This window comes from Mycobacterium sp. 3519A (genome assembly GCF_900240945.1).
Classification (GTDB): Bacteria; Actinomycetota; Actinomycetes; order Mycobacteriales; family Mycobacteriaceae; genus Mycobacterium.
In genome coordinates this window covers 171,540-285,949 of the sequence record NZ_OESG01000014.1, presented here as the reverse complement: position 1 = coordinate 285,949, position 114,410 = coordinate 171,540, and the positions used below count along the sequence as shown (strand labels likewise).

The following is a 114,410-nucleotide window of genomic DNA, read 5'->3' as shown; positions in this document are numbered from 1 at the left end:
TGCCGCTGGCGCCGAGGTCCACCAGCGCGACCACGCCCGTCGACGGCAATCCCGGTGCGGCCTGCAAAGCGGCAAGGGCGGCAACGGAATCCGGGATGAGCGCGGCCGGCACCCCGTTGGGGGCGAGGCTCTGCTTCGCGCGCAGCGCGCCCCGCAGCGCACCGATGGTGCCGGGACCCCAGTGCGCGGGTACCGCGATCGCGACGGGCGAGCCGCCACCGACCGCCTGCGCCATCGCATCGAGCGCCTCCACCAGCACCCGCTCCCCTCGGTGCGGAGAGCCGTCGGTGGCGACCAGCGGAACCGGGTCACCGACCCGCTCGACGAAGCCGGTCAGCACCAGACCCGGTTGGGTCAAATTCGGGTTCTCGCTCGGCACCCCGACTTCAGGTGCCCGGTCGTTGAACAACGTGAGCACCGAACGGCGCATGACCGGCGGGCGGCCGATCCTGGCGGCCACCAAGTTGGTCATCCCGATGGACAACCCAAGTGAGTCGTTCATGGTCTCCTCGTGTTCGACCGTTCAAAACCATAGCCGCTGATTCCCCTAATGGGTGGTAAACCCCTAACGCCGCGTCCCCTAATGCCCCAGCGGCAGAGCTGGGTTTCGCACCGATCTGCGGCGGCTGCCGCGCCGATAGCATCGGGTCAGGCCTTAGTGCTGTTGCCTGCTATCTCTGCAATGGAAAGGAGGGTGTTCCATGGCAAACTCGCTACTCGACTTCGTGATGTCGGTGGTGCGTGACCCCGACGCCGCCGCAGCCTACGCTGCTGACCCGGCGCAGGCCATCGCCGACGCCAATTTGACCGATGTGACCAGCGTGGACGTCAACAATCTGATCCCCGTCGTGTCCGAGTCGCTGTCGATGGCGGTGCCGTCGACGGGGGCTGACGCGCAGGTCGACGACCATGCCAGCAATGTGTGGACGAGCGGGGCCGCGACCGCCGCGTTCGATGCCTTCGACGACCACGTGCCGACCGTTGCCGTCGACGACGTGCACGCGATGGCCGCCAACGTCGTCGACGATCCCGGGGCCGCGGTGCAGTCGGGCGTCGACATGCTCGCCGACGCCGGCGTGCCGGACGTGGCTACCGCCGACGATGCGTCGCTGCACTTCGACGGCCCAGTCGTCGACGATGTGCCGATCATCGACACACCGACCGAGGACACCTGGAGCCACGCCGCCCCCGAGGATCACCATCTCGACGCCGACGGGACGGGATTGGACATCTTCGATTCCTGACCTTCGACGGCACTTCGAAATGCGCGGTCCGCTCGGGCCGCGCATTTTGTGCGTTTGACGTGCGGAAATTCAATGTCCCCTAACGAGCCCCTAATCCCCTAACGATCCCCCAGTCGGCATCCCGGGAGGGCTGCCGGTAGGGAGGGGATTCGGCCCCGTTTCCCAGCTGTCGTCCGCTCCATAACGTTGTCAGCAGTTCGCCGGAGCGCCGGCGACCAGGACCCCCGAAACACACAAGAAAAGGACCACAGAAATGACCAACGTGATCGATTGGATTCTCGACCTGTTCCGCGACCCGGTTCAGGCCCAGGCCTTCGTCAACGACCCCGACCGCGCCATGGCCAACGCAGGCGTTCAGGGTGTGACGGCGGCTCAGGTGAACGCCGTTGCCGCGACCGTGGCGCCCGCTGCGGTGCTGCACGGTGGCGGCAACCCGGTGCACGGACTGCAGCAGGCGGTGGCCGAGACCCACGGGCTGGCCTTCGTCCCGCAGACCTCGGCGTTCAGCAACAACGACACGCTGAGCCACAACGACACCCGGTTCCTGAGCCCCGAGACCAACGTGGTCAACCACGCGGGTGAGGATCAGCAGCAGGGCGTCGGCAACGTCAACCTGGACTTCGGCGACATCACCTTCGGCGACAAGACCACGAACAACGCCGACCACGGCAGCGTGATCAACACCGGCACCGCAGGTGACATCGACAACACCAACGTCGAAGGTGACGGCAATGTGGTCGGCGACGGCAACGTCGGCGCCAACACCGGCGACATCCTCGCAGGCGAGGGTTCGACCGTTCAGGCCGGCGGCGTCGGCAACACCAGCGACAGCTCCGGCAGCATCCACAACAGCGGTGACGGTGACGTCATCTCGGGCAACGAAGGCCCGGTCGTCAAGACCGGCGACATCGACACCAGCGGTGGCGGTGCGGTCGGTGGCGACGGCGGCCACGGCGGCGGCATTCTCACGGGTGGCGGCGGCGACGGCGGCAATGCGACCGGCGGCGCAGGCGGCGGCGTGGTCATCGCTCCGACGCAGACCACGACCACCACGGCCGGCGGCGACGTCACCACCGTCGAAACCCACGGCGGGGACATCTCCGGCAACGTGGACGCCAGCCACGACGACAACTCGTCGAACAGCCACAACACCGACAACTCGACGCACGACAGCCACGACAACATCGACAACTCGACGCACGACAGCCACGACACCGACATCCACCAGGGCGTCGACGTCGATCTGTTCTGACCAGGCGACAACCGAATAGCGCAACTGGCGGGGACCCACCCATAGGTCCCCGCCAGTTGGCACGCCTACCGTCATAGGTAGGGAAGGGAAACCATGACGCAGCCGAATGACCCCCGCAAGGTCAAGGTCATCGTTGAACTGATCGACCACACGAGCAAGATCGCCGAGGCTCAGGGCCGCGGCGACCTGGTCGAGCGGATGGCAAGGGCCAACGAGCGGATCACCGACCCCCAGATCCGGGTGGTCATCGCCGGGCAGCTGAAGCAGGGCAAGAGCCAACTGCTCAATTCGCTGCTGAACGTTCCGGTGTCGCGGGTCGGCGACGACGAGACGACGGTGCTGGCGACCATGGTGTCGTTCGCCGAGCAGGCCAGCGCGAAGTTGATCGTCGCGGGCGCCGACGACGGCGAGCCCGAGGAGGTCGAGATCCCGATCGCCGACATCAAACAGGATCTGCGCCGCCACCCCGCGGCGGGTGGCAGGCAGGTGCTGCGTGTCGCGGTGACCGCGAACAGCCCGCTGCTCAAGGGCGGTCTGGTGTTCGTCGACACCCCCGGCGTCGGCGGCCTTGGCCAGCCGCACCTGTCGGCCACGCTTGGGCTGCTGCCCGACGCGGACGCGATGCTGATGGTCAGCGACACCAGCCAGGAATTCACCGAACCCGAGATGACGTTCATCCGGCAGGCCTTTGAAATCTGCCCTGTCGCAACGATTGTCGCCACCAAGACGGATCTCTACCCGCACTGGCGCCAGATCGTCGAAACCAACAAGGCCCACCTGCAGCGGGCCGGCCTGTCGATACCGATCATTCCGGCGTCGTCGCTGCTGCGCAGCCACGCGATCCAACTGAACGACAAGGAACTCAACGAGGAGTCCAATTTCCCGGCCATCGTCAAGTTCCTCAGCGAGAAGGTGCTGTCGCGGGAGAACGACCGGGTGCGCGATCAGGTGCTCGCCGAGATCCGGTCCGCCGCTGAGCATTTGACGCTGGCGGCCGACTCGGAGCTGTCCGCGCTCAACGACCCCGAAGCCCGCGACCGGTTGAAGGCCGATCTGGAGCAGCGTAAACAGGAGGCGCAGGACGCGTTGCAGCAGACCGCGCTGTGGCAGCAGGTGCTCAACGACGGAATCGCCGACCTGACAGCCGATGTCGACCACGATCTGCGCGCCCGGTTCCGTGCCATCAGCCAGCACACCGAGCACGTCATCGACACCACCGATCCGACGCACCACTGGGCGGAGATCGGCGCCGAAGTGGAGGAGGCGATCGCGACGGCCGTCGGCGACAACTTCGTGTGGGCCTATCAGCGGGCCGAGGTGCTCGCCCAGGAGGTGGCGCGGACATTCGTCGAGGCGGGGCTCGAGGCCATCAAGATGCCGCAACTCGACGCCAGCGAAATGGGCGCGAGCTTCGGCGAATTGAAGTCGCTGGCCAAGTTGGAGGCCAAGCCGATCAAGACCGGGCACAAGGTGGTCACCGGAATGCGTGGCTCGTACGGCGGCGTGCTGATGTTCGGCATGCTGACGTCGTTCGCGGGACTCGGCATGTTCAACCCGCTGTCGCTGGGTGCCGGTCTTCTGTTGGGCCGCAAGGCCTATCGCGAAGACATGGAGAACCGGATGATGCGGGTCCGCAACGAGGCCAAGCTGAACGTGCGGCGGTTCGTCGACGACGTGTCGTTCGTCGTGTCGAAGGAATCCCGGGACCGGCTCAAGGGAATCCAGCGCCAACTGCGCGACCACTACCGCGGCATCGCCAACCAGACCACCCGCTCGCTCAACGAGTCGCTGCAGGCCACCATCGCGTCGGCGGCGTTGGAGGAAAACGAGCGCAACACCCGAATCCGCGAACTGGAACGCCAGCTCAACATCCTCAAACAGGTGACTGAGCACGCCGTCAAGCTGGCGCCGGATGCCGGGCAGGCAGCCCGAGAGCCTGTGGGGACCACCTAACGCTCTAAGCTGGATCTCCGGTCATTACCGAGTGGAGACGGCGCCAGATGAGCACGAGCGATCAGGTGCGGGCGATCCTGGGCGGCACGATCCAGGCGTACCGCAACGATCCGGCGTACCGGAATCGGCCTGATGTGCACAACGAGTTGGAGCGCATCGGCTACCGGCTCAATCAGCCGATCCGCATCGCGCTCGCGGGCACGCTGAAGGCGGGCAAGTCCACCCTCGTGAATGCCCTTGTGGGCGAGGACATCGCGCCCACCGACGCCACCGAGGCCACCCGCATCGTCACCTGGTTCCGGCACGGCCCGATCCCGAAGGTGACGGCCAACCATCGCGGCGGCAGGCGGTCGAACGTGCCGATCGCCCGCGGCTCGAACGGTTCGGCCGGCCTGACGTTCGACTTCGCCAGCCTCGACCCGGAGGACATCGCCGATCTCGACGTCGAATGGCCCGCAGCCGAATTGATCGATGCGACCATCATCGACACCCCGGGCACGTCCTCGCTGAGCCGCGACGTCTCCGAACGCACACTACGGTTGTTGGTGCCGGAGGACGGCGTCCCGCGCGTCGACGCGGTGGTGTTCCTGTTGCGCACGCTGAACGCGGCCGATATCGCCCTGCTCAAGCAGATCGGCGAGTTGGTCGGCGGGTCGACGGGCGCGCTCGGGGTGATCGGGGTGGCGTCGCGCGCCGACGAGATCGGCGCGGGCCGCATCGACGCGATGCTCTCAGCCAAGGACGTGGCCAAGCGGTTCACCGCCGAGATGGACAAGACCGGCATCTGCCAGGCCGTGGTGCCGGTGTCGGGTCTGTTGGCGTTGACCGCCCGCACGCTGCGGCAGAGCGAGTTCGTCGCGCTGGAGAAGTTGGCGGGAGTGGATGCCGCCGAACTCACCAAGGCGATGCTGTCGGTGGACCGCTTCGTGCGGGAGGACAGTTCGTTGCCTGTTGATGCCGCCACCAGGGCCGCACTGCTGGACCGGTTCGGCATGTTCGGCATCAGGATCTCCATCGCGGTGTTGCGGGCCGGCGTCAGCGATTCGGTGGCGCTCGCCGACGAACTGCTGGAGCGCAGCGGTCTGGTCGCGCTTCGCGATGTGATCGACCAGCAGTTCGCGCAGCGCTCGGATCTGCTGAAGGCGCACACCGCGCTGCTATCACTGCGGCAGTTCGTGCAGGCCAACCCGATCTACGCCACGCGCTACATTCTCGCCGACATCGACCCGCTGCTTGCCGACACCCACGCATTCGAGGAGCTCCGGCTGTTGAGCGCATTGCGTTCGCGCCCAACGACTTTGAACGAGGACGAGATGGCGTCGCTGCGGCGCATCATCGGCGGTTCCGGCACCGACGCAGCCAGCAGGCTTGGGCTGCAACCCGACGCACCCTACGACGGGCCGCGGGCGGCGTTCGCGGCCGCGCAACGCTGGCGCCGCCGCGCCGACCATCCGCTCAACGATCCGTTCACCACACGGGCCTGCCGCGCGGCGGTTCGCAGCGCCGAGGCGTTGGTCGCCGAATACGCGGCGAGGGGCCGCTAGGGCGTCGGCGAAACGGTGACGGTCTGAGTGACCGTGCTGGTGCTGACGCTCGTGCTGACGCTCGGTTCGGTCGTCGTCGTGGTTGTCGTGGTCGTGGTGGTGGTCGTCGTCGTGGGCTCGGTGGTGGTGGTTGTCGTGGTCTCGTCGGTGGTGGTCGGCTCTGTGGTCGTGGTGGCGGCCGTGGTGGTCGTCGGTGCGGTCACCGATGTGGTGGTGCGGGTGATGGGGGTGAGCGTGGTCGCGGGCTCCGGCGCGTCGCCGCCGGTGAGGAGTTTGACGAGGCCGAAGATGATCAGCGCGATCAGCACCGCGCCGATGGCGCCGAAGGAGACCAGCGCAGCGGGTTTGCGGTACCAGGGCACCGGTTCGGCTGTCGGCGGGCCGTAGTCGCCGTAGTTGATGTAGGCGGTCGGTTGGTTGTCGGGATTGTTCGGGTCGTCGGGAGATCCGTAGCGCGCCACGGGCTGATAGTAGGCGGTCAGGGCTGCGGATAAAGCGTGCGCGTCACATTGGTGCGTGGGCCGCGCCGCGTCGTCGACGGTTCGGAATCCTCGCCTGGGGGCGGGGTGTACGGCTGGGTCCACGCGGTGTGGGTGGTGCTCGGCGTTTCGGTGCTCGAGGTGTCCGACGACGACGGGGTGGTCGACGACGGCCCGTTGATGTCGGTGGTGACCGGCGGGCTGGTGCTGGTGATCGTCTCGGTGGTGGTCGGCGTCGTCGAACGGCTCGCGGTCGCCGAGAACGAGGGCTCGACGTAATTCAGCGGCGCCTGCTCCGGCTCGTTGAACTGGCGCGCCACGAACGTCACCGCCGCGATGAGGATGCCGATCAGGGCCAGGCCGGCCACGCTCGCCCCGATGACGTTGGGCGTGCGGTTGTACCAGGGCGTCTCCGACGGCGACTGGGCGTAGTCGTCGGGATCCTCGCCTGCCATGGCCAGTGATAGTAGCCCTGGCGTCCGGCGGTTAGCCGGGTCAGCTGAACTGGGTGACGACCTGGCTGGCGAAGAACTCCAGGTGGTCCAGGTCGGACATGTCCAGAAGCTGCAGATAGGTCCGCTGCACGCCGGCCTCGATGAACGGCCCGAGCTTATCCGCGATCTCACTGGGCGTGCCCACCAGTGGGGAGTTGCTGCGCAGTTCGTCGACCTCGCGGCCGATGGCCTCGGCGCGCCGCGCGATCTCGGCCTCGTCGCGGCCGGCGCACACGACGAACGCCGCCGAATACGTCAACGCGTCCGCGGGCCGGCCCGCATCGGCCACCGCGGCCGCGACCCGCTCGAACTGGGCCTTCGTCGCGTCCAACGGTGCGAACGGGATGTTGAACTCGGTGGCGAACTTCGCGGCCAGCGCGGGTGTGCGTTTGGGGCCACCGCCTCCGATCACGATCGGTGGCGGCGACTGCACCGGTTTGGGCAGCGCGGGGGATTCCACCACCGTGTAGTGCGTTCCGGTGTAGTCGAACTTCTCGCCGACGGGCGTTGCCCACAGGCCGGTGATGATGTCGAGTTGCTCCTGCAGCCGGTCGAAGCGCTCACCGAGCGGCGGGAACGGAATCGCGTACGCCTGATGCTCGGCTTCGAACCAGCCGGCGCCGAGCCCCAATTCGACACGGCCACCGCTCATTTCGTCGACCTGCGCGACGGAGATCGCCAACGGTCCTGGGAACCGGAACGTGGCGGAGGTGACCATGGTGCCGAGCCGGATCGTCGACGTCTCCCTGGCGATGCCCGCCAGCGTCACCCACGAATCGGTCGGGCCCGGCAGCCCGTCGCCGCTCATCGCGACGTAGTGGTCGGACCGGAAGAACGCTGAATAACCCAGCTCCTCGGCGGTTCTGGCGACAGCAAGCTGATCGGAGTAGGTGGCACCCTGCTGGGGTTCGACGAAGACGCGGAAATCCACGACCGCAAGCGTAGAGGCGCGCTGGGCGGCCGTCGACCGAAGACCCCTGACATGACCCGCACAGGTTGGCGCTGGCACACTGTACGAATGGCTCAGATAACGCTTCGTGGAAACCCGATCAACACTGTCGGCGAGCTGCCCGCCGTCGGATCACCCGCCCCCGATTTCACCCTGATCGGCACCGATCTCGGCGAGGTGACCAGCGCGCAGTTCCGCGGTAAGCCGTTGCTGCTCAACATCTTTCCCTCGGTTGACACGCCTGTGTGCGCCATGAGCGTTCGCAAATTCAACGAGCGCGCGCAGGCCAGCGGGCTGACGGTGCTGTGTGTCTCGAATGATCTGCCGTTCGCACAGAAGCGATTCTGCGGAGCAGAGGGCATCGAGAACGTGACCACGGCGTCGGCGTTCCGGGACAATTTCGGCAAAGACTACGGCGTCGCGCTCGCGGACGGTCCGATGGCCGGGTTGCTCGCCCGCGCGGTCGTGGTGATCGACGCCGACGGCAAGGTCGCCTACACCGAACTGGTGCCCGAGATCGGCACCGAGCCGAGCTACGACGAGGGCTGGTCGGCACTTGGCAGTGCGGTCTGATCCGTTGGCCGCGGACGCAATTCGCGCCGAGACCGTCACCATCACCGGGCACGGCGGCGACGAGATCGAGGCCTACAGCGCAGTGCCGCTCGCGGCGGGCTCGCGCGGCGGTGTGGTGTGGATTCACCACATGCCCGGCTACGACCGGGAGACCAAGGAGTTCGTTCGCCGGTTGGCGGTGGCCGGATATCACGCGGTGTGCCCGAACCTGTACTCGCGTGAGGCGCCAGGAGCAGATCCCGACGACGCCGCGGCCACCGTCCGGGCGGCGGGCGGGGTACCCGACGACCGTCTCGTCGGCGACGTGGCGGGCGCCGCGGAGTATCTGCGGGGCCTGGAGCGCGCAAACGGCAAGATCGGCGTGATCGGCCACTGCTCAGGCGGCAGGCACGCGTTCCTGGCGGCCTGCTCGCTGCCGTTGGACGGCGCGGTGGATTGCTACGGCGCGTTCGTCGTCGAGGATCCGCCGGAAGGCATGCCCAAGGCCATGAAACCGATTCTGGGCCTGGCGCCCAATCTGAGCTGTCCGCTGCTCGGGCTGTTCGGCAACGACGACCGCTACCCGGCGCCCGACGCGGTGGCCACACTGGACGCCGAACTGACCCGGTTGGGCAAGGAGCACGAGTTCCACTCCTACGACGGGGCAGGCCACTCGTTCTTCTCGGTGGATCGCCCGGCGTACCGGGTGGAAGCCGCGCTGGACGGCTGGCGCCGGATCGAGGACTTCTTCGCCAAGCAGTTGAAGGGCTGAGGTCGATGTGTACGTATCTGACCGAGAAGATCGAGGTCGACGGCAGCGGTAAGGGTGCGACGGGCTGGTTCGGCGCCAGCCACGCCACCGTCTACGTCGACCATCCGGTGCACGCCTCTTACAGCCACACCGTCAACATCGACCTGCTCAACCCGGCGTTGGGCCCGTCGGCGCGGGTGGCGCTGGAGCTGACAGAGGAGTCGGCGCTCGCCCTCGCCGACGCGATCCACCGGGCGATCGCCTCGGCCCCCGCGGGCCTGGCGTCGAAGCACCAGACGGTCTAGCTCACAAGCCGCGGCGCGCGGCGCGCACCGCCTGGGCGGCCTGCGCGTCGGAGAACGTCAGCCGCACCTCGTCGCGGCCGGACAGGAACAGCAGGAGCTCCGGCACCTCGCCGGTGACGATCAGGTCCTCGCCGTGTCCGACCGTGGCCACGGTCTTGCCGTCCGGGGTCTTCAGCGTGACGCGGGCAGGGGATTTGCCGAGGCTCAGCCGGGCCATCAGCGGAAGACCGCGGCCCAGCGCCTTGGCCAGCGTGGCGTCGAGTTGCCTTGGCTCCCAACCTGTTTGGGCGCGCCGAACGTCCTCGTGGTGAATGAACATCTCGCCGAGGTTGGCGACAGGATCGAGAAGCTTGAACGGCGAATACAGCGGTGGGCCCGCCGCGACCTTCTCCAGCAGGGCATCCCACTCGTTGGCCTCGGTGACCTGACGCTGCACGTTGGCGGTGTAGCCGGCGAGAAACGGCACGGCCACCCCGGCGGTGGCGTCCAGCCTGCGTTCGCGCACCACGAGGTGGGCCGCGAGGTCGCGAGTGGTCCAGTCACCGCAGAGGGTGGGCGCGTCGGGACCGACGGCGCGCATGGTTTCGACGAGTGCGGCGCGTTCGCGCTGTGCTGCGGTCATTGCTCGACCTTAGAACGCCTGCACGCCATCGATGGCCACATTCATCCCGTGGTCGGTCCGGTCGTTGGTGAACCTGGTGCCGTCTTCACGGGCGTCGATGGTCCAGCCAACGGCCGAGTACGTTTGGTAATCGAGGGTGACCACCGGAATGTCGCCCAAATTGCCGACGACCCAATTGATTTGGCCGTCGGTGGTGACCCGGACACCGTTGGCGGGGACGCCGCCGACCACCGGTGGATTGCTGAACTGGGCCTCGCAGCCGACCTCGTCCTCGTTGAGCTGGCAACGTGTCCTGCCCGACTTCGTCTCGATGAACACGTAACCGTTCTCGGGTGTCAGCACCTGGGCGCCCGGTGGCGGGGCGGTGCTCGTGGGTGTGAGTGTGCTCGGCGGCGCGGCCGTCGGCCTCGGCGGCCTGCTGGTCGGAAAGCTGGGCTCGGTCGGCTCGTTCGGATTGATGACAGCCGTTCCCGGCGTGGTGGTCTGGCAGCCGGTCAGCACTGCGCCAAGCGCGACGACAACGGCGATAGTCGCTCTCATCCAGGGCCCGCCATCGCGGCGTAGCCGTCGGCCAACGCCCGTAACTGACCGGCGCCGTCCCCGGTGTAGGACGACCCGTGCATGATCGCCAGGGTAGTCGGCTGCAGGTCGGCGAGCTGGTGCAGCGTGGGTTGCAGGTTCGTCGTCAATCCGGTCGCGTGGAAGATGTTCTCGGCCGCTAGTGCCGGTGCCACGCAGTCGGATTCGGTCAACGGCGCGGGGTTGCCCACGTGTGTCATCAGGTCACCGGCGAGCAGCGTCGAGGTGGTTTCGTCGAACCACAGCCCGGCCTCCCAGTTGTGCGGTACGTGGGGCGTCGGGATAAAGCGCAACCGATGGCCGCCGGTATCCAGTAGCCCGTCGGGGGCCTGCACGGGCGGCCTGTCGCACATGTCGATCAACGACAGCATGCAGGCGAGAGCGCCGTGGGTGACTTCGGCGTTGGGTGCAGCCGCGAGAAAGGAGTTCATGGCGCCGCATTCGTCGGCTTCGAGGTGGCCGAACGAGATCCAGCGCAGCTTCTCGACCGGTAGTACGCGATTGATGGCCTGCGAGACCAGGCCGAAGAGTTGCCGCTGCCCGCAATGGAACAGGAACGGTTCGTCACCGGTGAGCAGGAACTGATTCATCGTGAACCCGTGCTCGCCGATGTCGGGGATCCAGGTGGACAGCCGGTAGATGTCTGGTGCGATCTCGGCGACGGTGGTCTCCATGGCTCGATCATCACTCCGCACGACGGCGCCTGCGGGTGTTTGGCCAATGAGCAGATGCTCGCGCGCGACACGGAGTTTCCATTCGGCAAGCGCAGGAGCCCGAGAGGGTGTTCACTGTGATGACCGTCATTCGATCTATCGAGGTGGGTCTCATGGCACGCATTGATTTGTTTGCAAAGATTCCATTGATCGGGATGTCCCTGGTGTTCCTCGCGATGTTCATCGTCGCGGTCACCGCCTATCTGCACGCAGGCTGGTACTCGATCATCGGCTACGCGATCGCGGCCGTCGTCGCCGTGTGCGGCTTTGTGATGACCTTCCGCGACGTCAGCGATACGCCGGGACCGCCGGAACAGTGGGATGCCAGGGGAAATCCCATCGATCCCGCTTCGCGCGGTAACTGACGACAGCGAAAGGGATCCGATGACCACCACACCCAAGGCCTCGGCGTACGACAACTCCGCACTGACGGCGGAAGACCAGGGTTACCACAAGGGACTCAAACCTCGTCAGCTGCAAATGATCGCGATCGGCGGCGCGATCGGCACCGGGTTGTTCCTCGGCGCGGGCGGCCGCCTGCACAACGCCGGGCCGGGGCTGTTCCTGAGCTACGCATTCTGCGGCGTCTTCGTGTTCCTGATCCTGCGCGCTCTCGGTGAACTCGTGCTGCACCGGCCGTCGTCGGGCTCCTTCGTCTCGTATGCGCGCGAATTCCTCGGCGAGAAGGCGGCTTTCGTCGCAGGCTGGATGTACTGGCTGAACTGGGCGTTCACCTCCATCGTCGACTCGACGGCGATCGCCACCTACGTGCACTACTGGCGGGCGATGGAAGCCGTGCCGCAGTGGCTGATCGCGCTGATCGCGCTGGCGGCCGTGGTCAGCCTGAACCTGATCTCGGTGACGCTGTTCGGCGAGCTCGAGTTCTGGGCGGCGGCCATCAAAGTCCTTGCGCTGCTGACGTTCCTGGTCGCAGGCACGATCTTCCTGGCCGGCCGCTACCACATCCAAGGGCAGGCGACCGGTTTCAGCGTGATCGCCAACAACGGCGGGCTGTTCCCCACCGGCCTCTTCCCGCTGGTGATTGTCATGTCCGGTGTCGTGTTTGCTTATGCCGCAGTGGAACTCGTGGGAACCGCGGCCGGTGAGACGGCTCATCCGCACAAGATCATGCCGCGAGCCATCAACTCGGTGATCGCGCGTATCGCGGTCTTCTACGTCGGCTCGCTGTTCCTGCTGGCGCTGCTTCTCCCGTACACCACCTACAAGGCCGACGAGAGCCCGTTCGTCACGTTCTTCTCCAAGATCGGCGTGAATGGCGCCGGCACGGTGATGAACGTCGTCGTGCTGACCGCCGCATTCTCCAGCCTCAACGCCGGCCTGTACTCGACCGGCCGGATCCTGCGTTCGATGGCGATGAACGGCAGCGCACCGAAGTTCACCGCGCGGATGTCCAGTCGCGGCGTGCCGTACGGCGGCATCTTCCTGACCGCCGTCGTCGGATTGTTCGGCGTGATCCTCAACCTGCTCGTACCCGGTGAGGCCTTCGAGATCGTGCTGAACATCGCCGCTCTCGGCATCATCGCGTCGTGGGCCACCATCGTTATCTGCCAGATTCAGCTCTTCCGCTGGTCGAAACGCGGCATTCTCGAGCGACCGGCGTTCCGGTTGTGGGGCTCGCCGTATACCGGTTATCTCACCTTGGCGTTCCTGTTCGGTGTCGTCGTGTTGATGGCTTTCGACCCCCCGATCGGCACGTGGACCGTGGCCACGCTGGTGATCATCATCCCGGCGCTGATCGCCGGTTGGTTCATCGTCCGCGGCCGGGTGCTGGAGATCGCGCGGGAACGCGAAGGGTTCACCGGGCAGTTCCCGGTCGTCGCGAACCGCCCGCTGCCGCCCGACAAGGACGACAAGGACAAGTGATCCCGCCGACCGCCTAGCCGTCGGCGCCGTCGCTGCCGGGGTCGTTGGAGACGCCGCCGCTTGCGGTGCCGCCGTCCCCGCCGGTGCCGCCGGTGCCGTTGGTGCCCTCGAAACCGCCCTTACCGCCGTTGCCGCCCTTGGCGCTGCCGGTGACCGTGCTCGGGAAGTCAGAAGTATTGCGTACCTGCGCATTCCCGCCGTCGCCGCCATGGCCACCGTTGGCGTCGTCCTGTGGTTGGCCCGCGCCGACGCCGCCCGTAGCGCCGTGACCGCCCGGTCCGCCGTTGCCGCCGGTGGCGTTTTTGTACTCGCTGATCGCGTTGCCGCCGTCGCCGCCGTCGCCGCCATCCCCGCTGCCGAAACCGCCCCCGGTGTGGCTCGATTCGCCGCCGGCGCCGCCACGGCCGCCGGTCGCATCGCCCTCACCCGCAGCGGGGGTCAACGTCGAACCGATCTGCGTGCCGGTCTGCGCGACCGACGTGATCGTGTACTGCCCGCCAGGTGTGGCAAGCGCGTTGCCGCCGTTGCCCGCATCCCCGCCGTGGCCGTCGATGTTGCCGATCCAGTTGTCGCCACCACCGCCGCCGTCACCGCCGGTCGCGTTGCCTGCGGCGGCGGTTGCGCTGCCACCCTGGCCGCCGTCCCCGCCGGTGCCCTCATATGACGTGCCACCGGACCCGCCGTCGCCGCCCGCGGCGTCACCACCGATCACCTCGCCGGTGGTCACCGTGACGGGGCCGGGGAAGCCCGGAGTCGACTGCGTGGTGGTGCCGGTGACGCTCAATTCGTCGACAGCGATGGCGTAGCCGCCGTGCCCGCCGTCGCCGCCGACACCCGTGCCGGTGGCGTTACCGCCGCCTCCACCCGCGCCGCCGGTCGCGTTGCCGCCGTAGGCAATTGCGTAGCCGCCGTCGCCACCGTCACCGCCGTCGCCGGTGCTGTCGCTCGGGAATGTCGGTCCCGAGACGGCGCCGTGGCCGCCTGCCCCGCCGATGGCGGTGCCCACCTGAACGGTCTTCAGGCCGGTGGTGGGGTCGGTCGTCACGATCGAACCCGCGTAGGCGTAGCCGCCGTCGCCACCGTCGCCGCCGTCGGTGTTGACGCTGCTGCCGCCGTTGCCGCCCCGCCCAGCGGTTGCGGTGGCGCCGTAGGTGACTGCGTCGCCGCCTGCTCCGCCCGCACCGCCTGCGCCGCGGAGGACCCCGCCGTTGCCACCCCTGCCGCCGTTGGTCCCGGTGGCATCTCCCGACGTCCGGATGTCGGAGTACCCGTTGCCGCCGTTGCCGCCGCTACCGAACAACCGGCCGCTGCCGCCGTTGCCACCCGCCACACCGGGCGTCGTGGAGTTCCAACCGTCGCCACCGTTGCCGATGAACAGTCCGCCGCTGAAACCGTTGGGGTGCAGGGCGGTTCCGTCCATCCCGTTGCCGACGAAGAGGTTGAGTACCGGCACCCGTCCTGCGAGGTCCATCACCGGGTTGTTCAGCAGCGGGGCCAACGGATCCATCGGCGCCCTGGCAGTGAGCCGGCTCGCGAGTTCGGCGACCGATCCGTCGCCGAGCGCCTGCGACGGTGCGATGCAGGCGAGAACTGTTCTGCTACACGTCGATTGGGGTTGCGCGCTCGCGGTTGGCGCGGCGAGCAGAGCCACCGCAGGGACCGCTGTCATGACGCCCGCACCGCCGAAAAACGCCGCGGTGGTCAATAAGTTCTTGCGGGTCGCTAGATGTCGGGACACTGCATCCTCCGTTGCCGTATGTGCAAACTCGGATCGAGTGTCGCCACGGCGGAAGTGCGTTGCTGGGGTAGTGCGCTACCCCAATTGCCCGTGGTGCGGTACCCCAGTCACTGGCACCGACGACGACCGGATCCCACCAGCCTTCGCGCTGGTGGGTCCGGTCGCAATCCAGGGTCTGGGCCTACGGGGTCCAGATCATCAGGTCTTCCATGCCGTTGTTCATGGTGACGGTGGTGGGAGGTGCTCCCGTGACGTCGAAATGGATCTTGCCCGTCGCTTCGGCGCCCTCGGGGATGGTGGCTCCGCTGATGTTGACCGGGCTGGCGACCTGCCACAGCACCCGGTAGGCGTCCTGGTTGGGGGCGACGGCGTTGAACTGCGAAATGGCGGGGGTGACGGTGCCCCGGATGGCCCTGACGGTGGCCGTGGCTTCCCAGAGCTTGCCGGCGACGGGGTAGCCCGGCATCACGTCCGAGCTGGGTTTGAGGTCGCTGACCTTCCAGCTGAGCTCGACCTGCCCGACGGTGTCGGTCATCGTCAACTCACTGCCCAGCTTGCCGGTGATCGGATAGGCAGCCGCCGACGCGGTCGGGCTGGCGGCCACACCGACCATTCCCATGGCCAGAGTTGCCGCCGCTGTCGCTACGATCGCTGTGATTTTCACTGTTCCCCTTCATGTCTCGGTTTCGTCCTTAAAAGCGACGATGCGGTCGCTATTAATCCACTCGACCGGAACTCGGCGCTGACTTGCCGCAGCGGCGAGTCGGGAATCCCCACCGCGTCGTCTGTCAAACCACGCCGCAGCCGAGACGTTTCGCAGCGCTGGCGATGCGGCCGGTGCAAATAGTGCGAGGCATGGCTCGCCAGCGAATCGGCTGTTGTAGCGCAGGCCGTCCAAATCGGGGAATGCCTGAGTCACGGTATGCGGGGCCGTCGAAATGGCGAACGTGCCGCCGGCGCGGGTGGCCACGGTCCCTGACTGTCAGCGGCGAGGTCGAGGACCTTGCGTGGGCGGGCGAACGACAGTACCAAACGCCATGCTGCACATGTTCACCTTTGGGGAGGGGGTGAGGGTCGAACCGCAGCACCGGCCCGAAAGTGCGTAATGCGTTCCACGCCAGAACGTGCTCGCCCTCAGCGCGATGGACGCGTCACCAGATCTCGTCGACGCCGATTGCGCGCATCTCGTCATCGTCGATGCCGAGCGAACGCAGTACGTGCGGGGGCGGAGGGCCGGGCAGCATGGGGTCGACGGTCAATTCGCCGCCGATTCGCCGATCTCGATCAGTCCGGGTACGGCTCGACGGATTCACCGTGTAACAGCCACTCCCGCACTGACTTCGGTTGCCCGTCGATTCGCAATTCGGACTGCGGGGTCATGAGAAAGCCGGCCACCGCGGTGGGGTGCCGTCCCCTGACGAGCAGATGCGGTAGCACCTCGTCGAGGCCGCGGACGTGCTTGAGTTTGAGTGGCTTGTTGCGGCCGCGGCCGACGATCTCGAACTGAATCGACGGGTACACCCACGTGCCGCCGTCGTTGATCGCCCATAGCGTGCGGGCGCGGCGGCGCTGCCTCACGCGGCAATCGTTGACGCCCAGTCCTTCGCGGTCGTCGGTGAAGCCGGCGTCATCGAGCAGCCGGGCCTCGTCGGTGGTGAGTGTGGCTGCCCACGGCCGCTGCGCGGGGAGCGTCTTGAGTGCTGCGATCAGGTCGGAGCGGCGCAAGTTGAAACGGTCTAGGAGAAGTTGGTCGAGCTCATCGGTAGTCATCGGCGATCGGGACGCCGGGAACAAAACCCGTCGGCCTCCCGTTGACCACATCGACAGTTGAGTCGTCAAGACTCAAGTCTGGCTTGACACGATAGGGTCGGCCGGTGAAGGCTTGAGTGCGGTGCACTCACACTGAATGGGTGCTACGCACCCGTGACCACTAGCAGGACTATTCAGGAGGCAAAACCATGGCTCGTGCGGTCGGAATCGACCTCGGGACCACCAACTCCGTCGTCGCCGTGCTCGAAGGTGGCGACCCGGTGGTGATCGCCAACTCGGAGGGCTCCCGCACCACACCGTCGGTTGTCGCGTTCGCGCGCAACGGCGAGGTGCTGGTGGGACAGCCTGCCAAGAACCAGGCGGTGACCAACGTCGACCGCACCATCCGGTCGGTCAAGCGTGAGATGGGCACTGACTGGTCCATCGAGATCGACGGCAAGAAGTACACCGCGCAGGAGATCAGCGCCCGTGTCTTGATGAAGCTCAAGCGCGACGCCGAGAGCTACCTGGGCGAGGACATCACCGACGCCGTGATCACGGTGCCCGCCTACTTCAACGACGCCCAGCGTCAGGCCACCAAGGAGGCCGGCCAGATCGCCGGGCTCAACGTGTTGCGCATCGTCAACGAGCCGACCGCGGCCGCGCTGGCCTATGGGCTCGACAAGGGCGAGAAGGAGCAGACCATCCTGGTCTTCGACCTCGGTGGCGGCACGTTCGACGTCTCGCTGCTCGAGATCGGCGAGGGTGTCGTCGAGGTCCGCGCGACCTCCGGTGACAACCACCTCGGTGGTGACGACTGGGACCAGCGCATCGTCGACTGGCTGGTCGACAAGTTCAAGGGCACCAGCGGCATCGACCTGACCAAGGACAAGATGGCCATGCAGCGGCTGCGTGAGGCCGCGGAGAAGGCCAAGATCGAGCTGTCGAGCTCGCAGAGCACCTCGATCAACCTGCCCTACATCACCGTCGATGCGGACAAGAACCCGCTGTTCCTCGACGAGCAGCTGACCCGTGCCGAATTCCAGCGCATCACACAGGATCTGCTGGACCGTACCCGCAAGCCGTTCCAGTCGGTGATCGCCGACACCGGCATCTCGGTGTCCGACATCGACCACGTCGTGCTGGTCGGCGGTTCCACCCGCATGCCCGCGGTGACCGACCTGGTCAAGGAGCTCACCGGCGGTAAGGAGCCCAACAAGGGCGTCAACCCCGACGAGGTTGTCGCGGTGGGCGCCGCGCTGCAGGCCGGCGTGCTCAAGGGTGAGGTGAAAGACGTTCTGCTGCTTGACGTCACGCCGCTGTCACTGGGCATCGAGACCAAGGGTGGCGTGATGACCAAGCTGATCGAGCGCAACACCACGATCCCGACCAAGCGGTCGGAGACCTTCACCACGGCCGACGACAATCAGCCGTCGGTGCAGATCCAGGTCTATCAGGGTGAGCGTGAGATCGCGGCGCACAACAAGCTGCTCGGCAGCTTTGAGCTGACCGGTATCCCGCCGGCCCCGCGCGGCGTGCCGCAGATCGAGGTCACCTTCGACATCGACGCCAACGGCATCGTGCACGTCACCGCCAAGGACAAGGGCACCGGCAAGGAGAACACGATCCGAATCCAGGAGGGCTCCGGCCTGTCCAAGGAGGAGATCGACCGGATGATCAAGGACGCCGAGGCGCACGCCGAGGAGGACCGCAAGCGTCGCGAGGAGGCCGACGTCCGCAACCAGGCCGAATCGCTGGTGTACCAGACGGAGAAGTTCGTCAAAGATCAGCGTGAGGCTGAGGGCGGTTCGAAGGTGCCCGAGGACACCTTGACCAAGGTCGACGCGGCCATCGCAGAAGCGAAGGCGGCACTGGAAGGCACCGACATCGGCGCCATCAAGTCCGCGATGGAGAAGCTGGGTGTCGAGAGCCAGGGGCTGGGTCAGGCCATCTACGAGGCCACCCAGGCCGAGCAGGCGGCAGGCGGTGGATCCGACGCAGGTGCGGCCGGACCGTCGCAGGACGATGTCGTGGACGCCGAGGTTGTCGACGATGACCGGGAGAACAAGTGAGCCAACACGATTCGCACGAGCCGGTGACTGTCACCGACAAACGGCGTATCGATCCCGAGACTGGCGAACTTCGTGAACCGGCAGCGACCGGGCCGGCCCCGAGTGGGCCGGCCACGGAAGCCGAAACGGGATCGACGTCTGAGGAAGTCACCGAACTGAAGGCCACCCTGCAGCGCGTCAAGGCGGAGTACGACAACTACCGCAAGCGCGCGCTGCGCGACCAGCAGATGGCTGCCGAGCGGACCAAGGCCGCCGTTGTCACCCAACTGCTTCCGGTGCTTGACGACCTCGACCGTGCCCGCAGCCACGGTGACCTGGAGTCCGGACCGCTGAAGTCGGTCGCCGACAAGCTGGCGACCGCACTTGAGGGGCTTGGTCTTTCGGGCTTCGGCGATGAAGGCGACCCGTTCGACCCTGCGTTGCACGAAGCCGTGCAGCACGAGGGCGAGGGCACGCATCCCATCGTCGGCACCGTGATGCGACGCGGCTACAAGGTCGGTGAACAGGTGGTACGCCATGCCCTCGTCGGTGTGGTGGACACCGTGCCGGAGGCCGAAGAGGCAGCGGACACGCCCGATAAGGGCGGCGAGCCCGCTGCGCAAGCCCCACAATCAGAGAACGACTAGTACAGGTAAGGAGGTGACGCGGCATGGCCCAACGCGAATGGGTCGAGAAGGACTTCTACAAGGAGCTCGGCGTCTCCTCTGACGCCAACGCCGACGAGATCAAGCGGGCCTACCGGAAGTTGGCCCGCGATCTACATCCCGACACCAACTCCGACCCCAGCGCCGCCGAGAGATTCAAGGCGGTGTCCGAGGCGCACAGCGTGCTGTCGGATCCGGCTAAGCGCAAGGAATACGACGAAACCCGACGGCTGTTCGCAGGCGGCGGATTCGGCAGGGGCCGCTTCAGTCCAGGCGGCAACTTCGGCGGGTTCGGCGGCGATGGAGTCGAGTTCAACCTGAACGACTTGTTCGACGCCGCCGGGCAAACCGGCGGCGCGAACATCGGCGATCTGTTCGGTGGACTGTTCGGCCGTGGCGCGCAGCCACGCCCGAGCAGGCCGCGCCGGGGCAACGACCTGGAGACCGAAACCGAGTTGTCGTTCATGGAGGCCACCAAGGGTGTGGCGATGCCGCTTCGGCTGACCAGCCCGGCGCCGTGCACGAATTGCCATGGCAGCGGGGCACGTCCGGGCACCAGCCCGAAGGTGTGCCCGAACTGCAACGGCTCCGGGGTGGTCAGCCGCAACCAGGGTGCGTTCGGGTTCTCCGAACCCTGTACCGAATGCCGCGGCAGCGGGTCGATCATCGAGCACCCCTGCGACGAATGTAAGGGCACCGGTGTCACCACCAGGACCCGGACCATCAACGTGCGGATCCCACCTGGCGTCGAGGACGGCCAGCGGATCCGGCTGGCCGGGCAGGGCGAAGCCGGCCTGCGTGGCGCGCCGTCGGGCGATCTGTACGTGACCGTACATGTCAAGCCCGACAAGGTGTTCGGCCGTGACGGCGATGACCTCACCGTCACCGTTCCGGTCGCCTTCCACGAGTTGGCGTTGGGAACAACGCTTTCCGTGCCCACCCTGGAAGGCAAGGTCGGGGTGCGGGTGCCCAAGGGCACATCGGACGGCCGCATCCTGCGGGTGCGCGGCCGCGGTGTCCCGAAACGCTCTGGCGGTCACGGCGATCTGCTGGTGACGGTCAAGGTCGCGGTGCCGCCGAACCTGGAGGGCGAAGCGGCCGAAGCGCTCGAGGCCTACGCGAAGGCGGAGCGGGCCAGTGGATTCGATCCGCGAGCGGGATGGGCGGGTGCGTGATGACCTCCAAGCGTAACGATGAGGCACGCACCTTCCTGATTTCGGTGGCCGCCGAGCTGGCAGGCATGCATGCGCAGACACTGCGCACGTATGACCGGCTCGGCCTGGTCAGCCCGCAGCGCAGTACAGGGGGCGGCCGCCGCTACTCGCAGCACGACGTCGATCTGCTGCGCGAGGTGCAACGGCTGTCCCAGGACGAGGGCGTCAACCTGGCAGGGATCAAGCGCATCATCGAGCTGACCAATCAGGTGGAGGCCCTTCAGGCCCGGGTCCGTGAAATGGCCCAGGAGCTAGAGGAATTGCGCGCCCGCCAACGCCGCGAGGTTGCCGTCGTACCCAAGAGCACGGCGGTCGTGGTGTGGCAGCCGCGCAACAAACGCTAAGTGACGGTGATCGAGAACCGGGCGGTTTCCGGCTTACCCGGCACCGCATAGCGGTACGTGCCGCGACGCAGTGAATCCGTCGGCGCCGCCATCGGTTCGATCGCCACGATGTCGTCCGTCTTGGGCGCGAACAGCTGAGCCGCCGGATAGCCCTTGTCGAACGTGACCTCGACGCGGCGGTCGCCGCCCGACAGCGCGAACACCGCCCCTTCGGGCACATTGTCGAAGCCGTCGTCGTACGTGACGGTCTTCAGCGGCTCGGTGGCGCCGTTCCAATCCTCGTGCTCACCAGTGGGGATGCCCCAGTTGTCCACCGGCAGATGGCGCATCGACGGCGTGGTCAGCCGCCACTCTTCGCGCGGCACACCGGGAATCGTGAAATACGGGTGATAGCCGAAGCACAACGGCACCGACGCCGACGTCGTCGGCATCACGGTCGTCTCGATGGCCAGCGTGCGATCCTGCAACGTCACGTGCTGGGTGAGCAGATGGGGGAACGGGAACGACGCCAGCAACCGTGGTTTGCCGCCGAAGTCGAGGACGGCCGTCAGCGTGTTCTCCGTGCGCGCGGTGACCAGCCACCCGGGGTAGGCGGCGAGCACACCGTGGATCGGCACACCGTGTTCGTCGGTGCGTACCCCGCCGGTCCCCGGCGTCAGGGTGACCACGGCGCCGTTGATCCCATACTTGCTGGCGCTCAACCGGTTTGCCCACGGGTACAGGATCGGGATGCCCATGGTCTTGCCCGCGTTCACATAGGCGTCGAGCCCGCGGCGTTGGCCGAGGAACTCGTCGCCGCCGTCGGCGAGCGAGGTGCCCACCATGCCCGCGACGGGGACGAAGGTGGCGGTCACCGACGACGAGGGGTCCTTCAGCACGACGCTTTCGAACTCGGCCATGGTGAACGATCCTGCCACGCTCAGCTGGCAAGCGGATCGTGTTGGATCCGCTCTGCCGGTGCGCCCTTGGCGATCAGCGCCGCCTTGGTGGCCTCGACCATCTGTGGGCCCCCGCAGATCAGGATCTGCCGATCACCCCACCCGCCGTAACGCGTCACGACCTCGGGGAGCAGGCCAGTCTGCCGGACATGCAACCCGCGCGGCGGTTGCACGTCGGGGTAGTCGGCGGCCCACGGCGGATCGGTGTTGAACTCCGACACCGGCGTCACCGACAACCACGGATTCGTCGACGCGATCTGCCACAGCGTGCGCAGGTCGTAGAGCTCACTGGGGTAGCGGGCACCGAAGAACAAATGCACGCGCGGGTTTTCGCCGTACCGGGTGAGGTCCATGATCAGCGTGCGCAGCGGCGCGAGACCCGTGCTGCCCGCGACCATCAGCACGTCGCCTGCGGTCCGGTCGACGTGCATGCCGCCGTGCGGGTTCGACAGCCGCCACCTGTCACCGGGTTCCGTCTCGCCGATGATCGCGGGGCTGACCATGCCGCCGGTCACCGAGCGGACGTGGAACTCGATGGCCCCGCCGCGGTCGGCGGGGATCGCGGGGCTCAGGAACCGCCACCGCCGCGGCCACTGCGGCACCTGCACCGTGACGTACTGGCCCGGGTGGTAGTACAGCGGCTGATCGAGTTGCAGCCGGATCACCGAGACGTCGCGGGTGAGCCGCAGGTGCTCGATCACCGTGCCGTCGCGGAACGGGGGACCCTTCTCGGCGTCGGCGGCGCCGCGCATCACCCCGATGATCAACGCGACGGCGTCATGGGTGGTCGCGGCCAGTCGGTCGTCCCAGCTCTCGATCAGGTGGCTGCGCAGCGTGGTCAGCAGCGCATCCTGCATGCTGTCGTAATGCCGTTGCAGCACACCGTATTTGCGGTGGTCGCGGCCCAGCTGGGCGAGAAATGCGATCGGTTCCTCGGCGCGCTGGGCGATCATCTCGGAGAACAACCACGTGACCGCCTGGGCGAACGCGTGGCGCTGCGCCGCCATGTCCGGCGGGAACAGGTCCCGCGCCGACGTGTCGATGGCGAACCAGCGGGTGTAGAACCGACGGATCAGCCCGTCGGACCCCAACGCGGGGTCGACCGCGTCGCGCAGTGTGCGCAGCGCATCGCGGTCGTCCAGTCCCACGCCGCCCGAGTTTAGGCGGGGTCAGGCGATAGCTGTCCTGCGCTGGCGAACCGCGGCGAGCATGATCAGCGCGGTACCGGCAACGGCCCAGCCGGTCAACACCGCGATCGCGGTCGCCGCGCCTGCACCGTCGAAAAAGGCGGTCGACCGCAGCAACGTCGCCGTCGCACCCTGTGGCAGCCACTGGCCAAGGGCGCCCCAGCCGGCGGGCAGCATCTCCGGCGCGCTGGCCAGCCCTGACAGCGGATTGCCCAACAGCATCGCCAGCGCCGCCCCGATCGCCAACCCCACCCGGCCGAACAGCGAGCCCAGTCCCAGCATCGCCAGGCCAGCGGCAAGCAGGCCCAGCGTTAGTCCGGCCGCCGCCAGCCACATGTCGTCGTCGATGGAACCGAACACGTAGCGCAGCAGCGCCGCGATGCCGATGCCTGCGACGCCGGCGAACGCCACCGCGGCGACGAAGCGGGTCCAGATCTCGCGCCGCAGAACCAGCACCAGGGCGATGGCGGGCAGCAGCCCAGCCAACGTGATCGGCAGCGCCGAGGCGGCCAGGCCCGCGCCGCGCGGGTCCGACGCGGTCGGCGGCGCGAGGTCCTCGGTGTGCAGCGGCATGCCCGACTGCTGCGCGATGCCTGCGCCGATCTGGGTCAGCATCTGCGCGACCATCGGGCTGGCGCCCGTGGCGATCAGCAGCGACGGCCGATCGGCCCCGAATGCGATGCCGCCGTAGACATCTCGGTTGCGGATCGCATCGCGCAACGCATCCTCGCCGGGGTAGTAGGTGACGGTGAACGCGCCAGGCGTGTGCTGCTCGAGCATGTCGGCGATTTGTCCGCTGGCCGCCGTCGGCCCTGCCGCGCCGACAGGGATGTGGTTCGGCTTGGACCGCACGGCAGGCAGTGCGAACGCGATCGCGAGGATCGCGATCACGACGGCCAGGACGACGACGACGCCGGTGGCTCGGATCGCCGCGGGCGGTTCATGAACGGGTGACGCGTGTTGAGCGTGCCGTACCGGCGTGCCCAGCGAAGTCCCTGTCATCTCGAAGTCCTTTTCATCCGTTGTTGAATTAATCGCTGTGTGTGAGCGTAACGCCGTGCCGCCCAGATTTCAACAAGCATTGAAATGCTAATGTCGAGAGGTGCCGCCACCTGCCAAGACGCCGAAGCGTCGTGGCCGTCGTCAAGGTGAACCGGTGTCCCGCGACGCGGTGCTGGCCGCGGCCAAACAACGGTTCGCGGCGGACGGATACGAGAAGACGACGCTGCGCGCGATCGCCTCCGACGCGCGCGTCGACCCGTCGATGGTGCTCTATCTGTTCGGGTCGAAAGAGGAGCTGTTCCGTCAATCGCTGCGTTTGATCATCGATCCGGACGTTTTGGTGGCCGCGCTCGCCGGCGGGCCCGACGAGCATCCGGACATCGGGACCCGGATGGTGCGCACGTATCTGCGGATCTGGGAGTCGCCAGAAACGGCCGACAGCATGCGGGTGATGCTGCAGTCGGCCACGTCGAACACCGACGCGCACGACGCGTTCCGCGGTTTCATGCAGAACTACGTGCTGACCGCGGTCTCGGAGGTGCTCGGAGGCGGCGAGCAGGCACGGTTGCGGGCGATGCTGGCCGCGAGTCAACTGGTCGGAACGGCGCTGCTGCGCTATGTCATGGAGGTGCCGCCGCTGGCGACGCTGGCCACCGACGACGTGGTCGCGCTGATCGCGCCGACCGTGACGCGATACCTGACGGCGGATGCGTCGCAGCTGCGGCTACCCGAGCTGTAACCCGTGAATTCCCTTGTACAACACCAAGAGTCCGATGACCACCAGGATCGCGGCGACCAGCGTCGCGTGCTGCTGCTCCATCCAGTCCTTGAGCCGCTGTAGGGGTTCGTCGAGGCGATCGCCCGACACCGCATAGGCGAGGATCGGAAGCGCGACCGTCGAACCCGCGACCGCGACGAACCACACCACGGCGACCCACACGTGGGCGCTGCCGAGGCCCGCGGTGCCGATCGCCAAACCCGCTGCGACACACATGAACAGCACCTTGGGGTTCACCACGGCCAGTGCCATGGCGGCCAGGCAGGCGCGTGCGGGCGAGAGCGTGCCCAGCTTCTGGAGCCAGGCCGGGGAGTGCGCTGCCCGCTTTCGGGTGAGCCAGCGGTAGACGCCGAACACGATCAGCGCGGCGCCGACGACGACGCGGACCCAGGACGCCCATGTCGGCGGCTTGCCGAGGTCGACGACGAGGTTCGACAGTTCGAGGAAGACGATCGTCAGCGCCGCAAGGCCGATCAGCCAACCAGCGAGAAACGCCAGGCCGGTCGGTCGGGGATGCGGCGTGTGCAGCACCAGCACCGCCGGGATGATGGACAGCGGCGACAGCGCGATGACCAGAGCCAGCGGAATGAGTTCGGTCAGCACTCGTCGAACTATAGGGAGCGACCGGCGTCGTAGCGGCAGGCTTTCCAGTCTGAGCCGTCGCGGAGGAACTCGACGTCCAACGTCTTGGTGTGCGGCTGGTTGGCGGCCTGGAATTGGACGTTGGCGACGGCATTCGCTCCCGTCACCTGGATCGAGTTGATGACGATCTCTGTCGGCCCGTCGGATTTCCTGCTTGCGTACCAACCTGTTTGGAAGTCCGCGGGCTTCAGCATGTCCGCGCACAGATGCGCCGCGAAGCCTGCGAAGTCGGAGCGGTTGTATGAGCTGTTCATTCCGTTGAGGATCGCGCGGACCTGATCCGCGTCGGTGGCCGCCGCGGCCGGACCCGCGGTCGCCACGCCCACCACCGCCACGATCGTCAGGCCGGCGAGCAGTGCGTGCATGGGTCAAGCGTGGCCGACGGGCCTTGGAACGGCCGCGCGACGCGCCGGGCACGGAAAAAAGCTAGACTTGAGCGGAACAGACTCAACCTTGACGACGTTGAACATGGCGACAAGCATTTATCAGGCCCTTTTCGAATGATCGGAGGACCGTCGTGGATTCGTTCAATCCGACGACCAAGACCCAGGCGGCGCTGACCGCGTCCCTGCAGGCCGCCACGGCCGCGGGCAACCCGCAGATCACGCCCGCCCACCTGTTGATGGCGCTGCTGACCCAGAACGACGGCATCGCCGCGCCCCTGTTGGAGGCCGTCGGCGTCGAACCGGCGACCATCCGCACCGAGACGCAACGGCTGCTCGACCGGTTGCCCAGCGCCAGCGGCGCCGCATCGCAGCCGCAGCTGAGCCCGCAGTCGCTGGCCGCGATCACGACCGCGCAGAACCTCGCCACCGAGATGGACGACGAGTACGTCTCGACCGAGCACCTGATGGTCGGGCTCGCTGGAGGCATGGGCGGCTCGGCCGCCGCAGGCGATTCCGACGTCGCCAAGCTGCTCACCAACCACGGCGCCTCACCGCAGGCGCTGCGTGAGGCGTTCGTCAAGGTGCGCGGCAGCGCCCGCGTCACCAGCCCCGACCCCGAGGGCAGCTATCAGGCTCTGGAGAAGTACTCCACCGACCTGACGGCGCGTGCCCGCGAGGGCAAGTTGGACCCGGTCATCGGACGCGACAACGAGATTCGTCGCGTCGTGCAGGTGCTTTCGAGGCGCACCAAGAACAACCCGGTGCTGATCGGTGAGCCCGGCGTCGGCAAGACCGCGATCGTCGAGGGTTTGGCCCAGCGCATCGTGGCAGGCGACGTGCCGGAGAGCCTGCGCGACAAGACCGTCATCTCGTTGGACCTCGGCTCGATGGTCGCGGGCTCGAAGTACCGCGGCGAGTTCGAGGAACGACTCAAGGCCGTGCTCGACGACATCAAGAACTCGGCCGGTCAGATCATCACGTTCATCGACGAGCTGCACACCATCGTGGGTGCGGGCGCGACCGGCGAGGGCTCGATGGACGCCGGCAACATGATCAAGCCGATGCTGGCCCGCGGTGAGCTGCGCCTGGTCGGCGCGACGACGCTCGACGAGTACCGCAAGTACATCGAGAAGGACGCCGCGCTGGAGCGCCGCTTCCAGCAGGTGTTCGTCGGTGAGCCGTCGGTGGAGGACACCGTCGGCATCCTGCGCGGCCTCAAGGACCGCTACGAGGTGCACCACGGCGTGCGCATCACCGACTCGGCGTTGGTGGCCGCGGCGACGCTGTCCGACCGCTACATCACCGCGCGGTTCCTGCCGGACAAGGCCATCGACTTGGTCGACGAGGCCGCGTCGCGGCTGCGCATGGAGATCGACTCGCGGCCCGTCGAGATCGACGAGGTCGAGCGGTTGGTGCGTCGACTCGAGATCGAGGAGATGGCGCTGGCCAAGGAGGAAGACGAGGCCTCCAAGGAGCGGTTGGAAAAGCTGCGCGCCGAACTGGCCGACCAGAAGGAGAAGCTGGCCGAGCTGACCACGCGGTGGCAGAACGAGAAGAACGCCATCGACGTCGTCCGCGAGCTCAAGGAGCAGTTGGAGACGTTGCGTGGCGAGGCCGACCGGGCCGAGCGCGACGGTGATCTGGCCAAGGCCTCGGAGTTGCGCTACGGGCGCATCCCCGAGGTGGAGAAGAAGCTGGACGCCGCCATTCCGCAGGCCGAGGCTCGCGAGAACGTGATGCTCAAGGAGGAGGTCGGACCCGACGACATCGCCGACGTCGTGTCGGCGTGGACCGGCATTCCGGCGGGCCGCATGCTCGAAGGCGAGACCGCCAAGCTGCTGCGGATGGAAGAGGAGCTCGGCAAGCGCGTCGTCGGGCAGACCAAGGCCGTGCGGGCCGTGTCCGATGCGGTGCGCCGGTCCCGTGCCGGTGTCGCGGACCCGAACCGGCCGACCGGCTCGTTCATGTTCCTCGGCCCGACCGGTGTCGGTAAGACCGAACTCGCAAAAGCGTTGGCGGAGTTCCTGTTTGACGACGAGCGCGCCATGGTCCGGATCGACATGAGCGAGTACGGCGAGAAGCACTCCGTCGCGCGTCTGGTCGGTGCGCCTCCCGGCTACATCGGCTACGACCAGGGCGGGCAGCTGACCGAGGCGGTGCGGCGGCGGCCGTACACGGTGATCCTGTTCGACGAGATCGAAAAGGCCCACCCGGACGTGTTCGACGTGCTTTTGCAGGTGCTCGACGAGGGCCGGTTGACCGACGGTCAGGGTCGCACGGTCGACTTCCGCAACACCATCCTGATCCTGACGTCCAACCTGGGCGCGGGTGGCGACGACGAGATGGTGATGGCCGCGGTGCGCTCGGCGTTCAAGCCCGAGTTCATCAACCGGCTCGACGACGTGATCATCTTCGACGGGCTCGAACCCGGTGAGCTGGTCCAGATCGTCGACATCCAGCTGGCCCAGCTGCAGAAGCGGTTGGCGCAGCGCAGGCTCACCCTCGAGGTGTCGCTGCCCGCGAAGCAGTGGCTGGCGCAAAGGGGATTCGACCCGCTCTACGGTGCCCGGCCTTTGCGCAGGCTGATCCAGCAGGCCATCGGCGACCAGTTGGCCAAGATGCTGCTGGCCGGCGAGGTACACGACGGCGACGTCGTGCCGGTGAACGTCAGCGCGGACGGCGACTCGCTGGTTTTGGGCTGAGCCTTCGCCGAAACTGCATTCCAGCACGCGTTCACTCGAACTTTCCGTGCTGGAATACAGTTTCGCGGGTGACGTCTGTCGAAGCCGCTCCCGGTAAGCCGAATTTGCTCCTCGGCGCCTATGACCTGGCCACGCTGGGTTACGGCGCCGAGGAGTTTTTCGTTTCGGGGACGGCGCGCTCCCACGACGGGAAGACGGCGGACTACACCACCCGCATCGTCGTCGTGACACCAACCGATCCGACGAAGTTCACCGGCACCGTGATCGTCGAATGGCTCAACGTCAGCGGAGGCATCGACGCGCCTGCCGTCTGGCTGATGGCACATCGCGAGATCGTCCGCGCCGGTTGCGGTTTCGTCGCGGTGTCGGCGCAGCGGGTCGGTGTCGAAGGCGGAGCCAGCCTGGTGGGTGCCGACATGTCGTTGAAAGCCCAGAATCCTCAACGCTATTCGGGCCTGCACCATCCCGGTGACAAGTTCGCCTACGACATCTTCTCCCAGGTCGGCCTGCTGATCCGCGACGGCGCGATCGACGGCCTCGAGCCGGAAGCCGTTCTGGCCGTTGGCGAATCACAATCCGCGATGTTCCTGACCACCTATGTCAACGAGGTCGACCCGACCGCCGCGGTCTACGATGGATTCCTGGTGCATTCCCGCTTCGGGCCCGCCGCGCCGCTGGACGGCACCAGCGTATTCGACGAGATCGCGGCTCGGCCGGTGCCGTTTTTGTCGGTGCGGGTCCCGGTAATCACGGTGATCACCGAGACCGACCTCATCGGCGGCCAGCGGGCCGGATATCACCTTGCGAGACAACCCGATAGCCAGCTTTTCCGGGCGTGGGAGGTCCCCGGCACCGCGCACGCCGACAACTACACGATCCGGGTCAGCTTCATCGACAGCGGATCGGCCGCGCTGGAAGACCTGGCGGCGGCGTACACGCCGACCAACGAACTGTTGGGCACGCGGTTGTCCTACTTCGTCAACTTCGCCCCGCAACACCACTACGTCCTGCAGGCCGCCGTCGCGGGGCTGAACACCTGGGTGCGGCGCGGTCAGCCGGCACCGAGCGCCGAGCCCATCGCGATGACCGAAGGTGACCCGCCGGAGTTGCTGCTCGACGTCAACGGGCTCGCCAAGGGCGGGGTGCGCACCCCCTGGGTCGACGTGCCGATCGCGCGGACGTCGGGCTTGGCGCCCGCCGAGAGCCCGATGTCGTTCCTGTTCGGCTCCGGTGAACTGTTCGATGCCCCGACGCTGGAGAGGCTGTATCCCGGCGGCGCGGCCGACTACCTCAAACGGTTCACCGCTGCGCTCGACAGCGCGATCGCCGCGGGGTTCATTCTGGCGGTCGATCGCGAGGAGATTCTGGCGCTGGCCGCGGCGATCTTCTGCCAGATTGCTCCTGAGATGTGACCGTGATCTCGTTGAGTTCGGGATTACGTGGCCCCGGCAAGTAGGCTAGGCGACGATGGTCCCGCTTTGGTTCACGCTGTCCGCACTCTGTTTCGTGGGTGCGGCGGTGCTGCTGTACGTCGACATCGACCGTCGACGCGGCCTGGGCCGCCGCAGGAAGTCCTGGGCGAAGTCGCACGGCTTCGACTACGAGCACGAATCGGCGGACATCATGAAGCGCTGGAAGCGCGGCGTGATGTCGACCGTCGGTGACATCAACGCCAAGAACGTGGTGCTCGGCCAGATCCGCGGCGAAGCCGTGTTCATCTTCGATCTGGAGGACGTCGCGACGGTCATCGCGCTGCACCGCAAGGTCGGTACCAATGTCGTCGTCGACCTTCGACTCAAGGGCATCAAGGAGCCGCGCGAGAACGACATCTGGCTGCTCGGCGCGATCGGCCCGCGGATGGTGTACTCCACCAACCTCGACGCCGCCAGGCGCGCCTGCGACCGCCGCATGGTGACGTTCGCGCACACCGCACCCGACTGCGCCGAGATCATGTGGAACGAGCAGAACTGGACGCTGGTCTCGATGCCGGTGACCAGCACCCGCGCCCAGTGGGACGAAGGTCTGCGCACCGTCCGGCAATTCAACGACCTGCTGCGCGTGCTGCCACCCGTTCCGCAGGGCGCAGGCGGCCAGCCCGTCGCGCGGCGCAGCGGCTCACCCAGTCGCCCGCTCACGCCCGCCCCGGCCCGCTCGGAGCTGCCTCCGGGCCGCACCGACCTGCCGCCGGGTCGCGCTGACGTACCCCGCTACGCCCCCCGGCCTGAGGCAGGCCGCGCCGAAGGGGTGCGCCGTCCTCCGCCGCCGCCATCACGCAATGGGCGGCAGTCTCCGCACTACCAGCGGTAGTTACTCTCATACGCATGTCTCGCCCCGTCGCGCTGATCACTGGACCGACGTCCGGGCTCGGCGCGGGGTTCGCCCGCCGCTACGCGATCGACGGCTACGACCTGGTGCTGGTCGCCCGCGATGCCGAGCGGTTGGAGTGCCTCGCCGCCGAACTGCATGACGAGGCGGGCGCGGACGTGGAAGTCCTGGTCGCCGACCTCGGCCAGGAAGCCGACCGCGCGAAGGTGGCGGATCGACTGGCCGCGGGTGTGCGGGTGCTGGTCAACAACGCGGGATTCGGCACGTCGGGCGAGTTCTGGACCGCCGACTATGCGCTGCTGCAGAACCAACTCGACGTCAACGTGACCGCGGTGATGCAGTTGACGCACGCGGCGCTGCCGCCGATGCTGGCCGCCGACGAGGGCACCGTGATCAACGTCGCCAGCGTCGCGGGCCTGCTGCCCGGCCGCGGTTCCACCTATTCGGCGTCCAAGGCGTGGGTGATCGCGTTCTCCGAAGGGCTGGCCAACGGCCTGACCGACACCGGGGTGGGGGTGCATGCGCTGTGCCCCGGCTTCGTGCACACCGAATTCCATGCGCGCGCAGGCATCGAGATGAGCGGAACACCGTCGTTCTTGTGGCTCGAGGTCGACGACGTCGTGCGCGACTGCATGGTCGACGTCGCCAGGAACAAGGTGGTGATCGTGCCGGGCCTGCAGTACAAGGCGCTCACCACCGGGGGCCGAGTGGTGCCGCGAAATGTGTTGCGCGCCATGACGAAGGTTGTAGGTCGCGGCCGAAACAGAACCTGAGCCGGTGCGTGCGCTCATCGCCGCCGTCGCGGCGGTCGTCATGGTGGTATCCGGATGCTCCGGCAGCGACGCGCGCCCGCATCCGTACTCGACGCAGGCCACCGCCATCGGCCAGACGCAGTCGATCCTCGGCTGGAACCTCACGCTGAAGAATCTGCGGTTCGACGCCGACTACGTACTCGTGGACGTCGACGGGTCGGTGGCAGAGCAGGACAAGCCGCACGCGAAAGCCGAGGACATCCGGTTCGGACTGTACGGCGCACTGACGCATCCGATCGAGGCCAACGCCATCGGCGGCTGCAAGGACGTGACAAGCCTTGGGCTGCAACCGGTTTCGGCGCCGAGCCCGGACCGGATCACCGGCACGGCGTGCCTCGGACCGCAGCGTGACCGGTCCCAGGTGCGCGGTGTATACGCATACTCCCCGCGCGAGCGGATCCCCGATACCGTCGCCGCCTACCCGGCGGCGTTTCCCGTCGGGTTGCTGCCCACCAACGAGAACGACACCGGGCTGGTGTTGAAGACGACGAGCGTCGACGCGTTCCGCGCCGACGGTGCGCAACTCGACCCCACGGCGGTGGGTGATCCCAGCGCGTTCTCCGGCAACGGCTACATGCTGCTCGGCCTCGAAATCGATGGGCTGGCAACGCGATACCGCGACGACTCGGGCCGCCGCGGCGGTCCACTGATGGTGTTCGTCGCACCGACGCTGCCGGCGCCAGGGTTGAGCCACGCCTGCGACATCTACGGCGCGTCGGTGCTGGTGCTGCCCGACTCGACGCGGGACGCGGTCCAAGTCCGGGTGTCGCTGTGCACCCAGGGCGAGATCAACAGGGCGCTGCTGTACGCGACGGTGTCGGTGGCGGGCACCCACGCCGCGCTGTGGACGTCGACATGACGGAACCCAGGCCTGATGTCGCCGCCGAACCGGGACCCACCGAATGGGGTGTGGGGCCCGGCGTCGGCCCCTGGCAGGGGCCGCTTCCCGACGACCCGCGCTACGACCCCGCGCTGCTGCGCGACGGCGACTCCCGCAACGTCGTCGACGCGTACCGGTACTGGACGCGGGAAGCCATCATCGCCGACATCGACCGGCGCAGGCACCCGCTGCACATCGCGATCGAGAACTTCGGCAGCGACGCGAACATCGGCGCGGTGGTCCGCACCGCCAACGCGTTCGCCGTCCACACCGTGCACATCGTCGGCAGGCGCCGGTGGAACCGCCGCGGCGCCATGGTCACCGACCGCTATCAGCGGTTGCACCACCACGACAGCACGGCCGGACTGCTGGCCTTCGCCGCCGACGCAGGCCTCACCGTGGTCGCCGTCGACAACGTCGCCGGGTCGGTCCGCATCGAGCACACCGCGTTGCCGCGGGACTGCCTTCTGATCTTCGGGCAGGAAGGTCCCGGCATTACCGACGACGCCAAGGCAGGCGCCGCGGTGACCGTGTCAATCGCGCAATTCGGCTCGACCCGCAGCATCAACGCCGGTGTTGCTGCGGGTATCGCGATGCACACCTGGATCACTCAACATGCGGACATTTCCAACGCCTGGTAGGGCAGGATCGGTCCCATGGATCAGGTATGGGCTAACCGCGCGGCGAGCGCGGAGACGGCGATTGCCAAGCGACACCTGAAAAAGCTGTGGGGACTGCCGGGCACCCAACTCGGCGTCGTCGCGTGGCCGGCGTCGCGCAGGCACCGCACGTTCGGCATCTGGCACTACTGGTGGCAGGCGCATCTGCTGGACAACCTCGTCGACGCGCAGGTGCGCGATCCGCAACCGGAGCGCAAGACGAAGATCGAGCGCCAGATCCGCGCGCATTGGTTGCGCAACACCGGATGGACCAACGACTACTACGACGACATGGCGTGGCTTGCGCTGGCGCTGGAGCGGGCAGGCCGGTTGGCCGGTGTCGAGAAACCGGGCGCACTGAAGAAGCTCTCCGAACAGTTCCTCAACGCCTGGGTGCCCGAGGACGGCGGCGGCATCCCGTGGCGCAAGCAGGACCAGTTCTTCAACGCCCCCGCGAACGGGCCCGCGGCCATCTTCCTGTCCCGCTATGACGACCGACTGCGCCGCGCGCAGCAGATGTCGGACTGGATCGACGAAACGTTGATCGACCCGGAAACCCATCTGGTGTTCGACGGCATCAAGGCAGGCTCCCTGGTGCGCGCGCAGTACACCTACTGCCAGGGCGTGGTGATCGGCCTTGACACCGAACTGGCCGCACGGACGAAAGACCCGCAGCACGCCGAGCGGGTGCACAGGCTGGTCAAGGCGGTGCGCGAGCACATGGCGCCCGACGGCATCATCAAGGGCGCGGGCGGCGGTGACGGCGGACTGTTCAACGGCATCCTGGCCCGCTACCTCGCGCTGGTGGTCACCACCCTGCCGCGGAACGGGCCCGCGGACGCCGAGGCCCGCGACATCGCCCAAACGCTGGTGCTCACCTCGGCCGAGTCGGCATGGGAGAACCGGCAGACCGTCGACGGCCTGCCGCTGTTCGCAGCGTTCTGGGACCGAACCGCCGAAATACCAAGCGCTGCAGGGACGGAAGCGCAGTTCGTCGAGGGCGCGGTCAACGCCTCCGAGGTTCCCGAACGCGATCTGTCGGTGCAGTTGTCGGGCTGGATGCTGATGGAGGCGGCCCACGCGACAGCCGCGGCGAGCGACGACGAGTGACCGCCGAGCCGCTGCCGCGCATCGTTCGCCTGCTGCCGGGGCGCTTCAGCCGCGATCCCAAAGCGCCTGGCACCAAGGAGAATACTGCGGCCGCGCTGTTGCTGGCATTCACCGTGGTGGCCATCCTGTGGGCCAATTCGCCGTGGGCGCAGACGTATTGGACATTGCTGGACACTCACGTCGGCTTCACCTTCGGTGATCACACCTTCGAGATGACCGTCAAGCATCTGATCAACGACGGCCTGATGACGTTCTTCTTCTTCATCGTCGGACTCGAGGTCACCAGCGAGTTCACGATCGGCGAGCTCACCGATCGGGCGCGTGCCGCGGTACCTGTGGTCGCCGCGATCGCCGGGCTCACCCTGCCCGCCGTCATCTTCCTGCTGTTCAATCCGTCCGGGGAGAACACGCACGCATGGGGAGTGGTGATCTCGACCGACACCGCGTTCCTGATCGGCGCGCTGGCCATCATCAGACCCAAATACCCGTCTCGGCTGCGGATCTTCCTGCTCACCTTGGCCGTTGTCGACGACATCGGCGCGCTCTGCGTGATCGCCCTGTTCTACTCCGACCACATCGCGGTGGTCCCGCTGGTGGTCTCGATTGTCCTGATCGCCGCGCTGGCGTTGGTCCGGTTCCTGCCCGCCGCGCGCGGCCCTGCCTACGCGGTGCTCGGCTTCGCGCTGTGGGTCGCGTTGTCCGCCGCGGGCATTCACCCCACCCTCGCCGGCGTCGCGGTCGCGTTGCTGATCCCCGTCTTCACCCCTGATCGCCAGCAGGTGGAGTCGACTGTCGAGATGATCCGCGCCTTCCGGCAGTCGCCCAACTCGCAGTACGCCAGGGCCGCCACTCGCGGTCTGCGGGAGTCGATCTCGATCAACGAACGACTGCAGACCGACGTCGGGCCCTACGTGTCGTTCGTGGTGCTGCCGTTGTTCGCGCTGGCCAACGCCGGGGTCCGGTTGGACTGGGACAGCGTGACGGCCGCGATGGGCTCGACGCTGACCTGGGGCATCGTCGCGGGTCTGGTGATCGGCAAACTCATCGGCATCACCGGCGCGACATGGTTCATGCAGCGGACCGGTCTTGGCCAGCTTGCGCCCGGCGCACAGTTGCAGCGGGTGGCCGGCGGAGCGGCGCTGTCCGGAATCGGTTTCACCATCGCGCTGTTCATCGTCGACATCGCGATCTCCGAACCGGCGCGCCAGGACCAGGCGCGCGTCGGCGTGCTGCTCGCCTCGGTGGCCGCGTTCGCGCTGGGCTGGGCGATCTTCCGGATCACCGACAAGTTGAGTCCGCCTGAACCGGTGGGGCTCAAGTTGATTCGGCCCGTCGACCCCGAGCGCGATCACATTCGCGGCAACCCGCAGGCCCCGCTGACGCTGGTCGAGTACGGCGACTTCGAGTGCCCGTTCTGCAGCCGGGCGACCGGAGCCATCGACGAGGTGGTCGAACACTTCGGCGACCGGCTGCGGTATGTGTGGCGTCATCTGCCGCTGGAGCGGGTGCATCCGCGCGCCTTCGACGCCGCGCGGGCCGCGGAGGCAGCGGGGTTGCAGGGCAAGTTCTTCGAGATGAGCGAGATGCTGTTTGCCAACCAGGATCAACTGGAGTGGTCGGACATCTACCGCTACGCCAACGAGTTGGGTCTGGACCTCGAACGGTTCGACCAGGACGTGCGGGTGCATCCGACCAAGGTGCTGCACCGGGTGCAGGACGACGCGCAGGACGCCGAACTGATGGACCTCAAGTCCACGCCGACGTTCTTCGTCAACGGCAAGCGGCACAAGGGCCCGTGGGACGCCGCGAGCCTGATTCGTGCGCTGGAAGCGGCTGTGCCGTAAGCCGATTTCAAATGGGGACTACTTGGTGGTGTCCCCGGAAGCGCTATCCCCGCTGTCCTTGTCTGCCGTATCGCCGGCGGCGGGCTTGGCAGTCTTGGCGGTCTTAGCCGGCTTGGCAGTCTTGGCGGGCGGTGTCTTGGTGACGTGGTCGGCGGCCGCGTCGAGACCGGAGGGCGCCTCACCGAGCTTGTCGGTCAGCTTGGCCTGCACCTTACCGATGGCGTCGATTGCCCGCTTGCGGGGAGCCGACGGCGTGGCAGCGGTGGCCGGGTCGGCCGGATTGCCGTTGCTCAGCTCGGTTGCGCCGTTGGCAGTCTTGGCCAACCGGTTTGTGGTGGCCGACTTGACGGCATCGCTGACGGTGCTGCTGTCGACCGACTGCGGGCCGACGTCCTGACCTGACTGGTCCTTCACATCCGCGCTGTTCTGCGGATCGGACGTCACATTGAGGGTGACCAGGTTGTCGCTCGCCGTGCTGGCGCTGGTTACCTTCGCGGTTGCGGTAGGCGCGGTGAGCAAGCCCGCGATGATGTTGGCAGCCTGCAGCACATTCTCGATCGTCCCGAATCCGACACCTGCGGCGGTGGTAAGCAGGCCGCCGGCTGGATCGATGAGTGAGGAAATGCCACCGGGGAACCCATTGAGGAAGGCGTCAGCGAGCACGGCAGGGGCGCTGAGGAGATCGCTCACGACGCCGACGACATCGCCGCCGCCGACCGAGTCGACGATGTCTTGGCCGAGCGCGCCGATCGCCGATACGGTGGCGTTCACCGGGTAAAGCACGCCGAGGACGGGCAGCAGTAGTGCGAGGACGCCGTTCTGTACGACGTTATTGATATTGCCAACAACGTTCTGAGCGACTGGTATCACTCCTGTCAACAGAGGCAGCCCGGCGCCGAACAGCAGCGCACCGCCCAGATACGAGAACACGGTGTCCAGCGCACCGGCGAAGTTGCCCCCCGACAACTGGCCGGCGGCGGTTTGAAGCGTCGCGGGTAGGCCCTGAACCGCGTTCAACAGGCCGTTCCCCGCTCCCTGGAGCGCGGTGACGAGCGTCTGCGCGTTGGCGATCGAATTGGCAAGCACCTGCTGCAGGATCGGTGCTGGGTTGGCCGCCACCTCGCCGGCGAGGCCCAAGATGTTGTTGACTGTGTTGCTAACCAGTTGGCTGTACGCGGTGATGGGATCGAAGGCCGCGGTCAGCTCGACCGACGCAGATGAAACGCGCGGCGCGGCGGCGGCTATCTCGGCGGGCGGTGGCGAGATGGGACTGACGGCGATGACGCTGGCCCCGACCAGAGCCACGCCGGTCGTCACGTACGGGCGAAGCGCAGTGTGCATATGGCACCCCTTTATGGCGTTGTGACGTTAGACACACAAAACTTACTCCCACGTCAGTTAAACCACCAAGGGCAAATCTACGGCTGCGTAAGAATCACAGCGGGATGACGGTCAATAGCAACGAAATGCAGCGGTAAATCCTTGCAATAACCAGAAAATGCGCCGATAGAAGGCACACATAGCAAAAGCGAGATTGCTGAAAAATCATCGCATTCGCAACGAAATGCGGGCTTTCGGCTATCCAGCGGGCATCCGGCAGCCGCGGCCTAGCTCCACAGCGTGACGTGGATTTTGGGCCGAAACCGGGTCACGCCGACGCCGGTGCCGCGCAGCATGGCCTGGGTGCACCGCGGCGTGGTGATGAACCGCACGAGCTCGGAAACCGCGGGCTGGCGGGCGGCCGGCGTCAGCGTGAGCAGACTCCACTCACCGGGCGCCTGCAGCCCGTCGCCCTTCAGCTGCACCAGCCGGCCCGCGGCCAGGTCCTTTCCGACCGTGAAGCCGATCGCCAGGGTGACCCCGCCGACCCGCTGCACCTCCTCCAGCGCTGCCGCGTCACTCTGGAAAATCCGCTGTTGGGCTTCCGGTATCGCCAATCTGCGCAGCATCGCCGCGATCTCACCGTCGGCGCTGCCGGCCGACGGCCCCAGCATCCACTGCTGATCGCGCAGCGATGCGGGGGTCGGCGGATGAGTGAGTGCGGCGTTCCCCGGCGGCGTCACGGTGAGCATCTGATAGTTCAGGAACGGCCGGACCACGATCGCGGAATCGGCGTCGCGGTCGGCCGCGCCCGGCTGGACGACCTCGCCGAGCGCGATGTCGACGGCGCGCGAGGCGATCAGTTCGCGAAACCTGCTCGCCGGGTGCACGCTCAGCTCGACGGACAGATCCTTGGCGCGCGATGAGAACAACTCGATCAACCCCGGCGCAGCGTGTTCGGCGAACGCGCTGGACGCCGCGACCCGCAGCAGCCGCCGCCCGTGCGCGGCCTCGGTCACCTCGATCGCGGTCTGCTGCTGCAACCCGAGGATCTCCACCGCGCGACTGGCGAGCCGCAACCCGCCAGGGGTGAACGCCAGGCCGGCCGACGTGCGCGAGAACAACGGATCGTCGAGTTCCTTGCGCAACTGCGCGACGTGCATGGAGATGCCCGCATCGGACATCCCCAGTTCTTCCGCCGCAGCGTGGACCGAACCGTGGCGCACGACAGCTGAAAATGCCCGTAGTTGAGCCGGTGTCACGCTTGCAAGACTAGTGACTTAAGCGATCACTTAACCCGTTATTGACGCCGCCTACAGCCCAGCGAACACTCGCAGCATGCAGGTTCCAGGACCCTTCGAATACGAACGTGCCACCAGCGTCGATCACGCCATCGGGTTACTCGACCGACTCGGTGACGGAGCAATGCTCGTCGCCGGGGGGCACAGCCTGTTGCCGATGATGAAATTGCGCATCGCCAACCCCGAATACCTGGTCGACATCAACGACCTGGTCCCCGAACTCGGCTACATCGTGGTCGGAGCCGGAAGGCCGGCGACATCAGGCATCGACCCGACGCTGGTGCGGATCGGTGCGATGACGCGTCACCGGGAGGCCCTGGAGTCGGACGAACTGGCCGCGGTGTGCCCGATTTTCCGCGACGCCGAACGCGTGATCGCCGATCCCGTCGTGCGCAACCGCGGCACGGTCGGAGGTTCGCTGTGCCAGGCCGACCCGGCCGAGGATCTCACCACGGTGTGCACTGTGCTGAACGCGGTCTGCCTGGCCCGCGGCCCGTCCGGTGAACGCGAGATCCCGATCGACGATTTCCTCGCCGGTCCGTACGAGACGTCGCTGGCCCACAATGAAATCCTGATCGAGATACGGATTCCGTTGCGGCACAACAGCTCGAGTGCCTACGCCAAGGTGGAGCGGCGAGTCGGCGACTGGGCGGTGGCCGCGGCGGGCGCCGCGGTGACGCTCGACGGGGACACCATCGTGACGGCCCGGTTGGGGTTGACGGCGGTCAACACCGACGCTGCCGCACTGGCCGCCGTCGGCGCGGGCCTGGCGGGCAGGCCCGCCACCGAGGACACCTTCGCCGACGCCGGGCGCGACGCCGCGCAGGCCTGCAGCCCGGTCACCGACATGCGGGGCAGCGCGGAGTACAAGCGCCACCTCGCCAGCGAACTCACCGTCCGAACACTGCGCAGCGCGGTGCGGCGGATACGCAACGCCCCGGCTGTGGAAGGGAATTAGCCATGCAGGTCACCATGACGGTCAACGGTGAACCGGTCACCGCCGAGGTCGAGCCTCGCACACTGCTCGTTCACTTCCTGCGGGACCAGTTGCGGCTCACCGGAACTCACTGGGGTTGCGACACCAGCAACTGCGGCACCTGCGTCGTCGAGATGGACGGTGAACCCGTCAAGTCGTGCACGGTGCTCGCGGCGATGGCGGGCGGACACAGCATCCGCACCGTGGAAGGCCTCGAAACCGACGGCCGACTGGATCCCGTGCAGGAGGGCTTCATGCGGTGCCACGGACTGCAGTGCGGGTTCTGCACGCCGGGCATGATGATCACCGCGCGCGCACTTCTCGACCGCATACCGGATCCCGACGAGGAGACCATCCGGGAGGCCATTTCCGGGCAGATCTGCCGCTGCACGGGCTACACCACGATCGTGCGGTCCATCCAGTGGGCCGCCGAGCACGCCGACGTGGAGGCGAAGGCATGACCACCACCGAAATCCGGCCGGAAGATACCGCCGACAACGATCAGAAGCCCTGCGGACACGGTCGGATGCTGCGCAAGGAGGATCCGCGGTTCATCAGGGGACGCGGCAACTACGTCGACGACGTCGTACTGCCCGGCATGCTGCATCTGGCGATCCTGCGGTCGCCGTACGCGCACGCCCGCATCGTCGGCATCGACACCACTGCGGCACAAGCACATCCGAAGGTCAAGGCGGTGGTCACGGGTGCCGACCTCGCCGAGAAGGGCCTCGCGTGGATGCCGACGCTGTCCAACGACGTGCAGGCGGTGCTGGCCACCGACAAGGTGCGGTTCCAAGGTCAGGAGGTGGCGTTCGTGGTCGCGACCGACCGGTACGCCGCCAGGGACGCACTGGAACTTATCGACGTCGAATACGACCCGCTCGACCCGGTGATCGACGCCCGCAAGGCGCTTGACCCCGACGCCCCGGTGATCCGCACCGACCTGGACGGCAAGACGGACAACCACTGCTTCGACTGGGAGACCGGCGATGCCGCCGCCACCGAGGCGGCCTTCGCCAAGGCCGATGTCGTGGTCAAGCAGGAAATCGTCTATCCCCGAGTGCATCCCGCACCGATGGAGACCTGCGGCGCGGTGGCCGACCTCGACCCGGTGACCGGCAAGCTGACGCTCTGGTCGACCAGCCAGGCGCCGCACGCCCACCGCACGCTGTACGCGTTGGTGGCGGGCCTGCCCGAACACAAGATCAGGGTGATCTCGCCCGATATCGGCGGCGGATTCGGCAACAAGGTGCCGATCTATCCGGGCTACGTCTGCGCCATCGTCGGCTCGCTGCTGCTCGGCAAACCGGTGAAATGGATGGAGGACCGCAGCGAGAACCTGACCAGCACCGGCTTCGCCCGCGACTACATCATGGTCGGCGAGATCGCCGCCAGCAAGGACGGCAAGATCCTCGCGATCCGGTCCAACGTGCTGGCCGATCACGGCGCGTTCAACGGCACCGCAGCACCGGTGAAGTACCCGGCAGGCTTCTTCGGGGTGTTCACTGGCAGCTACGACATCGAGGCCGCCTACTGCCACATGACCGCGGTGTACACCAACAAGGCGCCGGGCGGGGTGGCCTACGCGTGCTCGTTCCGCATCACCGAAGCCGTGTACTTCGTCGAGCGACTGGTGGACTGTCTGGCGCACGAACTGCAGATGGATCCGGCGCAGCTGCGGCTGGCGAATCTGCTGAAACCCGAGCAGTTCCCGTACAAGTCGAAGACCGGCTGGGTGTACGACTCGGGTGACTACGAGAAGACCATGCGGCTGGCGATGGACATGATCGGCTACGACGCGCTGCGTGCCGAGCAGACCCAGCGGCGTGAGCGCGGCGAACTGATGGGCATCGGCATGGCGTTCTTCACCGAGGCCGTCGGCGCGGGCCCACGCAAGGACATGGACATCCTCGGGCTCGGCATGGCCGACGGCTGCGAACTGCGGGTGCATCCGACCGGCAAAGCCGTTGTGCGGCTCTCAGTTCAGACCCAGGGCCAGGGCCACGAGACGACGTTCGCCCAGATCGTCGCCGAAGAACTCGGCATCCCGCCCGACGACATCGAAGTGGTGCACGGCGACACCGATCAGACGCCGTTCGGGCTCGGAACGTACGGCAGTCGATCGACGCCCGTGTCGGGTGCGGCCGCCGCCCTGGTGGCGCGCAAGGTCCGCGACAAGGCCAAGATCATCGCCTCCGGCATGCTCGAAGCATCGGTCGCCGACCTGGAGTGGGACAAGGGCAGCTTCCACGTCAAGGGTGACCCCTCGGCCTCGGTGACCATCCAGGACATCGCGATGCGCGCACACGGCGCAGGTGATCTACCGGACGGCATCGAAGGTGGTCTCGACGCGCAAATCTGTTACAACCCCGAGAATCTCACCTATCCCTACGGCGCATACTTCTGCGTGGTCGACATCGACCCGGGGACGGCTGTGGTGAAGGTGCGCCGGTTCCTCGCGGTCGACGACTGCGGCACCAGGATCAATCCGATGATCATCGAGGGTCAGGTGCACGGCGGCATCGTCGACGGCATCGGCATGGCGCTGATGGAGATGATCGCGTTCGACGAGGAAGGCAACTGCCTCGGCGGTTCGCTGATGGACTATCTGATCCCGACCGCTGTCGAGGTGCCGAACCTGGAGACCGGTTTCACCATCACGCCGTCGCCGCATCACCCGATCGGGGCGAAGGGTATCGGCGAGTCAGCCACCGTCGGATCTCCGCCCGCGGTGGTCAACGCCGTGGTGGATGCGTTGGCGCCGTTCGGGGTTCGGCACGCCGACATGCCGCTGACGCCGTCGCGGGTGTGGGAAGCCATGCAGGGCAGAGCCACCCCGCCGATCTAGAGGAGCCTTCATGACGGTCACTGAACGGGCCCAGCAACTGCGTCGCGCACGGACGCCGTTCGTCCACGCCACCGTGGTGCGCGCGCAGCAACCGGCCTCCGCGCATGCGGGCGATCAAGCGATCCTGTTGTCCGACGGCACAATCGAGGGCTTCGTCGGTGGCCAGTGTGCGCAGAACTCGGTGCGCAAGGCGGCGCTCGGTGCGTTGCAGGCCGGGGAAAGCGTGCTGCTGCGGGTGTTGCCGGACGGCGACGTGCAGTTCCCAGAAGCGCCGGGAGCGTGCGTCGTCGTCAACCCGTGCCTGTCCGGCGGTGCGCTGGAGATCTTCCTCGATCCGCAGGTACCCGCGCCGCTGCTGCGAATCTGCGGTGCCACCCCGATAGCGCAGGCGCTTGCCGCGGCCACCGCGGCGCTGGGTTACGACGTGCACCGCGACGGCGACGGCGACATCGGCCAGGCCACCGCCGTCGTCATCGCCACCCATGGCGGCCCGGAAGCCGAGACCATCCGGGCCGCGCTCGACGCGGGCGTCGGCTACATCGGCCTGGTCGCCAGCGCGGTTCGGGGCCGGTCGATCCTGGCGGGCCTGAAGCTGACCGACGCCGAACGGCGTCGCGTGCACACCCCGGTCGGGCTGCCGATCGGTGCGAAGACGCCCGCCGAGATCGCGGTGTCGATCCTGGCCGAGGTGATCCGTGCGATACGCGTGGACGGCGTGCGCGCACCAGGGCGTACGGCCACCGCATCCGCCCCGAGGGAAGAAGCATGCCATCCTCACGCGTGACCGGTGTGGTGCTGGCGGCGGGCGGCTCACGCCGGCTTGGCACGCCAAAACAGTTGCTGCCGCTTGGCGATACGACGTTGCTGGGCGCCACGTTGGAGATGGCCCGCAATTGCCCGTTCGACCAGCTCATCGTCACTCTCGGTGCGGTGGCCGACGAGGTGAGGCGGGCCGTGGCGCTGGATGGGCTGGACATCGTGCTCGCCGACGATCCGGGTTCGGGCTGCTCCTCGTCGCTGCAAACGGCGTTGGGGTGGGTCGATCAACGCGCCGACGGTGTGGTGCTGATGCTGGGCGATCAGCCGGGCGTGACATGCTCGACGGTGACGAAGTTGATCGCGTCGGCGCGTGAGGACGCACTGGCGGTGTGCGAATACATTGACGGTGTCGGCCATCCGTTCTGGCTGGGCCGCAAAGTGTTCGGCGAGTTGGAGAAACTGCATGGCGACAAGGGTGTGTGGCGGCTGATGGAATCCGGCCGCTACGGAGCGCGACGCGTGCCGATCGACGCCGCGGTCCCGCTGGACGTGGACACCTGGGACGACTACCGCCGGCTTTGCGAATCGCTGACGCGATGACGCTGTTCCGCGATGTCGACGAGGTGATCGGCCGATTCGATGCCCACGACTTCCTGCTCGACACCGGCACCGCCTCGGCGATCTACCTCGCGGTCATCCTCGGTCGACCGCTGCTGTTGGAGGGCGAGCCGGGAGTTGGCAAGACCACCGCGGCCAAAACCCTTGCCGCCGTGCTGGATGCTCCGTTTCTCCGGTTGCAGTGCTACGAGGGGTTGACGGCCAGCGAAGCGATCTACGACTGGAACTACCAACGTCAACTGCTCAGCATCCGGCTCGCCGAAGCGCGCCACACGGCGATCGAGGAAAGCGACCTGTACACCGAGGCCTACCTGGTCGACCGGCCGATCCTGCAATGCGTGCGTTACCGTGGCCCCGGCGTCCCGGTGCTGTTGATCGACGAAATCGACCGCGCCGACGACGAATTCGAGGCGCTGCTGTTGGAGTTCCTCGGCGAGGCGGCGGTGACGGTTCCCGAACTCGGGACCTACGTCGCGGTGCGCCCACCCATCGTCGTGCTCACCTCCAACCGCAGCCGCGATCTGCACGACGCGCTACGGCGACGCTGCCTCTACCACTGGATCGAGTATCCGGAGCCTGCCAGGGCGGCCGCGATCGTGCGCAGGACGGTGCCGGGCGCGGCCGCTGCGCTGATCCAGCACGCCGCCCAGTTCGTCAGCGAGACAAGGACTCTCGACCTGGACAAGCCGCCGGGGGTGGCCGAGACCATCGACTGGGTGGCCGCCCTGGTGGCGCTCGGGGTGACCGATCTGATCGCCACCGACATCGCACTGGGATCGACCAGCCTCGGCGCGCTGGCCAAGACCCCCGACGACCACGCATTGATCAGCGAAGCGTTCGCAACCTACAGCAGCCAATGAGAGGAATCGCTCGATGAAGATCGAAAACGAGTTCACCGTCAGTGTCCCCATCGAGGACGCTTGGGATGTCCTCACCGATCTCGAACAAGTGATCCCGCTGATGCCGGGGGCGCAGATGACGGGCCGTGACGGCGACGACGTGCTCGGCAAGGTGAAGGTCAAGGTGGGCCCGGTGACCAGCGAGTTCAGCGGCAAGGTCCACTTCGTCGAGCAGGACCGCGAGCAGCACCGTGCGGTCATCGACGGTAAGGGCAAGGAGGCGCGCGGCACCGGCAACGCCGCAGCGACCGTCACGGCCCAACTGCACGACGAGGGTAACCACACCCGCGTCACCGTCGACACCGACCTCAAGGTGGTCGGCAAGCTCGCTCAGTTCGGAAGCGGTATGTTGCAACAGGTTTCGGAGAAGCTGCTGGGCCAGTTCGTCGAATCGCTGGAGGCGAAGCTGGCCGAAGACAAGGCGCCCGCCGCCGCCCCCGAGGTCAACGCACCGGCCCAGCCCGCGAGTCAGCCCGCCGCCGAGCCCATCGACCTGATCCAACTCGCCGGCGGCGACGCGCTGAAGCGATACACACCGCTGGTGGTGGCCGCCCTCGCGTTGGCCGTCATCGTGTTGGTGCTGGGCAGGCGCCGCAAGCGATGACCACGCCGCTGCTGCTGCGGGGCGTCGACATCGCCGCCTTCGCCGTCGCCCTCGTGCAGCGGCTGCACCGCAATTCAGTAGCGGTATCACCAAGCGGTCCAACCGCATTCGTCGACGTACTGCGCCGGCAATGGCCGCGCACCCGGACACAGCTGTACTGGCACGCGCGGCTGACGCTGGTGAACCGCGTCGAGGACCTGGCCGCGTTCGACGCGGTGTTCGAGGCCGTGTTCGCCGATGCGGTGCTCGGTGTCGACCCGCCCGGGCTGAAGCGCAGCCTCGGCACCACGGCCGCAGCCGACGCGGGCGTGCCCGGTCGCGAGAACCCGGTCGCCGAAGGGAATCTGCCGTGGAGCACGCTGCCCGCGTCGGTGACGGCATCCGACACCCACGAGACCGAGGTGGGCATCCCCGACACGCTGCCAAGCCGCTTCGTCGCGCGGGTCGACGAACCGTTCGACCGGTTCGACGCGGCCGACCTGCGTCAGCTCGGCGACTGGCTGGAACGGGCGGCAAACAGTTGGCCGCAGCGCCGCAGCCTTCGTCGCGAACCGCATCAGCACGGCAAGCGCATCGACATGCGCGAGACGTTGAAAGCCTCACGCACCACGGGCTGGGAGCCGATGCGGCTGGCCCGTACCCGCGCCCGGCGCCACCCCCGTCGAATCGTGATGGCGTGTGACGTCAGCCAGTCGATGCGCCAGTACGCCACCGTGTATCTGCATCTGATGCGGGCAGCGGCGCTGCGGCAGAAGGGGATTCGTCCGGAGGTCTTCGCGTTCTCGACGTCGCTGACACGATTGACCGCGGCGCTGGCGAATCGGTCGGCCGAGGTGGCGTTGGCCAAGGCCAACGCGAAGGTCACCGACCGCTACGGCGGCACGCATCTGGGGCGCTGTGTCGCCGATCTGGTCGGCGGCTCGCACGGCAACGCGCTACGCGGCGCGGTGGTGATCATCGCCTCCGACGGCTGGGACAGCGACCCGCCGGAGATCCTCGAGCACGCGCTGGCCCGGGTGCGTCGGCGCGCTCACAAGCTGGTGTGGCTCAACCCGCGCGCCGCGCAACCGGAGTTTCGGCCGCTGGCCGCGTCGATGGCCGCGGCGCTGCCGTACTGCGACCTGTTGCTGCCCGCGCATTCCGTCACCGGACTACGTGAGCTGTTCACCGCGTTGACCGACTAGGCCTCCGGCGCGGGTTCACCCGCCCGCTTGGCTGCCCGGCGCCGCTTGTACCACTCGATGATCATCGGCGTCACGGACGCGACTGCGATCAGGATGAAGATCGGCTCGAGCAGCTTCTGGATGATGTCGAACTGACCGAGCCCGTATCCGAGCAGGGTCAGGCCGATACCCCAGACCACCGCGCCGATGACGTTGAACAACGTGAACGTGGCGTACCCCATCCTGGCGGCGCCCGCGGTGATGGGTGCCAGCGTCCGCACGATCGGCACGAACCTGGCGATCACGATCGCGAACGGCCCGCGCTGTTCGAAGAACGCATGCGCCTCGTCCAGATAGCGCTGCTTGAGAATGCGCGCGTTGGGCTTGAACATGTGGGTGCCCACGTACCGGCCGATGAAGTAGCCCACCTGTCCACCGAGGATGGCGGCGATCGGGATGAAAACCAGTAGCTGCCACAGCGTGAAGTTGGCCTGACCGGCGGCGGCCGTGCCTGCGGCGAGCATTCCCGCGACGAACAGCAGCGTGTCGCCTGGCAACACCGGGAACAGCACGCCGGATTCGACGAAGATGACGACCAGCAGGCCGACCAGCGCCCACGTGCCGAAGTAGCCGATGAGCTTGATCGGATCCAGGAAGTCCGGCATCAGCGCCAGCTGGTCCGCAGCCGCCAGGTGAAGGTTCATAGGCCCCCCAAGATACCGGCGACGCCCTGACCGGACGCTGTGCCGGGGCTAGGGTCGGCTATGGCCACTCACAAAGCTGTCCACGTGGCGTCGGCGAACGCGCCGCTGACCCTCGTCGACGTCGAGACGCCCGCTCCCGGCCCAGGCCGTGTCCGCATCGCCGTCGCCGCGTGCGGGGTGTGCGGAACAGACCACGGTTTCGTCGCCGGCGGCTTTCCCGACATCAGCTGGCCGCTGACACCTGGCCACGAGATTGCGGGCACCATCGCGGAACTGGGCGACGGTGTCGAGGGGTTCGCCGTCGGCGACCGGGTGGCCGTCGGCTGGTTCGGCGGCAACTGCAACCGCTGCATCCCCTGCCGCCAGGGCAAATTCATGCAGTGCGTGAACGGGGAGGTGCCGAGTTGGCACTATCCGGGCGGTTACGCGGAGTCGGTGGTCGCACCCGCCACCGCGCTGGCGCGGATCCCCGACGAGTTGTCGTTCGCTGAGGCCGCGCCGATGGGTTGTGCGGGGGTGACGACGTACAACGCGCTGCGACGGACCAAGGCCGTCGCGGGCGACCGCGTCGCGGTGCTCGGCGTCGGCGGGCTTGGGCATCTCGGCGTGCAGTGGGCCAGGGCCATGGGGTTCGAGACCATCGCGATCGCCCGCGGCGCCGACAAGGAAGCCAACGCCCGCGAACTGGGCGCACACCATTACGTCGATTCCCGCGCCGTCGACGTCGCCGAGGCGTTGGTCGACCTCGGTGGCGCCGCGGTGGTGCTCGCGACGGCCGCCAACTCCGAAGCGATGGCGCAGACGGTCGGCGGCCTGGCCCCCGAGGGTGAACTGGTCATCGTCGGCGTCACCGCGGACCCGCTGCCGATCTCACCGATGCAGCTGATCGCCCCCGGCGTTTCGGTACAGGGCCATCCGTCCGGCACGTCCCGCGATGTCGAGGAGACCATGGCTTTCGCGGTGCTGAGCGGGGTGCGCGCGTGGATCGAGGAGCGGCCGCTGGCCGAGGCCGTTGACGCGTACGCGGCGATGGAGGAGGGTCGCGCGCGCTATCGCATGGTGCTGACGATGTGAGTCGGCCTCGTTCTTGAGATACTTCAGTGAATCTGTCGCAGCCGGGAGGAACTGATATGCCCATCGCAACGCCCGAGGTGTACGCGGAGATGCTGGGTCGAGCCAAGGAACACTCGTTCGCGTTCCCGGCGATCAACTGCACGTCGTCGGAGACCATCAACGCCGCGCTCAAGGGGTTCGCCGATGCCGGCAGCGACGGCATCATCCAATTCTCTACTGGCGGAGCCGAATTCGGCTCCGGGTTGGGTATCAAGGACATGGTGACCGGTGCCGTCGCGCTTGCCGAGTTCGCGCACGTCGTCGCCGACAAATACCCAATCACCGTCGCCCTGCACACCGACCACTGCCCGAAGGACAAGCTGGACAGCTACGTCAAGCCGCTGCTGGCGATTTCGCAGCAGCGGGTGTCCGAGGGTCGCAACCCGCTGTTCCAGTCGCACATGTGGGACGGGTCTGCGGTGCCTATCGACGAAAATCTCGACATCGCCCGCGAACTGCTCAAGGAGGCGTCGGCAGCGCGGATCATCCTCGAGATCGAAATCGGTGTGGTCGGTGGCGAAGAGGACGGCGTCGCTCACGAGATCAACGACAAGCTGTACACCACGCCCGAGGATTTCGAGAAGACCATCGACGCGCTGGGCACCGGCGAGCACGGTAAGTATCTGCTGGCCGCGACGTTCGGCAACGTGCACGGTGTCTACAAACCGGGCAACGTCAAACTGCGTCCCGACATCCTCGAGCAGGGCCAGCAGGTCGCCGCGGCCAAGCTCGGATTGGCCGAGGGCGCAAAGCCTTTCGACTTCGTATTCCACGGCGGATCCGGATCGCTTAAGTCGGAGATCGAGGACTCGCTCAAATACGGCGTGGTGAAGATGAACGTCGACACCGACACCCAATACGCGTTCACCCGTCCGATCGCGGGCCACATGTTCAGCAACTACGACGGTGTGCTGAAGATCGACGGCGAGGTCGGCAACAAGAAGGTCTACGATCCGCGCAGCTACCTGAAGAAAGCCGAGGCGTCGATGAGTGAGCGGGTGGTGGAGGCGTGCAATGACCTTCACAGTGCCGGCCGGTCGGTTTCGGCGGGTTAGGCTGTCACCGTGAAGCGGAAAATCCTGATCGCCTGCGCCACGGCCGCGACCGCCATGGGAACCATCGCGGTGGCCGCGCCGGCATCGGCCAACACCTGCCCGTGGGGCACGGTTCCTCGCTTCGACGGGGTGTGCACGCAGGGGCAGTCAGGTGGCGGCCCGCCCGCAGGCATCACCGTTCCCCAGCAGGGCGCCGACATCGTCAGCCAGCCGGGTCAGTTCGCGCAGGTGAACGGAATCCCGTGCACGCAGGAGCACTTCGCCACCTGCTACGCGATGTCGCAGCAGCCCTAACTGGCTGTCTGACAGATCTTCCACTGGTCGTCGCGGAACTGTAGATCGAAGCTGCGCGTCGACCGGGTCTGCGGCGCATACGCCATGAACGTGGTGACGTTGGCCTCGGCGTGATCGCCGTTGACCACCACCTGGTCGATGCTGGCCACCACCGGATACTGCTTGGCCGCCGCCACCCGGGAATGGGTTTCCTTCCACGCCGCCTCGTTGTAGTTGACGTAGCTGTCGCGGGTGCTGCCGCAGGTGATGCTGCGCAGTGTGGCCAAATCGCCGCTCTGCACCGCGGCGTCGAAGTTCTGGATGGTGCTGCGGACCTTGTCCTCTTCGGACGCTTTCGGTGTCTTGTCTCTGGTCAGCAGCACCGTGCCGAGGATGGCGACGGCGACCAACGCCGCGATGACCAACACCAGCGCGATCACCCAGCCCCAGCTGCGCCGGACGCGTGCCGGCTTGGGCGCGTCGTCGCGCGGCGGAATATGCTGCGGTGCAACTGGTTTCGATTGCCCCATGGCTTGCGCCGGTAGCGGCGGCATCACCTCGGTGGCCGGGTCGGCGGGGGTGTCGATGCGCTGCGTCGAGCCGTCGAAGCCTGAGGGCGCGGTGAACCGCCGCTCGGCAGGCTGGTCCGTCTCGTCGGCGGGCAGTTGCGCCTGGGCCTCCGGCGACAGCAGGATCTCGGTGGCGGGCTCATGCTGCGGATCGGTCACCGCCTCAGCGGGCTCGGTCTCGGCCGTCTCCTCGACATCGGCGGCGTCATCCGGCTGCTGCGGCCCTGATGGGTTCGACATCCCTGCTGCGGTCCCCTCCCTGGTGCGAACTACCGGTGCAGCTTATCGGCACAATGAGGCCATGACGCGCATGGGAGATCTCCTCGGACCCGATCCGGTACTGCTACCTGGCGACCCCGCGGCGGAGGCCGAACTGGCCGCCGCCGAGAATCCGGCGATCGTCGCGGCCGCGCATCCGTCCGCGTCGGTGGCGTGGGCTGCGCTCGCGGAGGACGCGCTCGCCGACGACAAGGCCATCACGGCCTACGCGTACGCCCGCACCGGGTATCACCGCGGCCTCGATCAGCTGCGCCGCAACGGCTGGAAGGGTTTCGGCCCGGTGCCCTACCGCCACGAGCCCAACCGCGGGTTCCTGCGGTGTGTGGCTGCGCTAGCGCGGGCCGCCGAGTCGATCGGTGAGACCGACGAATATCAGCGTTGCCTGGATCTGCTCGACGACTGCGACCCCGAGGCGAGGGTCGAGCTGGGGTTGGGCTAACGCTCGGCTTCGCACTCGCAGTCGGCTGCCGCATCGGGCGGCTCCACCTGGACCGTCGCGTGGTCCAGCCCGCGCGCGCTGAGCACCGCGCGCGCGTCGTCGAGCACCCGCGCCGAGTCGCGGCTGCTGGTCAGGTGCGCGGTGACCATGTCCTTACCCGGCACCAGCGTCCACACGTGCAGGTCGTGCACCTCGGTCACGCCCTCGACGGCGCACAGCGCGCTGCGCAGTTCGTCGACGTCGATGTGGGTCGGTGAGGACTCCGAAAGGATCCGCAGTGCGGCGCGGGCCAGCGAGATGGCGCGGGGCAGCACCCACAACGCGACCAGCACCGCGACCACCACGTCGGCGTAGGGCCAGCCCGTAGTGACCGTGACGATGCCCGCGATCAACACGCCGATGCTGCCGACGGTGTCGGCCACCACCTCCATGTAGGCGCCCCGCACGGCGAGGCTGTCCTTGGAGTGTGAGCGCAGCAGCAGCACCACGGCCGCGTTGGCCACCAGCCCGGCCAGCGCGACGACGATCATCGGCACGCCGGGGACGTCGGGCGCGTCGCCGAGTCGCTCGATGGCCTCGACCAGGATGAACGCCGCAACCCCGAGCAGCAACACCGCGTTGGCGACGGCGGTGAACACCTCCGCGCGGTGCCAGCCGTACGTGCGGGCCGGCGACGCGCTGCCGTGCCGGGCGAGCAGTACCGCGGTCAGGCCCATGAACATCGCGACGAGGTCGGTCAGCATGTGCCCGGCGTCGGAGAGCAGCGCCAGCGAATTGATCACCAGCGCCGTCGTCAACTCGAGGACGAAGAAGGCCGTCAGGATCCCGGCGGCGATGACCATCCTGCTGACTCGGGCATCCGGGTGGCTGTGATCGTGTCCGGCGCCCATGCCAGCAATCTATGCGCCATCACGCATATGTCGCAAGGTGCTCAGACCCAGGCGGACCAGAACCGCGTCAGGTCCATGCCCCACCCAATCAGTCCCTGCGGCACACCGGACGCGTCGAAGAACCACAGCACGATCCCGAAGAACCAGCGGTTGACCTGCGGGGTGAACAGCAACAGCAGCAGCACGAAGAACGCCCAGCCCTTCGCGGGCTCCAGCATGCGCTGGGTCTGCGGGCTCAGATGCGGTTCCAGCGCGCTGTACCCGTCGAGGCCGGGCACCGGCAGGATGTTCAGCACGAACGCGGTCACCTGCAGGAAACCCTGGAACGCCATCGCGGCCCAGAACACCAGGTGCTCGGGATCCCACATCAGGCGGGTGATCACCAGCAGCACGATCGCGAACATCAGGTTGGTGGCCGGGCCGGCCAGGCTCACCAGCGTCTTCTGCCGGGTGGTCATCCACGACGTGCGCACGTACACCGCACCGCCGGGCAGGCCGATGCCGCCCAGCGCGATGAACAGCGCGGGCAGGCCGAGCGAGAGCAGCGGGTGGGTGTACTTCAGCGGGTTGAGCGTCAGGTAGCCGCGCGACTCGACACCGCGATCACCGAACCGCCACGCGGTGTAGGCGTGGGCGAATTCGTGTACGCACAGCGTCACCAGGAAGCCCGCGATCACGAAGATGAACACGCCGACGTACGCCAGCGGCCGCCGGGCGTCGGCGGCCACCCAGGCCAGCACCGCGCCGACGACCGCGAGCGCCACGATGGCCAGGAAGATCGGGCTTGGCCGCACCGATTGATGCAGCGGGCGGATGGTCACGTCACGAAGCTACCTGCGAAGTTTGCGTCAAGGGTCCCCTAAAGGCCGGAATCACAGCCCGTGGCGCAACATCGCGAGTCAGCCGACCCGCAGCCAGCCCTCGGTGTGCCGGTAGAACGTCGAGCGCCTGACCGGTTTCGCGGCGGGCACGCCGTCGCGGATCACCGTCGCCCCGTGGGTGCCGAGTTGGGCGGCGCGGCCGCTGATCCACCGGCGCCTGCCCCTGCCGATGACGGCCGCCCGCAGGCCGGGCATCGACAGCGTCGGCTCGATGCGCACACCGCTGACCTCACCGTCGAACAGCACGGTGTCGTCGACGACGGCTTCGCCATGGAGCGGATCGCCGCGCCACTCGGCGGCGCCGACGATGACGGTGCCGGTGTCGTCGCGGATCAACGGAACCCGGTGCGCCTGACCGTCGCGTATCCGCCGCGCCTGCCACGCCCTGCGGACGTGGCCCACCTCGACGTCGAGCCGGTCGGCCTTGAGCAGGCGGGTCAGGACGGCCGCGACGTCGGCATGCGGGCCGACGACGATCACCCTGCGGCAGTCGGCGACCTCGTCGATGCCGACCTCGGTAAGGCCGCGCAGCGCACGGGGGAGTCGGCGGCCGGACCGCAACACCACAACATCGGTTGTGGTCAACGGCACTCCTCGAAGTCGGCTGGGATAAGGTGTGTCACCGGCTGCCACAGTTTTGAGGCAGATAAAGCGGGAGACTATGCCATGCCGGCAATCGTGCTCATCGGCGCCCAATGGGGGGACGAGGGCAAAGGAAAGGCGACCGACCTGCTCGGTGGCCGTGTCCAATGGGTCGTTCGTTACCAGGGCGGTAACAACGCGGGCCACACCGTGGTGCTGCCGAGCGGAGAGAACTTCGCCCTGCACCTGATTCCGTCGGGGATCCTCACGCCGGGCGTCACGAACGTCATCGGCAATGGTGTGGTCGTCGACCCTGGTGTGCTGCTCGACGAGCTCAAGGGACTGCAGGATCGCGGCGTCGACACCGAGCGGCTGCTGATCTCGGCCGACGCGCACCTGCTGATGCCGTACCACGTCGCGATCGACAAGGTGGTCGAGCGGTATGCGGGCAGCAAGAAGATCGGCACCACCGGCCGTGGCATCGGGCCGTGCTATCAAGACAAGATCGCGCGCATCGGCATTCGAGTCGCCGACGTCCTCGACGAGGCGCAGCTCGCCGAAAAGATCGAGGCCGCACTGGAATTCAAGAACCAGGTGCTGGTCAAGATCTACAACCGCAAGGCGCTGGAGGCCGCCGAGGTGGTGGAGAACCTGTTGGCTCAGGCCGAGGGGTTCAAGCACCGCATCGCCGATGCCCGCCTGCTGCTGAACACCGCGCTCGAGAACGGCGAGACGGTGCTGCTGGAAGGGTCGCAGGGCACGCTGCTCGATGTCGACCACGGCACGTATCCCTTTGTCACGTCGTCGAATCCGACCGCAGGCGGCGCCGCGGTGGGTTCAGGCATCGGGCCGACGCGAATCACCACCGTGCTCGGCATCCTGAAGGCATACACCACGCGGGTGGGGTCTGGTCCGTTCCCGACCGAGTTGTTCGACGAAAAGGGCGAGTATCTGTCCAAGACGGGCGGCGAATTCGGCGTGACGACCGGCAGGCGCCGTCGCTGCGGATGGTTCGACGCGGTCATCGCCCGCTACGCCACCCGGGTGAACGGCATCACCGACTACTTCCTGACCAAGCTCGACGTGTTGTCCAGCCTGGAGACGGTGCCGATCTGCGTCGGCTACACGGTGGACGGCAAGCGCACCGACGAGATGCCGATGACGCAGAGCGACATCGCCCGCGCCGAACCGGTTTACGAGGAGTTGTCGGGCTGGTGGGAGGACATCTCCGACGCTCGCGAATTCAACGACCTCCCTGCGAAGGCCCGCGACTATGTGTTGCGGCTGGAAGAACTTGCCGGAGCACATGTTTCGTGCATCGGTGTCGGGCCGGGACGTGAGCAGACCATCGTGCGGCGCGACATTCTGGCGGCGCGGTGAGTTCCGCAGACGACCCGCATCTGGCCGACCCTGACTACGACAAGCACGGCGGGTTCCCGAATTTCGAAGCAGCCGAGCCGGGTCCGGGTTTCGGGCGGTTTCTCGCCGCGATGCGCAGGGCGCAGGATCTCGCGGTGTCGGCGGACCCCGACAGTGACACGTGGGAACTGGCCGCCGACCGCGCCGAAGAACTGGTGAAGCTGCTCGACCCGTTCGAGGCGCCCGAGGGCGTCGGCCCGGCCAACCGGGTGCCCTCGCTGCCGGGCGCGGGCAGTCTGCTGATGCCGCCGTACCGGGTGACGAAGTTCGAACCCGACGGCGTCGAGTTGAGCGTGCAGTTCAGCCGGTTCTCGGTCGGCGGGAACTACGCGGTGCACGGCGGTGTGCTGCCGCTGTTGTTCGATTCGGTGTTCGGCATGGTGATCCACGCGGCGGGCCGCCCGATCAGCCGCACCGCGTTCCTGCACGTCGACTACCGCAAGGTGACGCCGATAGACACCCCGCTGACCGCACGCGGCTGGGTCCGAGAAACCGAGGGCCGCAAGGCATTCGTCAACGCGGCACTGTACGACCCGGAGGAGAACCTGCTCGCCGAGGCGAACGGGTTGATGATCAGATTGCTGCCAGGGCAGCCATAGCCGTGTCACCATAACGGCGTGAGGAGTCCGACCGGCCTGCGCAGGTTGTCCACCCCACGGGCAGCGGCCGTCGCCGGGGTGTTGTTCGCGCTGCTGTTCGGCGGTTCGCTGGTGCTCATCCGGCTTGCGCTACCGGAGGGTGAGCAACCGGGGGCGCAGTGGCTGCAGACGGGCAGCACGAATTTGAAGATCGCCGCGACGATCATGCCGTTCGCGGCGATCGCGTTCCTGTGGTTCATGGGCGTGGTGCGTGACGGGCTCGGCCGTTACGAAGACAAGTTCTTCTCGACCGTGTTCATCGGCAGTGGGCTGTTGTTCATCGCGATGATGTTCGTCGCTGCAGGGGTTGGTGCGGGCCTAGAGCGCAGCCACGCGGCCGGCGATCCTGGCGTGGCCGCGTCCGGCCAGATGGTGCTGCTGACGGTGTCGAAGACGTATGCGTTGCGGATGGCGGCGGTGTTCATGATCTCGCTGGCCACCATCTGGCTCAAGACAGGGCTGATGCCACGCTGGCTGGTCATCACGAGTTACCTTGCCGCCGTTGGCCTTTTGATCGCCAGCGACATCACGATGTGGTTGGTGCTTGCCTTCCCGGTGTGGGTGCTGGTGGTCAGCCTGCTGCTACTGGCGCGCGCCGGTGTGCTCGATTTGGACGGCCACGACTAGTCCGCCACCTGCAGCGCTTGTGACGGACAGAGCCGGACCGCCTCGCGGACGTTGTCTTCTTCGCCGGCCGGTACCTCGTCGACCAGCACCACCACGATGCCGTCGTCATCCTGATCGAAGACGGCGCTCGCGGCCATCACACAGTTTCCAGCGCTGATACAGACATTCCTGTCAGCTAGCACCTTCACCAGCCCACCTCCAGCGATTTCAGGCCGTAGATGAAGTGAAACGAGCGGAACGGCACCTCGGCGAAGTCTTCGGCCAACGCCAGCGACGGGAACCGGCGCAGCAACGCGGGAAACGCGATGCGCATCTCCATGCGCGCCAGCGGGGCGCCGAGGCAGTGGTGCACACCGTGGCCGAACGCCAGGTGTCCCGGTGCGCCGCGGGCGATGTCGAGCACCTCCGGTATATCGATGAAGTCCGGATCGCGGTTGCCCGACGGCAGTGACACGAACACCAATTCGCCCGCCGGAATGGGTACACCGGCGATCTCGACGTCGGTGGTGGTGATCCGCGGAATCGCGCTGTGCACGATCGACAGCCAGCGCAGCAGTTCCTCGATCGCAGGTCCGACCGCGTCCGGGTCGTCGCGCACGGCGGCCAATTGATCGGGATGCCGCAGCAGCGCCAGCGTGCCGAGACCGAGCATGTTCGACGTGGTCTCGTGTCCGGCGAGCAGCAACAGGCTTGCGATGCCGATGAGTTCGTCGTCGGTCAACTCGTCGCCGTGCTCACGCACCAGCATGCCGAGGATGTCGTCGCCGGGTGCCCGCCGGGCCCGGCCGACCAGCGACCCCATGTACTCGCGGCCGCGGCGCACGAGTTCGAGGCGTTCGGCGATCGGGATGGACAGGTCGAGTTGGCGGGCGCTGCGGCGCTGGAAGTCGTCGCGGTCGTCGTACGGCACCCCGAGCAGCTCGCAGATCACCAGCGAGGGGATGGGTAACGCGAAGTTGGCGACCAAATCCACTGGCGGACCGGCGTTCTCCATGACGTCGAGCTGCGCGTCGACGATTTCTGCGATGCGCGGCTCGAGCCGCTTCATCCGGCGGATGGTGAACTCGGAGGTGAGCATGCGGCGCAGCCGCTGGTGTTCGGGCGGGTCGAGGCTCAGCAGGTTGCCCGCCCGCGAGCTGGCCTGCTCCTCCTCTGACACCGGTGGCGCGCCGGGGATGACGAAGCCTGGCGGCCGACCGTTGGAGAACCGCTCGTGATCCGACAGCACCGCCTTGATGTCCTCGTGCCGGGTGACGAGGTAGATCGTCATGCCGAACGAGTTGGTGGCCGTGCGCACACCGGTGCTCTCGCGGATCTCGCCCAGGGCGGGCGTCGGATCGAAGCCGACCCGCCGCATGTGCAGGGGCGGCAGTTCGGGTGCTTCGCCGTCGCGGAGCGCGGCATCGGAAGAAGCCATGTAACGACGCTACCCGCCTGCGAGGAACTCCTCGATCAGCTTGTTGACCCGCACGGGGTCTTCCCGTGCGGCCAGATGTGCAACGCCGTCCAGCACCTCGACCGCCGCGCCAGGGATGGCCTCGGCCATCGCCGTCGTCTCCGCTACCGGGAACACCGCGTCCTCGGCCCCGGCGACCACCAGCACCGGCGTCTTCACCCGGGCCAGCAGCGCCCGCTGATCCGGCCGCCGCGGCACCACGCTGCGCACCGCCCAGCTACCCGACTTGAAGTCCACCCGCTGCACCGAGTCGCGCACGAATTCGACGACATCTCCTCGAGTGCGAAATGTCGTCGGGCCGAGGAACGCCTTGAGCACCGAGCGGGTCAGCGGCGGCCGGATCCCGCCGAGGACACGGCCCATCTGCAGCAGCAAGCCGTATTCCATCTTCTGCGCGAAGCCGGCGGCCGACCCGGTGCAGTTCATCAGCACCGCGCTGCCGATCCGCTCGGGATAGGTGGCCGCGAACGTTCCGCCGATCATGCCGCCCCACGAATTGCCGACCAGATGCGTGCGGTCGAGGCCGAGGTCGTCGAGGATGTCGACGATGCAGCGCGCGCATTGATCGAAAGTGAATGCCGCCGTGAGCTTCTGGCTTTTACCGAAGCCCGGCGGGTCGACCAGGATCACCTGGTGGTCGGCGCCGAAGTGATCGGCTTGGGCCGCCCACAAGTCGCCCGTCATCAGCAGGCTGGGCCAGAACATGATCGGCTCACCGCTGCCGCTAGTGCGGATGTGCACCTTCCCCAGCACGGTGTCGACCTCGCGCGTGTCCATCGTTGGCACCGTAGTCTCCGCGCAGTGCAGGCCACCAGACGCGGGGACCGATCAACGTGAACAGCGCGGGGATGATCACGGTGCGGACGACGAACGTGTCCAGCAGGATGCCGAGGCCGACGATGATGCCGACCTGGGTGAGCACGATCAGCGGGAGCACACCGAGCACACAGAACACCGCGGCGAGCACGATGCCCGCGCTGGTGATCACCGCACCGGTGGCAGATACCGCACGCACGATGCCGCCCCGGGTGCCGTGTTCAGGTGTCTCCTCGCGAGCCCTGGTGATCAGGAAGATCGTGTAGTCCACGCCGAGCGCCACCAGAAACAGGAACGCGAACAGCGGCGCGGTGTTGTCCAACGCGGGGAACCCGAACACGTGCACGCTGGCCCAGCCGCCGAGGCCGAGTGCGGCGAGCGCGCTCAACACCGTCACCGCGACCAGGATCAGCGGCGCCAACGCCGAGCGCAGCAGCACGTAGAGCACGATCAACACCACCACCAGGATCAGCGGGATGATGACGATCCTGTCCCGTGCGGCCGCGGCGCTTGCGTCTCTGGCCTGCGCGTCGGATCCGCCGACAAGCACGTTCGCGTCGACCGTATGCATCGAATCACGCAGCGTGTCAATGGTTTTGAACGCCTCGGCCGACGCAGGCTCGGCATCCAGCACCACAGACCATTGGCTCAGCCCGCCCGGTGACTGCCCCGCAGGCGTGGCCGATACGACTCCCGGCGTGTCGGTGATCGTGCGCTGGATGTCGGCCGCGCGGGCGGTCGGACCGATGACGCGGGTGGGGTCGGTCAGCCCGCTGGGAAAGTGCGCGGCCAGCGTCTGGTAGCCGCTGACCGATTCGGCCTTCACCCGGAACTGTTCGGTCTGCGACAAGCCCGTCGGCGTGGTGAGCAGGCCGGTGGCGAGCACCGCCAGTGCCGCGATCGCCACGGTCGCGACGACGGCGGGTCGCCACGCCACCGCGTCGGCGATGCGGTGCCAGACACCGGTTTCGGTGAGCGCGCTCGATCCGACGCGCGGAATGAACGGCCAGAACAACCGCTTGCCGAACAAGCCGAGCAGCGGCGGAAGCACCACCAGCACATAGACGGCAGCGACCACCAGGCCCGCCGCCGCCTGCACACCGAGGCTGCGGGTGCTCGGCGACGAGGCGAACAACAAAGTGAGCAGGGCAAGGACCACCGTCGCGTTGCTCGCGATGATCGCAGGCCCGGCCCGGCGCACCGCCACCGAGAGCGCCGACCGGTGATTGTCGGTGCGCCCCAACTCTTCTCGATAGCGCGAGATGAGCAGCAGCGCGTAATTGGTGCCCGCGCCGAACACCAGCACACTGGTGATGCCGGACGTCGACCCGTCGGGCTGCATGCCCACCGCGTCGGCAATCGCGGTGCCGACCACCGCAGCGACGCGGTCGGCCAGGCCGATCACCGCAAGCGGCACCAGCCACAACACCGGCGAGCGGTAGGTGACGATCAGCAGCAGCGCGACCACGGCCGCCGTCACCGCCAGCAGCGTGACGTTGGCGCCGGAGAACGAATTCGCGATGTCCGCGCCGAACGCCGGTCCGCCTGTCACCTCGACGCGCAGATCGGCAGGCACGTCACGAGACACTTTGTCCCGCACCGACTCCACCGCATCGTTGAGCGCGAACCCGGACAGTTTCGTGTCCATCGGAATGGCGGTCAGCGCGGCCATGCCGTCCTCGGACACCTGCAGCGGGCCCTGCTTGACCGCTGCCAGATCGGCCTGGCTCAGCGGCGCACCGTCGCGACGGCTGACGACGACGATCGCAGGCGCCTTGTCGCCGCCGGGGAATTCAGCGCGCAGCGCATCGGCACGTGTGGACTCGGCGCTGGCGGGTACTCCCACCGGTGACTGCTGGTCGGAGTCGCCGCCGCCGAGCAGGGCCATCAAGACGCCGGACACCGCCACGACGAGGAGTGCCCATATCCAGGACAAGCGGTGCGACAGGGACATGGCACCAATATTTCAGATACTTAATAATTAAGCAACTTAACCGAATGCGGCTATGCTGGGCCCATGCCGAAGCCCGCCCGCAGCGCTCTGGAATCGGTGATCGCCGCGGACGTCCGTGCGATGACGGCCGAGTCAGATCAGATCGGCAAGCACTTCGCGGGTCGACATCAGGTGGCGGCCAACGACTTTCGCGCGCTGCTGCACATCATGGTGGCCGAGAACGCCGGTATGCCGCTGACCGCGGGTGAGCTGAGGCGGCAGATGGGGGTGTCGGGCGCCGCCATCACGTATCTGGTGGAGCGGATGATCGCGTCCGGTCACGTCCGCCGCGACTCCGATCCGGCCGACAGGCGCAAGGTGATGCTGCGGGTGGCCGACCACGGCATGGACGTCGCGCGTGGTTTCTTCACCCCGCTCGCCGAGCACACCCGGCGCGCGCTGGCCGACATTCCCGACGCTGACCTGGCCGCGGCGCATCGCACCTTCACCGCGGTGATCGACGCGATGCGCGCCTTCCGCACCGAACTCGACGCTAGCCCCGGTTGAGCGTCGCCTCCTCGAGGTCCAACCCGCGCAACACTTCCCGCAACACTTCGTCGTCGATGCGGCCGCTGTCCCGTTCGGCGATGAACGCCGCGCGTTCGGCCGCCAGCATCTCCAACCGCAGCCGACGGAACGCCGCCGCGGGGCTCTCGCCGATCTCGTCGGCGTCGCGGCCCAACCGCTCCCACGCCGAGTTGCGTCTGCGAGTGTTCCAGCTGCGCAACACTTCTGCGGCCCGCTGATGGACGTCGGTGACCTCCTCCTCGGCCAGCAGCTGATCGAGTCGCTCCTCGGCCGCCCGCGCCGCCTTGTCCTGTGCGCCTGCGGTGGCGATCGCGTCGACGCGGGCGTCGTCACCCCGCACGCCCAGCCGGCGGATGAGCCACGGCAGCGTCAGCCCGTGCAGCAGCAGAGTGCCGATCACCACGACGAACGTCAGGAACACCAGTTGCGGCCTGCCGGGGAACGGGTCGCCCGACAGCGTCATCAGCGGCACACCGAACGCGGCGGCCAGTGACACCACCCCGCGCATGCCCGCCCAGGCAACGATGAACACCTCCGCGGGTGTCGGCGCGGGGCCACGCTCCCGCGCACGGGGCGACAGCACCCTGGGCAGATACGCGAAGACGAACACCCACACGATGCGGACCAAGATCACGGTGGCCAGCACCGCGACCGACGAGATCGCGATGACCGATGCGGTGATGCCCTTCAGCTCACCGACCACGGTGGGCAACTGCAGACCGATCAGCAGGAATGCGAACGATTCCAGGATCAGCGTCAGCGCCCGCCACACCGCCTGGTCCTGAAGCCGGGTGGCGTAGCCGGCCCTGGTGGATTTCTGGCCGAGCATCAACGCCGCCACCACGACCGCCAGCACACCCGAGCCGTGAATCTGCTCGGCGGTCAGATAGATGACGAACGGCGCCACCAGCCCGATGGCGCTTTCCACCAGCGGATCGTCGAGCCGCCACCGGACGAACGAGGTGATCGCGCCCAACGCCACGCCGACCACGACGCCGCCCGCGGCCGCGAGCGCGAACGTCGTCAACCCGCTTCGCCACGTCGCCGCGGTGCCGATGGCCGCGGCCAGCGACACCTTGTAGGCGGTCAACGCCGTCGCATCGTTGAGCAGGCTCTCGCCGCCAAGCAGCGTCATCACCTGCCGCGGCAGCCCGAGCCTGCGGCCGACCGCCGTCGCGGACACCGCATCGGGCGGCGCCACGATCGCGCCCAGCGTCAACGCGGCGGCGACCGTCAACTCCGGCACGATGTGGTAGGCCACGACGCCCACCGCGAACGTCGTCGCCAGCGGCAACCCGACGGCGAGCAGCCCGATCGGTCCGATGTTGCGGCGCAGCGCGTGGTAGCTGCTCTCCAGCCCCGCCGACCACAGCAGCGGCGGCAGCAGCACATAGAGCACCAGTTCGGGGTCGAGTTGGATCTGTTTGAAACCGGGGATCAGGCCTGCCAGCAGACCGGCCACCACCAGCGCCAGCGGCGCGGACACGTCGTAGTGCCTGGCCACCGCTGACAACAGGACCGACACCACGAGGACCGCCAGCAGTGAGGCACCCACCTGCCCAACCTCCCCTTCCGCTCAATGTCGCCGCCGCTGCGGCTCTCTAGCTCCATGTCGCCGCCGCTGCGGCTCCGTATTCTTGGTCAACATGCTGAGGAGATCACGCCGGAGCGATACCGGCTCGACGACGGTCCCCGATACATGCGAACACCTGGCTGCCAGCGCGCAATCCCGGGTCGACCCGAAACCGCTCACCCCCGGCAAATGCCAAGACTGCGAACAGCTCGGGGAGAGTGCATGGGCGCACCTGCGTATGTGCCTGACATGCGGTCACGTCGGCTGCTGCGACTCGAGCCCACACCAGCATGCGAGCGAACACTTCCGCGCCACCGGCCATCCGGTGATGCGCTCCGCCGAGCCGGGCGAGGACTGGCGGTGGTGCTACATCGACGTCCGGCTGGGCTGAGCATCTGGCAGGCTGGGACCCGCGATGACTGAAACAACGGAAGAGGCCAGCCCGGCAGGATCCACCGTGATGCTGCTGGGGTCCGGGGAGTTGAGCCGGGAGTTGGCCCTGGCCTTCCAGCGGCTGGGCGCCGACGTCATCGCAGTCGACCGGTACGCCGACGCGCCCGCGCACGGCGTCGCCGACCGCGCCGCCGTGGTGAAGATGACCGACGCCGAGGCGCTGACCGCGCTCATCGAGAAGGAAAAGCCGCGCTACATCGTGGCCGAGTCGGGGTTGATCGCCGCCGACGCGTTGATCGCCGTCGCCGAGGGCGATGGCATCGAGGTCTTCCCCACGCCGCGCAGCACCCGGCTGTCGATGGATCGGGAGGGTCTGCGCAGGCTCGCCGCCGACGAACTCGGCCTGCCCACCGCGCCGTTCTGGTTCGCCGGTTCGGCCGAGGAATTGACCGCGGTCGCCGAGCACGCGGGGTTCCCGTTGGTGGTCAAGCCGATCGCCGCGCCGCCAGGTGAGGGTCAGTCGGTGCTGGTGCGCACCGAGGACGTGGCGGCCGCATGGCACCGGGCCATCGCCGCAGGTCACATCCCGCACAACCGGGTGATGGCCGAGACGGTGGTCGAGGTCGACTTCGAGGTCACGCTGCTGACCGTCCGCACCTACGGGCCCGCGGGTCCCGCGGTGTACTTCTGCGAGCCGATCGGTCACCACCAGGCCGAGGGCGACGTGCTGGAGTCCTGGCAACCGCAGCAGATGTCACCGGCGGCGCTGGACGCGGCGAAGTCGGTCGCCGCCCGCATCGTCAACTCCCTTGGCGGCCGTGGCGTGTTCGGGGTGGAACTGCTCGTGCGCGGCGACGAGGTGTATTTCGCCGACGTCCGGCCGCGGCCCTACGACAGCGGTCTGGTGACGCTTCGCTCACAACGACTTTCGCAGTTCGAGTTGCACGCGCGCGCGATCCTCGGGCTCCCGGTGGACACGATCATGATCTCCCCTGCCGCGGCGGAGGTCAGCTACGCGGGCGCGGAGTCGACCGTTTCGGCCGAGGTGGACATGCACGTGGTCGCCGAGGCGTTGGCGGTCGCGGAGAGCGACGTGCGGTTGTTCGACCGGCCCGATGAAACCGACGGGCGCCGCCGGCTGGGGGTGGCGCTGGCCACCGCACCGGATCCGATCGTCGCGCGCGACCGGGCCCGCCGGGTGTCGGCGGCCCTGCGCAAACTCTGGTGACCGAACCAGAAGACCGCCCGACGATGGCGCCGTTCCTTGGCGCGTTGGCGGTCATTGTGCTCGTGGTGAGCTCAATCTGGCTGTTCAACCTGTTCGGGTCGAACGATCCGCCCGCCGATCAGCAGGTCGGCCGCGCCGCGGTCGGCCAGAACGACGCGCTGCAGCGGCAGAACTACGCCGACTTCCGCACCTACACGTGCCGGGAACACCAGGGCGCCGAGGCCGATATTCTTGCCCGGCAACGGGATTCGGTGGCCAAGCGGGGCGAACGGTTCGTCGACGACGTCGCCGAGATCAAGGTCGACGGCGATCGCGCGACCGCCAGGGTGACCTATCATTTCGACAAGGCGCCGGATGCGAAAACCGGTGTCGAGATGACGTTCGTGCGCGAGGACGGAGCATGGAAGGTCTGTTCAACCGGTCCCAGCTAGCTGTGGAAGACTTCCGAAGATGACCTACGCCGGAGACATCACGCCGCAGGAGGCGTGGCAGCTGCTGGCCGATAATCCGGAGGCGGTGCTGGTCGACTGCCGCACGGACGCCGAGTGGCGTTTCGTCGGGGTTGCCGACCTCTCCGCACTGGACCGCGACGTCGTGTACGTCGAGTGGAACCGCACCGACGGCAAGCACAACGACAACTTCGTCGAGGACCTGAAGGCGGCGGGTGTGACGTCAGGGGACCGTCCGGTGGTGTTCCTGTGCCGCTCCGGCAACCGGTCCATCGGCGCCGCCGAGGCCGCGACCGAGGCCGGTATCGCCCCGTCCTACAACGTGCTCGACGGGTTCGAGGGCAACCTCGACGAACAGGGACATCGCGGCGGCAGTGGATGGAAATCCGTCGGATTGCCTTGGAAACAATCATGAGCCCAGAAATTCCATCTGTTCGTACTCCTGCTGAACTGCCCGAGGGCGTCAGCCAGGCCACCATCGGCGTGCGCGGCGGGCTGCTGCGGTCCGGCTTCGAGGAAACCGCCGAGGGTCTGTTCCTGACGTCGGGGTACGTCTACTCGTCGGCCGCGGAGGCCGAGAAGGCGTTCACCGGCGACATCGACCGCTACGTGTACTCCCGCTACGGCAACCCGACGATCTCGATGTTCGAGGAGCGGTTGCGGCTGATCGAGGGCGCGCCTGCGTGCTTCGCGACGGCGACGGGCATGGCCGCGGTGTTCACCTCGCTCGGTGCGTTGTTGGGTGCGGGCGACCGGTTGGTGGCGGCACGATCGCTGTTCGGGTCGTGCTTCGTGGTGTGCAGTGAGATCCTGCCGCGCTGGGGCGTCGAGACGGTGTTCGTCGACGGAGACGACCTTTCGCAGTGGGAAGAGGCGCTGTCGGTCCCGACGCAGGCGGTGTTCTTCGAGACTCCGTCGAATCCGATGCAGTCGCTGGTGGACATCGCCGCGGTCAGCGAGATGGCGCATGCAGCGGGCGCAAAAGTGGTGTTGGACAACGTTTTCGCGACACCGATCCTGCAGCAGGGCTTCCCACTGGGTGTCGACGTCGTGGTGTATTCGGGTACCAAGCACATCGACGGCCAGGGCCGGGTGCTCGGCGGCGCGATCCTCGGCTCGAAGGAGTACATCGACGAACCGGTGCAGAAGTTGATGCGCCACACCGGTCCCGCGCTGAGCCCGTTCAACGCGTGGACGTTGTTGAAGGGCTTGGAGACGCTGGCGGTGCGCGTCGAGCACCAGAACGCCTCGGCACAGCGGATCGCCGAGTTCCTGGAGAACCACCCGGCGGTCAGCTGGGTGAAATACCCGTTCCTGGAGTCACATCCGCAGTACGACCTCGCCAAGCGTCAGATGACCGGCGGCGGAACGGTTGTCACGTTCGAGCTCGAGGGCGGCACCAAGGAGCGCGCGTTCGAGGTGCTCGACAAGCTGCGCATCGTCGACATCTCGAACAACCTCGGCGACTCCAAGTCGCTGATCACCCATCCCGCCACCACCACACACCGGGCGATGGGCCCGGAGGGTCGCGCCGCGATCGGACTCGGCGACGGCGTGGTGCGAATCTCGGTGGGGCTGGAGGGAACCGAGGATCTGATCAACGATCTCGAGCAGGCGCTGGGCTGAGGGTGTCGCGGCGTTCGGATGCGAAGAAGGCCCGCCGCAAGAAGCGGCAGGCGGCCAAGGATGCGACGTGGGTGCCCGACGCGGTGATGGCGGATCTGGTGACCACCCAGGCCGCGATCGCCACCGACCTGGAGGCGTTCGACGCGCGGATCACCGAGCGCGGTTGGCAGTTCGACGAGGAAGAGTCGGACGAGGACTTCGTGTTCTGGTTCTATCCGCCGTCGGCCGCCGACGTCGAAGGCGACAAACTCGCGCCGGTGACGACCGTGTGGATGTCGGCGGCCGAGGACGCCGAGATCGTGCATGTGATGTTGGCCGCAACCTCGAAAACCGCCGAGTTCACCGCGGACTCGCTGTTCGCGCAACTCGACGCGATCGAGGCGTACCGGGCGGGCGACCCGCCGCCGTCGTTCAACTGACCCTGCCCCCTGCGCGCGAACGTTCCTTACCGCTCGAAAATCCGCGGATTCTTCGAGCGGTAAGGAACGTTCGTCGGGAACTAGTCGGAACCCTCGACGACGCCCTGCGCCGCGCGCGCCCGCTGCTCGTAGCCCGCGCGCGCGGTGCGGTCGAAATCGAGGAACACCCGGTCCAGCCCGAGCCGCTTGTTCATCCAACGTCGGCCGCGCGGCCCCAGCATCTGGGCGGTCTGTGCGGTGAACCGCAACGCCGCGGGCACCGACACGTGCGTCTTCGGCTTCTCCAGCGTCTTGATCACTGCCGCCGCGATCTGCTCCGGTTCCACCGGCTTGATCGCGCCGCCGCTCTTGGTGCCCGAGATGAGCTCGGTGTTGGTGAACGGCGGCATCACCACCGACACGTCGACCCCGTACGGCGCCATCTCGTCGGCGAGCGCGGCGGACAACCCGACCACACCGAACTTGGCGCCGACGTAGACGACCTGCCCGGGAACCGGGATCAACCCGGACAGCGACGCGATGTTGATGACGTGGCCGCGGCGGCGGGCGACCATATCGGGCAGCGCCAGCTGGCAGCCGGTCAGCACGCCGTACAGGTTCACCTCGATCGACGACCGGATCGCCGACTCGGACTCCTCGAGGAACGGCCCGATCGGCATCACGCCCGCGTTGTTGATCAACACGTCGATGTGGCCGCCGCCGTCTGTGCGCGCCTTGTCGAGGAACGATGCGAAGGAGTCGCGATCGGTGACGTCGAGCGGATAGCCCGACACCGGCCCAAGCTTCGTGAGGTCGGCGACGGCCGACTCCTGCAACGCGACGTCACGGTCGCCGATCACGACCCGCGCGCCCCTGGCGAGCAGTGCCTTGGCGGTGGCATAGCCGATGCCGCGGGCGGCGCCGGTGATCGCGATGGTTCTGCCTGCGATGTTGTCCATGCGGCCAAACTTTACACGTGTCAAGTTTGACGTGGAAGTGGGGTTATTTGCGATCAACCTGAGCGAATATCCCGGTACGGAATGCAGCCCGGCGGCTGGCGTTAGACATTGAGGTGATGATTCAAGCCGGGCGCGCAGCTCTGAACCCGCTCCGCTTCGTCGCGGTCGGCCAGCACGACCCGCTGGCCGAGCCGCTGCTCGCCGAACTCACCGTCGAATACTCGACGCGCTACGGCGCCACCGAGCAGGCCGTCTCCGACTGGCTGCGCGGCTACCCCGCCGACGAGTTCGCCCCGCCGCACGGCGGGCTGCTGATCGGCCTGCTCGACGGCGAGCCGGTCACCGGCGGCGCATTCTGTCGCTTCGACGACTCCACCGCCGAGCTCAAGCGCATCTGGACCGACAGCCGCCACCGTCGCCAAGGCCACGCCACTGCGCTGCTTGCCGCGCTCGAGGCCCAGATCGCCGCCCGCGGCTACCGCTCCGTCTATCTGACGACGGGCGATCGCCAGCCCGAGGCCGAAGCGCTCTACCTGTCCGCCGGCTACGTCCGGCTGGCCGAGCCGCTGCCCGCCGAGGGCGACGTCTTCCCCGTCGCGTTCCGCAAGGCACTGTCATGACTCTGCACCTCGGCGTCGCCCTCGACGGCTACGGCTGGCACCCCGAGGCCTGGCGACATACCGCTGATCTGCAGCCGGTCACGAGCGGACGGTACTGGGCGGGGCTGGCCGCCACCGCCGAACGCGGCCTGCTGGACTTCGTGACCTTCGACGACGCGCTCACCCCGCAGCGGCGACGTCGTCCCGACATCGAACCGCGGTGGCTCGCAGGCAGACTCGACGCCGTGCTGGTCGCGTCCAGGGTGGCGCCTGCGACCAAGCACATCGGGCTCATCCCCGTCGCGACGGTCACCCACACCGAACCGTTCCACGTGTCGAAAGCCATTGCCACGCTTGACTTCGTCTCCCACGGCCGAGCCGGCTGGCAGGTCCGCGTCAGCAGCACCGCGCACGAGGCGGAGTTGTTCGGCCGCCGCGACGTCAGCAGCGTCGACCTGTTCGACGAGGCCTCCGACGCCGTCGAGGTGGCCCGCAGATTGTGGGACAGCTGGGAGGATGACGCCATCGTCCGCGACGCCGCCACCGGCCGCTTCGTCGACCGCGACAAACTGCACTACATCGACTTCGTCGGCAAGTACTTCTCCGTCAAAGGACCCTCGATCACCCCGCGTTCGCCGCAGGGTCAGCCCGTCGTCGCCGCGCTTGCCCACGCCACCCCGATCTACGAATTCGCCAAGCGCAGCACCGATCTGGTGTTCATCACGCCCAAGGACGACGAGTCGCTGCGGTCCATCCAAGCCGAAGTCGCAGGCGTCAAGGTGTACGCCGACCTCTACGTGACGTTCGACGGGACCACCGACCCCCGCTCCGACGCGCTGGTATTCGACGGCACCCCAACCGAACTCGTCGATCTGCTGCTGCACTGGCACGACAGCGGCGTCGACGGCGTCCGGCTGAGACCCGCCGTCAACGCCACCGATCTGCCGGTGATCGTCGACGACGTGGTGCCGCTGCTGCAGCGGGCGGGCCGCTTCCGCACCGCGTATGAGGACGGTGAAACGCTCCGCCACCGGCTCGGGCTGCCGATCGCCGAAAACCGCTACGCGCAGGCGAAGCCATGACGGTACCGCTGTCCATCCTCGACCTCGCGCCGATCAGTGCAGGCAGCGATGCGGCCACCGCTTTGCGCAACACGGTCGACCTCGCCCGGCAGGCCGAACAGTGGGGATTCAAGCGCTACTGGGTCGCCGAGCACCACTTCGTCGCGGTGGCCAGTTCGTCACCGGCGGTGCTGATCGGTCAGATCGCCGCAGCACCGAGAGGATCAGGGTTGGCGCGGCCGCTGTGCAACTCGGCCAGACCACAGCCATCGCGGTCGTCGAGAGCTTCGGGATGCTCGACGCCTTCTACCCCGGCCGCATCGACCTCGGCGTCGGGCGGTCGGGCCAGCGGCGCCGGGAAGCCCAGAATGAACCCACGCCCAGGAAGCCGCCGCGAACCGAATGGCTCGACGTCGGCGGTGTCGTCGTGCCTCCGCCGTTCGACATGAGCGTGCTGATGCGCAATCCGCGACTACGGGCCACCATGTCGGTCCTTCAGCAACCCGGCGCCGTCCCACCCGATTTCGAGGAACAGGTCGGCGACATCCTGGCGATGCTCGACGGCAGCTATGTGATCGACGACGTCGACGCGCACGCCGTTCCAGGCGAGGGCAGCGGCCTGGTGCCGTGGGTGTTCGGCAGCAGCAAGGGGCAGAGCGCGCGGGTGGCCGGTGCGCGCGGCCTGCCGTTCGTCGCCAGCTACCACATCACGCCTGCGACGGCGCTGGACGCGATCGACGTCTACCGCGATGCGTTCAAACCCTCTGCGGCGCTGGCTGAACCGTACGTGGTGGTGTCGGCCGACGTGGTGGTGGCCGACGACTCCGCCACCGCCAGACACCTGGCGTCGAGCTACGGCCACTGGGTGTACTCCATCCGCGCGGGCGGCGGCGCCGTGCCGTACCCGGACCCCGACACCGTCGACCCGCTGACCGAAGAGCAGGCCGCGCTGGTGAAGGACCGCACCGCTACGCAATTCGTCGGTGATCCCGACGAAGTGGCCGACAGGTTGGCGACCCTGCAACGCGTCACCGCCGCTGACGAGTTGGTCATCACCTCCGTCACGCACTGCCACGCCGACCGGCTGCGCTCACACGAACTTATCGCCAAGAGGTGGGGTCTATGAGAGTACGAGAAGGTAACGAGCGCAAGCAGATTCACCTTGCTGCGCACTTCCCCGGCGTCAACAACACCACGGTGTGGTCGGATCCGGACTCGGGCAGCCAGATCGAGTTCGAGTCCTTCGTCCACCTCGCGCAGACCGCCGAGCGGGGACTGTTCGACTTCTTCTTCCTCGCCGAAGGGCTGCGGTTGCGCGAGCACCGCGGCCGCATCCACGACCTCGACGTCGTGGGGCGGCCCGACACGTTCACCGTGCTGGCGGCGCTGGCCGCCGTCACCGACCGGCTCGGGCTGACCGGCACCATCAACACCACGTTCAACGAACCTTTCGAGGTGGCACGGCAATTCGCTACCCTCGACCACCTGTCCGACGGCCGCGCCGGATGGAACATCGTCACCTCGTCGGACGCGTTCACCGGTGAGAACTTCCGCCGCGGCGGTTTCCTCGACCACTCCGACCGGTACAAGCGGGCCGAGGAGTTCGTCACCGTGGCACGCGAGTTCTGGGACAGCTGGGCGCCCGACGCGGTGCTCGCCGACCGCGACAACGGCGTCTACGTCGACCCCGCCCGGATCCGGGTGGTCGAACACCGCGGACCGCAGTTCGACGTTCGCGGGGTGGGCACGCTGCCCCGTGCGCCGCAGGGTCATCCGGTTCTGCTGCAGGCAGGCGATTCCGGCGACGGCCGGGCGTTTCTTGCGAAATACGCCGACGCTGCGTTCACCCTGCACTCGACCCTGGAGGCGGGCCAGGCCTACTACTCCGACGTCAAAGGCCTTGCGGCGTCGTATGGCCGGGACCCTAACCAGCTCAAGGTTTTTCCGGCGGCGACGTTCGTGCTCGGCGACACCGAGCAGGAGGCGGCCGAGAAGGCCCACCACATCCGGCGGCAGCAGGTCGGCCCGCACACCGCGATCGCGATGCTCGAGCAGGTGTGGCAACGCGACCTGTCGGGTTACGACCCCGACGGTCCGCTGCCCGACGTCGAACCCGCCGACGATCCCACCATCACGCAGGGCCGGGTCCGCCACGGCGATCCGAAGGCGCTTGCCGCGGCGTGGCGCGAGCGCGCGGCGGCCGAGAAGCTCAGCATCCGCGAACTGATCATCGCCGTCACCAGCCGTCAGCAGTTCGTCGGCACACCCGCGCAGGTGGCCGCCGAGATCGATCTGCACGTACAGGCCGACGCGTGCGACGGTTTCATCCTCGTCCCGCATCTGACCCCGCGCGGCCTCGACGAGTTCGTCGACCAGGTGGTGCCGCTGTTGCAGGAGCGCGGCAGCTTCCGCAGCGAATACAGCGGGCACACCCTGCGCGATCACCTCGGACTATAGGCTGGCCTGTGGTGTCCCCCCGGTGTCGTGGACACCGGGGTGGGGTGTCTCGATGTCGCAGACCGCGGTGGGCTGGCTGATACTCGGTGCGGCCGCGCTGACGTTTGTCGTGGGTTTCGCGTCGCGTACCTTCATCGGTCGCAGGCGCGACACCAAGGCGGTGCGCAAGCTCGTGCACGGCTTCCGCAGAACCGGCGTGGCGCGGGTGCTGTTCGGCCGGTTCGAGGACGACGTGCTCGACGATGAGGAACTCGACAGCATGATTTTGATGCCGACCGTCGTCATCGGCTGCGGGCTGTGCCTGACCGCGATCTTCCTGCTCGGCTATGAAGCGTTGAACTAGCCTGCGGCGGCCGTGGCGGCATCGCGGATCGCGCCCCGCCACACCGGACCGTGGCCCGGCAGCAGCACGTCGGTGTCGAGCAGACCCAGCGCACCCAGGCTGCGCACGCAGCCGTCCTGATCGTGGTTGAACAGTCCTGGCAGCAGTTGCGGCCCGGTCTTTTCCAACAGCGGGTGGCCGGTGACCAGAGCGTCGCCCGCGACCAGTACGCCGTCGACCACATATGAGCAATGGCCACCGGTGTGCCCGGGAGTCGGGATCGCCATCGGCTGGCCGGGCAGTCCGGCGGCCACGTCCTCGGTGAGCGCCTGCGCAGTCGGAATGCCGTCGCGCAGCAGCGCGCCCTTGCGCGAAATCGTCAGCGTCCATTTGAGGAATCGGGGCTGCCAGAGATGCGGGATGATGTCGCCGGGCCCTGCCTGCTCCAGGTACTCCCGTTTGGCGTGCCCGACCTCGGCGGCGTGGCAATACACCTGTGTGCCATGGGTTTTGGCGAACCAGATGGCGGTGCCGAAATGGTCGACGTGCGCATGGGTCAACAGGATCGCGCGTAGGTCGTCGACGCCGAAACCCAGCTGCCGCAGCGAATCGAGCACGTCGTCACGCTGGCCGGGGTAGCCGGCGTCGATCAGCATCACACCGGTGTCGTCGACGACGAGCGTCCAATTGACCAGGTCGGTCTCGGCGAAGTGCACGCGGTCGGTGATGGCGGTCAGGGCTGCTGCCATGCGGCGAGTCTAGGCTGGGCTGCGTGGCTGAACTGAAACTCGGATACAAGGCGTCGGCGGAGCAGTTTGCGCCGCGCGAACTCGTCGAGCTGGCCGTGGCGGCCGAAGAACACGGCATGGACAGCGCGACGGTCAGCGACCACTTCCAGCCGTGGCGCCACGAGGGCGGCCACGCACCGTGGTCGCTGGCCTGGATGGTAGCGGTGGGGGAACGCACCAAGCGGCTGATCCTCGGCACCTCGGTGCTGACACCGACCTTCCGCTACAACCCCGCCGTCATCGCGCAGGCGTTCGCCACCATGGGTTGCCTGTACCCGGACCGGATCTTCCTCGGCGTCGGCACCGGTGAGGCGCTCAACGAGATCGCCACCGGCTACGAGGGCGAGTGGCCGGAGTTCAAGGAGCGCTACGCCCGGCTGCGCGAGGCGGTCAAGCTGATGCGCGAGCTGTGGCTCGGTGACCGTGTCGATTTCGACGGCGAGTACTACCACACCAAAGGCGCCTCCATCTACGACGTGCCCGAGGGGGGCATCCCGATCTACATCGCCGCGGGCGGCCCGCAGGTGGCCAAGTACGCGGGCCGCGCGGGCGACGGCTTCATCTGCACCAGCGGCAAGGGCGAAGAGCTGTACAAGGACAAGCTGATTCCCGCGATGCGCGAGGGCGCCGAGGCCGCGGGGAAGAACCCCGACGACGTCGACCGGATGATCGAGATCAAGATCTCCTACGACACCGATCCCGAGTTGGCGTTGGAGAACACCCGGTTCTGGGCGCCGTTGTCGCTGACCGCCGAGCAGAAGCACTCCATCGACGATCCGATCGAGATGGAGAAGGCCGCCGATGCGCTGCCCATCGAACAGGTGGCCAAGCGCTGGATCGTGGCGTCGGATCCCGACGAGGCCGTCGCCAAGGTCAAGGACTACGTCGACTGGGGACTCAATCACCTGGTGTTCCACGCGCCGGGCCACGATCAGCGGCGTTTCCTCGAGTTGTTCCAGCGGGACCTCGAGCCGCGCCTTCGCCGCCTCGGTTGATCGAGCTTCGTAAGCTTCACCAGCACAACACGATTCGGGTGCTGGCGACGGTTTTCGGCGCGCTCACCCTGGTGCTGGCCGCGGCGGGGCTGGTGGCGCGGTACCTGCCGATCACCAACGAGGTCGTGCTTGCGCTGGCGGCCCTTTCGCCATACCTGATCGTCGCGGGCCTGGTGGCGATGCTGTTGTTCGCAGTCGTGCGACGATGGGTGCCGACCATCGTGTCCGCGTTGCTCTGCGTGGTGCTGCTGCTGGTGTTGCTGCCGCGCTACCTTGGCCCTGAACGCGGTGCCGTGCCGTCGGTGCCCGTGCGGGTGTTGACCGCCAATCTCGGTCTGGGAGAAGCTGATCCGAAAGCGGTGGTCGCGATGGCGCGCGACGCGGCCGACATCCTGGTCGTGCAGGAGTTGACGCCCGGGTTGATCGCGGGGCTGTTGGCGGCCGGACTCGACGGCGTCATGCCGTACCGGACCGTCGACCCGGCGCGCAACGCACAGGGCATCGGCATCTGGAGTCGCTATCCGATCTTCGATGCGCAGGCGGTCACCGGCTATCAGCTGGCCATGCGGATCGCCAGGATCGGCGTGCCGTCCGTGCGGTTCGCCCCGACGGTGCTGGCCGTGCACCTGGCCGCGCCGTGGGTGCAACCGCTGCAGTACTTCCGTGCCGACCTCGCCCGGTTCCCGACCACGCTGCAGGCGGCGGCGCGCAACGCCGGGTCAGGGGCGGTGATCGTGGCAGGCGACATGAACTCCACCTACGACATGCGGCCGTTCCGGCAACTGCTCGACGAGGGATACCGCGACGCCGCCGAACAGGCAGGCGCAGGTCTGACGCGCAGCTTCCCGGCCACTCCCGTGTTCGGCATCGACCACGTGCTGGTCCGCAACGCCACGGCCGCCTCCGTGCAGACGGTCCCGGTACCCGGCTCCGACCACCGCGGTCTGTCCACCGTCATCGAGATTCCAGTGGACCCAACCGCCAGCTGACATTGCCCTAGGCTGACACGCGTGCCGACCAGAGCGATCTACGTGGCCTCACCAGAAGGCGACACAGGCAAATCGACGATCGCGCTCGGCATCCTGCACCGGCTTGCGGCGACCACTGCCAGGGTGGGGGTGTTCCGGCCGATCACGAGGCTCGGCGAGAGCCGCGACTACATCCTGGACCTGCTGCTTGCGGGCAGCACCGCAGGCCTGCCCTATGAGGAGTGCGTCGGCGTCGGCTACCAACAGCTGCACGAGGATCCCGATGCGGCGATCGCCGAAATCGTCGACCGCTATCACCACGTGGCCGACCAATGCGACGCGGTGCTGATCGTCGGCAGCGACTACACCGACGTCGCCACGCCAAGCGAGTTGTCGACCAACGCACGCATCGCCGTCAACCTCGGTGCGCCGATCGTGCTCGCGGTGAAGGCGAAGGGCCGGACGCCCGAACAGGTCGCCCAGGTCGTGGACGTGTGCCTGGTCGAGATCGACGCCCAGCACGCGCACACCGCCGCGGTGGTGGCCAACCGGTGCGACCCGGCGCAGCTGGCTGCGGTCGCCGAGGCGTTGAAACCGTTGGGCCCCAAAGCCTATGTGCTGCCGGAAGAGCCGCTGCTGGTGGCACCGTCGGTGGCGGAACTCGGCGAAGCGGTCGAGGGCAGCCTGCTGCGCGGCGATCCGGCGTTGTTGACCCGCGAGGTGATGGACGTACTGGTGGCTGGCATGACGGCCGAACACGTGGTGGAGCGGTTGACCGAGGGCGTGGCCGTCATCACCCCCGGCGACCGCTCAGACGTCGTGCTGGCCGTGGTGGCCGCCCATGAGGCCGAAGGGTTTCCGTCGTTGTCGTGCGTGGTCCTCAACGGCGGACTCGAACTCCATCCCTCGATCGCGTCGTTGGTGTCGGGGCTCGGGCTGCGGCTGCCGATCATCACCACCAGGTTCGGCACCTTCGAGACCGCCAGTCGGGTCGCGTCGGCGCGCGGCCGCGTCACCGCGGAATCGCAGCGCAAGATCGACACCGCGATCGCCCTGATGGACGACCACGTGGACACCGCGGATCTGCTGGCGCAGTTGGCCCTTCCCATCCCGACGGTCGTCACGCCCCAGATGTTCACCTACCAGCTGCTGGACCAGGCGCGCTCGGACCGCAGACACATCGTGCTGCCAGAAGGTGAGGACGACCGCATCCTCACGGCGGCGGGCAGGCTGCTCTCCCGCGGCGTGGCCGACCTGACCATTCTCGGCGACGAGCCGAAGATCCGCGCCCGCGCAGCAGAACTCGGTGTCAACCTGTCCGCCGCAGCCGTGCTCAACCCGCGCACCAGCGAGCTGTGTGACAAGTTCGCCGAACAATATGCCCAACTGCGTAAACACAAGGGCATCACCGTCGAGCAGGCTCGCGAGATCATCCACGACGTCTCCTATTTCGGCACCATGCTGGTGCACGACGACATGGTCGACGGCATGGTCTCGGGCGCCATGCACACCACCGCGCACACGGTGCGGCCCGCATTCGAGATCATCAAGACACTGCCCGATGTGTCGACGGTGTCGAGCATCTTTTTGATGTGCCTCGAGGACCGGGTACTCGCCTACGGCGACTGCGCGATCGTGCCGGACCCGACGTCCGAGCAACTCGCGGACATCGCGATCTCGTCGGCCCGCACCGCCGCGCAGTTCGGCATCGAACCCCGGGTCGCCATGCTGTCGTACTCGACCGGTACCAGCGGCACCGGCGCAGACGTCGACAAGGTCAGGACGGCAACGGAATTGGTGCGGACCCGGGAACCCGACCTGCTGGTGGAGGGACCCATCCAGTACGACGCCGCCGTCGACGCGACGGTCGCAAAGGCCAAGATGCCCGAGTCCGAGGTGGCGGGCCGCGCGACGGTGCTGATCTTCCCGGACCTCAACACCGGCAACAACACCTACAAAGCGGTGCAGCGCAGCGCGGGCGCGATCGCGATCGGCCCGGTGCTGCAGGGGTTGAACAAGCCGGTCAACGACCTGTCCCGCGGCGCGCTGGTCGAGGACATCGTCAACACCGTTGCCATCACGGCGATTCAGGCGCAACGCCGATGAGTCAAAACGTCCTGGTGCTCAACTCCGGTTCCTCCTCGCTGAAATACGCTGTGGTCGACGTGGATTCCGGCGCGCAGACAGTCGACGGGATCGTCGAGCGTATCGGCGATTCCGAGGTCACCGACCACGCGGCGGCCATGCGGGTGGTGTTCGACGAGTTGGCCGACCATCTGGACGGCCTGCTGGCGGTCGGCCATCGCGTGGTGCACGGCGGTCCGGATCTGTACCGGCCGACGCTTGTCGACGACGCGCTGATTGCCAAGCTCGACGAGTTGGCTCCGCTTGCGCCACTGCACAATCCGCCCGCGGTGCTGGGTATCCAGGTGGCGCGCAAAGCATTACCGGAGCTACCGCACGTCGCGGTGTTCGACACCGCGTTCTTCCACGACCTGCCGCCCGCGGCCGCGACATACGCCATTGACCGTGACGTGGCTGAGCAATGGCACATCCGCCGCTACGGATTTCACGGCACGTCGCACCAGTACGTCAGCGAACAGGCCGCGGAGTTCCTCGGCACCCCACTGACCGACCTGAGACAGATCGTGCTGCATCTCGGCAACGGCGCGTCCGCGTCGGCGATCCTCGGGGCCAGACCCGTGGACACGTCGATGGGGTTGACCCCGATGGAGGGTCTGGTGATGGGCACCCGCTCGGGCGACATCGACCCTGGCGTGCTGACGTATCTGTGGCGCACCGCGAAGATGAGCGTCGAGGACATCGAGGAGATGTTGAACCGTCGCTCCGGTGTCCGCGGCCTTGGCGGCGAGATCGACTTCCGGGTACTCCACCAGCGCATCGAATCCGGTGACAAGACAGCACAATTGGCATACGACGTCTACATCCACCGGCTGCGCAAGTACATCGGCGCGTACCTCGCGCTGCTCGGAGGGGCGGACGTCATCACGTTCACCGCCGGCGTCGGGGAGAACGACGCGAAGGTGCGCCGCGACGCATTGTCCGGCATGGCGGCGCTCGGCATCGAGATCGACGAGCACCTCAATGCCAGTCCCGCCAAGGGCGCCCGCCGCATCTCGGCGGAAAGCTCGCCGACGACGGTGCTCGTCGTCCCCACCAACGAAGAGTTGGCGATCGCCAGAGCCTGCGTGCAGGTGATCTGAGCGGCTAGCGCCTCCTCCGCCGGTCCCACTTTTACCGTCGAAGCGGCCCTTGCCGTACCGCTTCGACGGTAAAGAAATCAGGTGTTCACCTGGCAGCGGTGGAATCCTCCACAGGCAGCACGCGGTCGGGGTCGCAGATCTGCAGGAATCGGCTCAGCTGGGGTCCGACCATCAGCACCCAACCGACGCCGTAGCGGGCGCACGTCACGTTCACGTTGTGCAGCGCGGCGAACCCCGCCGTGCCGAAGAACTCGATGGTCGACAGATCCAGCACGAGCCGGCCCCACCCGGCGATCTGGCGCTCGACGTAGCAGGCGAGCGCGCGACTGTTGGTCGCGTCCACTTCACCCCTGATCGTGATCAGCACCGTGGTGCCCGACAGGTGGCATGCAGAGAAAATCGCGCGGTGGTGCTCTTCGCGTCTGTCGAGCGACGCGGGATCGGGCCGAAGCACGCGACTGGTACCGATTGCAGACAAGGTGGCCTCCCTCAGCCGAAAAGCGATATTCGTACTGGGGTGCCGTCAGGGATGGGGCCCTGCGTCTTAAAGCCTCGCACTCGGGAGCCAGCCCTATGCGTCGATGACGTCACCAATCGGCTGTTAACTCAACCTGTGCGAAGACTACTACGGAATCCGTGACTTGACCATGTCGTTTGCCCGCAAGACGCGGATAGCCAGCGAAAACGAAGCACGAGATCCGTTGCGATTCAAGATCAAAACGTGCTCGTCGGTCGCACGCTGTTGGCCAGGTCCACCAGTGCGTAGCGGTGCGCCTGCGTCGGCGCCACCCGGGCCAGACTCCGCAGCGACGCTTCGACACCGAGTTGCAGCCCGTGCTCGGTGAACGGGAAGCCCAGGATGTGGTTGGTGCTCGCGGTGTTGTCGGCCAACCAGTCCATCGCGGTGCCCAGCACCAGCGCCCGGATCTGGAGCACGCGGGGTTCGGTGTCCGGCAGCGCCTCGACCCGGCGGGCGGCGTCGCGGATGTGCTGCTCGGTGACTTCGCTCATCGACCTGCCCGACAGCAGCGTCACCGCACTTGTCAGCCGCGCCGTCGTGAAATGCCTTGAGGTGGGCGGGACTTCGTCCAATGTGCGGACGGCCGCGTCCCGGTCCCCTTCCGCGGACTGCGCACGGGCAAGCCCGAAGCCTGCCGAGATGACGCCGTTGTCGGTGCTCCACACGGTGTTGTAGAACTTGCGCTCGTCGTGGTTTCCAGCGAGTTCGGCCGTCGCGGCAAGCGCCAGCTTCGGCGCCAGCTCACCGGGCAACGTGTCCAGCACCTCGTTGAAATGCTTTGTCGCCGAGTCGTAATCGGCCGAGAGCAACTCGGCCACCGCGCGGAACCAGACCAGTCGCCAGCGCCAACCGACGCGGCCCGCAAGATCGTCGAGCTTGCGGGTGGCCTTGGCGACGTCGCCGAGATCCAGCAGGGCCCGGACTTCCATCAGCGGCAGTTCGACCGACTCCGACAGGTCGATGCCCTCGGAGTCCAGCGCGCCGTGCCTGGCGGCCCGCAGCTGGTCCAAGGTGTGCACCGGCTGACTCAGCACGCTGGCCGACAACACCGGCGCGCCGACATCGGCGGGATCCATCAACGGCACCGGCAATGCCTTGACGATCTCTTGTGCCGTTAGCTTTTCCGAATGCACCTGCCCGTCCAGGTAGACGTCGGTGTGCGCGACCAGCAGGTCCACGCCGAAGGTCGACCGAGAAGGTGAGAACACCGTCGACAGGCCCGGTCGGGGCACGCCGGTGTCTTGAGCCACCACTTCGCGCAGCACACCGAGCAGCTGGCTCGACATTTCCTCGGCGCTGCCGAACCGGCGCCGGGGGTCGGGGTCGATGGCTCGTCGCAGCAGCCTGCCGAACGAGTCGTACTCACGCAGCACCGGGTCGTCTTCCGGCAGGCCGTCGACGTAACGGCCTTTGCGCGTGCGGAGATTCAGCGTCAGCGCCGCCAGCGTGCGGCCCACCGTGTAGATGTCGGTCTGCACGGTCGGCCCGGTGCGGACGATCTCCGGCGCCTGGTAGCCCGGTGTGCCGTAGAGGTAGCCGAACGAGTTGATGGTCGACACCGCGCCGAGGTCGATCAGTTTGAGCTGATCCTCGGTCACCATGATGTTCTCCGGCTTGAGGTCGTTGTACACCAAGCCGATCGAATGCAGATAGCCAAGTGCGGGAAGGATTTCCAGCATGAAGCCGATGGCCTCGGCCACCGGCAGCCGGTCGCCCTTGGCCTGCTTGAGCGACGTCCCGCCGACGTACTCCATCACGATGTAGCCGACCGGGTTGCCGTGCTTGTCCTCGTGTTCGACGAAGTTGTAGATCTTCACGATCCCGGGATGGGTCACCTCGGCCAGGAACTGGCGTTCGGCCATCGCGATGGTCTGCGCCTCGGCGTCGCCGGAGTGCACCAGTCCTTTCAGCACGACGGGCCGGTCGTTGACGTTCTTGTCGTAGGCCAGGTACACCCAGCCCAGCCCGCCGTGCGCGATGCAGCCCTTGATCACGTACTGTTCGGCCACCTCGTCGCCCGGGGACAGTTGCGGCAGGAACGAATACGGGCTGCCGCAGTGCGGGCACCACCCTTCCGAAAGCGCCTTACCGTCGGGTGTCGACCGGCCGACCGGGCGGCCGCAGTTCCAGCAGAACCGCTTGGACTCGGCGACAACGGGATTGGTCATCAGCGCTTCGAGCGGATCCTTGGCGCGCACCCGCGGGATCTCCACCAGACCGCCGCCGAGGCGCCGGGTCGGCGACATCGCCCGCGTCACCGTCGTCAGGTGTTCGTACGGTTCGGTGTCCTCGGTGCGCGCCGACGTGCTGTCGACGTCGTCGTCCAAGTGCGGACGGAAGATCGCCTGCGTCGCCATCGGCCGCATCGTCGACATGGAGTCCATGCCGAGGTCGTCGAAGCTGGCCGGTTGGGTGCCCGGGCCTTCCTCATAGTCCTGCGGCTCGGCCATCAGTCCACGTACCTCGCGACCGGGGGCGCAGGGGCGGGCCCGAGCACTGTCAACCACTTGCGGTACAGCGTGTACCAGGTGCCGTCGCGGCGGATCCGCTCCAGAGTGCCGTTGACGAATCGGACCAGCCCGGTGTTCTGCAGGTTCACCCCGATGCCGTAGGGCTCCTCGTTGAGGCTGGGGCCGACGATGTGCAGGTACGGATCCTGGCTCACCAGGCCGGCCAGTATCGAATCGTCGGTGCTGACCGCGTCGACCTGGCGCTGCTGCAGCGCGACCAGGCAGTCGGCCCACGTCACCACGCCGACGATGATCGGTGGCGGGGTGATCTGCTGGATCCGGTCCAGCGACGTCGTACCCTTCGCCACACACACCCGCTTACCCGACAAGTCCGACGGCCGCGAGATCGACGAGTCCCGCGCGGCCAGGATCCGCTGGTTGGCGTTCAGGTACACCGTCGAGAAGCCCACCTGCTTCTTGCGTTCACAGGTGATGGTCATGGTCTTCACGACGACATCGACCTGGTTGTTCTGCAGGGCGGCGATGCGGTCCGCCGACGACAGGATGCGGTACTCGACCTGGGACGGGCTGCCGAAGATGTCGCGTGCGATCTCGCCTGCGATGTCGACGTCGAAGCCGGTGATCTCGCCGGTGATCGGATCCCGGAAGGAGAACAGGTTGCTGCCGATGTCCAGTCCGACGATCAGCCTGCCGCGGTTGCGGATGGTCGCGACGGCGGCGTCGGCTTCGGCCTTGGTGTTGAACGGACGCAGGCTCGCGGTGCGATTGCAGTCGGCCTCATCCGCCGGTGGCCGCGCGGGTTGCGGTGGCAGTTCCTGCATCCCGGCCGGCGTGGGCGGGGCGAGCGTGACGCCGGGCGTCGGGATCACCGCGGCGCCCTGCCCGCACGCGCTGAGCAGTAGGGCGGCGGCGAGCAGGGCCCCCACTCCCCGCGCGCGAACGTTCCTTACCGCTCGAAAAATCGGCGGATTTTCGAGCGGTAAGGAACGTTCGGCGAACTTCAGCAGGCGCATCACCGGTACTCGCTTAGCCTCGGCCACAGCCCCAACGCCACCGCCAGCGCCGCGACGACGGACAGCGCCGCCGCACCGACCGTCGCGCCGGAGAGCACCCTGCGGGCGTTGACGATGTCGTTGCGCAACTGGCTGCGGCTCTCCTCGATGCCTTTGGTGAGCGCCGAATCCAGCTTGTCGAACGCGGGTGTCGAATCGTCCTCGCCGGTGCCCAGCGCCACCTGAGTCGCGGCCTGGTAGTTGCCGACCGCGATGTAGGCGTTGATCCGGTCGTCAGCGGCCCGCCACCGCTTCAGCAGCTGCTCGGCGTCGGCCAGGTCGGTCTTGTCGATCGCGTCGTCGCGGGACAGGTAGTCGGACAACTGCTGCTGCATGGAATCGATGCGTTGGTAGTAGGACTGCTTGCGCACATCCTCGTCGCCGCGCCGGATCAGCGACAGCGTCTCGTCGGCGCGCGCCTGCTGGGCGGTGATGGCGAGGTTCGTGACGGTCTTGAGTGATTCTGCCGCAGTGTCTTTCGCGCTGCGGCTGTCCGCCGTCGAGATGACGAGGACGGTGCCCACCCATATCAACATAATCAGCACGGCAAGGCCGCCTGCGACGAAGCCGATGTTCACCCTGCGGCGGGTCCTGCGGGCGAGCCAGCGGTTGGCGAACGCGCCGAACAACAGCGTGGCGAGCACGACCAGGATCACCGGCCCTGGAATCCGTGTCGACGCCGTCGTCTCCGCGTCCACCCGTGCCGACGTCTGCTCATAGAGTCGCTGAGCGTCGGGCAGCATCTGCGTCTGCATCAACGACGACGCCTCGGACAGATAGGACGAACCGACCGGATTGCCTGCGCGGTTGTTGGTGCGCGCGGTTTCGACCAGCCCGGTGTACACCGACAGCTGGGCGTTGACCCGGCCCAGCAGTTGCACCATCGGCTCGTCGGTCAGCCCGCTCGACGCGCGCGTCACCGCCACCGACGCGTCAGTGATGGCCTGCTCGTAGCGTTGACGGACGTCGCGTGGTTCGGAGCCCGCGATGAACGCGGTCGCCGCGGCCGCATCGGCCACCGACAGCTTGGTGTAGAGCTGGCCTGCGGCGAACGACAGCGGCTCGGTGTGGTTGAGCACCGTGGTGAGCGCCTGCTGCCGGTCGTTGATCGTCGTCGACGTGGCAAACGCACTGCCGACCACAAGCGCCGACAGCACCACGCCGATGGTCAGGATCCGACCCGGCGTGGTCCACAAGAACCACCAGCGTTGGTGCGCGGGAGTTGTCGGCGACCGCGACGCCAGCGGTTCGGTCGAAGGGTGCGCCAACTCCACAGTCACGTGCGCGCGGACCTCATCTTTTCGCTGCTCTCCGGCTTTGTCCCGACCGACTCACCACACTATAAAAGAATTCTAAGAGTTCGCGCCGAGACGTGCGGGCATTCGAGCGGCACGTCTTCGCGCGGCGTTCTTTAAGCTGAAATCGTGCGTGGCGACGGAGACGGCTGGGTGTTGTCGGACAGCGGCGCCGCCTATTGGGGCAAGCACGGCGCGGCCGGTCTGCTGCTGCGGGCCCCCGGCCCCGACGGCTCGCCCGCGGTGCTGCTGCAACATCGGGCGCCGTGGAGTCATCAGGGCGGTACGTGGGGACTGCCGGGCGGCGCCCGCGACAGCCATGAGACGGCCGAGCAGGCCGCGTTCCGCGAAGCCGAGGAAGAAGCGGGCCTGCCGTCGGAACGGCTGACCGTGCGCACCACCGTCGTGACCGCCACCGCGGCAGGCGGCCACTGGACCTACACCACCGTGATCGCCGACGCCGCCGAACGACTGGACACCGTGCCCAACCGGGAGAGCTCCGAACTGCGTTGGGTGGCCGTCGACGACGTCGCCGAGTTGCCGTTGCATCCCGGCTTCGCCGCCAGTTGGGAGCGGTTGCGGGAAGTGGCCGCAACTATCCCGCTGCTGCAAGCCGAGCTTTGAGCCGTCGCGCCGCGGCCGTCGGGTCGTCGGCGCCGGTGATCGCGCGCACCACAACGATGCGGCGGGCACCGGCGGCCAGCACCTCGGGCAGTCGCTGCTCGTCGATGCCGCCGATCGCGAACCACGGTTTGTCCGTGCCCATTTCGGCCGTCGCCCGGACCAGGTCCAGGCCGGGTGACGGGCGGCCCGGTTTGGTTGGCGTCGGCCAGCAGGGGCCGACGCAGAAGTAGTCGACGTCCTCCTTGGCCGCCGCGGCCGCCTGCGACGCGACGTGCGTGGACCGGCCGATCACCGGGCGCGGCCCGATGATGCCGCGCGCGACCGGCAACGGCAGGTCGTCCTGGCCGAGGTGCAGCACGTCGGCGCCTGCGGCCAGCGCGATATCGGCGCGGTCGTTGACCGCCAGTAGCGCGCCGTGCCGTCGGGCCGCGTCGGCCAGCACCTCCAGCGCCGCCAACTCGTGGCGCGCCTCGAGCGGACCGAACTCCTGCTCGCCAACCGAGCCCTTGTCCCGCAACTGGATGATGTCCACGCCGCCAGCCAGCGCGGCGTCGGCGAATTCGGCCAGGTCTTTGCGTTCCCGCCGGGCGTCGGTGCAGAGATACAGCGACGCTGTGGCCAGTCGCTCACCGGGGTTGTGCACACCGCGACCCTAGTCGCCGAATTCGAGTAGGTGCCTACGCTATGCGCCTCGCCGCGGCCGCGACATGGTCGATGCATGCCAAGGCTGGGAGAACATGCCGTTGTCCTCGGGGCGAGCATGGGCGGGTTGGTGACCGCGCGCGTGCTGTCCGATTTCTACGACCGGGTCACCGTGGCGGAGCGCGACGTGCTGCCACCCGACGCCGCCCACCGGCGCGGCGTACCGCAGGGCAGACACGTGCACGCCCTGCTGGGCCGTGGTGCCCAGGTGCTGGCGGACTTGTTCCCCGGCTTCACCGACGAGTTGGTGGGCGCCGGGGCGCCTCTGCTCGACTACCACGACCTGTCCGAGATGTACTTCTGCGCCGCGGGCCACGAGGCGAGCCGAAGCGGAGGGTTCACCAGCCTGCCGCCGGTCTTCGTTCCGAGCAGACCGTTGCTGGAAAACCTTGTCCGGCAACGGTTGCGGGCCGCGTCAAACGTCACGTTGTTCGAGGGGTACGACGTGGTCGATTTGATGTCCACCGCAGGCGGCAGCCGGGTCACCGGCGCGCTGATCCGCGCCCATAGCGGTGAGGGGCAACAGGTGCTCGACGCGGACCTCGTCGTCGACGCCACCGGTCGGGGTTCGCGGACGCCGGTGTTCCTCGACGCCTTGGGCTACGGCAGACCTGCCGAGGACAGCGTGCACGTGCGGCTGTGCTACTCCAGCCAGCTGCTGAAGCTGCCGCCGGGCACGTTGAAAGAGAAGCTGGTGATCGTCAGCCCGATGCCGGGCCGACCGACGGGCGTGGCGTTGCTCGGCTATGAGGACGACACGTGGATGTTCACGGTGTTCGGGATGGCCGGGGTGGAACCGCCGTGCGAGTTGGGCGAGATGGTCTCGTTCGCCGACGGGCTGGTGCCGCCGCACGTGTTGGCCGCGGTCAAGACGGGCAGGCCGCTGGCTGCGATCTGCCGGTTCCGCTACCCCGAGAGCCGGTGGCGCCGCTACGACAAGATGCGCCGCTTCCCCGACGGGCTGTTGGTGCTCGGCGACGCGATCTGCAGCTTCAACCCGATCTACGGCCAGGGCATGACGGTCGCCGCCCTGCAGGCGCAGGCGCTGCGCGACTGCCTCCAGCGGGGGACCGCCGACCTGGCCAAGCGCTATTTCCGGGCCGCGGCCAAGCCGATCGGGGTGGCGTGGCAGTTCGCCGTTGGCGGGGACCTGAGCCTTCCCGAGGTGGAGGGCCACCGCCCGTTGGGCGTGCGGCTGTCCAACAGATACGTCGAACGGCTGCAGACCGCGGGCGAGACCGACCTGGCGGTCGCCGAACAGCTCACCCGCGTGGTCGGGTTCGTCGACCCGCCCGCATCGCTGCTGTCTCCGAAGATGCTGCTCCGCGCCGCCCGACCCAACAGACGGTTGAAGGCCGCAGCTGCGCCTGTGCTGGCTCGGACCTGACGGGAGGGCAGAGTCGAGTACGCTTGGCATCCGACACGGGAGTCCCTGGACCGAGGACTGAGAGTGGGCACGCCGCCCTTACCGTCACACCTGATCCGGGTCATGCCGGCGAAGGGAGGAGGAAATGCAGGACTCAATTACCGGCTCGCCGGCGCGATCACTTGCGGTCATCGGCGGCGGCGTCATCGGGCTGTCCGTCGCACGCCGCGCCGCGCTCGACGGGTGGGCCGTGCGGGTGCACCGCACCGACCAACGCGGCGCCTCGTGGGTGGCCGGTGGCATGCTCGCCCCGCACAGCGAAGGCTGGCCCGGCGAGGACCGCCTGCTGCAGGTGGGTCTGGCGTCGCTCGCACTGTGGAACGACGGGTTCCTCGACGGACTGCCCCCCGACGTGGTCACCGCCCGCGAATCGCTCGTGGTCGCCGTCGACCGCGCCGACGCCGCCGACCTGAAGACGGTCGGCGAGTGGCTGGCCGCACAGGGCCACCCCGTCACCCCGACATCGGCGGCACGTGACATCGAACCGCTTCTGGCGCAAGGCATTCGGCATGGCTTCGTCGCCGAAACCGAGCTCGCGGTCGACAACCGGGCCGTCGTGGCGGCGCTGGAGGCGCACTGTGAACGGCTCGGCGTGCAGTGGGCGCCCCCGGTGACGGCGCTGTCCGACGTGCGGGCCGACACGGTGGTGATCGCCAACGGCATCGACGCGCCGACGCTGTGGCCGGGGCTGCCGATCCGGCCGGTGAAGGGCGAAGTGCTGCGGTTGCGCTGGCGGCGCGGCTGTATGCCGGTGCCCCAGCGGGTGATCCGCGCCCGCGTGCACGGCCGCCAGGTGTACCTGGTGCCGCGCGCGGACGGCGTGGTGGTGGGCGCCACCCAGTACGAACACGGCAGGGACACCGCTCCCGCCGTGACCGGTGTGCGTGAGCTGCTCGACGACGCCTGCGCGGTGATGCCCGCGCTGGGCGAGTACGAGCTCGCCGAATGCGCCGCGGGACTGCGGCCGATGACGCCCGACGGGCTGCCGATCGTCGAACGGCTCGACGAGCGCACACTCGTGGCGGCCGGACACGGCCGCAACGGATTCCTACTAGCGCCGTGGACCGCCGAGCGGATCGCGGCCGAACTGAACGCCTCTGTGGGAGCAAGCAGATGAAGGTGACTGTCAACGACGAAGCGGTCGAGATCGACGAACAGACGACCGTCGCGGCACTGCTGGAAAGCCTCGGCTTTCCTGAGAAGGGCATCGCGGTCGCTGTCGACTGGTCGGTGCTGCCAAGATCGGAATGGGAGACCGCGCTGACCGACGGCGCGCGGGTGGAAGTGGTGACGGCGGTGCAAGGTGGCTGAATCTAAGCTGACGATCGCCGGGCGCGAGTTCGGCTCCCGGCTGATCATGGGCACCGGCGGTGCCTCGAACCTGGCGGTGCTGGAGGAAGCGCTGATCGCGTCGGGCACCGAACTGACGACCGTCGCTATGCGGCGCGTCGACGCCGAAAGCGGCACCGGCGTGCTCGATCTGCTGACCCGGCTCGGCATCACCCCGCTGCCCAACACCGCGGGCTGTCGCGGCGCCGCGGAGGCGGTGCTGACCGCGCAACTGGCGCGTGAGGCGCTCGGCATTGAGTGGGTGAAGCTGGAGGTCATCGCCGACGAGCGAACGCTGTTACCCGACGCCGTCGAATTGGTCAGGGCGGCAGAGCAATTGGTCGACGACGGGTTCACCGTGCTGCCTTACACCAACGACGATCCGGTGCTGGCACTCAGGCTGGAGGACACTGGGTGTGCGGCGGTGATGCCGCTGGGTTCGCCGATCGGCACCGGGTTGGGCATCGCCAACCCGCACAACATCGAGATGATCGTCGAGCGCGCGGGGGTCCCGGTGATCCTCGACGCGGGCATCGGCACCGCGAGCGACGCCACGCTTGCGATGGAATTGGGTTGCGACGCAGTCCTTTTGGCTACCGCGGTGACGCGCGCCGCCGATCCGCCCACCATGGCCGCCGCGATGGCCGCCGCCGTCACCGCCGGTCATCTGGCCCGCCAGGCCGGCCGCATCCCGAAAAGGTTCTGGGCGCAGGCTTCCAGCCCGTCGCTATGAGCCGCTACGTCGCGCTCGGCAGTTCGATGGCCGCCGGGCCAGGCATCCGGCCGACCGCGCCGGGCGCGCCGTTTCGGGCGGGCCGCTCGGCACGCAACTACCCGCATCTGGTCGCCGAACGCCTCGGCCTCGACCTGGTCGACGTCACGTACTCCGGTGCCACCACCGCCAACCTGCTGACCGAACCGCAGCACGGCACGCCGCCGCAGGCCGATGCACTCGACGGGTCAGAGGATCTGGTGACGGTCACCATCGGCGGCAACGACGTCGGCTACGTGCCGCTGCTGATGGCGGCGGGCCTGCCGCGGATGGTGCGCAGCATGCCCGTGCTCGGCGGCGTCGTTCGCGAGATGCTCGACCCGACGGCGCGGGACCGCGCGCTGGTCGAGGTGGCCGAATCGCTGAAGGAAGTGGGCCGCACTGTGCGGCAGCGCTCGCCGCGGGCGAAGGTGTTGTTCGTCGACTACCTGACGCTGCTGCCGCAGACGGGGGCGGCGCCGCCGCTGTCGGACGTCGACGTCGCCCTCGGCCGCCGGGTGGCCGACACGCTGGAGCGGCTCACCGGTGAGGCGGCCGCCGACACCGGCTGCGAATGGGTCAGGATCGCGCACGCCAGCCGCGAACACCACGCCTGGTCGGCCGAGCCGTGGACCACCAAACCCGGGTTGCCGCTTCCGATCAGGCCCGCACCGCTGCACCCCAACGCCACGGGCATGCGCGCCGTCGCCGACCTGATCGTCGGGATGGTGGGCCGCGCAGGCGGTCCGTAGTCTCGGAACAGATGATCGAGTTGACCGGCCTCACCAAGGTGTTCGGCACGACCCGGGCCGTCGACGACCTGACCTGCTCCGTCGAGCCGGGCGTGGTCACCGGGTTCCTCGGGCCCAACGGCGCAGGCAAGACCACGACGATGCGGCTGATCCTCGGCCTCGACCACCCCACGGCGGGCACCGCCACCATCGACGGCAAGCGCTACCGCGAGCTGCGCGACCCGCTGCGCACCGTCGGGGCGCTACTGGACGCACGGCAGGCCCATCCGAACCGGACCGCGCGCAACCATCTGCGCTGGATCGCGGCCACCAACCGGATTCCGGTCAAGCGGGTCGACGAGGTGCTCGACATGGTCGGGCTGATGTCGGTGGCCGGTCGGAACGCAGGCGCGCTGTCGCTGGGGATGAGTCAACGGCTCGGCATCGCGGGCGCGCTGCTGGGTGATCCGCCGGTGCTGCTGTTCGACGAGCCGGTCAACGGGCTCGACCCGGAAGGCATCCGCTGGGTCCGCACGCTGATGCGCACCCTGGCAGGCCAGGGCCGCACGGTGTTCGTGTCCAGCCACCTGTTGGCCGAGATGGCCAACACCGCAGACCGGCTGATCGTGATCGGCAAGGGCAAGCTGATCGCGTCGACGACGGTCGCGGAGTTCGTCGGCGCATCCGGCGCCGACACCGTGCGGGTGCGCAGCCCGCAACTGGAGACACTGCGGCGGGTGCTCACCGATGCCGGGCTCACCGCAGAGGCCGACCACGGCGCCGCGCTGCTGGTGCGGGGGGCGGCCATCGACGTGATCGGTGATCTGGCCGCGCGCAACGCAATCACGCTGCATGAGCTCAGCACCAAGCGGGCCTCGCTGGAGGAGGCGTACATGAAACTCACCGACGAGGCCACCGAGTACCGGACGGTCAACCAGTGACCGCTGTCCTCGCCGCCGAGCGGATCAAACTGACGACGACCAAATCTCTGCTGTGGACCGCGGCGGTGGTGGCGGTGCTGTCGATCGGTCTGGCCGCGTTGCAGGGCGCGACGTCGTACGGTGCGGCGGCGCTGCCGCCGGAGAGAGCGGTCACCGGTGTGGCCGTGTTCGGTGTGCCGGTGCTGATGGTCCTCGCGGCGATGACGGTGACCGCCGAATATCGCAGCGGCATGATCCGCACCACGTTCATGGCCACTCCCGACCGCACTCTGGTTGTGGCGGCGAAAGCCGTTGTTGCGCTTGTTTTTTCGGCAGTGTACGCCGCGTTGATGACGATCGTCGCGGTGGTGGTCGCGCACATGATGTCGCCGCCGCTGGTCGGTTCGCAGCTGTCGTTCATCGACCCTGGCACGTGGCGGCTGATCGGCGCCATCGCGCTGTACGCGGCGTTGACCGCGGTGCTCGGCGTCGGGGTCGGCGCGCTGCTGCGGCATTCGGCCGGTGCGGTCGCGGTGCTGCTGCTGTGGCCGCTGCTGATCGAACCGGTGCTGGGCAACCTGCCGAACATCGGTTCCGAGGTCGGGCCTTACCTGCCGTTTGCCAACATCTTCCGGTTCGTCGACGTGCAATGGCTCTTCCCGAGCTACTCGGTGCCGTGGGGTGAAATCGGCTCACTCGTGTACTTCGTCGTGGTCGTGGCGGCCGTCTACGTCGCCGCGATCGTCGTGGTGAACCGCCGCGATGCCTGAGGGCGCTAACGTGGTGCCGATGGTGCGTAAATACCTGGCGGTCGTGACGGCGGTGATCGCCGTCGCGGCGCTGGGCGGCTGCAGCCGTGAAATGCGCACGCAACAGGGGCAGCCCAGCACCACGGCGAGCACGCCGGCCACGCCGGCCTCCGAGTTCGCCGAGACACTGCGCAAGCAGGTGACCGCCGACGCGATGATGGGCCACTTGCGCAAGCTGCAGGAGATCGCCGACGCCAACAAGGGCAATCGCGCACTCGGCACGCCGGGCTACGACGCCAGCGTCGACTATGTGGCCTCCACCCTGCGGGACAAGGGCTTCGACGTGGCGACCCCGGAGTTCGAGGTGCGCATCCCGTTCGCCGACGAGCCGTCGCTGACCGTCGCGGGCGACAAGGTCACCGCCAGGCCACTCGAATACACCAAGGGCACCCCGGCGGAAGGGGTTTCGGGTCCGCTGGTGCCCGCCCGCGTCGACGACACTCCCGGCTGCACCGCATCGGACTACGACGGGCTGCCGGTCGCGGGCGCCGTGGTGCTGGTGGACCGCGGCAAGTGCCAGTTCGGGGTCAAGCAGGCGGTCGCCGCGGAGCGGGGCGCGGTGGCGCTGATCGTCGTCAACAACGAGGACGGCGATCAGATGGGCGGCACGCTCGGCGAGACGACCGACGTCAAGATCCCGGTCATCAGCGTCACCAAGGCCGCCGGTGAGCGGTTACGGAACACGCCGGGCCCCACCACCATCAAGCTCAACGCGGGCGTGCGGGTGGACCGGACCCGCAACGTCATCGCCCAGACCAAGACCGGCTCCACCGCCAACGTGGTGATGGTCGGCGCCCACCTCGACAGCGTCACGGCGGGCCCCGGTATCAACGACAACGGCTCCGGTGTCGCCGCGGTGCTGGAAACCGCGCTGCAACTGGGCAATTCGCCGAAGGTCGCCAATGCGGTGCGGTTCGGCTTCTTCGGCGCCGAGGAGGAGGGTCTGCTCGGCTCCAAGAACTACGTGCAGTCACTGAACGAGGACGCGCTGAAGGACATCGCGCTCTACCTCAACTTCGACATGCTCGGTTCCCCGAACCCCGGTTACTTCACCTACGACGGTGATCAGTCCGCCAAGCCGACCGAGGGTGCGCCGCGCGTGCCCGAGGGCTCGGCCGGTATCGAACGCACGCTGGTCGCGTTTCTGAAGGGCGCCGGAAAACCGCCCGAGGACACGTCATTCGACGGCCGCTCGGACTACGACGCCTTCACCCTTTCCGGAGTGCCTGCGGGCGGCATCTTCTCCGGCGCGGAGGAGAAGAAGTCGGTCGAGCAGGCCGAGCGGTGGGGCGGACAGGCCAACGAGCCGTTCGACCCGAACTACCACAAGGCTTCTGACACGTTGGAGCACATCGACCGGACGGCACTCGAGATCAACGGAGGCGGCGTGGCATACGCGGTGGGGTTGTATGCGCAGGATCAGAGCGGCCGCAACGGCGTGCCGATTCGGGAGGACCGCACGCGGCACGTCCTCGAATCATGAGGGCCGTCGCCGCGGTGATGGCCGTCGCGGTGACGGCGTTGGCGGCATGCTCGTCCACCGAGGCCCCAGTGGCCGCCGACGACCTGCCCCGCGAGATCGCCGGTAAGGTCACCGCCGACGACATGTATACGCACCTGCGCAAGCTGCAGGAGATCGCCGACGCCAACCGGGGTAACCGGGCGCAAGGCACGCCGGGCTACGACGCCACCGTCGACTATGTGGTGAAGGTGTTGAAAGACAACGGTTTCGACGTCTCGACACCGGAGTTCGATCGGCTTGACCGCACCGAGGGTGGCAATCCAACGCTGACGGTTTCCGGTCGCAGGTATCACGCCGACCAGGCGTCCCTGCTCGTCGGCACCCCGGCGGGCGGGCTGAACGCGATCACGTTGCGGCCGCAGAAGGCGCCGGGCTGCAGCGCCGCCGACTACGGAACAGTGTCGGTGAAAGGTGCGATCGCCGTCGTCGACGACACCGGTTGTTCGGTGGTCACCAAACAGGACGCGGCGGTGGCCAAGGGTGCCGTCGGGCTGCTGGTCGTCAGCGCACCGGCATCGACGGGCCCCGCGGGCCTGTTCACCCCGGGTTACTACCAGAAGCTGACCATTCCCGTCGGCGTCGTCGGGAGGGACGCCGACGCGGCGCTGCGGCGCACCAACGCACCGGTGCGACTGGTGTTGGACAGCAAGCCGGTGCTGGCCAAAGCGCGAAACGTGGTGGCGCAGACCAAGGCTGGCGACACGACGAACGTGGTGCTCGCGGGCGCCCGGCTGGACAGCAGCCCGCGCAGCCCCGGCATCAACGACGACGGGTCCGGGGTCGCCGCGCTGCTCTCGACGGCGTCCGCGATGGGCGCGGCGCCGAAGATCACGAACGCGGTGCGCTTCGTGTTCTGGGGCGCGGACGAGGAAGGGCCGACGAAATATGTTGGCGGGCTGAGCCGCGACGAACTCGACGACATCGCGTTGTATCTCGGGGTCGGCGCCATCGGCTCGCCGAACGCAGGCTACTTCACCTACGACGGCGACCAGTCGGGCACGCTAAACCCCGACATTCCACCGCAATCCGTCCCTGCAGGTTCGGCGGGGGTGGAGCGGATGTTGGCGGGTCATCTCAACCTCGGCGGGGTCCGGCCCGCCGACATGCCGCTGAGCAGGACCGCGGATTACGCCGCGTTCATGGCCGCGGGTATTCCGATCGGTGGGCTGAGCACGGGCTGGTCTCAACGGAAAAGCGAAGTGCAGGCCCGACTTTGGGGTGGTCAGGCCGGTGTGGCATTCGATCCCAACTGGCGCACCGCACGCGACACCGTCGACAACATCGACCGCGACGCGCTGTCGGTGATGGCTCAGGCGCTCGCGTACTCGATCGGCAGCTATGCGCAGCAGACCGATGGCGTCAACGGGGTTCCGCCGCGGGACCAGCGGCACCGGAGTACGCCCTAGCCACCCGGGTGACGAACTGGTAGACGCCGTCCTCGTCGGGCGCCAGCGGGCCAGGCCGTGCGTGCGGGGACGAGAGACCGCGCTGCACGGACTCGCAGGCCGCCCAGTCCTGGCGGTTGGTCAGATCCCAGAAGTCCACGGCGTAGGACGAGTCGAAATCGGGTTTGGCGGCAACGTCTTTCGGGAAGGCCCACGCGCATTCGACATGGGTGCGGTCGACGGCCAGCGGTGTCATCAGGTGCGTCATCACGTAATCGGGGTGCAGGCTCACCAGCAGGTTGGGGTAGCCGACGAGGTACATGACGGTCCGCAGTTCGTGTTCGGACAAGCCCTTGATCGCGACGCCGCCGCTCTTACCCGTCAACGACATGGTCTCGGCGCCTTCGACGATCGACATCCAGCCGCCCATCCATGACCCCGGTAGGTCGAGGTTCTCCCCACTGGTGGGCGGGCTGATCCGCGACAGCTCCGGGTGGATGGTCGAGCAGTGGTAGCACTCCTGGTAGTTCTCGGCGATCACTTTCCAGTTGGTGGCGAGTTCGTAGGAGTGCCTGGCGACGATGGTCAGGTCCTCGGGGTGGTAGGGGCTGACGACGTCGTCCAAACCGGCGACGTGCGTGGCGAAGTCGGCGTCGGCGCCGCTGCGGTCGACGAACAACCAGCCGTGCCAGTCGACCAACCGGAGTTCGGTGAGGCCGAATTCGCCGGGCTCGAAACCGTCGACGTCGCGGAACCCGGGCGCGTTGCGCAGCGTGCCGTCGAGGCGGTACGACCACGAGTGGTACGGGCAGACGATGGCGCGGCCCTTGGTGGTCGCGTTACAGGCGAGCAGTTCATGGCCGCGGTGCCTGCAGGTGTTGGCGAACGCGCGGACGACGTCGTCTTCGGCGCGCACCAGAAGCACCCCGTTGACCCCTGAGCCGACGGCCTTCTGCGCGCCGACGGCCGCGAGGTCGCACGCGTGCCCGACACAGGTCCAGCCGGAGAAGATGTTGTGCTGCTCCCACTCGAACACCGCCGGGTCGACGTAGGCCTCGCGGGGCAGCATCCGCGACTGGCCGAACGGTGCCAGCGCCGCGGCCAACGCGTCCGCGGGCACCGGCGCCGGCTCGCCCTGTTTGAACATACAGTCAGCCTAGCTGGGAAAGGCGGGCATCGTCCAGCCTCGCGGGAAAGCTCGCGGGGAGACTAGAGCAGCTTGTCCAGGGTGATCGGCAGGTCAGTGACACGCCTGCCCGTCGCGTTGAACACCGCGTTGGCGATCGCGGCAGGCACCCCGACGATGACGAGCTCGCCGAGGCCCTTGACCCCGAGCGGGTCGGCGAGCATGTCCTCGGCGGGCAGGTAGTCGGCGTCCAGCATTGGCACGTCGGCGTTGACCGGAACCAGATAGTCCGACATGTTCGCGTTGACGATGCGCCCGTCGCGGTAGTCCAGCTGCGTACCCTCCAGCAGCGCCATCCCGATGCCGCCGACCATCCCGCCGATTGCCTGGCTGTGCGCCAGCTTCGGGTTGATGATCCGGCCCGCGTCGTAACACGCGTAGATGCGCCGTATCCGCACCGTGCCCAGCGCCTCGTCGACGGCGACCTCGGCGAACACCGCGCCGTATGCCGACATCGAGTAGCGGGAATCCGCATCGTCCGGCGACCAGGTCTGCTGTGTGTCAAGGGTTTTCCAGCCGCGTCGCCGTAGCAGGTCCTGGTAGCTCTCGCCGCGGGTCTGCTCGCCGGCGTGGAACATCCGTCCGTCGGCGACCGAGACATCCGCGGGCCGCAGGCCGTTCAGCGGCGAGCCGGGGTCGACGACCGCGGTGCGCACGAACCGGTCGCGCAGCATGTTGGCAACCGTGAACACCGCCGACCCGACGCTCGCCATGGTGCGCGAACCCGAATGCGACGGCGCTGGCGGAAAATTGCTGTCGCCGAGCGCGAATCGCACCCGGCTCAGCGGCAACCCGAGCGCGTCCGCGGCCACCTGCGTCATCGACGTATAGGTGCCGGGGCCCATATCGCTTGTGCCGCATTCGATTTCTGCTCCGCCGTCGGCGTTGATCCTGGCCACGGCCGCACATTCGCTGCGCGCGGTGTGGTACACCGCCGCGGCCACTCCGATGCCGATCAACTGGCTGCCGTCGCGCACCGATCGCGGCGTGGGGTTGCGGCGCGACCAGCCGAACGTGTCCGCGCTGCGTCGCAGACAGTCGGTGACCCGTCGAGTGGAGAACGGCAGGTTCTCCGAAAGATCCCGGTCGGGCTCGTTGCGCAGCCGCAACTCGATCGGGTCCATCCTCAACCGGTGGGCCAGGTCGTCCATCGCCGACTCCAGCGCGAAGGCGCCGGTGGTGGCGCCGGGGCCGCGCATGAACGTCCCCGGATTGATGTCCAACGGCACCACCCGATACGTCGAGCGCATATTGGGTGAGCCGTACATGAACCTGGCGCCCGTCATCGCGTTGTCCTCGTACGCGTTGTACCGCGACGTCTCGGTGTGCGCCTCGTGCACGATGGCGGTGATCCGGCCGGTCCTGTCGGCGCCGATGGCCATCCGCTGACGGCTGGTCGGCCGATAGCCGATGCCGCTGTAGTACTGCTTGCGGGTCAGCATCAACTTCACCGGCCGCCGCATCTGCCTGGCCGCGAACGCCGCCAGCAGTTGATGCGGCCAGGTGGTGCCCGCACTGCCGAAGGCACCGCCGACGAACGGGGAGATCACCCGCACATGATCGGTCGGCACACCGAACGCGTCCGCGTAGGTGCTCTGCGCCCCGCTGATGCTCTGCACCTTGTCCCACACCGTGAGTCGATCACCGTCCCAACTGGCCACGGTCGCCGGGATCTCCATCGGATTGTGGTTGTTGCGCATGATCGAATAACGCAGATCGCTGACCACCGCCGCGCCGCGCAGCACATTGTCGGCGTCGCCGCGCGCATAGTCGCGTGTCCTGGTGCCCGGCTTCTGTTCTGCCTGCGGCGCATCGATGTTCGTCAGCTGCGGGCCTGGCCGGTACTTCACGTCGACCAGCGACGCGCCGTGCATGGCCGCCTCGAGCGTCTTTGCCACCACGATCGCGACAGGCTGGCCGAAGCAGGACACCTGACGGATGTCGTAGGGCAGCTTGACCCCGCCGAAATCGGTGAGCACGCGCAGCACATCGGTGTCGCGCACCGCGGCGGCGGGGTCGATGCGGTCCACACTGCCGCGTGCGACGGTGCTGCACACCAGCGCCGCGTATACCAGGTTCGGCGCCGGGTGGTCGGCGGCGTAGGACGCCTTGCCGGTGACCTTGAGCCTGCCGTCCACCCGGGTCACCGGTTGCCCCGAGACCAGGGCGGCGGGCAGTGGCCGCGTCACGGCAGCGCCGCCACTGTCGCCAACTGACGCGCGACCGTCCGTTTCACCAATTCCACCTTGAACCCATTCTCCGACAAGGGTTTAGCGCCATCGGCGGCATGCGAAGCCGCGTCGCGCCACAGGTCGGGACTCGGCGCACGCCCGACCAGTGCCCGCTCGACCGCAGGCAACCGCCACGGCACCGTCCCGACGCCTCCGACCGCGACGCGCGCCGCGCGGACCCTGCCGGAGCCGATGTCGAGGCCGACCGCCGCCGACGCCAGCGCGAATTCGAACGACTCGCGGTCGCGCACCTTCAGATAGCCCGACCGCTTGGCCTCGGGAACCACGGGCACCTCGACGCCGGTGATCAGCGCACCCGCGCCCATGTTGTGTTCCTGATCCGGTGTGCGACCTGGCATCCGGAAGAACTCGGCGACGGGAATTCGCTTCTCCCCGTTGTTGTCCCGGGTGATCACCGCGGCGTCGAGCGCGGTCAGCGCGACCGCGAGATCAGACGGATGGGTGGCGACGCATGCGTCGCTGGTGCCGAGGATGGCGTGGGTGCGGTTGCGGCCGTCGATCGCCGCACAGCCAGCTCCCGGCGTTCGCCGGTTACACGCGGCCGTGACGTCGCGGAAGTACAGGCACCGCGGACGCTGCATCAGGTTGCCGCCGATCGACGCCATATTGCGGATCTGCGCGGATGCAGACAACTCCAGCGCCTGCACGATGACCGGGAACTGCTGGCGCACACCGGGATGGGCGGCCAACTCCGACATCCGGACCAGCGAGCCGACGCGCAACGTGGCGGGCTGCAAGTCGATGTCGCGGTAGGGCAGCGCGTTGATGTCGACGACGGCGTCTGGACGCTCGACGGTCTCGCGCATCAAGTCGATCAGTGTGGTGCCGCCCGCGATGTAGCGGGCGCCGCGCCCGGCCGCCGCCAACGCGGCCGACTCGTCGGAGGCCTTGGTGAAGCTGAACGGGAACACGGCGGCCTACGCGTCGCGGGCCGCGTTCGCGACCGCGGTGACGATGTTGGTGTAGGCGCCGCACCGGCAGATGTTGCCGCTCATCCATTCGCGGATCTCGGCGGGGGATCCGGTGTGGCCCTCCTTGATACAGCCGATCCCGGACATGATCTGCCCGGACGTGCAGTAGCCGCACTGGAACGCGTCCTCGTCGATGAACGCCTGCTGGAGGGCATGCAGCCTGCCGTTGCGTTCCAGGCCCTCGATGGTGGTGATCTCCGCACCGTCGTGCATCACCGCGAGTGTCAGACAGGACACGACGCGCTGCCCGTTGACGTGAATCGTGCATGCGCCGCAGGCGCCCTGATCGCAGCCCTTCTTGGTGCCGGGCAGGTTCGCGCGCTCCCGCAACGTGTCGAGCAGCGACGAACGGTTGTCCACCTCGATCTCGCGGTCTTCCCCGTTGATGCGTAACCGCACCTTCGTCGTCGTGGCGGTGTTTGCCTGTTCGTCTTCACCACAACCTGCCAGCAACGGGGCCGTCGCCACCACGCCGCCGACCGCTATCGATGCTCCGACAAACGTTCTCCGGTTGAGTTCAACCACGTCGTCCAACGCTATGCAGGCATGCTGTGAATCAGCCAAAACGCATACCAAACACATATGTGCGCTGGTCTCAGGCTTCGCCCGCGAACGCTCCGATCCCGCGGTCCTCGGTGGTGTCGCCACGGGTCAGGTACCGGTACACCAGGAACCCGATCACCACCGCCGTCAACGCGGCCAGCAGCAGCAGGGACGCCAGCGCGTTGAGTGCAGGCGTCGGCGCGCCGCGCGCGGTGTTGTAGATCTTCACCGACACCGGCTCGGTGGCCGCGTCGCCGGACAGGTACCGCACCAGCACGAAGTCGTCGATGACGTCGGCGAACACCAGCACGGTGCTGGCGAAGATCGCGGGCATCAGCATCGGCAGGATGATCCGTCGCAGCGCACCGATGGCCGAAGCTCCGAGATCCATTGCCGCTTCCTCGTATTGCGGGCCGATGGTCGCCAACCGTGCCCGCACCAGCACCGCGGGGTAGGACACCTGGAAGGTGACCAGCCCGATCACCTGCGCGGTGGTGCCCAACTCGACGGGCAACGCGATCGTGGTGACCACGAACAGCAGCGCGACGGCCAGCAGCACCTCAGGCAACACGAACGAGATCAGCATCAGGAAGTTCGCCCCGGCGGGCAGCCTGCCCCGCCAGCGGTCGATGCCGATCGCGAACAGCACCCCCAGCGGGACAGTGATCAGCGTGGTGACCACACCCAGTTTGAGCGTCTGCAGCAGCGCGGTGTGCAACGCGTCGTTGTGCCAGACGGACAGTGTTTTGTCGCCCCAATACCACCGCAACGAAAAGCCCTGCCACGTCGTGCGGGACCGGCCGTTGTTGAACGAATACAGCACCGCGATGGCCACCGGCAGCAGCGACCACACCAGGTAACCGACGGTGATGCCGACCAGAAAACGCGGCGGCCGCCACGGATCGTTCCACCACGCGACAGGTGATTTCGCTCGGGCCATCAGACTGCCACCTCGTCACGGCGCGACGTCACCCGGAGGTAGTAGAGCATCGGCAGCAGCGCCACCAGGAACACGAGCATCACAAAGGCACCCGCCTGGCCGGTCCGCCCGGGCGCTTGCACACTGTCGTTGATCAGATTGCCGACCATCGCCGTCTTGGGTGAGGCCGACAGCATGTCGCTGGTGAAGTAGTCGCCGAGCATCGGCAGGCAGGTCAACAGCACCGCGGCCAGGATCGTCGGCCTGCACAACGGCAGCGTTACGCGCCAGAACGACGAAAACCGGTCTGCGCCAAGGTCACGCGACGCTTCGAGCACCGGCTGAGGCAGCCGATCGAGCCCGGCGTAGAGCGGAAGGATCATGTACGGCACGTATCCGTACACCAGGCCGAGTATCACCACCACCGGCTGGCCGGTCAGCCAGATCACGCCGACGTCGAACAGTCCACCGAAGGACAGCACCTTGTTCACGATGCCGTCGTTCTGAAGAAGGTTGACCCACGCGAACATTCGCATCATGTAGCTGATCCAGAACGGTGCGATCAGCAGCGCCAGCAGCAGACCCTTGCGCCTGCCAGACAACCGGGCCACGTAATAGGCGACCGGGAACGCGATCAGCAGACACAGGCAGCTGGCGGTCACCACGAACACCGCGGTGCGCAACAGCGCGGCGCCGAAGATGCCGTCGGCGCCGGCGATGTGGGTCAGCACAAACGTGAACTGCGTCGGGTTCCACTGCAACGGATTCCACACCGGGACGGGTGTGCGGAACAGCGGGTCGACCTGACCGAACACGATGCACAGCACCACGTACAGCGGGAAGACGAAACACAGCAGCAGCCAGATGATTCCGGGCGCGGCCAGCACCGGCCACAGCCCCCTGACGCGTTCGCGGCGCGGCGTGGCCGGCTGCGGTGGCGCCGCGATTACCGGAACGCCCACTGTGTTCAACCCCCGGTCGCTTCGCTCCTGCCCGCCGGACCGCTATGACCCGCCGGCCTTGAAGGTCTGCCAGACGTTGTGCCACGCGGCATCGTTGGCCGGGTCGAGTTCCAGCAGCCGGTATCCGGTGTCGAAGTACTCCGGCTTGACGATCGCGCTGCGCAGGTTCTCCGGGATGAACTCCTCGTGCACAAGGGAATCCGGAGTCAGCGAATTCTGCGGCGGCTGGTAACCGATCGCGGAGAAGTTCTCCTTGGCCACCTCGGGTTCGAGCATGTGATTGATGAACAGGTGCGCGAGCACCGGATTCTTGCCGCCCTTGAGCGTGACGAGCATGTCGTTGTCGACCATGCCCTTGCCGTCCGCGGGGAACCAGTACCGGAGGATCTCCGGGCCGGTACCCTCGGGCAGATACGACTGCGCGTTGATGATGTCGCCGGACCACATCTGCGCGAGTCCCAACTGCCCGGCGGGCAGCTCGCTGTACGCGGTGATGGTCACCTTTGGCGAGGTCGCCTTCGCTAGCGCCTGGAGCTGCTCGCCGACCATCTTGAGGTCGGCCTCCGACGACGTGTTGATATCCGTGATCCCTTGGCGCAGAAGCACCATCGCCATGGTGGTGTGCCAGTCGTCGAGCACCGCCGTCTTGCCCTTGTACTGCGGATCCCAGAACGCGTCGTAGGGATTCTTCAGTGCGCCGATATCGGCGGGCACCTGATCGGTGCGCCAGCCGATGCCCGTGGTGTAGATGGTGTAGGGCACCGTGTAGCGCCACTCCTGGTCATACCACGGGTTGGTGAAGCTGGGCCACACGTTCTTGATGTTGGGGATGTAGGAGTGGTTGAGCGGGCGCAAGAGCCCGCCGTTGACCAGTCGGCTGATCTCGGTGTAGTTCGCGTTGTAGATGTCGAAGTCGACGCCGCTGCGGAGTTTGGTGATCGCTTCGTCGCCGTCGTTGAAGGTGGAGACCTCGATTTTGGTCTGGTACTGGTCCTCGAACGCCTTGATCGCCTGCGGGCTGAGGTAGTCCGCATAGTTGTAGATCTTCAGCGTCGCGCCCTTCTCGGGAGCGAGGCCGTCGGCGATCGGCTTGTTGTCGTCGGGGATGGGCCACGTGACCGGTTTGTCGGGGGCCGCCAGCGTCATGGAGGGCGGCGAGGAGGACGGCGCGTTCTTGGAGCAGGCTTGCAGGAACGCGGCCAGAGTGGGTGCGCTCGCGGCGAGAATTGCGGCGCGGGCCAGGAATTGTCGTCGGCTGGTGGGCTCGGGCATTGCGGCCTCCCCGTTGCTTTCACGCCTTGTCGCTGGTAGGACTCAAGCATAGACTGAATGCTCAGTCAACCGCTCCCGAATCGAGGTTTGACCGTGTCTTCGTCGGTGGTTCAAGGCCAGGAAACCGACATCATCAACCAGCTGATCGCCGCCGAGGAACAGGTGTTTCTGCGCCGACAGCCACGCAGCACCGCGCTCATCGCGCAAGCCCGCGAACATCTGGCGGGCGGCGCGACGTCCAACTGGCAGATCGCCGAACCGCAGGCCGTGTGGATGAGCCACGGCGCAGGCTCCAAGGTCTACGACGTGGACGGCACCGAGTATGTCGACATGCACGGCGGCTACGGCGCTTCCATTGCCGGGCATGCCCATCCGGCCATCGTCGACGCGGTCAGCGACCGGGTTCGTCGCGGCACGCATTTCGCCCAGCCGACCGAGGACGCGATCTGGAACGCGAGCGAACTGGCCCGCCGGTTCGGTCTTCCGCTGTGGCGGTTCGCCAACTCGGGCACCGAAGCCACCATGGACGCAGTCCATCTCGCCCGCGCGCTGACTGGGCGCGATCTGATCATAAAGGTCGAGGGCTGCTATCACGGCCATCACGACTCGGTGCAGGTGTCCGTGCTACCCGAGGCCGACGAGATAGGCCCCCGCGACCATCCGATCGGCGTGCCGGGCAACTCCGGAATCGCCTCCGCCATACGCGATTTGGTGATCGTGGTGCCGTTCAACGACGCCGAGGCCGTGGCCAGAGCACTCGCCGAGCGCCGCGGCCGGGTGGCCGCCATGATCCTCGAACCGGTGATGATGAACGCGGGCATCATCCCGCCCGACGACGGGTATCTCGCGGCCATCCGCGACCTCGTGCATGCCGACGGTGCGCTGCTGATCTTCGACGAGGTGAAGACCGGGTTCACCACCGGCCCCGGCGGCGTCACCGGGCTGTCCGGCGTCGTGCCCGACATGGTCTGCCTGGCCACGGCGCTGGGTGGCGGCATCGCGGTGGCGGCGATCGGCGGCACCACCGCCGTGATGTCGGCGATCGCCGACGGCCGCTACGAACAGGTCGGCACATTCAACGGCAACCCGCTGGCGATGGCGGCCACCCGCGCCACCCTCACCGACGTGCTCACCCCCGACGCATACGCACACCTGGACCGCCTCGCCGACCGGCTGCGGGTGTCCCTGGAATCGGTGATCGCACAGCACGGCTTCGACTGGCATGTGGTGACCGTCGGCGCCAAGGGCTGCGTGACGTTCCGCCGCGAACGGGTGCGGGAATTTCGCGACTTCCTCGAGATCGACGCCCGACTCGGCCACTTGCACTGGCTGATGCAGCACAATGGCGGTGTGTTTCTCCCGCCGTGGGGGAAGGTGGAGCAATGGCTGTTGTCGGTTCAGCACGACGCGGACGACGTCGACAGATTCGCCGCGAACTTCGACCGGTTCGGGCAGGCGGTGGCGAACTGAACAGGACGATGCGCCGGTGACCGGCGGGCTGGGGGCACCTCCCACCCGCAGGGTTGGGGGAGAGCGAAGCGACCCGGGGAATAGATCGGGCGGCGCGATCCGGCTGCAGCAGCTGGCCAAGTCGTTCGACGGGGTCCCCGCCGTGACCGGCATCGACCTCGATATCCCAGGCGGACAGTTCTACTCGCTGCTCGGGCCGTCCGGGTGCGGCAAGACCACGACGCTGCGGATGATCGCGGGCTTCGAGAAACCGGACTCCGGCCGCATCGAACTCGACGGCCGCGACGTCGCGAACGATCCGCCGCACAAGCGTCCTGTCAACACGGTCTTCCAGACCTACGCGCTGTTCCCGTTCATGACGGTGTGGGACAACGTCGCGTTCGGGCTGAAATATCAGAAGGCGTCGCGCGACGAGACCAAGCGCCGCGTCGGTGAGGCGCTGGACCTGGTCCGGATGGCCGACTTCGCCAAACGCCGTCCCGCACAACTGTCCGGCGGCCAGCAGCAGCGCGTCGCGCTGGCCCGCGCACTGGTGCTGCGGCCCAAGGTGCTGCTGCTCGACGAGCCGCTCGGCGCGCTGGATGCGAAGCTACGCAAGCAACTTCAGCTGGAATTGCGGGCCGTGCAGCGCGAGGTCGGGATCACGTTCGTCTACGTGACCCACGACCAGGAAGAAGCGATGACGATGAGTGACCAGATCGCCGTGCTCGCCGAGGGCCGCGTCGAACAGGTCGGTCCTCCGCAGGTCATCTACTCCGCTCCGGCCACCACGTTCGTCGCTGGATTCATGGGTGCGGCAAACATATTCGACGCCGAGGTGCTGGAAACCGGCGACGGCACCGCGGTGTGCGCAGCGCTGAACACCCGACTGGCAGCGGCCGCCGACACGTCGACCGCACTGGGCGCGGCCGCGATCGTCATCCGGCCGGAACGCATCGCGTTGCAGCACCCCGGTGAGCCAATCGGCCCGGGGCGCAACGTAATTGGCGGTGTCGTGGCCGAAGTCGTTTATCAGGGCAACTGCACGCAGGTGCACGTCGACGTTTCAGGGCCCGCTCCGCTGATGGTCGAGGTGGCCAACCACGCGGGTCCCACCTCGGTGACACACGAACTCGGCGCCAGCGTCAACTGTGTGTGCACGCACGACGCGGTGCGGATACTGCACCGCAGTACCGCGGTCCCGGTGCCCGATCCGGTTGCCGACCAGGTCGACGCGCTCAGCCCCTCTTGACGGCTTTCGCCTTACCGTTCACCCGCTTCTTGGCCGGCGCCAAGTTCAGTTCCCGTTCGGCGAACCGCATCGCGATGTCGTAGGCCAGGTCGGAGTCGACCTCCGGGTCCTCCAGAGCCACCTGGATGGACAGCCCGTCGAGCAGCGCCGAGAATTCCAGCGCGAACATCCGCTTGTCCTTGGCGCTCAGACCCGAGGAGTCGAGCGCGTCGACGATCATCGTGCGCCAGCGGGCGTCGAGTTCCGCCCGGCCCGCCTTGATCTCGTCGTGCCGAAACGCCTGCGCCCACAGGTCGAACCACAACCCCCACGCGCCGGGGATCTCGCCGGAGCCTTCCGGCACACAGGTCCACTGGATCAGCAGCGAGAGTCGCTCCCGCAGCGACGGAACCTCGGCCAGCATCTGCTCGGCCGCCTCGTAAAACGATTCCTCCGAATACCGCAGCGCGTCGACGAGCAGACGGTCGCGAGTGCCGAAGTAGTAGATGACAAGTGCCGAGCTAACGCCTGCACGCTTGGCGACGTCGGCGATGCGGGTGTCTCCGAAACCACGCTCACAGATCAGCTCTGCTGCGGCACGGAGCATTTCGATGCGGCGAGCCTCGTTCTGCTCGGTGGCAGGAGCTGGATCGGCCATGGCGTCGTCGGTTCCCTCCTGTACAGCGCTGGTCTTGTCTGTAGCGTAACACTTCGTTAGATTGAACAGTCAGTCAGGACGGAAGCGGGGCTCTCATGTCGAACAACTACGACGCCCTCGTCATCGGCGGCGGCCACAACGGTTTGGTGTCTGCGGCGTACCTCGCCCGTTCGGGCGCGAGGACATTGGTGCTCGAGGGACGCAGCACGCTGGGCGGGGCCGCCACCACGGAATCCCCATGGGAGGACGCGCCGCACCTGCGGGTGACGCGGCTGTCCTACGTGATGAGCCTGATGCCGCCGACCATCGTGCGCGATCTCGACCTGCCCCGGCACGGCTACAAGGTGCACCCGATGGGTCCCTACTACCAGGCGTTCCCCGAGGGGGGTTCGCTGACGATCTACGAGGACGACCCCTCGCGCACTTACGAGCAACTGGCCAGGTGGTCGAAGAAGGACGCCGAGGCGTGGCCGAAGTGGAACGCCTGGCTCGAGGGCATCGCCGACGTGATGGGGCCCCTGCTGACCCAGGTGCCGCCCAACATCGGCTCACACCGCCCCGGGGATCTGCTCGACCTGGCCAAGCTGGCCTGGAGCCAGCGCGGCATCACCGTGCGCACCACCGCCGACGTCACCCGACTGCTCACCATGAGCATCGCCGACCTGCTCGACGACTGGTTCACGTCGCCTCAGATCAAGGGCGCACTTGCCGTCAACGGTGTGATCGGAACCTGGGCGGGGCCCTATGAGCCGGGCACCGCTTATGTGATGGCGCACCACTCGATCGGTGACGTCGGCGACGGCCAACTCGGCAGCTGGGGCTACCCGGAAGGCGGCATGGGTGCGGTCGCCGCGGCGATCGCCAAGGCTGCCCGCGGGTTCGGCGCCGAGATCCGCACCGACGCACGCGTCGCGCGGCTTCTGGTCCGCGACGGCCGGGTGCACGGTGCGGTACTCGACAACGGTGACGAGTTCCACGCGCCGCTGGTGGTCACCACGCTGCACCCGAAAACTGCTTTCCTGGACCATATTCCGCGCTCCGAGCTGCCCGAGGACTTCGTCGCCGACATCGAGCACTGGAAGACACGCAGTGGCGTCGTGAAGATCAACCTGGCGCTCGCTGAGTTGCCGAACTTCACCGCCGACCCCAGCGACGGGCTGGCCGAGCACCACACCGGGTCGGTGGAGATGGCGCCGACGATGGAGTTCATCGAGGCGGCGTTCCAGGACGCGCGCGCCGGCAGACCGGCGCTGATGCCGTTCAGCGACGGCGTCATCCCGACCACGCTGGACAAGACGCTGAATCCCGATGGCACACACATCATGTCGCTGTTCACCCAGTGGGTGCCCGCCGAGTGGAGCCAGGCGCCGCACACCGAGGAGTTGGACGCCTACGCCGACCGGCTCATCGATCTCTACGACCAGGTCGCACCGGGCTTCAAGTCGTCCATCACGCACCGCGACATCGTGGGACCGTACGAGATGGAACAGGAGTACGGGCTGATCGGCGGCAACATCTTCCACGGCGAGTTGTCGCTGGAGCAGCTGTTCCACATGCGGCCCGCCCCCGGTTACGCCGACTACCGGACACCGATTGCCGGTCTGTACAACGGAAGTTCGGGTACGCATGCCGGTGGCGGGGTGTGTGGCATCCCGGGCTGGCAGGCGGCGCGTGCGGCGCTGGCCGACAAGAAGCGGCGCTGGCGCCGATGACCGGACAGCGCCGGGCGGCAGTCGCTGCGATGCTCGGCGCGCGGTCCATTGCGGTGGTGGGCGCGAGCGCGCGCCAGGGCAGCTTCGGCGCGCGGATGGTGGCAGAAGCCCAACGCGGTTCAGCGCGGGTGCATTTGGTGAATCCGCGCTACGACGCCATCGGTGAGCTACCCTGCGTCGCTTCGCTGGCCGAGCTCGACGAACCGGTCGATGTCGTGCTGTTGGGGGTGCCCGACTCGGCGCTGGTGGAGCAGTTGGAGATCGCCGCGGCCACCGGCGCGCGGTCGGCGGTGCTGTTCGGGTCCGCGCACGGGTTGCGCGAGAAGGTCGCGGCGATCGCCTCCGCTGCGGGCATGGCGCTGTGCGGCGCTGGCTGCATGGGATTCGTCAACAACGCCAACGGAGTACGGGCCCTGGGGTATCTCGAGCCAGATCCGCCGCCCGCCGGCGGAATCGCGATGGTGACCCACTCGGGGTCGGCGTTCTCGACGCTGCTGCGGACGCGGCGCGGGTTCGGCTTCCGGCTCGCGGTGTCGTCCGGGCAGGAACTCGTGACCGACACCGCCGACTACGTCGACTATGCGCTCGACGATCCGGAGACGAAACTTGTTGCGCTGCTGATGGAGACACCGCGATCTGTGGCGCGGCTGCGGCGGGCCTTGCTGCGCGCCGCGGAACAAGAGGTGCCGGTGGTGATGCTCACTGTGGGCGGATCACCGCGGGGCCGGGCGATGGTGGCCGCGCATTCGGGTGCGCTGGCGGGCGAACACGCGGCGTGGCAAGCGTTCTGCGCGGCCACCGGCGCGGTGCACGTCGGTGATATGGCGGAGTTCACCGACACCTTGGAACTGTTCTCGGCGGGACGGCGGGCGCACGGCGGCGGGATCGCGACCGTGCACGACTCCGGGGCCGAACGGGCGCTGGTGGCCGACCTGGCCGACGAGCTGGGGGTGCCGTTCGCGGATCTGGCCGACGACACTGTGGCGACACTCGGTGCGATGCTCGACGACGGCCTCGCCGCGACCAATCCGCTCGACGTCTGGGGTACCGGCGCGGACACCCGCAACCTGTTCGGCTCGTGTCTGCGCGCGATGGCCGCTGATCCGGGTGTCGGCGCCACCGCGCTGGCCGTCGACCTCGTCACCGAATATGACGGCGACACGTCCTACGCCGACGCGGTGCTCGACGTCGCGAAGGCCACCGATGAGCCACTGGCGGTGCTGGCGTCGGTGTCGTCGGCCATCGACGCACCGACCGCACAATTGTTGCGCGACAACGGTATTCCGGTGTTGGAAGGTTTCCGCAGCGGCCTGTCGGGGCTCGGACATCTGGTGCGCTGGCCGCGGTGGCTCGACCAGCCTGCGGACCACGAGCCGCGGCCGCGGCCCCTGCCCGACGACCCGTTCGAATTGCTCGCGGCGTTCGGGGTGCCGGTGGTCGAGACGCGCACCGCCAACTCGATCGAGACGGTGACGGCGGCGGCCGAGGCCATCGGCTATCCGGTGGTGTTGAAAACCGCTGGGGCGCAGCACAAGAGCGACGTCGGCGGCGTGGCTCTCGACCTGACCGATACTGAGCAACTGGCCGCTGCCTACGCGGCGATGACGCGATCCCTCGGACCCGTCGTGACGGTACAGCCCATGGTCGCCGACGGCGTCGAGGTGTCGGTGGGCTTCGTGCGCGACGACGCGTTCGGCCCGCTGCTCGTGGTGGCGGCGGGAGGCACGCTGGTCGAATTGCTCGCCGACCGGGTGGTGGCGCTGCCGCCGGTGTCGCACGCGGGCGCACTGGCGTTGCTGGGCCGGCTGCGCATCCGGCCGCTGCTCGCCGGCTGGCGCGGCGCCCCGGCCGTCGACGTAGCTTCGCTGGCCGAGGTGATCGTGGGGTTCTCGCAGATGGCCGTCGAGTGCGGCGAGGTCGTGGACGCCGTGGAGGCCAACCCGGTGATCGCCTCTGAACACGGTGTTGTCGCAGTCGATGCCCTGGTCCAGATCCGTCGGGCAGAATCCTAGAGATGGCGTGGGATTTCTCGACCGAACCGGAATTTCAGAAGAAGCTCGACTGGGTCGAGGAGTTCTGCTCAGAAGAGGTCGAGCCGCTCGAGTACGTGTTCCCGTACGCCGTCCGCTCGCCGGATCCCCACGTCAAGGCCTATGTCCGCGGCCTGCAACAGCAGATCAAGGACCAGGGGCTGTGGGCGTTGTTCCTCGACAAGGACCTGGGCGGGCCCGGCTTCGGGCAGCTCAAACTGGCGCTGTTGAACGAGGTGATCGGGCGCTACCCTGGCGCGCCGCAGATGTTCGGCGCGGCCGCCCCCGACACCGGCAACATGGAGATGTTGGCCGCGTTCGGCACCGACGAGCAGAAGAAGCGCTGGCTGGAGCCGCTGCTCAATCAGGACATCTTCTCGGCGTACTCGATGACCGAACCGCAGGGCGGGTCCGACCCCAACCTGTTCAAGACCCACGCCGTACGCGACGGCGACGAGTGGGTGATCAACGGCGAGAAGTGGTTCACCTCAGCGGGTCGGGTCGCCGATATCCTGTTCGTGATGTGCACCAACGGCATGTTCGTGGTGCCGCGCCAGACCCCTGGGGTGGAGATCCAGCCGGAGCCCCGCAACCACAATCACATCATCTACCGCGATGTCAGGGTGCCGCTCGATCACCTCCTCGGTCCGGAGGACGGTGCGAAGACGTTGGCGCAGCGCCGACTCGGTGGCGGCCGCATCCATCACGCGATGCGCACCATCGCGCAGTGCAAGCTGGCGTTCGACATGATGTGCGAACGGGCGCTGTCCCGCGAATCGCACGGCAAGATCATCGGCGAGCATCAGATGGTGCAGGAGAAGATCGCCGACTCCTACGCCGCGATCCGGATGCTGCGCCTGCTGGTGCTCGAAACTGCTTGGAAGATCGACAATTCCAGTACGAAGGATGCCCGCACCGACATCGCGACCGTCAAGTTCACGATGGCCAAGGTGTTGCGGGACGTGTCGTTCAACGCGCTGCACATCCTCGGTTCGCTTGGCACCACCGACCTCACCCCGCTGCAGGCCATGTACGCCAGCGCGCCGACGATGGGTCTGGCCGACGGCGCCGACGAGGTGCACAAGGCCACCGTCGCGCGTCGGGTGTTGCGGGAATACCAACCGCAGGTGCATCCGTACTGGCCGTCGGAGTACATTCCCGCCAAACGTGAAGCGGCGTGGGCGAAGTTCGAGCAGAAGTTCGAGGAAGACCCGCAACTGCGCGCCTCGGCCGAGGCGTACAAAAAGTACTTCGCCAAGCGGCGCTAGGTGACCAAACTCCGGCGAGCAGACGCAAACTGTCCTAAAACACCGGCGTGTCGTGACATTTTGCGTCTGCTCGCGCAGGGTAGGGCGCAGCGCTACTGATGGTAGTGCGCGGCGGGGTCGGCCAGCAGTGGCGCGAACGCCGCCTCGGCGGCACCGATCATCAGGGTCTGCGTGCCCAGGCTGGCGGCCACGATGCGCACCTGCTCGTGCGGCACCCGCATCGAGTGGCGGGATACCGCGGTGTCGAGTGCCGCGGCGGCCTGTTCCGGGAACACCCGAAGGAACCCGCCGAGGACGACGAGATTCGGGTTGAGCAGGTTGATGGCGTTACCGAGCGCGATGCCGAGGTACTGCGCTTGGTGGGCAACGGTTTTCGCGGTTGTCTGGCTCACCTCGGTTTCGAGGCAGCCGATGCGTCCGCAATGACACGGTGCCGCGCCGCCGACGTAGGTGTGGCCGAGTTCGCCTGCATACCCCGCAGCGCCCTCCAGAAGTTCACCGGCCACCACGAACCCGGCGCCGATTCCGCTGGCGCCCCCGTTGACGTAGATCATGTGATGCGCGTCGGGGTGTCCACCGAAGATGTGTTCGGCGATGGCCCCGAGGTTGGCGTCGTTGGCCGCGAACACCGGCAGTTCCACTGCTGCGCAAAGCATTTGGCCCAACGCGACGTCGTGCCAGTCGAGGTTCGGCGCCAGCCTCACCACGGAGTCGGGGGCGTGGACGAGGCCGGGGACGGCAACCCCGACCGCCGTCACACGTCGCTTCTCGTCCAGCTTGCGTCGGATCCGGTCGACGGCTTTCGCCGTGATGGCCACGGTATCGCGGGCGCTGGGGATACCGTCGGTCGGATACCTGTCGACGCTGAGCACAGTGCCGCCCAACGCAACCAAACCTATTGTCACAGCGTCGGATTCGGGGTTGACCGCGATTGCCAGCGTGTCGGTCTGCGGTCGCACGATCGGGCTGGGTCTGCCGACTTGGCTGGCAGGAGCGGCCTGAGTCTCCTCGACAAGGCCGCCTGCGACCAGTTCCTCCACCAGGTCCTTCACTGTCGAACGGGCCAACCCTGTCCTGCGCGTCAGCTCTGACCGCGTCAGCGCGCGGCTGCGATGGACCAGGGTCAGCACGGCAGACAGGTTGCGGCGCCGGACGTCATCGGTATTGGTGCCGATCATCGCCGAACCTCCCTTGACAGTGACCCAGCGCACATCTTATGTTCGGACCCAGAACAAATCCAGTGCCAGGAGAGCGCCATGTCCGTCCTTGACTCGACCGTCGCTGCCAGCGGGGACCTCGCCCCGAAGCCGTCCGACAAGTTCTCGTTCGGCCTGTGGACCATCGGCTGGACCGCCAACGACCCGTTCGGGGTGGCCACCCGGCCCGCCCTGGATCCCGTCGAGGCGGTGGAGCGACTCGCCCAACTCGGCGCGTACGGGCTGACCTTCCATGACGACGATCTGTTCCCGTTCGGCAGCAGCGACGGAGAACGCCGCCGCGCCATCGACCGGTTGACGTCGGCCCTGCGCGCCAACGGGTTGGCCGTACCCATGGTGACCACCAATCTGTTCACCCATCCGGTGTTCAAGGACGGCGCCTTCACAAGCAATGACCGAGGCGTTCGCCGGTTCGCGTTGCGCAAGACGCTGCGCAACATCGACCTAGCCGCTGAACTCGGCGCGGAAACCTTCGTCATGTGGGGTGGTCGCGAGGGCAGCGAGTACGACAGCGCCAAGGACGTCCGGGCGGCCCTGGAACGCTACTCCGAAGCGCTGAACCTGTTGTGCGAGTACGTGCTCGACCAGAAGTACCCGCTGCGGTTCGCGATCGAGCCGAAACCCAACGAACCCCGTGGCGACATCCTGCTGCCCACCGCCGGGCACGCGCTGGCCTTCATCGACACGCTCGCCCACCCCGAGATGGTTGGCGTCAACCCCGAGACCGGACACGAGCAGATGTCCGGACTCAACTTCATGCACGGCATCAGCCAGGCGCTGTACTGCGGCAAGCTGTTCCACATCGACCTCAATGGCCAGCGCGGAATCAAGTTCGACCAGGATCTGGTGTTCGGTCACGGCGATCTGGTCAACGCTTTCTCGCTCGTCGACCTGTTGGAGAACGGCGGTGTCGACGGCGGGCCGAGCTACACCGGCCCGAGGCATTTCGACTACAAGCCCAGCCGCACCGAAGACGTCACCGGGGTGTGGGATTCGGCCGCCGCGAACATGCGGATGTATCTGTTGCTCAAGCAGCGGGCCGCTGCGTTCCGTGCCGACCCGGAGGTCGGCGAGGCACTCCGGGCGGCCCGTGTCGATGAATTGCGCACTCCGACACTGGCCGCGGGCGAAACGTATCGCGAACTGCTCGCCGACAGGTCGGCCTACGAACAGTTCGACGCCGAGTCCTACTTCGGCGCCAAGGGTTTCGGCTTCGTCCAGCTGCACCAACTGGCCGTCGAGCACCTGATGGGCGCGCGCTGATCGTGATAGCGCAACGATATGGACGTGACGCACGTCACCCGATAAGTTGTCCGAAACAACAAACAATGGTGGATGGATGGAAGGCGGTTCCATGAAACGAGTCAGCGGCCTGATGCTCGCCGTCGTCGTCGGAGCGGGCCTGATGCTCACCGCGTGCGGCGACAACGGCGGCGGTGGCGGTGCCGGCGGCGGTGCCAAGGCGCAGAAGATCGGCGTGATCCTGCCCGACACCAAGTCCTCCGTCCGCTGGGAGTCCAAGGACCGCCCCGAACTCGAGGCCGCGTTCAAGAAGGCAGGCGTGGCCTACACCATCCAGAACGCCGAGGGTTCCGCCGACAACATGGCGACCATCGCCGACGGCATGATCGCCGACGGCGTGACGGTGCTGGCGATCGTCAATCTCGACTCCGACAGCGGGGCATCCATTCAGCAGAAGGCGGCCAGCCAAGGCGTCAAGACCATCGACTACGACCGGCTGACGCTGGGTGGATCAGCCGATGCGTACGTCTCCTTCGACAACACCAAGGTCGGTGAACTGCAGGGCCAGGGACTGGTCGACTGCCTCGCGGGCAAACAGTCAAATGTGGTGTTCCTCAACGGCTCTCCCACCGACAACAACGCCACCCTGTTCACCGGCGGTGCGCACAGCGTCATCGACAAGGTGCCGACCGTGCGGATCGTGGGCGAGCAGGCGGTGCCCGACTGGGACAACGACAAGGCGGTCACGATCTTCGAGCAGATGTACACCGCCGCGGACGGCAAGGTGGACGGCGTCTATGCCGCCAACGACGGGCTGGCCGGATCGGTGATCTCGATCCTGCAGAAGAACGGGCGGGCCGGACAGGTGCCCGTCACCGGTCAGGACGCCACGGTCGAGGGACTGCAGAACATCCTCGCAGGCAACCAGTGCATGACCGTCTACAAGTCGGCCAAGGAGGAAGCGGCCGCACTGGCCGCCGCGGCCATCGCCCTGTCCAAGGGGGAACAGCCCAAGACCAACAGCACATCTCGTGACGACAAGGGCAACCGCGATGTGCCGTCGGTGCTGTTGACGCCGAAGTCGATCACCAAGGACACCGTCGACGTGGTCTTCAACGACGGGGGCCAAACCAAGGAAGACGTCTGCACCGGCCAGTTCGCGGCCGCGTGCAGTGCCGCGGGACTGTAGAGCAGTGTCCGAGCCGATCCTCGAACTACGCGGCGTCAACAAGAGTTTCGGCGTCGTGCATGTGCTGCACGACGTGGACTTCCAGGTGTATCCGGGTGAGGTCACCGCGCTGGTCGGCGACAACGGTGCGGGCAAGTCGACTCTGGTCAAGGCGATCGCGGGAATCTACCCCCTCGACACCGGGACCTACGTGTTCGAAGGCAACCCGGTCACGGTGCACGGACCCAACGACGTGTCGGCGCTCGGCATCGAGGTGGTGTACCAGGACCTGGCGTTGTGCGACAACCTCGACATCGTCTCCAACATGTTCCTGGGGCGCGAACTCAAACAACGGGGAGTGCTCGACGAGTCCAGGATGGAATCGCTGGCCCGCGAAGCACTTTCGTCGCTGTCGGTACGGACGGTGAAGTCCGTGCGCCAGCCGGTGTCCAGTTTGTCCGGCGGTCAGCGGCAGACGGTGGCGATCGCCAAATCGGTGCTGTGGAATGCCAAGGTCGTACTGCTCGACGAGCCCACCGCGGCGCTCGGCGTGGCGCAGACCCGGCAGGTGCTCGATCTGGTCCGCCGGCTCGCCGACCAGGGCGTCGGCGTGGTCTTCATCTCGCACAACCTGAACGACGTGTTCGAAGTGGCCG

The 114,410-nt window shown here is 67.5% G+C and carries 112 protein-coding genes, 3 pseudogenes and 1 riboswitch (2 of these 116 cut by a window edge); of the genes and pseudogenes, 71 read left to right on the top strand and 44 right to left on the bottom strand.

Translation table 11 applies throughout. The features are described 5' to 3' along the window. Positions 1-502, bottom strand: partial view of an Hsp70 family protein gene (locus C1A30_RS22570; RefSeq protein WP_101950616.1) — the beginning only. The gene continues 1,271 nt to the left of window position 1, outside the view; 502 of the gene's 1,773 nt are visible here — the first part of the coding sequence; the start codon lies at positions 500-502; the stop codon falls past the left edge of the window. 199 nt (positions 503-701) lie between these two features. On the opposite strand from C1A30_RS22570, the gene C1A30_RS22565 reads away from it, so the two are divergent. The 4 genes from C1A30_RS22565 (at position 702) to C1A30_RS22550 (ending at position 5,993) form a co-directional block, all read left to right on the top strand. After that, a complete protein-coding gene (locus C1A30_RS22565) occupies positions 702-1,244 on the top strand; it encodes an IniB N-terminal domain-containing protein (RefSeq protein ID WP_101950615.1) in 543 nt (180 codons plus the stop codon). A gap of 253 nt (positions 1,245-1,497) precedes the next feature. Further along, complete coding sequence (locus C1A30_RS22560; RefSeq protein WP_101950614.1) at positions 1,498-2,496, top strand: IniB N-terminal domain-containing protein; 999 nt, start codon at positions 1,498-1,500, stop codon at positions 2,494-2,496. Positions 2,497-2,589: 93 nt separating this feature from the next. After that, positions 2,590-4,449, top strand: coding sequence for a dynamin family protein (locus tag C1A30_RS22555; protein ID WP_101950613.1), 1,860 nt, complete (start codon positions 2,590-2,592; stop codon positions 4,447-4,449). Between the two features lie 47 nt (positions 4,450-4,496). Beyond that, on the top strand, positions 4,497-5,993 hold the full coding sequence (locus C1A30_RS22550) for a dynamin-like GTPase family protein (RefSeq protein WP_101950612.1): 1,497 nt from the start codon (positions 4,497-4,499) through the stop codon (positions 5,991-5,993). Here C1A30_RS22550 and C1A30_RS22545 read toward each other — a convergent pair. From C1A30_RS22545 to C1A30_RS22535, 3 genes are read right to left on the bottom strand one after another with little or no spacing between them, the layout of a single operon-like run. After that, a complete protein-coding gene (locus tag C1A30_RS22545; RefSeq protein ID WP_101950611.1) occupies positions 5,990-6,454 on the bottom strand; it encodes a hypothetical protein in 465 nt (154 codons plus the stop codon). The genes C1A30_RS22550 and C1A30_RS22545 overlap by 4 nt on opposite strands. A 17-nt stretch (positions 6,455-6,471) precedes the next feature. After that, positions 6,472-6,927, bottom strand: a complete 456-nt coding sequence (locus C1A30_RS22540) for a hypothetical protein (protein WP_101950610.1) — start codon at positions 6,925-6,927, stop codon at positions 6,472-6,474. 40 nt (positions 6,928-6,967) lie between these two features. Then, positions 6,968-7,897: an LLM class F420-dependent oxidoreductase gene (locus tag C1A30_RS22535; RefSeq protein WP_101950609.1), complete on the bottom strand. Its 930-nt coding sequence runs from the start codon at positions 7,895-7,897 to the stop codon at positions 6,968-6,970. An 87-nt stretch (positions 7,898-7,984) separates the two neighbouring features. On the opposite strand from C1A30_RS22535, the gene tpx reads away from it, so the two are divergent. From tpx to C1A30_RS22520, 3 genes are read left to right on the top strand one after another with little or no spacing between them, the layout of a single operon-like run. After that, positions 7,985-8,488, top strand: coding sequence for a thiol peroxidase (gene tpx / locus C1A30_RS22530; protein ID WP_101950608.1), 504 nt, complete (start codon positions 7,985-7,987; stop codon positions 8,486-8,488). Then, positions 8,478-9,239, top strand: coding sequence for a dienelactone hydrolase family protein (locus tag C1A30_RS22525; protein ID WP_235010351.1), 762 nt, complete (start codon positions 8,478-8,480; stop codon positions 9,237-9,239). The genes tpx and C1A30_RS22525 overlap by 11 nt, the downstream gene beginning before the upstream one ends. Positions 9,240-9,244: 5 nt before the next feature. Then, positions 9,245-9,523, top strand: coding sequence for a DUF6295 family protein (locus tag C1A30_RS22520; protein WP_101950607.1), 279 nt, complete (start codon positions 9,245-9,247; stop codon positions 9,521-9,523). Between the two features lies 1 nt (position 9,524). Here the strand turns inward: C1A30_RS22520 and C1A30_RS22515 are convergent, their stop codons facing one another. From C1A30_RS22515 to C1A30_RS22505, 3 genes are read right to left on the bottom strand one after another with little or no spacing between them, the layout of a single operon-like run. Further along, positions 9,525-10,145 carry a TIGR03085 family metal-binding protein gene (locus tag C1A30_RS22515; RefSeq protein WP_101950606.1) on the bottom strand — a complete coding sequence of 207 codons (621 nt, stop codon included), beginning with the start codon at positions 10,143-10,145 and terminating at the stop codon, positions 9,525-9,527. A gap of 9 nt (positions 10,146-10,154) precedes the next feature. Then, complete coding sequence (locus C1A30_RS22510; RefSeq protein ID WP_101950605.1) at positions 10,155-10,685, bottom strand: hypothetical protein; 531 nt, start codon at positions 10,683-10,685, stop codon at positions 10,155-10,157. Continuing rightward, positions 10,682-11,398 carry an MBL fold metallo-hydrolase gene (locus C1A30_RS22505; RefSeq protein WP_101950604.1) on the bottom strand — a complete coding sequence of 239 codons (717 nt, stop codon included), beginning with the start codon at positions 11,396-11,398 and terminating at the stop codon, positions 10,682-10,684. The genes C1A30_RS22510 and C1A30_RS22505 overlap by 4 nt, the downstream gene beginning before the upstream one ends. Before the next feature lie 152 nt (positions 11,399-11,550). Here C1A30_RS22505 and C1A30_RS36530 point away from each other — a divergent pair. Next, positions 11,551-11,730 (top strand): annotated as a pseudogene (locus C1A30_RS36530) (hypothetical protein); the annotation flags it as partial. 91 nt (positions 11,731-11,821) lie between these two features. Then, on the top strand, positions 11,822-13,321 hold the full coding sequence (locus C1A30_RS22495; protein WP_101950603.1) for an amino acid permease: 1,500 nt from the start codon (positions 11,822-11,824) through the stop codon (positions 13,319-13,321). A gap of 13 nt (positions 13,322-13,334) precedes the next feature. Here C1A30_RS22495 and C1A30_RS36360 read toward each other — a convergent pair whose 3' ends face one another. From C1A30_RS36360 to C1A30_RS22475, 4 genes and pseudogenes are all read right to left on the bottom strand, one after another. Next, positions 13,335-15,059, bottom strand: a complete 1,725-nt coding sequence (locus C1A30_RS36360; protein WP_142392646.1) for a PGRS repeat-containing protein — start codon at positions 15,057-15,059, stop codon at positions 13,335-13,337. A gap of 181 nt (positions 15,060-15,240) precedes the next feature. Continuing rightward, entirely contained in the window at positions 15,241-15,723 is a 483-nt protein-coding gene (locus tag C1A30_RS22485) for an MPT63 family protein (protein ID WP_101950601.1), read from the bottom strand. 9 nt (positions 15,724-15,732) lie between these two features. Next, a pseudogene (locus tag C1A30_RS22480) lies at positions 15,733-16,330 on the bottom strand (RES domain-containing protein). A 13-nt stretch (positions 16,331-16,343) separates the two neighbouring features. Next, positions 16,344-16,829, bottom strand: a complete 486-nt coding sequence (locus C1A30_RS22475) for a hypothetical protein (protein ID WP_101950600.1) — start codon at positions 16,827-16,829, stop codon at positions 16,344-16,346. Positions 16,830-17,017: 188 nt separating this feature from the next. Here C1A30_RS22475 and dnaK point away from each other — a divergent pair, with 188 nt between their 5' ends. The 4 genes from dnaK to C1A30_RS22455 are packed head-to-tail and all read left to right on the top strand — an operon-like array spanning position 17,018 to position 21,082. Continuing rightward, a complete protein-coding gene (gene dnaK, locus C1A30_RS22470; protein WP_101950599.1) occupies positions 17,018-18,880 on the top strand; it encodes a molecular chaperone DnaK in 1,863 nt (620 codons plus the stop codon). Continuing rightward, positions 18,877-19,506, top strand: coding sequence for a nucleotide exchange factor GrpE (gene grpE, locus C1A30_RS22465; RefSeq protein ID WP_101950598.1), 630 nt, complete (start codon positions 18,877-18,879; stop codon positions 19,504-19,506). The genes dnaK and grpE overlap by 4 nt, the downstream gene beginning before the upstream one ends. 23 nt (positions 19,507-19,529) lie before the next feature. Further along, positions 19,530-20,699, top strand: a complete 1,170-nt coding sequence (gene dnaJ, locus C1A30_RS22460) for a molecular chaperone DnaJ (protein ID WP_101950597.1) — start codon at positions 19,530-19,532, stop codon at positions 20,697-20,699. Next, positions 20,699-21,082, top strand: a complete 384-nt coding sequence (locus C1A30_RS22455; RefSeq protein WP_101952807.1) for a heat shock protein transcriptional repressor HspR — start codon at positions 20,699-20,701, stop codon at positions 21,080-21,082. Before dnaJ ends, C1A30_RS22455 begins: the two co-directional genes overlap by 1 nt. Here C1A30_RS22455 and C1A30_RS22450 read toward each other — a convergent pair. From C1A30_RS22450 to C1A30_RS22440, 3 genes are read right to left on the bottom strand one after another with little or no spacing between them, the layout of a single operon-like run. After that, positions 21,079-21,981, bottom strand: a complete 903-nt coding sequence (locus C1A30_RS22450; RefSeq protein ID WP_101952806.1) for an aldose 1-epimerase — start codon at positions 21,979-21,981, stop codon at positions 21,079-21,081. The two genes, C1A30_RS22455 and C1A30_RS22450, sit on opposite strands and share 4 nt — an antisense overlap. A 20-nt stretch (positions 21,982-22,001) precedes the next feature. Next, positions 22,002-23,168 carry an FAD-binding oxidoreductase gene (locus C1A30_RS22445; RefSeq protein ID WP_101950596.1) on the bottom strand — a complete coding sequence of 389 codons (1,167 nt, stop codon included), beginning with the start codon at positions 23,166-23,168 and terminating at the stop codon, positions 22,002-22,004. Between the two features lie 21 nt (positions 23,169-23,189). Next, a complete protein-coding gene (locus C1A30_RS22440) occupies positions 23,190-24,209 on the bottom strand; it encodes a hypothetical protein (RefSeq protein ID WP_101950595.1) in 1,020 nt (339 codons plus the stop codon). Positions 24,210-24,363: 154 nt separating this feature from the next. On the opposite strand from C1A30_RS22440, the gene C1A30_RS22435 reads away from it, so the two are divergent. Continuing rightward, positions 24,364-24,948, top strand: a complete 585-nt coding sequence (locus C1A30_RS22435; protein ID WP_101950594.1) for a TetR family transcriptional regulator — start codon at positions 24,364-24,366, stop codon at positions 24,946-24,948. On the opposite strand, the gene C1A30_RS22430 is transcribed toward C1A30_RS22435, so the two are convergent. Together C1A30_RS22430 and C1A30_RS22425 are read right to left on the bottom strand one after the other, a co-directional pair. Then, positions 24,934-25,590, bottom strand: a complete 657-nt coding sequence (locus C1A30_RS22430; protein ID WP_101950593.1) for a GAP family protein — start codon at positions 25,588-25,590, stop codon at positions 24,934-24,936. The genes C1A30_RS22435 and C1A30_RS22430 overlap by 15 nt on opposite strands. A gap of 8 nt (positions 25,591-25,598) precedes the next feature. Continuing rightward, the gene (locus C1A30_RS22425; protein WP_101950592.1) at positions 25,599-25,994 is read right to left on the bottom strand and encodes a transcriptional regulator; all 396 of its coding nucleotides are present in this window, start codon (positions 25,992-25,994) and stop codon (positions 25,599-25,601) included. Between the two features lie 152 nt (positions 25,995-26,146). Between C1A30_RS22425 and clpB the strand changes: the two genes are divergently transcribed. From clpB to nhaA, 8 genes are all read left to right on the top strand, one after another. Continuing rightward, complete coding sequence (gene clpB / locus C1A30_RS22420; RefSeq protein WP_101950591.1) at positions 26,147-28,717, top strand: ATP-dependent chaperone ClpB; 2,571 nt, start codon at positions 26,147-26,149, stop codon at positions 28,715-28,717. A gap of 68 nt (positions 28,718-28,785) precedes the next feature. Continuing rightward, a complete protein-coding gene (locus C1A30_RS22415) occupies positions 28,786-30,129 on the top strand; it encodes an alpha/beta hydrolase domain-containing protein (RefSeq protein ID WP_101950590.1) in 1,344 nt (447 codons plus the stop codon). A 55-nt stretch (positions 30,130-30,184) separates the two neighbouring features. Next, on the top strand, positions 30,185-31,024 hold the full coding sequence (ttfA, locus tag C1A30_RS22410) for a trehalose monomycolate transport factor TtfA (protein WP_101950589.1): 840 nt from the start codon (positions 30,185-30,187) through the stop codon (positions 31,022-31,024). A gap of 14 nt (positions 31,025-31,038) precedes the next feature. Next, the gene (locus C1A30_RS22405; protein ID WP_101950588.1) at positions 31,039-31,815 is read left to right on the top strand and encodes an SDR family oxidoreductase; all 777 of its coding nucleotides are present in this window, start codon (positions 31,039-31,041) and stop codon (positions 31,813-31,815) included. 4 nt (positions 31,816-31,819) lie between these two features. Further along, complete coding sequence (locus C1A30_RS22400) at positions 31,820-32,713, top strand: hypothetical protein (RefSeq protein ID WP_101950587.1); 894 nt, start codon at positions 31,820-31,822, stop codon at positions 32,711-32,713. Continuing rightward, entirely contained in the window at positions 32,710-33,375 is a 666-nt protein-coding gene (locus tag C1A30_RS22395) for an RNA methyltransferase (RefSeq protein WP_101952805.1), read from the top strand. The genes C1A30_RS22400 and C1A30_RS22395 overlap by 4 nt, the downstream gene beginning before the upstream one ends. Before the next feature lie 15 nt (positions 33,376-33,390). Beyond that, positions 33,391-34,503 (top strand): glycoside hydrolase family 76 protein, encoded by a 1,113-nt coding sequence (locus tag C1A30_RS22390; RefSeq protein WP_101950586.1) that lies wholly within the window; start codon positions 33,391-33,393, stop codon positions 34,501-34,503. Next, positions 34,500-36,347, top strand: coding sequence for a Na+/H+ antiporter NhaA (nhaA, locus tag C1A30_RS22385; protein ID WP_101950585.1), 1,848 nt, complete (start codon positions 34,500-34,502; stop codon positions 36,345-36,347). Before C1A30_RS22390 ends, nhaA begins: the two co-directional genes overlap by 4 nt. Before the next feature lie 18 nt (positions 36,348-36,365). On the opposite strand, the gene C1A30_RS22380 is transcribed toward nhaA, so the two are convergent. Then, positions 36,366-37,664, bottom strand: a complete 1,299-nt coding sequence (locus C1A30_RS22380) for a hypothetical protein (protein WP_160112779.1) — start codon at positions 37,662-37,664, stop codon at positions 36,366-36,368. Between the two features lie 290 nt (positions 37,665-37,954). Next, positions 37,955-38,929: a LysR family transcriptional regulator gene (locus tag C1A30_RS22375; RefSeq protein ID WP_101950583.1), complete on the bottom strand. Its 975-nt coding sequence runs from the start codon at positions 38,927-38,929 to the stop codon at positions 37,955-37,957. A 76-nt stretch (positions 38,930-39,005) separates the two neighbouring features. Here C1A30_RS22375 and C1A30_RS22370 point away from each other — a divergent pair, with 76 nt between their 5' ends. Genes C1A30_RS22370 through C1A30_RS22335 form a run of 8 tightly spaced genes read left to right on the top strand, consistent with a single transcriptional unit; the run spans position 39,006 to position 46,856 of the window. After that, positions 39,006-39,926 carry a xanthine dehydrogenase family protein subunit M gene (locus C1A30_RS22370; RefSeq protein ID WP_101950582.1) on the top strand — a complete coding sequence of 307 codons (921 nt, stop codon included), beginning with the start codon at positions 39,006-39,008 and terminating at the stop codon, positions 39,924-39,926. Positions 39,927-39,928: 2 nt separating this feature from the next. Further along, a complete protein-coding gene (locus tag C1A30_RS22365; protein ID WP_101950581.1) occupies positions 39,929-40,405 on the top strand; it encodes a (2Fe-2S)-binding protein in 477 nt (158 codons plus the stop codon). After that, positions 40,402-42,792 (top strand): aerobic carbon-monoxide dehydrogenase large subunit, encoded by a 2,391-nt coding sequence (locus C1A30_RS22360; RefSeq protein WP_101950580.1) that lies wholly within the window; start codon positions 40,402-40,404, stop codon positions 42,790-42,792. The genes C1A30_RS22365 and C1A30_RS22360 overlap by 4 nt, the downstream gene beginning before the upstream one ends. Before the next feature lie 10 nt (positions 42,793-42,802). Further along, positions 42,803-43,576, top strand: a complete 774-nt coding sequence (locus C1A30_RS22355) for an XdhC family protein (RefSeq protein ID WP_101950579.1) — start codon at positions 42,803-42,805, stop codon at positions 43,574-43,576. Further along, positions 43,558-44,151: an NTP transferase domain-containing protein gene (locus tag C1A30_RS22350; RefSeq protein ID WP_101950578.1), complete on the top strand. Its 594-nt coding sequence runs from the start codon at positions 43,558-43,560 to the stop codon at positions 44,149-44,151. The genes C1A30_RS22355 and C1A30_RS22350 overlap by 19 nt, the downstream gene beginning before the upstream one ends. Further along, positions 44,148-45,029, top strand: a complete 882-nt coding sequence (locus C1A30_RS22345; protein ID WP_101950577.1) for a MoxR family ATPase — start codon at positions 44,148-44,150, stop codon at positions 45,027-45,029. Before C1A30_RS22350 ends, C1A30_RS22345 begins: the two co-directional genes overlap by 4 nt. A 13-nt stretch (positions 45,030-45,042) precedes the next feature. After that, the gene (locus C1A30_RS22340) at positions 45,043-45,672 is read left to right on the top strand and encodes an SRPBCC family protein (RefSeq protein ID WP_101950576.1); all 630 of its coding nucleotides are present in this window, start codon (positions 45,043-45,045) and stop codon (positions 45,670-45,672) included. Beyond that, positions 45,669-46,856: a VWA domain-containing protein gene (locus C1A30_RS22335; RefSeq protein WP_101950575.1), complete on the top strand. Its 1,188-nt coding sequence runs from the start codon at positions 45,669-45,671 to the stop codon at positions 46,854-46,856. Before C1A30_RS22340 ends, C1A30_RS22335 begins: the two co-directional genes overlap by 4 nt. Here C1A30_RS22335 and C1A30_RS22330 read toward each other — a convergent pair. Further along, positions 46,853-47,539 carry a VTT domain-containing protein gene (locus C1A30_RS22330; RefSeq protein WP_101950574.1) on the bottom strand — a complete coding sequence of 229 codons (687 nt, stop codon included), beginning with the start codon at positions 47,537-47,539 and terminating at the stop codon, positions 46,853-46,855. The genes C1A30_RS22335 and C1A30_RS22330 overlap by 4 nt on opposite strands. 60 nt (positions 47,540-47,599) lie before the next feature. Between C1A30_RS22330 and C1A30_RS22325 the strand changes: the two genes are divergently transcribed. Genes C1A30_RS22325 through C1A30_RS22315 form a run of 3 tightly spaced genes read left to right on the top strand, consistent with a single transcriptional unit; the run spans position 47,600 to position 50,001 of the window. Further along, positions 47,600-48,613, top strand: coding sequence for an alcohol dehydrogenase catalytic domain-containing protein (locus C1A30_RS22325; protein ID WP_101950573.1), 1,014 nt, complete (start codon positions 47,600-47,602; stop codon positions 48,611-48,613). A gap of 56 nt (positions 48,614-48,669) precedes the next feature. After that, positions 48,670-49,707: a class II fructose-bisphosphate aldolase gene (gene fbaA / locus C1A30_RS22320; protein ID WP_101950572.1), complete on the top strand. Its 1,038-nt coding sequence runs from the start codon at positions 48,670-48,672 to the stop codon at positions 49,705-49,707. A gap of 9 nt (positions 49,708-49,716) precedes the next feature. Next, positions 49,717-50,001, top strand: coding sequence for a hypothetical protein (locus C1A30_RS22315; RefSeq protein WP_235010145.1), 285 nt, complete (start codon positions 49,717-49,719; stop codon positions 49,999-50,001). On the opposite strand, the gene C1A30_RS22310 is transcribed toward C1A30_RS22315, so the two are convergent. Beyond that, the gene (locus C1A30_RS22310; RefSeq protein ID WP_101950571.1) at positions 49,998-50,789 is read right to left on the bottom strand and encodes a DUF4878 domain-containing protein; all 792 of its coding nucleotides are present in this window, start codon (positions 50,787-50,789) and stop codon (positions 49,998-50,000) included. The genes C1A30_RS22315 and C1A30_RS22310 overlap by 4 nt on opposite strands. Positions 50,790-50,850: 61 nt before the next feature. Here C1A30_RS22310 and C1A30_RS22305 point away from each other — a divergent pair, with 61 nt between their 5' ends. After that, positions 50,851-51,267 (top strand): DUF3151 domain-containing protein, encoded by a 417-nt coding sequence (locus C1A30_RS22305; protein WP_101950570.1) that lies wholly within the window; start codon positions 50,851-50,853, stop codon positions 51,265-51,267. On the opposite strand, the gene C1A30_RS22300 is transcribed toward C1A30_RS22305, so the two are convergent. The 3 genes from C1A30_RS22300 to C1A30_RS22290 form a co-directional block, all read right to left on the bottom strand. Then, complete coding sequence (locus C1A30_RS22300) at positions 51,264-52,157, bottom strand: cation diffusion facilitator family transporter (RefSeq protein ID WP_101950569.1); 894 nt, start codon at positions 52,155-52,157, stop codon at positions 51,264-51,266. The genes C1A30_RS22305 and C1A30_RS22300 overlap by 4 nt on opposite strands. A 41-nt stretch (positions 52,158-52,198) precedes the next feature. Beyond that, on the bottom strand, positions 52,199-52,978 hold the full coding sequence (locus C1A30_RS22295; protein ID WP_101950568.1) for a site-2 protease family protein: 780 nt from the start codon (positions 52,976-52,978) through the stop codon (positions 52,199-52,201). A gap of 78 nt (positions 52,979-53,056) precedes the next feature. Then, positions 53,057-53,623 carry a peptidase M50 gene (locus tag C1A30_RS22290; protein ID WP_101952803.1) on the bottom strand — a complete coding sequence of 189 codons (567 nt, stop codon included), beginning with the start codon at positions 53,621-53,623 and terminating at the stop codon, positions 53,057-53,059. A gap of 81 nt (positions 53,624-53,704) precedes the next feature. Between C1A30_RS22290 and C1A30_RS22285 the strand changes: the two genes are divergently transcribed. Genes C1A30_RS22285 through C1A30_RS22275 form a run of 3 tightly spaced genes read left to right on the top strand, consistent with a single transcriptional unit; the run spans position 53,705 to position 56,304 of the window. Continuing rightward, positions 53,705-55,000 carry an adenylosuccinate synthase gene (locus tag C1A30_RS22285; RefSeq protein ID WP_101950567.1) on the top strand — a complete coding sequence of 432 codons (1,296 nt, stop codon included), beginning with the start codon at positions 53,705-53,707 and terminating at the stop codon, positions 54,998-55,000. Further along, complete coding sequence (locus tag C1A30_RS22280; protein ID WP_101950566.1) at positions 54,997-55,638, top strand: PaaI family thioesterase; 642 nt, start codon at positions 54,997-54,999, stop codon at positions 55,636-55,638. The genes C1A30_RS22285 and C1A30_RS22280 overlap by 4 nt, the downstream gene beginning before the upstream one ends. An 18-nt stretch (positions 55,639-55,656) precedes the next feature. After that, complete coding sequence (locus tag C1A30_RS22275) at positions 55,657-56,304, top strand: hypothetical protein (protein WP_235010143.1); 648 nt, start codon at positions 55,657-55,659, stop codon at positions 56,302-56,304. Here the strand turns inward: C1A30_RS22275 and C1A30_RS22270 are convergent. Genes C1A30_RS22270 through C1A30_RS22255 form a run of 4 tightly spaced genes read right to left on the bottom strand, consistent with a single transcriptional unit; the run spans position 56,301 to position 60,524 of the window. After that, positions 56,301-56,492, bottom strand: a complete 192-nt coding sequence (locus C1A30_RS22270; RefSeq protein ID WP_101950565.1) for a ferredoxin — start codon at positions 56,490-56,492, stop codon at positions 56,301-56,303. The genes C1A30_RS22275 and C1A30_RS22270 overlap by 4 nt on opposite strands. After that, positions 56,489-57,721 (bottom strand): cytochrome P450, encoded by a 1,233-nt coding sequence (locus tag C1A30_RS22265; RefSeq protein ID WP_101950564.1) that lies wholly within the window; start codon positions 57,719-57,721, stop codon positions 56,489-56,491. Before C1A30_RS22265 ends, C1A30_RS22270 begins: the two co-directional genes overlap by 4 nt. A gap of 9 nt (positions 57,722-57,730) precedes the next feature. Beyond that, a complete protein-coding gene (locus tag C1A30_RS22260) occupies positions 57,731-58,537 on the bottom strand; it encodes an alpha/beta fold hydrolase (protein WP_101950563.1) in 807 nt (268 codons plus the stop codon). Then, entirely contained in the window at positions 58,485-60,524 is a 2,040-nt protein-coding gene (locus tag C1A30_RS22255) for an MMPL family transporter (protein ID WP_101952801.1), read from the bottom strand. The genes C1A30_RS22260 and C1A30_RS22255 overlap by 53 nt, the downstream gene beginning before the upstream one ends. Before the next feature lie 69 nt (positions 60,525-60,593). Here C1A30_RS22255 and C1A30_RS22250 point away from each other — a divergent pair, with 69 nt between their 5' ends. After that, positions 60,594-61,076, top strand: coding sequence for a MarR family winged helix-turn-helix transcriptional regulator (locus tag C1A30_RS22250; protein WP_101950562.1), 483 nt, complete (start codon positions 60,594-60,596; stop codon positions 61,074-61,076). Here the strand turns inward: C1A30_RS22250 and C1A30_RS22245 are convergent. After that, entirely contained in the window at positions 61,063-62,652 is a 1,590-nt protein-coding gene (locus tag C1A30_RS22245; RefSeq protein WP_101950561.1) for a Na+/H+ antiporter, read from the bottom strand. The genes C1A30_RS22250 and C1A30_RS22245 overlap by 14 nt on opposite strands. Before the next feature lie 91 nt (positions 62,653-62,743). Between C1A30_RS22245 and C1A30_RS22240 the strand changes: the two genes are divergently transcribed. Genes C1A30_RS22240 through C1A30_RS22215 form a run of 6 tightly spaced genes read left to right on the top strand, consistent with a single transcriptional unit; the run spans position 62,744 to position 66,785 of the window. Further along, positions 62,744-63,061 (top strand): UBP-type zinc finger domain-containing protein, encoded by a 318-nt coding sequence (locus tag C1A30_RS22240; protein ID WP_101950560.1) that lies wholly within the window; start codon positions 62,744-62,746, stop codon positions 63,059-63,061. Between the two features lie 24 nt (positions 63,062-63,085). Continuing rightward, positions 63,086-64,291, top strand: coding sequence for a formate-dependent phosphoribosylglycinamide formyltransferase (gene purT / locus C1A30_RS22235; protein ID WP_101950559.1), 1,206 nt, complete (start codon positions 63,086-63,088; stop codon positions 64,289-64,291). A 23-nt stretch (positions 64,292-64,314) separates the two neighbouring features. Further along, positions 64,315-64,722 carry a lumazine-binding protein gene (locus C1A30_RS22230; protein WP_101952800.1) on the top strand — a complete coding sequence of 136 codons (408 nt, stop codon included), beginning with the start codon at positions 64,315-64,317 and terminating at the stop codon, positions 64,720-64,722. Positions 64,723-64,741: 19 nt separating this feature from the next. Next, positions 64,742-65,155, top strand: a complete 414-nt coding sequence (locus C1A30_RS22225; protein ID WP_101950558.1) for a rhodanese-like domain-containing protein — start codon at positions 64,742-64,744, stop codon at positions 65,153-65,155. After that, entirely contained in the window at positions 65,152-66,366 is a 1,215-nt protein-coding gene (locus tag C1A30_RS22220; protein ID WP_101950557.1) for an O-succinylhomoserine sulfhydrylase, read from the top strand. The genes C1A30_RS22225 and C1A30_RS22220 overlap by 4 nt, the downstream gene beginning before the upstream one ends. Before the next feature lie 2 nt (positions 66,367-66,368). Further along, a complete protein-coding gene (locus C1A30_RS22215; RefSeq protein ID WP_101950556.1) occupies positions 66,369-66,785 on the top strand; it encodes a hypothetical protein in 417 nt (138 codons plus the stop codon). An 80-nt stretch (positions 66,786-66,865) separates the two neighbouring features. On the opposite strand, the gene C1A30_RS22210 is transcribed toward C1A30_RS22215, so the two are convergent. Beyond that, complete coding sequence (locus C1A30_RS22210) at positions 66,866-67,723, bottom strand: SDR family oxidoreductase (protein WP_101950555.1); 858 nt, start codon at positions 67,721-67,723, stop codon at positions 66,866-66,868. 116 nt (positions 67,724-67,839) lie between these two features. On the opposite strand from C1A30_RS22210, the gene C1A30_RS22205 reads away from it, so the two are divergent. The 5 genes and pseudogenes from C1A30_RS22205 (at position 67,840) to C1A30_RS22185 (ending at position 72,183) form a co-directional block, all read left to right on the top strand. After that, the gene (locus tag C1A30_RS22205; RefSeq protein ID WP_101950554.1) at positions 67,840-68,343 is read left to right on the top strand and encodes a GNAT family N-acetyltransferase; all 504 of its coding nucleotides are present in this window, start codon (positions 67,840-67,842) and stop codon (positions 68,341-68,343) included. Next, a complete protein-coding gene (locus C1A30_RS22200) occupies positions 68,340-69,404 on the top strand; it encodes an LLM class flavin-dependent oxidoreductase (protein WP_101950553.1) in 1,065 nt (354 codons plus the stop codon). The genes C1A30_RS22205 and C1A30_RS22200 overlap by 4 nt, the downstream gene beginning before the upstream one ends. Continuing rightward, a pseudogene (locus tag C1A30_RS22195) lies at positions 69,401-70,509 on the top strand (LLM class flavin-dependent oxidoreductase). Before C1A30_RS22200 ends, C1A30_RS22195 begins: the two are co-directional and overlap by 4 nt. Continuing rightward, positions 70,506-71,840, top strand: coding sequence for an NtaA/DmoA family FMN-dependent monooxygenase (locus tag C1A30_RS22190; protein ID WP_101950552.1), 1,335 nt, complete (start codon positions 70,506-70,508; stop codon positions 71,838-71,840). Before C1A30_RS22195 ends, C1A30_RS22190 begins: the two are co-directional and overlap by 4 nt. A 52-nt stretch (positions 71,841-71,892) precedes the next feature. Beyond that, complete coding sequence (locus C1A30_RS22185) at positions 71,893-72,183, top strand: hypothetical protein (RefSeq protein ID WP_101950551.1); 291 nt, start codon at positions 71,893-71,895, stop codon at positions 72,181-72,183. Here the strand turns inward: C1A30_RS22185 and C1A30_RS22180 are convergent. Further along, positions 72,180-72,911 carry an MBL fold metallo-hydrolase gene (locus C1A30_RS22180; RefSeq protein WP_101950550.1) on the bottom strand — a complete coding sequence of 244 codons (732 nt, stop codon included), beginning with the start codon at positions 72,909-72,911 and terminating at the stop codon, positions 72,180-72,182. The genes C1A30_RS22185 and C1A30_RS22180 overlap by 4 nt on opposite strands. A gap of 23 nt (positions 72,912-72,934) precedes the next feature. On the opposite strand from C1A30_RS22180, the gene fgd reads away from it, so the two are divergent. The 4 genes from fgd to C1A30_RS22160 are packed head-to-tail and all read left to right on the top strand — an operon-like array spanning position 72,935 to position 78,137. Further along, positions 72,935-73,945 carry a glucose-6-phosphate dehydrogenase (coenzyme-F420) gene (gene fgd, locus C1A30_RS22175; protein WP_101950549.1) on the top strand — a complete coding sequence of 337 codons (1,011 nt, stop codon included), beginning with the start codon at positions 72,935-72,937 and terminating at the stop codon, positions 73,943-73,945. Between the two features lie 38 nt (positions 73,946-73,983). After that, positions 73,984-74,934: an endonuclease/exonuclease/phosphatase family protein gene (locus tag C1A30_RS22170; protein ID WP_101952799.1), complete on the top strand. Its 951-nt coding sequence runs from the start codon at positions 73,984-73,986 to the stop codon at positions 74,932-74,934. Positions 74,935-74,955: 21 nt separating this feature from the next. Beyond that, complete coding sequence (pta, locus tag C1A30_RS22165; protein ID WP_200828398.1) at positions 74,956-77,019, top strand: phosphate acetyltransferase; 2,064 nt, start codon at positions 74,956-74,958, stop codon at positions 77,017-77,019. Beyond that, positions 77,016-78,137 carry an acetate kinase gene (locus tag C1A30_RS22160; RefSeq protein ID WP_101950547.1) on the top strand — a complete coding sequence of 374 codons (1,122 nt, stop codon included), beginning with the start codon at positions 77,016-77,018 and terminating at the stop codon, positions 78,135-78,137. The genes pta and C1A30_RS22160 overlap by 4 nt, the downstream gene beginning before the upstream one ends. A gap of 85 nt (positions 78,138-78,222) precedes the next feature. Here C1A30_RS22160 and C1A30_RS22155 read toward each other — a convergent pair whose 3' ends face one another. The 4 genes from C1A30_RS22155 to glnX all read right to left on the bottom strand — a co-directional run bounded on the left by C1A30_RS22155 (position 78,223) and on the right by glnX (position 83,460). Next, on the bottom strand, positions 78,223-78,615 hold the full coding sequence (locus C1A30_RS22155) for an STAS domain-containing protein (protein ID WP_101950546.1): 393 nt from the start codon (positions 78,613-78,615) through the stop codon (positions 78,223-78,225). Positions 78,616-78,851: 236 nt separating this feature from the next. Further along, the gene (locus C1A30_RS22150) at positions 78,852-81,107 is read right to left on the bottom strand and encodes a serine/threonine-protein kinase PknG (RefSeq protein ID WP_101950545.1); all 2,256 of its coding nucleotides are present in this window, start codon (positions 81,105-81,107) and stop codon (positions 78,852-78,854) included. Then, positions 81,107-82,090, bottom strand: a complete 984-nt coding sequence (locus C1A30_RS22145) for a glutamate ABC transporter substrate-binding protein (protein ID WP_200828517.1) — start codon at positions 82,088-82,090, stop codon at positions 81,107-81,109. The genes C1A30_RS22150 and C1A30_RS22145 overlap by 1 nt, the downstream gene beginning before the upstream one ends. Before the next feature lie 50 nt (positions 82,091-82,140). After that, positions 82,141-83,460: a protein kinase G-activating protein GlnX gene (gene glnX, locus C1A30_RS22140; RefSeq protein WP_101950543.1), complete on the bottom strand. Its 1,320-nt coding sequence runs from the start codon at positions 83,458-83,460 to the stop codon at positions 82,141-82,143. A 144-nt stretch (positions 83,461-83,604) separates the two neighbouring features. Between glnX and C1A30_RS22135 the strand changes: the two genes are divergently transcribed. Next, a complete protein-coding gene (locus tag C1A30_RS22135) occupies positions 83,605-84,099 on the top strand; it encodes an NUDIX domain-containing protein (RefSeq protein WP_101950542.1) in 495 nt (164 codons plus the stop codon). On the opposite strand, the gene thiE is transcribed toward C1A30_RS22135, so the two are convergent. Next, on the bottom strand, positions 84,071-84,742 hold the full coding sequence (gene thiE / locus C1A30_RS22130; protein ID WP_101950541.1) for a thiamine phosphate synthase: 672 nt from the start codon (positions 84,740-84,742) through the stop codon (positions 84,071-84,073). The genes C1A30_RS22135 and thiE overlap by 29 nt on opposite strands. 75 nt (positions 84,743-84,817) lie before the next feature. Between thiE and C1A30_RS22125 the strand changes: the two genes are divergently transcribed. The 9 genes from C1A30_RS22125 (at position 84,818) to C1A30_RS22085 (ending at position 93,695) form a co-directional block, all read left to right on the top strand. Beyond that, entirely contained in the window at positions 84,818-86,188 is a 1,371-nt protein-coding gene (locus tag C1A30_RS22125; RefSeq protein ID WP_101950540.1) for an NAD(P)/FAD-dependent oxidoreductase, read from the top strand. Between the two features lie 25 nt (positions 86,189-86,213). Beyond that, a riboswitch (TPP riboswitch) is annotated at positions 86,214-86,322 on the top strand. Continuing rightward, on the top strand, positions 86,313-87,344 hold the full coding sequence (gene thiO, locus C1A30_RS22120; RefSeq protein WP_101952798.1) for a glycine oxidase ThiO: 1,032 nt from the start codon (positions 86,313-86,315) through the stop codon (positions 87,342-87,344). It overlaps the preceding riboswitch by 10 nt. Continuing rightward, positions 87,341-87,538 (top strand): sulfur carrier protein ThiS, encoded by a 198-nt coding sequence (thiS, locus tag C1A30_RS22115; RefSeq protein WP_067805274.1) that lies wholly within the window; start codon positions 87,341-87,343, stop codon positions 87,536-87,538. Before thiO ends, thiS begins: the two co-directional genes overlap by 4 nt. After that, a complete protein-coding gene (locus tag C1A30_RS22110; protein ID WP_101950539.1) occupies positions 87,531-88,289 on the top strand; it encodes a thiazole synthase in 759 nt (252 codons plus the stop codon). Before thiS ends, C1A30_RS22110 begins: the two co-directional genes overlap by 8 nt. Next, a complete protein-coding gene (locus tag C1A30_RS22105; RefSeq protein ID WP_101950538.1) occupies positions 88,286-89,059 on the top strand; it encodes an SGNH/GDSL hydrolase family protein in 774 nt (257 codons plus the stop codon). Before C1A30_RS22110 ends, C1A30_RS22105 begins: the two co-directional genes overlap by 4 nt. Positions 89,060-89,070: 11 nt before the next feature. Beyond that, entirely contained in the window at positions 89,071-89,979 is a 909-nt protein-coding gene (locus C1A30_RS22100) for an ATP-binding cassette domain-containing protein (protein ID WP_101950537.1), read from the top strand. After that, positions 89,976-90,728 (top strand): ABC transporter permease, encoded by a 753-nt coding sequence (locus C1A30_RS22095; protein WP_101950536.1) that lies wholly within the window; start codon positions 89,976-89,978, stop codon positions 90,726-90,728. The genes C1A30_RS22100 and C1A30_RS22095 overlap by 4 nt, the downstream gene beginning before the upstream one ends. A gap of 19 nt (positions 90,729-90,747) precedes the next feature. Continuing rightward, on the top strand, positions 90,748-92,250 hold the full coding sequence (locus C1A30_RS22090; RefSeq protein WP_101952797.1) for a M28 family metallopeptidase: 1,503 nt from the start codon (positions 90,748-90,750) through the stop codon (positions 92,248-92,250). Then, positions 92,247-93,695 carry a M28 family peptidase gene (locus tag C1A30_RS22085; RefSeq protein WP_101950535.1) on the top strand — a complete coding sequence of 483 codons (1,449 nt, stop codon included), beginning with the start codon at positions 92,247-92,249 and terminating at the stop codon, positions 93,693-93,695. The genes C1A30_RS22090 and C1A30_RS22085 overlap by 4 nt, the downstream gene beginning before the upstream one ends. Here the strand turns inward: C1A30_RS22085 and C1A30_RS22080 are convergent. The 7 genes from C1A30_RS22080 to C1A30_RS22050 all read right to left on the bottom strand — a co-directional run bounded on the left by C1A30_RS22080 (position 93,649) and on the right by C1A30_RS22050 (position 101,779). Further along, on the bottom strand, positions 93,649-94,821 hold the full coding sequence (locus C1A30_RS22080; RefSeq protein ID WP_101950534.1) for an SRPBCC family protein: 1,173 nt from the start codon (positions 94,819-94,821) through the stop codon (positions 93,649-93,651). The genes C1A30_RS22085 and C1A30_RS22080 overlap by 47 nt on opposite strands. A gap of 62 nt (positions 94,822-94,883) precedes the next feature. Continuing rightward, entirely contained in the window at positions 94,884-97,049 is a 2,166-nt protein-coding gene (locus C1A30_RS22075; RefSeq protein ID WP_101950533.1) for a xanthine dehydrogenase family protein molybdopterin-binding subunit, read from the bottom strand. After that, the gene (locus C1A30_RS22070; protein WP_101950532.1) at positions 97,046-98,023 is read right to left on the bottom strand and encodes a xanthine dehydrogenase family protein subunit M; all 978 of its coding nucleotides are present in this window, start codon (positions 98,021-98,023) and stop codon (positions 97,046-97,048) included. Before C1A30_RS22070 ends, C1A30_RS22075 begins: the two co-directional genes overlap by 4 nt. Positions 98,024-98,029: 6 nt before the next feature. Next, positions 98,030-98,617: a (2Fe-2S)-binding protein gene (locus C1A30_RS22065; protein WP_101950531.1), complete on the bottom strand. Its 588-nt coding sequence runs from the start codon at positions 98,615-98,617 to the stop codon at positions 98,030-98,032. Between the two features lie 61 nt (positions 98,618-98,678). Then, on the bottom strand, positions 98,679-99,566 hold the full coding sequence (locus tag C1A30_RS22060) for an ABC transporter permease (RefSeq protein WP_101950530.1): 888 nt from the start codon (positions 99,564-99,566) through the stop codon (positions 98,679-98,681). Then, positions 99,566-100,507 (bottom strand): ABC transporter permease, encoded by a 942-nt coding sequence (locus C1A30_RS22055; RefSeq protein ID WP_200828397.1) that lies wholly within the window; start codon positions 100,505-100,507, stop codon positions 99,566-99,568. The genes C1A30_RS22060 and C1A30_RS22055 overlap by 1 nt, the downstream gene beginning before the upstream one ends. A 42-nt stretch (positions 100,508-100,549) precedes the next feature. Beyond that, positions 100,550-101,779: a spermidine/putrescine ABC transporter substrate-binding protein gene (locus C1A30_RS22050; RefSeq protein WP_101950529.1), complete on the bottom strand. Its 1,230-nt coding sequence runs from the start codon at positions 101,777-101,779 to the stop codon at positions 100,550-100,552. A gap of 93 nt (positions 101,780-101,872) precedes the next feature. Here C1A30_RS22050 and C1A30_RS22045 point away from each other — a divergent pair, with 93 nt between their 5' ends. Together C1A30_RS22045 and C1A30_RS22040 are read left to right on the top strand one after the other, a co-directional pair. Continuing rightward, entirely contained in the window at positions 101,873-103,249 is a 1,377-nt protein-coding gene (locus tag C1A30_RS22045) for an aspartate aminotransferase family protein (protein WP_101950528.1), read from the top strand. A gap of 16 nt (positions 103,250-103,265) precedes the next feature. Beyond that, entirely contained in the window at positions 103,266-104,480 is a 1,215-nt protein-coding gene (locus C1A30_RS22040) for an ABC transporter ATP-binding protein (protein ID WP_369974170.1), read from the top strand. Here the strand turns inward: C1A30_RS22040 and C1A30_RS22035 are convergent. Beyond that, positions 104,467-105,117: a TetR/AcrR family transcriptional regulator gene (locus C1A30_RS22035; RefSeq protein WP_101950527.1), complete on the bottom strand. Its 651-nt coding sequence runs from the start codon at positions 105,115-105,117 to the stop codon at positions 104,467-104,469. The genes C1A30_RS22040 and C1A30_RS22035 overlap by 14 nt on opposite strands. Positions 105,118-105,212: 95 nt before the next feature. On the opposite strand from C1A30_RS22035, the gene C1A30_RS22030 reads away from it, so the two are divergent. The 3 genes from C1A30_RS22030 to C1A30_RS22020 are packed head-to-tail and all read left to right on the top strand — an operon-like array spanning position 105,213 to position 110,127. Further along, complete coding sequence (locus C1A30_RS22030; RefSeq protein ID WP_101950526.1) at positions 105,213-106,829, top strand: NAD(P)/FAD-dependent oxidoreductase; 1,617 nt, start codon at positions 105,213-105,215, stop codon at positions 106,827-106,829. After that, positions 106,826-108,841, top strand: coding sequence for an acetate--CoA ligase family protein (locus C1A30_RS22025; RefSeq protein ID WP_101952794.1), 2,016 nt, complete (start codon positions 106,826-106,828; stop codon positions 108,839-108,841). The genes C1A30_RS22030 and C1A30_RS22025 overlap by 4 nt, the downstream gene beginning before the upstream one ends. 2 nt (positions 108,842-108,843) lie before the next feature. Next, positions 108,844-110,127 (top strand): acyl-CoA dehydrogenase family protein, encoded by a 1,284-nt coding sequence (locus C1A30_RS22020; protein WP_101950525.1) that lies wholly within the window; start codon positions 108,844-108,846, stop codon positions 110,125-110,127. A 92-nt stretch (positions 110,128-110,219) separates the two neighbouring features. Here the strand turns inward: C1A30_RS22020 and C1A30_RS22015 are convergent, their stop codons facing one another. Then, a complete protein-coding gene (locus C1A30_RS22015) occupies positions 110,220-111,305 on the bottom strand; it encodes an ROK family transcriptional regulator (RefSeq protein ID WP_101952793.1) in 1,086 nt (361 codons plus the stop codon). Between the two features lie 78 nt (positions 111,306-111,383). Here C1A30_RS22015 and xylA point away from each other — a divergent pair, with 78 nt between their 5' ends. The 3 genes from xylA to C1A30_RS22000 all read left to right on the top strand — a co-directional run. Continuing rightward, the gene (xylA, locus tag C1A30_RS22010; protein ID WP_101950524.1) at positions 111,384-112,607 is read left to right on the top strand and encodes a xylose isomerase; all 1,224 of its coding nucleotides are present in this window, start codon (positions 111,384-111,386) and stop codon (positions 112,605-112,607) included. Positions 112,608-112,698: 91 nt separating this feature from the next. Continuing rightward, positions 112,699-113,775, top strand: coding sequence for a sugar ABC transporter substrate-binding protein (locus C1A30_RS22005; protein ID WP_101952792.1), 1,077 nt, complete (start codon positions 112,699-112,701; stop codon positions 113,773-113,775). Between the two features lie 4 nt (positions 113,776-113,779). After that, positions 113,780-114,410, top strand: partial view of an ATP-binding cassette domain-containing protein gene (locus C1A30_RS22000; RefSeq protein WP_101950523.1) — the 5' portion only. The gene runs 146 nt beyond the window's last position; the window shows 631 of its 777 coding nt (coding positions 1-631); its start codon is at positions 113,780-113,782; its stop codon lies off the right edge, out of view.

Coding starts and splice junctions, on each gene's coding strand:
- C1A30_RS22020 (WP_101950525.1), top strand. CDS start 108,844: ATGGCGTGGGATTTCTCGACCGAACCGGAATTTCAGAAGAAGCTCGAC.
- C1A30_RS22565 (WP_101950615.1), top strand. CDS start 702: ATGGCAAACTCGCTACTCGACTTCGTGATGTCGGTGGTGCGTGACCCC.
- C1A30_RS22025 (WP_101952794.1), top strand. CDS start 106,826: ATGACCGGACAGCGCCGGGCGGCAGTCGCTGCGATGCTCGGCGCGCGG.
- C1A30_RS22340 (WP_101950576.1), top strand. CDS start 45,043: ATGAAGATCGAAAACGAGTTCACCGTCAGTGTCCCCATCGAGGACGCT.
- C1A30_RS22060 (WP_101950530.1), bottom strand. CDS start 99,566: ATGGCCCGAGCGAAATCACCTGTCGCGTGGTGGAACGATCCGTGGCGG.
- C1A30_RS22220 (WP_101950557.1), top strand. CDS start 65,152: ATGAGCCCAGAAATTCCATCTGTTCGTACTCCTGCTGAACTGCCCGAG.
- C1A30_RS22050 (WP_101950529.1), bottom strand. CDS start 101,779: ATGCCCGAGCCCACCAGCCGACGACAATTCCTGGCCCGCGCCGCAATT.
- C1A30_RS22495 (WP_101950603.1), top strand. CDS start 11,822: ATGACCACCACACCCAAGGCCTCGGCGTACGACAACTCCGCACTGACG.
- C1A30_RS22345 (WP_101950577.1), top strand. CDS start 44,148: ATGACGCTGTTCCGCGATGTCGACGAGGTGATCGGCCGATTCGATGCC.
- C1A30_RS22560 (WP_101950614.1), top strand. CDS start 1,498: ATGACCAACGTGATCGATTGGATTCTCGACCTGTTCCGCGACCCGGTT.
- C1A30_RS22090 (WP_101952797.1), top strand. CDS start 90,748: ATGGTGCGTAAATACCTGGCGGTCGTGACGGCGGTGATCGCCGTCGCG.
- C1A30_RS22080 (WP_101950534.1), bottom strand. CDS start 94,821: ATGTTCAAACAGGGCGAGCCGGCGCCGGTGCCCGCGGACGCGTTGGCC.
- C1A30_RS22300 (WP_101950569.1), bottom strand. CDS start 52,157: ATGGGCGCCGGACACGATCACAGCCACCCGGATGCCCGAGTCAGCAGG.
- C1A30_RS22015 (WP_101952793.1), bottom strand. CDS start 111,305: ATGATCGGCACCAATACCGATGACGTCCGGCGCCGCAACCTGTCTGCC.
- dnaJ (WP_101950597.1), top strand. CDS start 19,530: ATGGCCCAACGCGAATGGGTCGAGAAGGACTTCTACAAGGAGCTCGGC.
- C1A30_RS22440 (WP_101950595.1), bottom strand. CDS start 24,209: ATGACAGGGACTTCGCTGGGCACGCCGGTACGGCACGCTCAACACGCG.
- C1A30_RS22125 (WP_101950540.1), top strand. CDS start 84,818: ATGCCAAGGCTGGGAGAACATGCCGTTGTCCTCGGGGCGAGCATGGGC.
- C1A30_RS22425 (WP_101950592.1), bottom strand. CDS start 25,994: ATGCACGCACTGCTCGCCGGCCTGACGATCGTGGCGGTGGTGGGCGTG.
- dnaK (WP_101950599.1), top strand. CDS start 17,018: ATGGCTCGTGCGGTCGGAATCGACCTCGGGACCACCAACTCCGTCGTC.
- C1A30_RS22325 (WP_101950573.1), top strand. CDS start 47,600: ATGGCCACTCACAAAGCTGTCCACGTGGCGTCGGCGAACGCGCCGCTG.
- xylA (WP_101950524.1), top strand. CDS start 111,384: ATGTCCGTCCTTGACTCGACCGTCGCTGCCAGCGGGGACCTCGCCCCG.
- C1A30_RS22210 (WP_101950555.1), bottom strand. CDS start 67,723: ATGGACAACATCGCAGGCAGAACCATCGCGATCACCGGCGCCGCCCGC.
- C1A30_RS22035 (WP_101950527.1), bottom strand. CDS start 105,117: ATGGCCGATCCAGCTCCTGCCACCGAGCAGAACGAGGCTCGCCGCATC.
- C1A30_RS22475 (WP_101950600.1), bottom strand. CDS start 16,829: ATGACTACCGATGAGCTCGACCAACTTCTCCTAGACCGTTTCAACTTG.
- C1A30_RS22330 (WP_101950574.1), bottom strand. CDS start 47,539: ATGAACCTTCACCTGGCGGCTGCGGACCAGCTGGCGCTGATGCCGGAC.
- C1A30_RS22555 (WP_101950613.1), top strand. CDS start 2,590: ATGACGCAGCCGAATGACCCCCGCAAGGTCAAGGTCATCGTTGAACTG.
- C1A30_RS22085 (WP_101950535.1), top strand. CDS start 92,247: ATGAGGGCCGTCGCCGCGGTGATGGCCGTCGCGGTGACGGCGTTGGCG.
- C1A30_RS22180 (WP_101950550.1), bottom strand. CDS start 72,911: ATGGCAGCAGCCCTGACCGCCATCACCGACCGCGTGCACTTCGCCGAG.
- C1A30_RS22285 (WP_101950567.1), top strand. CDS start 53,705: ATGCCGGCAATCGTGCTCATCGGCGCCCAATGGGGGGACGAGGGCAAA.
- C1A30_RS22450 (WP_101952806.1), bottom strand. CDS start 21,981: ATGGCCGAGTTCGAAAGCGTCGTGCTGAAGGACCCCTCGTCGTCGGTG.
- purT (WP_101950559.1), top strand. CDS start 63,086: ATGACTGAAACAACGGAAGAGGCCAGCCCGGCAGGATCCACCGTGATG.
- C1A30_RS22240 (WP_101950560.1), top strand. CDS start 62,744: ATGCTGAGGAGATCACGCCGGAGCGATACCGGCTCGACGACGGTCCCC.
- C1A30_RS22200 (WP_101950553.1), top strand. CDS start 68,340: ATGACTCTGCACCTCGGCGTCGCCCTCGACGGCTACGGCTGGCACCCC.
- ttfA (WP_101950589.1), top strand. CDS start 30,185: ATGGTCCCGCTTTGGTTCACGCTGTCCGCACTCTGTTTCGTGGGTGCG.
- C1A30_RS22405 (WP_101950588.1), top strand. CDS start 31,039: ATGTCTCGCCCCGTCGCGCTGATCACTGGACCGACGTCCGGGCTCGGC.
- C1A30_RS22370 (WP_101950582.1), top strand. CDS start 39,006: ATGCAGGTTCCAGGACCCTTCGAATACGAACGTGCCACCAGCGTCGAT.
- C1A30_RS22360 (WP_101950580.1), top strand. CDS start 40,402: ATGACCACCACCGAAATCCGGCCGGAAGATACCGCCGACAACGATCAG.
- C1A30_RS22505 (WP_101950604.1), bottom strand. CDS start 11,398: ATGGAGACCACCGTCGCCGAGATCGCACCAGACATCTACCGGCTGTCC.
- C1A30_RS22515 (WP_101950606.1), bottom strand. CDS start 10,145: ATGACCGCAGCACAGCGCGAACGCGCCGCACTCGTCGAAACCATGCGC.
- C1A30_RS22305 (WP_101950570.1), top strand. CDS start 50,851: ATGACGCGCATGGGAGATCTCCTCGGACCCGATCCGGTACTGCTACCT.
- C1A30_RS22230 (WP_101952800.1), top strand. CDS start 64,315: ATGGCGCCGTTCCTTGGCGCGTTGGCGGTCATTGTGCTCGTGGTGAGC.
- C1A30_RS22540 (WP_101950610.1), bottom strand. CDS start 6,927: ATGGCAGGCGAGGATCCCGACGACTACGCCCAGTCGCCGTCGGAGACG.
- C1A30_RS22550 (WP_101950612.1), top strand. CDS start 4,497: ATGAGCACGAGCGATCAGGTGCGGGCGATCCTGGGCGGCACGATCCAG.
- C1A30_RS22365 (WP_101950581.1), top strand. CDS start 39,929: ATGCAGGTCACCATGACGGTCAACGGTGAACCGGTCACCGCCGAGGTC.
- C1A30_RS22105 (WP_101950538.1), top strand. CDS start 88,286: ATGAGCCGCTACGTCGCGCTCGGCAGTTCGATGGCCGCCGGGCCAGGC.
- tpx (WP_101950608.1), top strand. CDS start 7,985: ATGGCTCAGATAACGCTTCGTGGAAACCCGATCAACACTGTCGGCGAG.
- C1A30_RS22350 (WP_101950578.1), top strand. CDS start 43,558: ATGCCATCCTCACGCGTGACCGGTGTGGTGCTGGCGGCGGGCGGCTCA.
- C1A30_RS22520 (WP_101950607.1), top strand. CDS start 9,245: ATGTGTACGTATCTGACCGAGAAGATCGAGGTCGACGGCAGCGGTAAG.
- C1A30_RS22205 (WP_101950554.1), top strand. CDS start 67,840: ATGATTCAAGCCGGGCGCGCAGCTCTGAACCCGCTCCGCTTCGTCGCG.
- thiS (WP_067805274.1), top strand. CDS start 87,341: ATGAAGGTGACTGTCAACGACGAAGCGGTCGAGATCGACGAACAGACG.
- C1A30_RS22100 (WP_101950537.1), top strand. CDS start 89,071: ATGATCGAGTTGACCGGCCTCACCAAGGTGTTCGGCACGACCCGGGCC.
- C1A30_RS22310 (WP_101950571.1), bottom strand. CDS start 50,789: ATGTCGAACCCATCAGGGCCGCAGCAGCCGGATGACGCCGCCGATGTC.
- C1A30_RS22265 (WP_101950564.1), bottom strand. CDS start 57,721: ATGGCTTCTTCCGATGCCGCGCTCCGCGACGGCGAAGCACCCGAACTG.
- C1A30_RS22260 (WP_101950563.1), bottom strand. CDS start 58,537: ATGGACACGCGCGAGGTCGACACCGTGCTGGGGAAGGTGCACATCCGC.
- C1A30_RS22225 (WP_101950558.1), top strand. CDS start 64,742: ATGACCTACGCCGGAGACATCACGCCGCAGGAGGCGTGGCAGCTGCTG.
- C1A30_RS22510 (WP_101950605.1), bottom strand. CDS start 10,685: ATGAGAGCGACTATCGCCGTTGTCGTCGCGCTTGGCGCAGTGCTGACC.
- C1A30_RS22030 (WP_101950526.1), top strand. CDS start 105,213: ATGTCGAACAACTACGACGCCCTCGTCATCGGCGGCGGCCACAACGGT.
- C1A30_RS22005 (WP_101952792.1), top strand. CDS start 112,699: ATGAAACGAGTCAGCGGCCTGATGCTCGCCGTCGTCGTCGGAGCGGGC.
- C1A30_RS22395 (WP_101952805.1), top strand. CDS start 32,710: ATGACGGAACCCAGGCCTGATGTCGCCGCCGAACCGGGACCCACCGAA.
- C1A30_RS22250 (WP_101950562.1), top strand. CDS start 60,594: ATGCCGAAGCCCGCCCGCAGCGCTCTGGAATCGGTGATCGCCGCGGAC.
- C1A30_RS22185 (WP_101950551.1), top strand. CDS start 71,893: ATGTCGCAGACCGCGGTGGGCTGGCTGATACTCGGTGCGGCCGCGCTG.
- C1A30_RS22160 (WP_101950547.1), top strand. CDS start 77,016: ATGAGTCAAAACGTCCTGGTGCTCAACTCCGGTTCCTCCTCGCTGAAA.
- C1A30_RS22190 (WP_101950552.1), top strand. CDS start 70,506: ATGAGAGTACGAGAAGGTAACGAGCGCAAGCAGATTCACCTTGCTGCG.
- C1A30_RS22355 (WP_101950579.1), top strand. CDS start 42,803: ATGACGGTCACTGAACGGGCCCAGCAACTGCGTCGCGCACGGACGCCG.
- fbaA (WP_101950572.1), top strand. CDS start 48,670: ATGCCCATCGCAACGCCCGAGGTGTACGCGGAGATGCTGGGTCGAGCC.
- C1A30_RS22150 (WP_101950545.1), bottom strand. CDS start 81,107: ATGGCCGAGCCGCAGGACTATGAGGAAGGCCCGGGCACCCAACCGGCC.
- thiO (WP_101952798.1), top strand. CDS start 86,313: ATGCAGGACTCAATTACCGGCTCGCCGGCGCGATCACTTGCGGTCATC.
- C1A30_RS22390 (WP_101950586.1), top strand. CDS start 33,391: ATGGATCAGGTATGGGCTAACCGCGCGGCGAGCGCGGAGACGGCGATT.
- C1A30_RS22335 (WP_101950575.1), top strand. CDS start 45,669: ATGACCACGCCGCTGCTGCTGCGGGGCGTCGACATCGCCGCCTTCGCC.
- C1A30_RS22455 (WP_101952807.1), top strand. CDS start 20,699: ATGACCTCCAAGCGTAACGATGAGGCACGCACCTTCCTGATTTCGGTG.